This is a genomic window from Aeromonas sp. ASNIH7 (assembly GCF_002903485.1).
GTDB lineage: Bacteria > Pseudomonadota > Gammaproteobacteria > Enterobacterales > Aeromonadaceae > Aeromonas > Aeromonas caviae.
Genome location: NZ_CP026226.1, coordinates 3152844 through 3268186, shown reverse-complemented (window position 1 = coordinate 3268186; position 115343 = coordinate 3152844). Strand labels below are relative to the sequence as shown.

Annotated in this window: 99 protein-coding genes, 2 tRNA genes and 6 pseudogenes (2 of these 107 cut by a window edge); 36 read left to right on the top strand and 71 right to left on the bottom strand. The window is 62.0% G+C overall.

The features are described 5' to 3' along the window. From infB to rlmE, 11 genes are all read right to left on the bottom strand, one after another. On the bottom strand, positions 1-2208 hold the 5' portion of the coding sequence (gene infB, locus C2U47_RS15355) for a translation initiation factor IF-2 (protein ID WP_029314767.1). 495 nt of this gene lie to the left of the window's left edge; 2208 of the gene's 2703 nt are visible here — the first part of the coding sequence; its start codon is at positions 2206-2208; its stop codon lies off the left edge, out of view. 20 nt (positions 2209-2228) lie between these two features. Then, the gene (nusA, locus tag C2U47_RS15350) at positions 2229-3731 is read right to left on the bottom strand and encodes a transcription termination factor NusA (protein WP_010675369.1); all 1503 of its coding nucleotides are present in this window, start codon (positions 3729-3731) and stop codon (positions 2229-2231) included. A gap of 14 nt (positions 3732-3745) precedes the next feature. After that, on the bottom strand, positions 3746-4204 hold the full coding sequence (rimP, locus tag C2U47_RS15345) for a ribosome maturation factor RimP (protein ID WP_010675370.1): 459 nt from the start codon (positions 4202-4204) through the stop codon (positions 3746-3748). 166 nt (positions 4205-4370) lie between these two features. Then, positions 4371-4447 (bottom strand) — tRNA-Met (locus tag C2U47_RS15340). A gap of 91 nt (positions 4448-4538) precedes the next feature. Continuing rightward, a tRNA-Leu gene (locus C2U47_RS15335) sits at positions 4539-4623 on the bottom strand. Positions 4624-4630: 7 nt separating this feature from the next. Then, positions 4631-4957, bottom strand: a complete 327-nt coding sequence (gene secG / locus C2U47_RS15330; protein ID WP_010633113.1) for a preprotein translocase subunit SecG — start codon at positions 4955-4957, stop codon at positions 4631-4633. Continuing rightward, the gene (gene tpiA, locus C2U47_RS15325; protein ID WP_010675371.1) at positions 4958-5722 is read right to left on the bottom strand and encodes a triose-phosphate isomerase; all 765 of its coding nucleotides are present in this window, start codon (positions 5720-5722) and stop codon (positions 4958-4960) included. A gap of 131 nt (positions 5723-5853) precedes the next feature. Continuing rightward, positions 5854-7188 (bottom strand): phosphoglucosamine mutase, encoded by a 1335-nt coding sequence (gene glmM / locus C2U47_RS15320; protein WP_010675372.1) that lies wholly within the window; start codon positions 7186-7188, stop codon positions 5854-5856. Positions 7189-7206: 18 nt separating this feature from the next. Next, positions 7207-8052, bottom strand: coding sequence for a dihydropteroate synthase (gene folP / locus C2U47_RS15315; RefSeq protein WP_029314768.1), 846 nt, complete (start codon positions 8050-8052; stop codon positions 7207-7209). An 84-nt stretch (positions 8053-8136) separates the two neighbouring features. Continuing rightward, positions 8137-10089 carry an ATP-dependent zinc metalloprotease FtsH gene (ftsH, locus tag C2U47_RS15310; protein WP_010675374.1) on the bottom strand — a complete coding sequence of 651 codons (1953 nt, stop codon included), beginning with the start codon at positions 10087-10089 and terminating at the stop codon, positions 8137-8139. Between the two features lie 45 nt (positions 10090-10134). Next, positions 10135-10764 carry a 23S rRNA (uridine(2552)-2'-O)-methyltransferase RlmE gene (gene rlmE / locus C2U47_RS15305; protein ID WP_010675375.1) on the bottom strand — a complete coding sequence of 210 codons (630 nt, stop codon included), beginning with the start codon at positions 10762-10764 and terminating at the stop codon, positions 10135-10137. Positions 10765-10861: 97 nt separating this feature from the next. Between rlmE and yhbY the strand changes: the two genes are divergently transcribed. Further along, the gene (yhbY, locus tag C2U47_RS15300) at positions 10862-11158 is read left to right on the top strand and encodes a ribosome assembly RNA-binding protein YhbY (protein WP_010675376.1); all 297 of its coding nucleotides are present in this window, start codon (positions 10862-10864) and stop codon (positions 11156-11158) included. 105 nt (positions 11159-11263) lie between these two features. After that, complete coding sequence (locus C2U47_RS15295) at positions 11264-11857, top strand: PilZ domain-containing protein (RefSeq protein WP_010675377.1); 594 nt, start codon at positions 11264-11266, stop codon at positions 11855-11857. 47 nt (positions 11858-11904) lie between these two features. Here C2U47_RS15295 and greA read toward each other — a convergent pair whose 3' ends face one another. The 3 genes from greA to pomA form a co-directional block, all read right to left on the bottom strand. Next, the gene (greA, locus tag C2U47_RS15290; RefSeq protein ID WP_010675378.1) at positions 11905-12381 is read right to left on the bottom strand and encodes a transcription elongation factor GreA; all 477 of its coding nucleotides are present in this window, start codon (positions 12379-12381) and stop codon (positions 11905-11907) included. A gap of 145 nt (positions 12382-12526) precedes the next feature. After that, on the bottom strand, positions 12527-13420 hold the full coding sequence (locus tag C2U47_RS15285) for a flagellar motor protein MotB (protein ID WP_029314769.1): 894 nt from the start codon (positions 13418-13420) through the stop codon (positions 12527-12529). Positions 13421-13430: 10 nt separating this feature from the next. After that, positions 13431-14189 (bottom strand): flagellar motor protein PomA, encoded by a 759-nt coding sequence (gene pomA / locus C2U47_RS15280; protein ID WP_029314770.1) that lies wholly within the window; start codon positions 14187-14189, stop codon positions 13431-13433. A gap of 233 nt (positions 14190-14422) precedes the next feature. On the opposite strand from pomA, the gene xseB reads away from it, so the two are divergent. Genes xseB through dxs form a run of 3 tightly spaced genes read left to right on the top strand, consistent with a single transcriptional unit; the run spans position 14423 to position 17452 of the window. Continuing rightward, positions 14423-14674 carry an exodeoxyribonuclease VII small subunit gene (gene xseB, locus C2U47_RS15275; protein ID WP_010675381.1) on the top strand — a complete coding sequence of 84 codons (252 nt, stop codon included), beginning with the start codon at positions 14423-14425 and terminating at the stop codon, positions 14672-14674. Beyond that, positions 14675-15565, top strand: coding sequence for a (2E,6E)-farnesyl diphosphate synthase (gene ispA, locus C2U47_RS15270; protein WP_010675382.1), 891 nt, complete (start codon positions 14675-14677; stop codon positions 15563-15565). 21 nt (positions 15566-15586) lie between these two features. After that, positions 15587-17452 (top strand): 1-deoxy-D-xylulose-5-phosphate synthase, encoded by a 1866-nt coding sequence (dxs, locus tag C2U47_RS15265; RefSeq protein WP_010675383.1) that lies wholly within the window; start codon positions 15587-15589, stop codon positions 17450-17452. 221 nt (positions 17453-17673) lie between these two features. On the opposite strand, the gene C2U47_RS15260 is transcribed toward dxs, so the two are convergent. The 14 genes from C2U47_RS15260 to glyA all read right to left on the bottom strand — a co-directional run bounded on the left by C2U47_RS15260 (position 17674) and on the right by glyA (position 31911). Continuing rightward, positions 17674-18615 (bottom strand): ABC transporter permease, encoded by a 942-nt coding sequence (locus C2U47_RS15260; RefSeq protein ID WP_029314771.1) that lies wholly within the window; start codon positions 18613-18615, stop codon positions 17674-17676. Between the two features lie 3 nt (positions 18616-18618). Further along, on the bottom strand, positions 18619-19593 hold the full coding sequence (locus tag C2U47_RS15255) for an ABC transporter permease (RefSeq protein WP_010675385.1): 975 nt from the start codon (positions 19591-19593) through the stop codon (positions 18619-18621). 96 nt (positions 19594-19689) lie between these two features. Further along, positions 19690-21246, bottom strand: coding sequence for an ABC transporter substrate-binding protein (locus C2U47_RS15250; protein WP_010675386.1), 1557 nt, complete (start codon positions 21244-21246; stop codon positions 19690-19692). Between the two features lie 58 nt (positions 21247-21304). After that, on the bottom strand, positions 21305-23029 hold the full coding sequence (locus tag C2U47_RS15245) for a dipeptide ABC transporter ATP-binding protein (protein WP_010675387.1): 1725 nt from the start codon (positions 23027-23029) through the stop codon (positions 21305-21307). A gap of 645 nt (positions 23030-23674) precedes the next feature. Further along, complete coding sequence (locus C2U47_RS15240; RefSeq protein WP_010675388.1) at positions 23675-24163, bottom strand: phosphatidylglycerophosphatase A family protein; 489 nt, start codon at positions 24161-24163, stop codon at positions 23675-23677. Continuing rightward, positions 24160-25119, bottom strand: coding sequence for a thiamine-phosphate kinase (thiL, locus tag C2U47_RS15235; protein ID WP_029314772.1), 960 nt, complete (start codon positions 25117-25119; stop codon positions 24160-24162). Before thiL ends, C2U47_RS15240 begins: the two co-directional genes overlap by 4 nt. Before the next feature lie 57 nt (positions 25120-25176). After that, positions 25177-25590 carry a transcription antitermination factor NusB gene (nusB, locus tag C2U47_RS15230; RefSeq protein ID WP_010675390.1) on the bottom strand — a complete coding sequence of 138 codons (414 nt, stop codon included), beginning with the start codon at positions 25588-25590 and terminating at the stop codon, positions 25177-25179. A 14-nt stretch (positions 25591-25604) separates the two neighbouring features. Beyond that, on the bottom strand, positions 25605-26075 hold the full coding sequence (ribH, locus tag C2U47_RS15225; protein WP_010675391.1) for a 6,7-dimethyl-8-ribityllumazine synthase: 471 nt from the start codon (positions 26073-26075) through the stop codon (positions 25605-25607). Between the two features lie 133 nt (positions 26076-26208). Further along, on the bottom strand, positions 26209-27318 hold the full coding sequence (gene ribBA, locus C2U47_RS15220) for a bifunctional 3,4-dihydroxy-2-butanone-4-phosphate synthase/GTP cyclohydrolase II (protein ID WP_010675392.1): 1110 nt from the start codon (positions 27316-27318) through the stop codon (positions 26209-26211). A 137-nt stretch (positions 27319-27455) separates the two neighbouring features. Beyond that, complete coding sequence (locus tag C2U47_RS15215; protein ID WP_010675393.1) at positions 27456-28109, bottom strand: riboflavin synthase; 654 nt, start codon at positions 28107-28109, stop codon at positions 27456-27458. A 55-nt stretch (positions 28110-28164) separates the two neighbouring features. Beyond that, complete coding sequence (gene ribD, locus C2U47_RS15210; protein WP_010675394.1) at positions 28165-29274, bottom strand: bifunctional diaminohydroxyphosphoribosylaminopyrimidine deaminase/5-amino-6-(5-phosphoribosylamino)uracil reductase RibD; 1110 nt, start codon at positions 29272-29274, stop codon at positions 28165-28167. A 277-nt stretch (positions 29275-29551) separates the two neighbouring features. Beyond that, positions 29552-30001, bottom strand: coding sequence for a transcriptional regulator NrdR (gene nrdR, locus C2U47_RS15205; RefSeq protein ID WP_010675395.1), 450 nt, complete (start codon positions 29999-30001; stop codon positions 29552-29554). A gap of 134 nt (positions 30002-30135) precedes the next feature. After that, positions 30136-30570 (bottom strand): hypothetical protein, encoded by a 435-nt coding sequence (locus C2U47_RS15200; protein ID WP_010675396.1) that lies wholly within the window; start codon positions 30568-30570, stop codon positions 30136-30138. An 87-nt stretch (positions 30571-30657) separates the two neighbouring features. After that, the gene (gene glyA / locus C2U47_RS15195; protein ID WP_010675397.1) at positions 30658-31911 is read right to left on the bottom strand and encodes a serine hydroxymethyltransferase; all 1254 of its coding nucleotides are present in this window, start codon (positions 31909-31911) and stop codon (positions 30658-30660) included. A gap of 340 nt (positions 31912-32251) precedes the next feature. On the opposite strand from glyA, the gene C2U47_RS15185 reads away from it, so the two are divergent. The 12 genes and pseudogenes from C2U47_RS15185 to C2U47_RS15135 all read left to right on the top strand — a co-directional run bounded on the left by C2U47_RS15185 (position 32252) and on the right by C2U47_RS15135 (position 43813). After that, positions 32252-32539 carry a hypothetical protein gene (locus C2U47_RS15185; RefSeq protein WP_010675399.1) on the top strand — a complete coding sequence of 96 codons (288 nt, stop codon included), beginning with the start codon at positions 32252-32254 and terminating at the stop codon, positions 32537-32539. Positions 32540-32689: 150 nt separating this feature from the next. Continuing rightward, on the top strand, positions 32690-33358 hold the full coding sequence (gene torD / locus C2U47_RS15180; RefSeq protein ID WP_010675400.1) for a molecular chaperone TorD: 669 nt from the start codon (positions 32690-32692) through the stop codon (positions 33356-33358). 7 nt (positions 33359-33365) lie between these two features. Next, positions 33366-33734: a hypothetical protein gene (locus C2U47_RS15175; protein WP_010675401.1), complete on the top strand. Its 369-nt coding sequence runs from the start codon at positions 33366-33368 to the stop codon at positions 33732-33734. Positions 33735-33840: 106 nt separating this feature from the next. Next, a pseudogene (locus C2U47_RS23785) lies at positions 33841-34224 on the top strand (PAS domain-containing protein); the annotation flags it as partial. Positions 34225-34320: 96 nt separating this feature from the next. Continuing rightward, positions 34321-35628: pseudogene (locus C2U47_RS15170) on the top strand (putative bifunctional diguanylate cyclase/phosphodiesterase); the annotation flags it as partial. A 175-nt stretch (positions 35629-35803) separates the two neighbouring features. Further along, positions 35804-37750, top strand: a complete 1947-nt coding sequence (gene acs, locus C2U47_RS15165; protein ID WP_010675403.1) for an acetate--CoA ligase — start codon at positions 35804-35806, stop codon at positions 37748-37750. Between the two features lie 283 nt (positions 37751-38033). Next, complete coding sequence (gene aroQ, locus C2U47_RS15160) at positions 38034-38483, top strand: type II 3-dehydroquinate dehydratase (protein WP_010675404.1); 450 nt, start codon at positions 38034-38036, stop codon at positions 38481-38483. 36 nt (positions 38484-38519) lie between these two features. Next, complete coding sequence (accB, locus tag C2U47_RS15155; RefSeq protein ID WP_010675405.1) at positions 38520-38981, top strand: acetyl-CoA carboxylase biotin carboxyl carrier protein; 462 nt, start codon at positions 38520-38522, stop codon at positions 38979-38981. Between the two features lie 15 nt (positions 38982-38996). Then, on the top strand, positions 38997-40337 hold the full coding sequence (accC, locus tag C2U47_RS15150) for an acetyl-CoA carboxylase biotin carboxylase subunit (protein ID WP_010675406.1): 1341 nt from the start codon (positions 38997-38999) through the stop codon (positions 40335-40337). A gap of 268 nt (positions 40338-40605) precedes the next feature. After that, positions 40606-40854 carry a YhdT family protein gene (locus C2U47_RS15145; RefSeq protein ID WP_069784406.1) on the top strand — a complete coding sequence of 83 codons (249 nt, stop codon included), beginning with the start codon at positions 40606-40608 and terminating at the stop codon, positions 40852-40854. Beyond that, the gene (gene panF, locus C2U47_RS15140; protein WP_069784405.1) at positions 40844-42301 is read left to right on the top strand and encodes a sodium/pantothenate symporter; all 1458 of its coding nucleotides are present in this window, start codon (positions 40844-40846) and stop codon (positions 42299-42301) included. Before C2U47_RS15145 ends, panF begins: the two co-directional genes overlap by 11 nt. 87 nt (positions 42302-42388) lie before the next feature. Further along, on the top strand, positions 42389-43813 hold the full coding sequence (locus tag C2U47_RS15135) for a PTS transporter subunit EIIC (RefSeq protein ID WP_069784404.1): 1425 nt from the start codon (positions 42389-42391) through the stop codon (positions 43811-43813). Here C2U47_RS15135 and C2U47_RS15130 read toward each other — a convergent pair whose 3' ends face one another. Then, positions 43814-44686 (bottom strand): LysR family transcriptional regulator, encoded by an 873-nt coding sequence (locus C2U47_RS15130; protein WP_042014452.1) that lies wholly within the window; start codon positions 44684-44686, stop codon positions 43814-43816. It abuts the gene before it with no gap. Between the two features lie 100 nt (positions 44687-44786). On the opposite strand from C2U47_RS15130, the gene C2U47_RS15125 reads away from it, so the two are divergent. The 3 genes from C2U47_RS15125 to C2U47_RS15115 all read left to right on the top strand — a co-directional run bounded on the left by C2U47_RS15125 (position 44787) and on the right by C2U47_RS15115 (position 48193). Next, the gene (locus C2U47_RS15125; RefSeq protein ID WP_069784403.1) at positions 44787-45803 is read left to right on the top strand and encodes a zinc-binding alcohol dehydrogenase family protein; all 1017 of its coding nucleotides are present in this window, start codon (positions 44787-44789) and stop codon (positions 45801-45803) included. A gap of 531 nt (positions 45804-46334) precedes the next feature. After that, entirely contained in the window at positions 46335-47213 is an 879-nt protein-coding gene (gene prmA, locus C2U47_RS15120) for a 50S ribosomal protein L11 methyltransferase (RefSeq protein ID WP_069784402.1), read from the top strand. 431 nt (positions 47214-47644) lie between these two features. After that, a complete protein-coding gene (locus tag C2U47_RS15115; protein WP_069784401.1) occupies positions 47645-48193 on the top strand; it encodes a sugar O-acetyltransferase in 549 nt (182 codons plus the stop codon). A 20-nt stretch (positions 48194-48213) separates the two neighbouring features. Here C2U47_RS15115 and C2U47_RS23780 read toward each other — a convergent pair whose 3' ends face one another. From C2U47_RS23780 to C2U47_RS15100, 5 genes and pseudogenes are all read right to left on the bottom strand, one after another. Next, the gene (locus tag C2U47_RS23780) at positions 48214-48582 is read right to left on the bottom strand and encodes a CZB domain-containing protein (RefSeq protein ID WP_231563281.1); all 369 of its coding nucleotides are present in this window, start codon (positions 48580-48582) and stop codon (positions 48214-48216) included. Between the two features lie 24 nt (positions 48583-48606). Beyond that, positions 48607-48960: pseudogene (locus C2U47_RS23775) on the bottom strand (methyl-accepting chemotaxis protein); the annotation flags it as partial. Positions 48961-49002: 42 nt separating this feature from the next. After that, entirely contained in the window at positions 49003-49242 is a 240-nt protein-coding gene (locus C2U47_RS23340; RefSeq protein WP_233735818.1) for a hypothetical protein, read from the bottom strand. Between the two features lie 601 nt (positions 49243-49843). Beyond that, on the bottom strand, positions 49844-50392 hold the full coding sequence (locus C2U47_RS15105) for an NAD(P)H nitroreductase (protein WP_069784400.1): 549 nt from the start codon (positions 50390-50392) through the stop codon (positions 49844-49846). 107 nt (positions 50393-50499) lie between these two features. Continuing rightward, positions 50500-52527, bottom strand: a complete 2028-nt coding sequence (locus C2U47_RS15100; protein WP_069784466.1) for an NADPH-dependent 2,4-dienoyl-CoA reductase — start codon at positions 52525-52527, stop codon at positions 50500-50502. Between the two features lie 321 nt (positions 52528-52848). On the opposite strand from C2U47_RS15100, the gene sppA reads away from it, so the two are divergent. Continuing rightward, complete coding sequence (sppA, locus tag C2U47_RS15095) at positions 52849-54693, top strand: signal peptide peptidase SppA (protein WP_069784399.1); 1845 nt, start codon at positions 52849-52851, stop codon at positions 54691-54693. Between the two features lie 62 nt (positions 54694-54755). Here sppA and C2U47_RS15090 read toward each other — a convergent pair whose 3' ends face one another. Further along, a complete protein-coding gene (locus tag C2U47_RS15090; protein WP_048207040.1) occupies positions 54756-55313 on the bottom strand; it encodes an NUDIX domain-containing protein in 558 nt (185 codons plus the stop codon). Beyond that, positions 55310-56112: pseudogene (locus C2U47_RS15085) on the bottom strand (DUF2989 domain-containing protein). The gene C2U47_RS15090 and the pseudogene C2U47_RS15085 overlap by 4 nt, the downstream one beginning before the upstream one ends. A 211-nt stretch (positions 56113-56323) precedes the next feature. On the opposite strand from C2U47_RS15085, the gene C2U47_RS15080 reads away from it, so the two are divergent. Together C2U47_RS15080 and C2U47_RS15075 are read left to right on the top strand one after the other, a co-directional pair. Then, positions 56324-57757 carry a glyceraldehyde-3-phosphate dehydrogenase gene (locus tag C2U47_RS15080; RefSeq protein WP_069784397.1) on the top strand — a complete coding sequence of 478 codons (1434 nt, stop codon included), beginning with the start codon at positions 56324-56326 and terminating at the stop codon, positions 57755-57757. 60 nt (positions 57758-57817) lie between these two features. Continuing rightward, positions 57818-58111, top strand: coding sequence for a YeaC family protein (locus C2U47_RS15075; protein ID WP_010675423.1), 294 nt, complete (start codon positions 57818-57820; stop codon positions 58109-58111). Positions 58112-58361: 250 nt separating this feature from the next. Here C2U47_RS15075 and ansA read toward each other — a convergent pair whose 3' ends face one another. Continuing rightward, on the bottom strand, positions 58362-59369 hold the full coding sequence (ansA, locus tag C2U47_RS15070) for an asparaginase (RefSeq protein WP_010675424.1): 1008 nt from the start codon (positions 59367-59369) through the stop codon (positions 58362-58364). Between the two features lie 489 nt (positions 59370-59858). On the opposite strand from ansA, the gene gltS reads away from it, so the two are divergent. Then, positions 59859-61058 (top strand): sodium/glutamate symporter, encoded by a 1200-nt coding sequence (gltS, locus tag C2U47_RS15065; protein ID WP_041212483.1) that lies wholly within the window; start codon positions 59859-59861, stop codon positions 61056-61058. A 226-nt stretch (positions 61059-61284) separates the two neighbouring features. Here the strand turns inward: gltS and C2U47_RS15060 are convergent, their stop codons facing one another. Further along, on the bottom strand, positions 61285-63156 hold the full coding sequence (locus C2U47_RS15060) for a methyl-accepting chemotaxis protein (RefSeq protein WP_010675426.1): 1872 nt from the start codon (positions 63154-63156) through the stop codon (positions 61285-61287). 252 nt (positions 63157-63408) lie between these two features. On the opposite strand from C2U47_RS15060, the gene prfB reads away from it, so the two are divergent. Next, a protein-coding gene (gene prfB, locus C2U47_RS15055; protein WP_102948437.1) for a peptide chain release factor 2 occupies positions 63409-64507 on the top strand; the annotation gives its coding sequence in 2 pieces (ribosomal slippage) (positions 63409-63483 and positions 63485-64507; 1098 coding nt in all). Between the two features lie 20 nt (positions 64508-64527). Beyond that, positions 64528-66063, top strand: a complete 1536-nt coding sequence (lysS, locus tag C2U47_RS15050; RefSeq protein ID WP_010675428.1) for a lysine--tRNA ligase — start codon at positions 64528-64530, stop codon at positions 66061-66063. Between the two features lie 131 nt (positions 66064-66194). Here lysS and C2U47_RS15045 read toward each other — a convergent pair whose 3' ends face one another. Further along, the gene (locus tag C2U47_RS15045) at positions 66195-66677 is read right to left on the bottom strand and encodes a PhzF family phenazine biosynthesis protein (protein WP_010675429.1); all 483 of its coding nucleotides are present in this window, start codon (positions 66675-66677) and stop codon (positions 66195-66197) included. Positions 66678-66875: 198 nt separating this feature from the next. Here C2U47_RS15045 and C2U47_RS15040 point away from each other — a divergent pair, with 198 nt between their 5' ends. The 3 genes from C2U47_RS15040 to C2U47_RS15030 are packed head-to-tail and all read left to right on the top strand — an operon-like array spanning position 66876 to position 71171. Then, positions 66876-68663, top strand: a complete 1788-nt coding sequence (locus tag C2U47_RS15040) for an assimilatory sulfite reductase (NADPH) flavoprotein subunit (RefSeq protein ID WP_010675430.1) — start codon at positions 66876-66878, stop codon at positions 68661-68663. Further along, positions 68663-70375, top strand: coding sequence for an assimilatory sulfite reductase (NADPH) hemoprotein subunit (cysI, locus tag C2U47_RS15035; protein ID WP_010675431.1), 1713 nt, complete (start codon positions 68663-68665; stop codon positions 70373-70375). Before C2U47_RS15040 ends, cysI begins: the two co-directional genes overlap by 1 nt. After that, complete coding sequence (locus C2U47_RS15030) at positions 70365-71171, top strand: phosphoadenylyl-sulfate reductase (RefSeq protein WP_010675432.1); 807 nt, start codon at positions 70365-70367, stop codon at positions 71169-71171. The genes cysI and C2U47_RS15030 overlap by 11 nt, the downstream gene beginning before the upstream one ends. 318 nt (positions 71172-71489) lie before the next feature. Here C2U47_RS15030 and proX read toward each other — a convergent pair whose 3' ends face one another. From proX to C2U47_RS14995, 8 genes are all read right to left on the bottom strand, one after another. Further along, a complete protein-coding gene (gene proX, locus C2U47_RS15025) occupies positions 71490-72491 on the bottom strand; it encodes a glycine betaine/L-proline ABC transporter substrate-binding protein ProX (protein ID WP_010675433.1) in 1002 nt (333 codons plus the stop codon). After that, a complete protein-coding gene (gene proW / locus C2U47_RS15020; protein ID WP_010675434.1) occupies positions 72488-73636 on the bottom strand; it encodes a glycine betaine/L-proline ABC transporter permease ProW in 1149 nt (382 codons plus the stop codon). Before proW ends, proX begins: the two co-directional genes overlap by 4 nt. Beyond that, positions 73633-74829, bottom strand: a complete 1197-nt coding sequence (gene proV / locus C2U47_RS15015; protein ID WP_010675435.1) for a glycine betaine/L-proline ABC transporter ATP-binding protein ProV — start codon at positions 74827-74829, stop codon at positions 73633-73635. The genes proW and proV overlap by 4 nt, the downstream gene beginning before the upstream one ends. A gap of 473 nt (positions 74830-75302) precedes the next feature. Beyond that, entirely contained in the window at positions 75303-75794 is a 492-nt protein-coding gene (gene folA / locus C2U47_RS15010) for a type 3 dihydrofolate reductase (protein WP_029314778.1), read from the bottom strand. Positions 75795-75818: 24 nt separating this feature from the next. Continuing rightward, positions 75819-76286 (bottom strand): threonine/serine exporter family protein, encoded by a 468-nt coding sequence (locus tag C2U47_RS15005; protein WP_010675437.1) that lies wholly within the window; start codon positions 76284-76286, stop codon positions 75819-75821. Continuing rightward, the gene (locus C2U47_RS23560; RefSeq protein WP_010675438.1) at positions 76283-76408 is read right to left on the bottom strand and encodes a hypothetical protein; all 126 of its coding nucleotides are present in this window, start codon (positions 76406-76408) and stop codon (positions 76283-76285) included. Before C2U47_RS23560 ends, C2U47_RS15005 begins: the two co-directional genes overlap by 4 nt. Next, on the bottom strand, positions 76405-77202 hold the full coding sequence (locus tag C2U47_RS15000; protein ID WP_042014428.1) for a threonine/serine ThrE exporter family protein: 798 nt from the start codon (positions 77200-77202) through the stop codon (positions 76405-76407). Before C2U47_RS15000 ends, C2U47_RS23560 begins: the two co-directional genes overlap by 4 nt. Positions 77203-77434: 232 nt before the next feature. After that, complete coding sequence (locus C2U47_RS14995) at positions 77435-77773, bottom strand: DUF3135 domain-containing protein (RefSeq protein WP_010675440.1); 339 nt, start codon at positions 77771-77773, stop codon at positions 77435-77437. Positions 77774-78180: 407 nt separating this feature from the next. On the opposite strand from C2U47_RS14995, the gene mog reads away from it, so the two are divergent. Continuing rightward, positions 78181-78711, top strand: a complete 531-nt coding sequence (mog, locus tag C2U47_RS14990) for a molybdopterin adenylyltransferase (protein ID WP_010675441.1) — start codon at positions 78181-78183, stop codon at positions 78709-78711. Between the two features lie 31 nt (positions 78712-78742). Here the strand turns inward: mog and C2U47_RS14985 are convergent, their stop codons facing one another. Continuing rightward, the gene (locus C2U47_RS14985) at positions 78743-79090 is read right to left on the bottom strand and encodes a DUF2541 family protein (RefSeq protein WP_029314779.1); all 348 of its coding nucleotides are present in this window, start codon (positions 79088-79090) and stop codon (positions 78743-78745) included. 208 nt (positions 79091-79298) lie between these two features. Beyond that, complete coding sequence (locus C2U47_RS14980) at positions 79299-80054, bottom strand: DNA/RNA non-specific endonuclease (RefSeq protein ID WP_010675443.1); 756 nt, start codon at positions 80052-80054, stop codon at positions 79299-79301. A 645-nt stretch (positions 80055-80699) separates the two neighbouring features. Here C2U47_RS14980 and C2U47_RS14975 point away from each other — a divergent pair. Then, complete coding sequence (locus C2U47_RS14975) at positions 80700-81425, top strand: carbonic anhydrase (RefSeq protein WP_029314780.1); 726 nt, start codon at positions 80700-80702, stop codon at positions 81423-81425. A 73-nt stretch (positions 81426-81498) separates the two neighbouring features. Here the strand turns inward: C2U47_RS14975 and C2U47_RS14970 are convergent, their stop codons facing one another. From C2U47_RS14970 to C2U47_RS14925, 10 genes and pseudogenes are all read right to left on the bottom strand, one after another. Continuing rightward, positions 81499-82407, bottom strand: coding sequence for a pseudouridine-5'-phosphate glycosidase (locus C2U47_RS14970; RefSeq protein ID WP_010675445.1), 909 nt, complete (start codon positions 82405-82407; stop codon positions 81499-81501). Next, positions 82401-83492 (bottom strand): PfkB family carbohydrate kinase, encoded by a 1092-nt coding sequence (locus C2U47_RS14965; protein WP_010675446.1) that lies wholly within the window; start codon positions 83490-83492, stop codon positions 82401-82403. Before C2U47_RS14965 ends, C2U47_RS14970 begins: the two co-directional genes overlap by 7 nt. Before the next feature lie 144 nt (positions 83493-83636). Further along, a complete protein-coding gene (gene nirD / locus C2U47_RS14960) occupies positions 83637-83996 on the bottom strand; it encodes a nitrite reductase small subunit NirD (RefSeq protein WP_010675447.1) in 360 nt (119 codons plus the stop codon). Beyond that, the gene (gene nirB / locus C2U47_RS14955; protein ID WP_010675448.1) at positions 83993-86575 is read right to left on the bottom strand and encodes a nitrite reductase large subunit NirB; all 2583 of its coding nucleotides are present in this window, start codon (positions 86573-86575) and stop codon (positions 83993-83995) included. Before nirB ends, nirD begins: the two co-directional genes overlap by 4 nt. 26 nt (positions 86576-86601) lie before the next feature. Next, positions 86602-87423 carry an ABC transporter ATP-binding protein gene (locus C2U47_RS14950; protein WP_010675449.1) on the bottom strand — a complete coding sequence of 274 codons (822 nt, stop codon included), beginning with the start codon at positions 87421-87423 and terminating at the stop codon, positions 86602-86604. A gap of 31 nt (positions 87424-87454) precedes the next feature. Then, positions 87455-88414, bottom strand: coding sequence for an ABC transporter permease (locus tag C2U47_RS14945; protein WP_029314781.1), 960 nt, complete (start codon positions 88412-88414; stop codon positions 87455-87457). 14 nt (positions 88415-88428) lie between these two features. Continuing rightward, a pseudogene (locus C2U47_RS14940) lies at positions 88429-89666 on the bottom strand (CmpA/NrtA family ABC transporter substrate-binding protein). A gap of 461 nt (positions 89667-90127) precedes the next feature. Beyond that, a complete protein-coding gene (locus tag C2U47_RS14935) occupies positions 90128-90712 on the bottom strand; it encodes an ANTAR domain-containing response regulator (protein WP_010675452.1) in 585 nt (194 codons plus the stop codon). 125 nt (positions 90713-90837) lie between these two features. Further along, positions 90838-91596, bottom strand: a complete 759-nt coding sequence (cobA, locus tag C2U47_RS14930) for a uroporphyrinogen-III C-methyltransferase (RefSeq protein WP_010675453.1) — start codon at positions 91594-91596, stop codon at positions 90838-90840. Positions 91597-91624: 28 nt separating this feature from the next. Next, the gene (locus tag C2U47_RS14925) at positions 91625-94249 is read right to left on the bottom strand and encodes a nitrate reductase (protein ID WP_010675454.1); all 2625 of its coding nucleotides are present in this window, start codon (positions 94247-94249) and stop codon (positions 91625-91627) included. Positions 94250-94533: 284 nt separating this feature from the next. Between C2U47_RS14925 and C2U47_RS14920 the strand changes: the two genes are divergently transcribed. Further along, positions 94534-95037, top strand: coding sequence for an RNA methyltransferase (locus tag C2U47_RS14920; RefSeq protein WP_010675455.1), 504 nt, complete (start codon positions 94534-94536; stop codon positions 95035-95037). 42 nt (positions 95038-95079) lie between these two features. Here the strand turns inward: C2U47_RS14920 and C2U47_RS14915 are convergent, their stop codons facing one another. Beyond that, on the bottom strand, positions 95080-95823 hold the full coding sequence (locus C2U47_RS14915) for a hypothetical protein (RefSeq protein WP_010675456.1): 744 nt from the start codon (positions 95821-95823) through the stop codon (positions 95080-95082). A gap of 194 nt (positions 95824-96017) precedes the next feature. Between C2U47_RS14915 and C2U47_RS14910 the strand changes: the two genes are divergently transcribed. After that, the gene (locus C2U47_RS14910; RefSeq protein WP_010675457.1) at positions 96018-96449 is read left to right on the top strand and encodes a universal stress protein; all 432 of its coding nucleotides are present in this window, start codon (positions 96018-96020) and stop codon (positions 96447-96449) included. 169 nt (positions 96450-96618) lie between these two features. Here C2U47_RS14910 and C2U47_RS14905 read toward each other — a convergent pair. The 6 genes and pseudogenes from C2U47_RS14905 to gpt all read right to left on the bottom strand — a co-directional run bounded on the left by C2U47_RS14905 (position 96619) and on the right by gpt (position 102314). After that, positions 96619-97254, bottom strand: a pseudogene (locus C2U47_RS14905) (murein L,D-transpeptidase catalytic domain family protein). Between the two features lie 156 nt (positions 97255-97410). Beyond that, positions 97411-98667 (bottom strand): glutamate-5-semialdehyde dehydrogenase, encoded by a 1257-nt coding sequence (locus C2U47_RS14900; RefSeq protein WP_323887983.1) that lies wholly within the window; start codon positions 98665-98667, stop codon positions 97411-97413. 32 nt (positions 98668-98699) lie between these two features. Beyond that, entirely contained in the window at positions 98700-99803 is a 1104-nt protein-coding gene (gene proB / locus C2U47_RS14895; protein ID WP_010675460.1) for a glutamate 5-kinase, read from the bottom strand. Between the two features lie 145 nt (positions 99804-99948). Next, the gene (gene crl / locus C2U47_RS14890) at positions 99949-100341 is read right to left on the bottom strand and encodes a sigma factor-binding protein Crl (RefSeq protein WP_039040346.1); all 393 of its coding nucleotides are present in this window, start codon (positions 100339-100341) and stop codon (positions 99949-99951) included. 62 nt (positions 100342-100403) lie between these two features. Then, entirely contained in the window at positions 100404-101672 is a 1269-nt protein-coding gene (frsA, locus tag C2U47_RS14885) for an esterase FrsA (protein ID WP_010675462.1), read from the bottom strand. Positions 101673-101846: 174 nt separating this feature from the next. Next, positions 101847-102314 carry a xanthine phosphoribosyltransferase gene (gene gpt / locus C2U47_RS14880; RefSeq protein ID WP_010675463.1) on the bottom strand — a complete coding sequence of 156 codons (468 nt, stop codon included), beginning with the start codon at positions 102312-102314 and terminating at the stop codon, positions 101847-101849. 927 nt (positions 102315-103241) lie between these two features. On the opposite strand from gpt, the gene C2U47_RS14870 reads away from it, so the two are divergent. Next, positions 103242-104693 (top strand): aminoacyl-histidine dipeptidase, encoded by a 1452-nt coding sequence (locus C2U47_RS14870; protein ID WP_010675465.1) that lies wholly within the window; start codon positions 103242-103244, stop codon positions 104691-104693. A 629-nt stretch (positions 104694-105322) separates the two neighbouring features. Here C2U47_RS14870 and C2U47_RS14860 read toward each other — a convergent pair. The 5 genes from C2U47_RS14860 to C2U47_RS14840 form a co-directional block, all read right to left on the bottom strand. After that, entirely contained in the window at positions 105323-106324 is a 1002-nt protein-coding gene (locus C2U47_RS14860; protein WP_069784465.1) for an ABC transporter ATP-binding protein, read from the bottom strand. Between the two features lie 94 nt (positions 106325-106418). After that, positions 106419-107456: an ABC transporter ATP-binding protein gene (locus tag C2U47_RS14855; RefSeq protein ID WP_010675468.1), complete on the bottom strand. Its 1038-nt coding sequence runs from the start codon at positions 107454-107456 to the stop codon at positions 106419-106421. Between the two features lie 25 nt (positions 107457-107481). Beyond that, the gene (locus tag C2U47_RS14850) at positions 107482-109299 is read right to left on the bottom strand and encodes an extracellular solute-binding protein (protein WP_010675469.1); all 1818 of its coding nucleotides are present in this window, start codon (positions 109297-109299) and stop codon (positions 107482-107484) included. An 82-nt stretch (positions 109300-109381) separates the two neighbouring features. Then, positions 109382-110425, bottom strand: coding sequence for an ABC transporter permease (locus C2U47_RS14845; protein WP_010675470.1), 1044 nt, complete (start codon positions 110423-110425; stop codon positions 109382-109384). 106 nt (positions 110426-110531) lie between these two features. Next, positions 110532-111557 carry an ABC transporter permease subunit gene (locus C2U47_RS14840; protein ID WP_010675471.1) on the bottom strand — a complete coding sequence of 342 codons (1026 nt, stop codon included), beginning with the start codon at positions 111555-111557 and terminating at the stop codon, positions 110532-110534. Positions 111558-112296: 739 nt separating this feature from the next. Here C2U47_RS14840 and C2U47_RS14835 point away from each other — a divergent pair. Beyond that, positions 112297-114903 carry a TonB-dependent receptor plug domain-containing protein gene (locus C2U47_RS14835; RefSeq protein ID WP_029314784.1) on the top strand — a complete coding sequence of 869 codons (2607 nt, stop codon included), beginning with the start codon at positions 112297-112299 and terminating at the stop codon, positions 114901-114903. 102 nt (positions 114904-115005) lie between these two features. Next, positions 115006-115343, top strand: partial view of a DUF3450 domain-containing protein gene (locus tag C2U47_RS14830; protein ID WP_010675473.1) — the beginning only. It continues 427 nt past the right edge of the window; the window shows 338 of its 765 coding nt (coding positions 1-338); its start codon is at positions 115006-115008; its stop codon lies off the right edge, out of view.

The following is a 115343-nucleotide window of genomic DNA, read 5'->3' as shown; positions in this document are numbered from 1 at the left end:
TACGCCGGAACCCACGATCTTCACCTTCACTTCGTCGGTGGAGAGTTTGACCAGCGCATCGCAGATCGCTTCCACAGAGCCTTGTACATCGGCCTTGATCACCACGTTCACTTCGGACACTTCGCCCTCGGTCATGTTGGCGAACATGTTTTCCAGCTTGGCCTTCTGCTGGCGAGCCAGCTTGACTTCGCGGAACTTGCCCTGACGGTAGAGCGCCACTTCACGGGCTTTCTTCTCGTCACGCACGACCGTGGCTTCGTCACCGGCAGAGGGAACGCCGGACAGACCCAGAATTTCCACTGGCAGAGAGGGACCTGCTTCCTTGATCTCGCGACCCAGTTCGTCACGCATGGCGCGAACCCGGCCGTACTCAAGACCACACAGCACGATGTCGCCCTGACGCAGAGTACCTTCCTGTACCAGCACGGTGGCAACCGGACCACGACCTTTATCCAGGAAGGATTCGATCACGACGCCGTTGGCCATGCCGTCAACCACTGCTTTCAGCTCCAGGACTTCGGCCTGGATCAGGATGGCTTCCAGCAGGTCGTCGATGCCTTCGCCAGACTTGGCGGAGACGTGCACGAACTGGCAATCGCCACCCCACTCTTCGGACATGACGTTGTAACGGGCCAGCTCGGTCTTGACGCGATCCGGATCCGCTTCAGGCTTGTCGATCTTGTTCACCGCAACAACCAGCGGCACACCGGCCGCCTTGGCGTGCTGGATAGCTTCGATGGTTTGCGGCATCACGCCGTCGTCAGCTGCAACAACCAGCACCACGATGTCGGTCGCCTTGGCACCACGAGCACGCATGGAGGTAAACGCCGCGTGACCCGGGGTATCCAGGAAGGTGATCATGCCGCTGTCGGTCTGTACGTGGTACGCACCGATGTGCTGGGTAATGCCACCGGCTTCGCCTGCGGCGACCTTGGCTTTACGGATATAGTCCAGCAGCGAGGTCTTGCCGTGGTCGACGTGACCCATGATGGTCACGACCGGCGCACGCGGCTTGGCTTCGGAGGTCTCGTCACGATCGCTAAGTACCGCCTCTTCCAGCTCGTTCTCACGGCGCAGCACTACCTTGTGACCCATCTCCTCGGCGACCAGCTGAGCGGTCTCCTGGTCGATCACCTGGTTGATGGTGGCCATGGCACCCATCTTCATCATCACCTTGATGACTTCAACGCCCTTGACGGCCATCTTGTTGGCGAGCTCCGCCACTGTGATGGTCTCGCCGATGACGACGTCACGGTTGACCACGGCAGCCGGCTTGTTGAAGCCGTGTTTCATGGCGTTCGGCATGGCCATCTTGCCACGCTTGCCTTTGCGGGCACGGGGATCGCGGGAGTTGCGGTCATTGCGGTCGTCTTCGCGACGGCCGACCTTCTTCGGCGCCTTGGCAGCGGCAGCCGTGCGACGGCTGGTCTCTTCCTTACGATCCAACTCATCTTCGGCCGCTTGCGCGTGCTTGTTGGTGGTCAGATGGTAATCGCTGCTCTCTTTGGCGCGAGCCGCTTCTTCTTCAGCCCAGCGGGCCGCATTCTGTTCCGCCATGATGCGAGCCTCTTCGGCTTTCTTCGCGGCGAGTTCTTCAGCTTTTTGCAAAGCTGTCTGTTCCTGTTGGCGCTTCAGTTCTTCTGCTTCGCGCTTGGCCATCTTTTCTGCCTCTTGCTGAGCTGTGCTAACGGCTGCTTTGGCGGGCTGTTGAGCCTGTCGAGCCTTCTGTTGTGCCTCGATCCGCGCCTTTTCCTCAGCTTCACGACGAGCCTGCTCAGCCTCACGGCGAGCCTTCTCTTCAGCGTCGAGGCGGGCCTTCTCTTCGGCCTCGCGACGAGCTTTTTCTTCTGCTTCCAAACGCGCTGTTTCCTCGGCTTCCGCCTGGCGCTGTTCATCTTCCAGCGCCGAGCGTCTTACATAGGTGCGAGACTTGCGCACTTCTACCTGCACTTCCTTGTTCTTGCCACCAGTCCCCTGAACACTCAGGGTGCTCTTGGTCTTGCGCTGCAAGGTCATGCGAGCAGGTGCGGTGACCTCGTCACCTCCATGCTGTTTCTTCAGATGTGCCAGCAGAGTCTGTTTCTCAGACTCGCTGACCATGTCGTCGGCCTTGCTCTTCACGATGCCGGCATCGACAAACTGCTGGAGAAGACGATCAACCGGCGTGTCGATGTCAGTGGCAAGTTGCTTAACTGATACTTCTGCCATTCATTTTCCTCCGTTTGACCTTATTCAGACTGCTCTTCTCCGAACCAACAGATATTGCGAGCAGCCATAATGAGCTCACCTGCCTTCTCGGCGGTCAACTCTTCGATGTCGGCAAGGTCATCGATACCTTGCTCTGCCAAATCTTCCAGGGTGCCGACGCCGCGAGCGGCCAGGGCATAGGCCATTTCACGGCCGAGGCCGGAGAGATTGAGCAGTTCTTCGGAAGGCTCGACGCCTTCAAAGGATTCTTCTTTGGCCAGGGCCTTGGTGGTCAGGGCATCCTTGGCACGCTTGCGCAGCTCTTCGACCATGTCTTCATCCAGACCGTCGATGGCCAGCAGCTCGTTGACCGGGACGAAGGCGATCTCTTCCAGGGTGGAGAAGCCCTCTTCCATCAGCAGGCCAGCGAAATCGTCGTCGATATCGAGGGTGCTGGTGAACAGGTTCATGATGCGGTCGTTCTCGGCCTGGTGCTTGGCACGCATGTCCTCGACGGTCATCACGTTCAATTCCCAACCGGTCAGCTGGGAGGCAAGACGCACGTTCTGACCGTTGCGGCCGATGGCCTGGGCCAGGTTGGCGGCTTCCACGGCGATGTCCATGGTGTGGTTGTCTTCATCGACGATGATGGAGGCCACATCGGCTGGCGCCATGGCGTTGATCACGTATTGGGCCGGGTTGTCATCGTACAGCACGATGTCGGCACGCTCACCGCTCAGCTCGGCGGAGACGGCCTGAACGCGGGCACCACGCATGCCGATACAGGCACCGATCGGGTCGATACGACGATCGTTGGTCTTGACCGCGATCTTGGCGCGGGAACCCGGATCACGGGCGGCGCCCATGATTTCGATCATCTCTTCGCCGATTTCCGGCACTTCGATGCGGAACAGCTCTTTCAGGAAGTCCGGGCTGGAGCGGCTGACGAACAGCTGGGAACCACGGGCTTCCGGACGCACGGCGTAGAGCAGGCCACGGATACGGTCACCGGGACGGAAGGTCTCACGGGGCAGCATGTCGTCACGGAAGATCACGGCTTCGGCATTGCTGCCCAGATCCAGGATCACGTTGTCACGATTGCTCTTCTTGACCACGCCGCTGATGATGGTGCCTTCCTTGTCCTTGAACTGGTCAACAACTTGGGAACGCTCGGCCTCGCGCACTTTCTGCACGATGACCTGCTTGGCGGTCTGGGTGGTGATACGGTCGAAGGTCACAGAGTCAATCTGGTCTTCAACATAGTCGCCGATCTGGATATCCGGCTGCTCGATCTGAGCGGCTTCGAGAGTGATTTCCCCGTACGGGTTCTCCATGGAAGCCTGATCGGCTACCACGACCCAACGGCGATAGGTATCGTAGTCACCGGTCTTGCGATCGATCTCGACCCGCACTTCAATCTCGCCTTCGTATTTTTTCTTGGTCGCAGTCGCCAGCGCAGTCTCCAGAGCCTGGAAAATCTTCTCGCGGGGGACAGCCTTCTCGTTGGACACAGCGTCAACGACCAGCAAAATCTCTTTATTCATATCCGATAGCCTCGTTAACCAAAGTTCGGCACTATGTTCGCTTTTTGGATATTGGTGAAAGCCAACACCTCGTCCTTACCATCTACCGTCAGAGTGATCATGTCCCCCTGCACGGCTTTGATTACGCCTTTGAACTTGCGGCGGTTGTTTGTTGCCATCCGAAGCGTTACCGCCGCCTCCTGGCCAACGTATTTTTCGAACTGGGCGACCTTGAACAGTGGACGATCCAGACCCGGGGAAGACACCTCAAGGTAGTACTCCTCGGTGATGGGATCTTCGACATCCATGATGGCGCCGACCTGGCGGCTCACCTCGGCACAGTCTTCCACCGTCACGCCTTGCTCCGAGTCGATGAAAACGCGCAAGGTCGAGTGCTTACCCGCACGGATAAACTCGATACCCCACAGTTCAAAACCCAAGGCAACGACCGGAGCCTCGAGCAGATCGGTCAAACGTTGTTCCAACGTAGCCAAAGTCACCCTCCGAAAAACGAAAAAAGGGCATATAGCCCAGATAGAAATAGATTCAGAGTAAATTGCACATAACAAAAAGCCCCGATGTCAAATCGGGGCTTGGCGCTTTACCCTGATTGTCGCCTCGCAGCGACCGCCTTCCTGAGCGTAGGAAATGCGTGAAATTTGGTTGCGGGGGCCGGATTTGAACCGACGACCTTCGGGTTATGAGCCCGACGAGCTACCATGCTGCTCCACCCCGCGTCCGAAATCGTGCGAGATTATAGCCACTTCGCTCTCGTGAGACAAGACTCAGCGGCTATAACATCCCGGTTACCCGGGTTCACTGCTTAATTGGTGCCGTGGGCGGGACTCGAACCCGCACACCCTAGAGCACTACCCCCTCAAGATAGCGTGTCTACCAATTCCACCACCACGGCAAAACTCTTATTCGGGAACGTCAGTATCTTTCTTCACTGGCGCTTTGCTCTGCTCAACTTGTTGAGTCTGTTGCAGATTTTCCCATTCACTACCCTGTTTGACCTTGTTGCTGGACATGGAACCCAGAACCAGACTAATCAAGAAAAACAGAGTAGCCAAAATCGCTGTTGTGCGGGTCAGGAAACTGCCTGAACCACCGGAGCCGAACACAGTATTCGATGCCCCTGCGCCGAAGGAGGCGCCCATATCAGCCCCTTTACCTTGCTGAATCATCACCAGACCAATCAGAGCCAGCGATACCAGCAGATAAACGACCAAAAGAATCTCGTACATTTAACTTGCACCCTTTGCCGCTTCAACTATTCCTAAAAACGCCTCGCCATCAAGACTTGCCCTGCCTATCAGACCGCCATCAATATCGGACTGCGCAAACAAATCTTGTGCATTGGCCGGTGTCACGCTCCCACCATAGATGATTCTGACTTTCTCACCTATTACCGGAGTATCCTCCGCCAAGCGACTGCGAATAAAGGAATGAACCTCTTGTGCCTGCTCGGGTGTGGCGCATTTACCTGTACCTACAGCCCAGATTGGCTCGTAGGCGATGATAGCATTATCGAAAGCCATCGCGCCATTTTTCTCTATGACGATGTCCAGTTCCTCGGCAATCACCTCAAAGGTTCTTCTTGCCTGCCTCGCCGCGCCTGACTCACCAAGACAAAGTATGGGTATCAGACCTGCTGCTCTGACTGCCGCAAACTTCTCTGCGACTATAAAACTGGTCTCACCAAAGAGACGCCTGCGCTCGGAGTGGCCAACAAGTACATATCGGCAACCTGCCTCGACTAGCATCTCACACGAGATTTCACCCGTATAAGCGCCTTGTCTGTGCTGGCTCACGTTCTGAGCCCCCAGCTTCACTCTTCCCTGCTCACCGAGCAGTTCGGCCGTGAAACCGAGATGCACATGGGATGGACACAAGACCACATCTACGTCTTCATCAATGCGCTCTGCGCACTGACTCGTAAACTGCTCTAACTGCGACCTACTACCGTGTAACTTCCAGTTGGCTGCTACAAACGGCTTGCGATGTCCCATCGGCAACTCCCTTGCGAAAGCGGGGCTGATAATATCCAGAGGATGCTCAGCTGACAAGTGCTATTTTCAAATTTTCGAATCGTTTGAACAAGATACAACCAAGGCGACTAAAAAGCCGCCTTGTTTGTTCATTAAAACGCCGATTCGACCTGTTTGGCGATGCGCTCTGCCATATCGCGCACCTGCTGTTCGTGTTCACCTTCGACCATGACCCGGATCAGGGGCTCGGTGCCAGATTTGCGCAGCAGCACCCGGCCACGGCCGGCCAGTTCCTGCTCCACTGCCGCCACTTCCTGCTGAACGACACTGGAGGTCAGCGGATCCTTGCCTTCGGCGAAGCGCACATTGACCAGCACTTGCGGGAACTTGCTCATGCCCGAACGCAATTTGGCCAGCGGCATCTCGGCACTGCGCATGGCCGTCAGCACCTGCAGGGCGGCGACGATACCATCCCCCGTGGTGGTCTGATCCAGGCAGATGATGTGACCGGAGTTTTCGCCCCCGATGCGCCAGCCCTTCTCGTTCATCATCTCAAGCACGTAGCGGTCACCCACCTTGGCACGGGCAAAGGGGATGCCCAGGGTCTGAAGCGCCAGCTCCAGCCCCATGTTGGCCATCAGGGTGCCCACCACACCGCCCTTGAGGCGGCCATGGCGCAGGGCATCCCGGGCGATGATGTAGAGGATCTCATCCCCGTCGATGATGTAACCAGTGCTGTCCACCATCACCAGACGGTCGCCGTCACCGTCGAAGGCGACGCCGAGATCTGCCTTGCATTCCTGAACCTTGGCGGCCAGCGCCTCCGGTGCGGTGGAACCGACACCGTCATTGATGTTGAGCCCATCCGGGCTGCAGCCGATGGCGATGACTTCGGCACCCAGCTCGCGGAAGACGGAAGGGGCGATGTGGTAGGTGGCACCATGACCGCAATCCACCACCATTTTCAGCCCTTCCAGGCTCAGATTGGAGGGGAAGGTGCTCTTGCAGAATTCGATGTAGCGACCAGCCGCATCATCGATGCGCTGCGCCTTGCCAAGCTCCGCGGACTCCACGCACTTGAGTTCGTTGTCGAGCTCGGCTTCGATGGCCAGCTCGACATCATCGGGCAGCTTGGTGCCGTCGGCGGAGAAGAACTTGATGCCGTTGTCGTAATAGGGGTTGTGGGATGCACTGATGACGATGCCGGCTTCGGCACGGAAGGTGCGAGTCAGGTAGGCAACCGCCGGGGTGGGCATGGGTCCCATCAGTATGGCTTTGAGACCGGCGGCGGAGAGCCCCGCCTCCAGTGCCGACTCCAGCATATAACCGGAGATACGGGTATCCTTGCCGATCAGCACCTTCTTGGTCCCTTTCTTGGAGAGCACCTTGCCGGCGGCCCAGCCCAGTTTCATGACGAAATCCGGGGTGATCGGGTATTCACCCACCTTGCCGCGCACGCCGTCGGTGCCGAAGTACTTTCTGGTCATTGTCTGTTTCTCGTTTTTCTATTTGGATATGAAATCTTGTCCCGTCATGGTCATCCAGCCTGTACGCAAGACATCCATGGTGGCCCGCACGTCGTGCACCCGGATGATCCTGGCGCCATGTTGCAACCCGATCAGGGCACAGGCCAGACTACCAGCCAACCGCTCGGCTACCGGGCGGTCAAGCAGGTTGCCTATCATAGACTTTCGTGACATGCCCACCAAGAGCGGAAGTTGGTAATCGAGCAGTGACGCCTGCTGTGCCAGCAGCTGATAGTTGTGCGCCAGCGTCTTGCCAAAGCCATAGCCTGGATCCAGTACCAGATGCTCACGCGGGATACCGGCCCCCAGACAAGCGGCAATCCGCTCGTCAAAGAAGGCTCTCACCTCCCCCAGCAAATCGTCATAGTGCGGCTCCACCTGCATGGTACGGGGCTGCCCCTGCATGTGCATGAGGCATACCGGTACGCCAGCCTCGGCCGCCGCGCCCAGCGCTCCCGGCTCTTGCAGGGCGCGGACATCATTGATGAGGTGACCACCTGCAGCACAACCCTCCCGCATGACAATCGCCTTGGAGGTATCGAGGGAGATCATCACATCCAGCTCGGCGACCATGCGCTCCACCACGGGGATGACCCTGTCCAGCTCCTCCTGCTCGCTCACGTCGGGGGCGCCCGGGCGGGTCGACTCGCCACCTATATCGATAAGGGTGGCCCCATCGGCCACCATGTCGCGGGCATGACCCAACGCCAGATCGATCTGCTTGAAGCGGCCACCATCTGAAAAGGAGTCCGGCGTCACATTGAGAATGCCCATGACATGGGGACGGTCGAGAGAAAGGGGACGTCCCTTGCTGATTAACTGCATTGCTTCAACTACCTCCAACAAGAGCTGCAAACTCTTCGTGCAAAGAAAAACCCCGGGCAAGCCCGGGGTTTGTATCATGGCAACTTATTTGGCCGGGACATCGTTCGCCTTGTCGATGTCACTCAGAGGTGCACTGCCCTCTTCAGCCGGCGCCGTGGCCTCCGGCCCGTTGTTCACGCTGGCACCACCTTGCGGGGTGTCACCGTGCTCATCATGCCAGTTGCTGGGAGCACGGACCTCGCGACGCGCCATCAGATCATCGATCTGCTTGGCATCGATGGTCTCGTACTTCATCAATGCATCTTTCATGGTGTGCAGCACATCCATGTTGTCCAGCAGGATCTGCTTGGCACGATCATAGTTGCGATCGATGACCTGCTTGACCTCTGCATCGATAATGCGGGCGGTATCGTCAGACATGTGCTTGGCCTTGGCCATGCTGCGGCCGAGGAATACTTCACCATCCTCTTCTGCGTAGAGCATGGGGCCGAGACGCTCGGACATGCCCCACTGGGTGACCATCTTGCGGGCGATGTCGGTCGCACGTTCGATGTCGTTGGATGCACCGGTCGATACCTTCTCGGCACCGTAGATCAACTCTTCCGCCAGACGACCGCCATACAGGCTGGAGATCATGGACTCAAGATGCTGCTTGGAGTGGCTCCAGCGGTCCTGCTCCGGCAGGTACATGGTAACACCCAGCGCACGGCCGCGCGGAATGATGGAGACCTTGTAGACAGGGTCATGATCCGGCACCACGCGACCAATGATGGCGTGACCCGCTTCGTGATAGGCCGTCATCTCCTTCTCGGACTCTTTCATCACCATGGAGCGACGTTCCGCCCCCATCATGATCTTGTCCTTCGCCTTTTCGAACTCCAGCATGGAGACCACTCGGCGGCTCTCGCGAGCAGAGAAGAGGGCAGCCTCGTTCACCAGGTTGGCCAGATCAGCACCGGAGAAACCAGGGGTACCACGGGCAATCAGCGCCGGATTGACATCATCCGCCAACGGTACCTTGCGCATATGCACTTTCAAGATCTGCTCACGACCGCGAACATCCGGCAAGCCGACCACGACCTGGCGGTCGAAACGACCCGGACGCAGCAGCGCAGGATCCAGTACGTCGGGACGGTTGGTGGCGGCGATGACGATGATGCCCTCATTGCCTTCAAAACCATCCATTTCAACCAGCATCTGGTTCAGGGTCTGCTCACGTTCATCGTGACCACCTCCCAGACCGGCGCCACGCTGGCGACCGACCGCATCGATCTCATCAATGAAGATGATGCAGGGGGAGGATTTCTTGGCCTGTTCGAACATGTCACGCACCCGGGAGGCACCGACACCCACGAACATTTCCACGAAGTCCGAACCTGAAATGGTGAAGAACGGCACCTTGGCCTCGCCTGCAATGGCTTTGGCCAGCAGGGTCTTACCAGTACCGGGAGGACCTACCAACAGGACGCCGGTCGGGATCTTGCCACCCAGCTTCTGGAATTTGGTCGGGTCACGCAGATAGTCGACCAGCTCCTTGACCTCTTCCTTTGCCTCGTCACAACCGGCTACGTCGGCGAAGGTAGTCTTGATCTGATCTTCGCTCATCAGGCGAGCCTTGCTCTTGCCGAACGACATTGCACCCTTGCCGCCGCCGCCCTGCATCTGACGCATGAAGAAGACCCAGACACCGATCAGCAACAGCATCGGGAACCAGGAGATGAAGATGGACGTGATCAGAGATGGTTCTTCCGGCTTCTCACCCATCACCTTGACGTTATGGTTGAGCATGTCGTTGAGCAGTTGGGGATCCGGCGCAGGAATGATGGTGGTGAAACGTTCACCGGTGCGCTTGACGCCATTGATGACCTTGCCATCCATCCGCACTTCACGGATCTGCTCCTGGGTCACTTCTTTCACGAAGCTGGAATAGTCCAGCTGGCGACTGGTGGTATCGCTGGGGCTGAAGCTATTGAACACCGACATCAGCACGACGGCGATGACCAGCCACAGGATTAGGTTTTTCGCCATGTCACTCAAATCAATGACCTCGCAGACTGACAGTTAACGATGAGGGTTAGGGTACTACAGTTTAAAACCGGTAGCCACAATGTAGACTTCTCGTGAACGTGCACGGGACGAGTCTGGTTTTCGAATCTTGACGACAGAGAAAAGTCTACGTATTTCATTGAGATAGGCATCAAACCCCTCCCCCTGGAACACCTTGACTACAAAACTGCCATTACTGCTCAGGACCTGATTGCACATGTCCAGCGCCAGTTCCACCAGGTACATGGCACGGGCCTGATCCACCTGCTGGGTGCCGCTCATGTTGGGCGCCATGTCCGACATGACGACATCCACCTTGTCGGGGCCGACTCGCTCCAGCAAGGCGCCGAGTACAGTTTCCTCCCGAAAGTCCCCTTGCAGGAAATCGACACCGGCAATGGAATCCATCGGCAAAATATCACACGCAATGACGCGCCCCTTGTCACCGACCTGGTCGATAGCAAATTGGGACCAGCCACCGGGAGCAGCCCCCAGGTCCACTACCGTCATCCCCGGCTTGAGCAGCCGGTCTTTGCCCTGGATCTCGTCGATCTTGAAAACGGCGCGAGAGCGCAGTCCCAACTTCTGGGCTTTCTTGACGTATTGGTCGTCGAAATGTTCTTTTAACCAGCGGGTTGAACTGGGGGAACGTTTTTTCTGGGTCATGATTGTCGACTTTAAAAAACCACAAGGGTTATTAGTATTAAGGGCTAAGTGGGGGTAGAATACGCCCCTTTCAACCCTGACTTATGAAGAAATTGCCATGATTCTCAACAATAAACAGAAACAGTACCTCAAGGGCCTGGCCCACAGTCTGAAGCCGGTCGTCCTGCTGGGACAACACGGTCTGACCGAAGGGGTGCTGGCCGAGATCGATCTGGCGCTGAACCACCACGAGCTGATCAAGGTTAAGGTTGCGTCTGAAGATCGTGAGATGAAACAGCTGGTGATGGATGCCATCGTTCGCGAGACCGGCGCCATCAAGGTACAGAGCATGGGCCATGTACTGACCATCTACCGTCAGGCCAAAGAGCCCAAGATCCAGTTGCCGCGCAAGTAACAGGAAAGAGCATTCGCTCTTTCCTTCATTTCCCTTCTTCCCAAGTCGCTTGCCAAAATAGTTGCCAGGCCCTTAACCTGCGATGAATAGCCGTGGACACCCACTATGGACAAGCATCAGCTCCTCACCGATGAAGAACTGGCCATGCTGCGGGACCTGGGAAACGATGAAGACATTGCCACCAGCCAATACCTGCGCGGCCCCCTGCCCCTTCCTCTCCAAAGCCTGTTGCAGCGAGCCAAGCCCCTGACACTCGAAGCCCGCATCGCCGGCTACCAATTGCGTTTCCCGCTCCACTGCACCCAGGCAGAGGAGGGCCACGCCGAGCTGCGCATCGCCGCGCCGACCATTACCGAGCTGGGTTCGCCCCATCTGCGCGCCTGGCGACTCGACGAAAAGGCCGTGCTTTGCACCGAAGACGCGGAGTACGAGGTATACAGCCTCTCCCTTGGCGGTCTCATCGTGGCTGGCTTGCCGGACGCCTTTGCCAAGGGAGATCCACTTGGCGGATACCTTCGCATCGAGGATCTCCCTCCCTTGGCCATGACAGGCACCCTCGTCAGGCACGTGGATGCCAATCCACATCGCCATGACTGGGCCGTCCAGTTCCGGCTGGGCAAGGAGGATCAGGAACAATTGCGGGACTGGCTCTTCCAGCGCCACCAGGACGCCTTCGTCCAGGCCTATCAGGGTGACTAAAGACAACAGGGGAGCCCGGCTCCCCTGTCTCTTTCCCCGACGTTCAATCAGAGATAGGCAACTTCCAGGATCTCGTACTCCACATCGCCACCCGGCGTCTTGACGATGGCAACGTCATCCACTTCCTTGCCGATCAGGGCGCGGGCAATGGGGGAGTTCACGGAAATCATGTTCTGCTTGATGTCCGCCTCGTCGTCTCCCACGATGCGGTAGACCACTTCCTCTTCCGTTTCACTTTTGAGCAGGGTCACGGTTGCGCCGAAGATGACGCGGCCATTGTTGGCAATCTTGGTGACATCGATAATCTGGGCATTGGAGAGCTTGCCTTCGATTTCCTGAATGCGGCCTTCACAGAAACCCTGCTGCTCGCGGGCGGCATGGTATTCGGCATTTTCTTTCAGATCGCCATGTTCACGGGCATCAGCAATCGCTTCGATAATCTGGGGACGCAGCTCGGTCTTGAGATAATCGAGCTCTTGACGCAGCTTTTCAGCGCCGCGAACAGTCATCGGAGTATGATTCATAGTCGAAACCTGGGTTGCTTTATAAAGAGAAGCTGCGGCAATCAAAAGAGAGCCGCAGCTGTCGGTTCGGATGGGGCATCTTAATATGAAGCCGCCACAAAATCCATGTCAGCCCCTGCGAGCGGGATCCTGCTTTGGGCCAGCGTTACTTGGATTCCGAGACGCCAAGCGGGGCCGACACCGTCGGTTTGCCCTGCATGATGGCGATCTCGACACGTCGGTTCATGCGCCGATTCTCTGGGCTGTTGTTGGGCACCAGCGGCTGGGAATCCGCCATCCCTTGCACCACCAGACGATTGCCGTCAAAACCGGGCACCTTGATCATCTGGTGGGCAACCGCCACCGCCCGCTGGGATGAAAGCTCCCAGTTGGACTGGAACAACTCGTCCTCGGTGGCCACATTGTCGGTGTGGCCGGAGACGGTGATCTCCCCCGGCACATCCTTGAGCAGCACAGCCACCTTGCGGATCACCGGCCAGAACTGGGGTTGCAGGAAGGCGGATCCCGCCGGGAACGCCGCTTTCTCGCGAATGCGAATGATGATCTGCTGACCCAGCGCCTCTATCTCGATGGCCCCATCCTGGATCTGGGCCTGCATCTGCTCCGCCAGTGCCTTGGCCAGGGTGTTGGACTGTTCCTGCGCCTTCTGGGCTTCCTGGGCGGTATCGCCGCCGCTCTGCTGACCTTCGGTCTTGTCATGTCCACCCGCCTTGTCCGCATCCCCTGGCTGGAAATCCAGCTCGGTCTGGGTCATGTCGATGGTCTGCTGCATGATGGTGTCAATAGGCGTCGGCTCGGGGCGACCAGGACGAAACTCCTGGGCGATGACCGAGGTTCCCTTGGGGATATCCTTGACCTCTAGGATGTTCTGCACCCCGAACGCCTTCTCCATGGAACCGGCGATCTGCTTGAACTTCTGCACATCCATCTCGGCAAAGGAGAGCAAGAGCACGAAGAAGCACATCAGCAGAGACATGAGATCCGCGAAGGTTCCCATGTAACCGGGCAATCCGGGAGGCGGGCACTTGCACTTTGCCATCTGTGCGCTCCTATTCGGTCCCGTTGTTGCGTTTGGACTGATTCAGGTAGTTCTGCAACATGGCTTGGATCACCCTCGGGTTCTGTCCATCCTGGATCCCCATGATGGCGTCGAGGATCAGGGTGCGGCTCAACTGTTCCTCGCCGCTACGCAGTTCCAGCTTGTCAGCGATGGGGATGGCAATCATGTTGGCCTCGATGGCGCCATACAGGGTCGTCAGCAAGGCCACCGCCATGGCCGGACCGATGGATTTGGGGTCGCTCATGTTGGCCAGCATGGCCACCAACCCCACCAGGGTACCGATCATGCCCATGGCCGGACCGAGATCCCCCAGGGAGCGGAACACCTTGATGGCCGTGGCGTGACGCTCGGACGTCAGTTCGATGTCCTTCTCCATCACCGCACGCACTACGTCGGCATCATGACCGTCCACCAGCATGTCGATGCCCTTCTTCATGAAGGTATTGGGGATCTCCGCCGCCTCCAGGGCCAGAAAGCCCCCCTTGCGGGCCGCATCCGCCAGTTCCACCGCCTTGGTGATGAGATCGTCGAGCTTGTCCCCCTTGTACATGAAGGCCTTGCCCGCGACCTTGAAGGCCATCAGAAACTGACCGAGGTTGAATTTCATCATGCAGATGAACACGGACCCCAGTATGGTGATGTAGACCGATGGCATGTCCACATACATGCTCATGGGGCCGCCCAGCAACATGCCGTACACCACGACCCCGAACCCCAGCACTAAGCCTATCAGACTCCCTAAATCCACATCCCTACTCCTGTCGCCGAACGTGCCGTCTAATTATATTGCGTTGAATTTTCTGCTATTGCGTCCCCGGCAGCAAGCCCGGCACACCGCAATCGCCGATCGGCAATGCGTGGTTGCATGCCCTTCTTATCGGCCAGGGTCAGGATAGTTTGAGGACGCCGCGTTTTTCTGCCTCCCCCCTGTGGCCGGTCGATGTTAAGATGAGCCGTTTTTTTCAATCCCCGAGGATGGACATGGCCAGTAAAAAAATCGACCGTCTGAGTTTTGATGCCACCCTGGAAGAGCTGGAAACCATAGTGCATCAACTCGAACAGGGCTCGCTCCCCCTCGAGGAGGCACTCAAACAATTCGAACAGGGCATCCATCTGGTGCGCGCCGGCCAGCAGAAGCTGGAACAGGCCGAGCAGAAGATCCAGATCCTCCTGACCCAGGCCGATGGCAGCGAGCAAGCGGTCCCCTTTCGAGCAGAACAAGGAGAGGAGTGAGTGACCCTGGACGATTTCTCCCGCCTGCATCGGCGCCGCATCGACGACTGCCTCTCGGCACAGCTTGACGCCCTGCCCGCCATGGCGCCACGTCTGCGGGATGCGATGAAATACGGCCTGCTGCTCGGTGGGAAACGGGTGCGCCCCTTCCTGGTCTATGCCGTCGGCGAGATGCTGGGCGTCAAGAGCGAACTGCTGGATGGCCCCGCCGCCGCCGTGGAGTGCATTCACGCATACTCCCTCCTGCACGACGACCTGCCCGCCATGGATGACGACGACCTGCGTCGTGGTCAGCCCACCGTACACAAGGCCTTCGATGAAGGCACAGCCATCCTGGCGGGCGATGCCCTGCAGACCCTGGCGTTTTCCATTCTGGCCGACCACCCCATGCCCGATACATTGATGGCCAACCGGGTGCGGATGCTGAGTGCCCTGGCCCGCGCGTCCGGCTATCTCGGTATGTGCGGCGGTCAGGCACTGGATCTGGACGCCGAAGGGCGCCGGATCAGCCTCGCCGAGCTGGAGCAGGTGCACCGCCACAAGACCGGGGCCCTCATCGAGTGCGCCGTGACCATCGGCGCCCTGTGCAAGGCTGACGTGGAACCCGCCACCCTCACCGCCCTGCAAACCTATGCCGCCGCCATCGGACTCGCCTTCCAGGTGCAGGACGACATCCTCGACATCACGGGCGATACCGCCACCCTGGGCAAGCCGCAAGGCTCGGATCTGGCGCTGGAAAAGAGTACCTATCCGGCCCTGCTCGGACTCGACAATGCCCGTGAGCTGGCTCGCGAACTGCATGACAAGGCCTTAACAGCCCTGCAATCCTTGCCCTACAATACCGACATTCTGGAAGCGTTTGCCGATTACATCATCGAGCGAACCCACTAAACGCTGGATAACAGTAACAATATGAGCGTTGATATTAGCGATTTCCCCAACCTGGCCCTCGCGGACACGCCGGTCGATTTGCGATCCCTCCCCTTCGAGCGGCTGCCCGTGGTGTGCAACGAGCTGCGCGAGTATCTGCTGCGCTCGGTGAGCCGCTCCAGCGGCCACTTCGCCTCCGGCCTTGGCACCGTCGAGCTGACGGTCGCCCTGCACTATGTCTACAACACCCCCTTCGATCGGCTGGTGTGGGACGTAGGCCACCAGGCCTATCCCCACAAGATCCTGACCGGACGACGGGAGCGCATTCACACCATTCGCCAGAAAGATGGCCTGCACCCCTTCCCCTGGCGGGAAGAGAGCGAGTACGACGTGCTCAGCGTGGGCCACTCCAGCACCTCCATCGGGGCAGCGCTCGGCATGGCGGTGGCGGCCGAGAGCGAAGGGCTTGGCCGCAAGGTGGTCGCGGTCATCGGTGATGGCGCCATCACCGCCGGCATGGCCTTCGAGGCCCTCAATCACGCCGGCGACGTCCACAAGGACATGCTGGTGGTGCTCAATGACAACGAGATGTCCATCTCCGAGAACGTGGGGGCCCTGAACAATCACCTCGCCAGGCTGATGTCCGGCAAGCTCTACACCACCATTCGCGAGGGGGGCAAGAAGGTGCTGGCGGGTCTGCCGCCGGTCAAGGAGCTCGCCAAGCGGGCCGAGGAGCACCTCAAGGGCATGGTGGTACCCGGCACTCTGTTCGAGGAGTTCGGCTTCAACTACATCGGCCCCATCGACGGTCACGACATCCATGCCCTGGTCGAAACCCTGCGCAACATGCGCAACCTCAAGGGTCCCCAGCTGCTGCACGTCAAGACCAAAAAGGGCAAGGGCTACGAGCCGGCGGAAAAAGATCCCATCGGCTATCACGCCGTCCCCAAATTCAACCCGGATGACTGTGCCCTGCCCAAGAGTGCCGGTGGCAAACCCACCTTCTCCGCCATCTTCGGTCAGTGGCTGTGCGATATCGCCGCCAAGGACGAGCGCGTGGTCGGCATCACTCCCGCCATGCGCGAAGGCTCCGGTCTGGTGAAATTCAGCCAGCAATATCCGGATCGCTACTTCGACGTGGCCATCGCCGAGCAACATGCGGTCACCTTCGCCGCCGGTCTCGCCATCGCCGACCAGAAACCCGTGGTCGCCATCTATTCGAGCTTCCTGCAACGGGCCTATGACCAGCTGATCCACGACGTGGCGCTGCAGAACCTGCCGGTGCTCTTCGCCATCGACCGGGCCGGTCTGGTGGGGGCCGACGGCCCGACCCATCAGGGGGCGTTCGACATCAGCTTCCTGCGCACCGTGCCCAACATGGTGGTGATGACCCCGTCCGACGAGAACGAGTGCCGCCAGATGCTCTACACCGGCTATCTGTGCAACGGGCCAGTGGCGGTGCGCTACCCCCGTGGCAGCGGCACCGGTATCCAGGCCGAGAGCGAGATGCAGGCCCTGCCCCTCGGCAAGGGACGCGTCGTTCGCGAGGGCAAGGGGACCGCCATCCTGGCGTTCGGCACCCTGCTGCAACAGGCCAGAGCAGCCGCCGAGGCGCTGGATGCCACCCTGGTGGACATGCGCTTCGTCAAACCCATGGACGAGGCGCTGGTGCTCTCTCTGGCCGCCTCCCACGATCAGTTCGTCACCCTCGAGGACAACGCCATCATGGGCGGTGCAGGCTCTGCGGTGAACGAGCTGCTGATGGGCTGCAAGCAGTGCAAACCGGTGCTCAACCTCGGCCTGCCGGACCGCTTCATCGAGCAGGGCACCCAGGATGAGATCTACGCCCTGCTGGGGCTGGACAGCGTGGGCATTCAGACCCGCATCGAGAGCTGGCTGCAGGCCTGACAAGGGTTATCGCAAGCAATAAAAAAGGGCGCCTGATGGCGCCCTTTTTTGTTATTCACTGTGCCAGACCAACCCTGTTCAGATACTGTCGCGAGAAGGCCGTCAACAAGGTTACAAGCCGCTCAGGAACCGAGACATACATGAGCACTCCTTGGTTCTACATAAGCGAGCAGCACATGAACCTTGATCACGGCCTCGCAGCCAGTTCGTGGAAAGGTTTATCAGCCCTTGTAGATCTTCGGGTTGAACACATCCCGCAGCCAGTCACCCAGCAGGTTGATCACCAGCACCAGCACCACCAGGCAGAGGCCCGGGAAGGCGGTGATCCACCAGGATCCGGAGAAGATGTAGTTGAAGCCCACGCTGATGAGCGACCCCAGGGACGGTTGATCAACCGGCATCCCCAGACCCAGGAAGGAGAGGGCCGCCTCGCTCATGATGGCGTTCGCCACCTGCACGGTGGAGATGACCAGGATGGGCGACAGGCAGTTCGGCAGAATGTGGCGGAACATGATGCGCGGGGCGCGGAACCCCATCACCTGAGCCGCTTCAACATACTCCTTCTTCTTCTCCGCCAGCACGGAGGCGCGCACCGTCCGGGCATACTGGGGCCACTCGGCGATACCGATGATCACCACCAGCATCAGGATGGCGAACTTCGAGTAGAACTCGGAGCCAAAGGTCGCCTGGAAGATGGCGGAGATGATGATGGCCACCATCATGGTGGAGAACGACAGCTGCACATCGGCAAAGCGCATCAGCAGGTTGTCGATGCGACCACCAAAGTAACCGGCCATCAGACCGATGACGATACCGAGCACCAGCTGCAGCCCCACCGCGAACAGACCAATGGTCAGCGAGATGCGGGCACCATAGAGGATGGTGCTCCAGATGTCGCGTCCCTGGTTGTCGGTCCCGAGCCAGAAGCGGGCCTCGCCCCCTTCCAGCCAGGAGGGGGGCAGCTCCGCATCCATCAGATCGAAGCTGGTCTGGTCATAGACGTTGTGCGGTGCGATCCAGGGTGCCAGCAGGGCCGCCAGCACGAAGACCACAAACACCGCAAAGCTGAACATGGCTACCTTGTCCCGCAGGAAGTAGTAGACGATGTCGGAATTTTTGAAGCGTGCCCAACGGCTTGGGCTTGCAGTTACAGCATTAGTCATCTGTTACCCCTTGGCGGTCAGGTTGACGGTCGGGTTGATCAACCCGTAGAGCAGGTCGACCAGGGTATTGGTCACCACGAAGATCAGGCCCACGAAGATGACGTAGGCGGTGATCAGCGGCGTATCGACCCGGTGGATCGCCTCAAGGAAGAGGAAGCCGGTCCCCGGCCACTGGAACACGCTCTCGGTCAAGATGGTGTAGGCCACCATGGTCCCGATCTGCACACCGCCCACCGTGATGACCGGCAGCATGGTGTTCTTCAGGGCGTGCTGGTAGTAGACCTTGTTGTTGTCCAGCCCCTTGGCACGGGCAAACTTGACGTACTCGGAGGAGAGCTGCTCCAGCATCTCCGAGCGCACCAGCCGGATGAACAGCGGCAGCATGATGGACGAGAGGGAGACCGCAGGCAGCACCAGGTGCAGGATACCGTCCCAGGTGAAGAATCCCGACTCCCAGCCCAGCAGGTTGTAAGTCTCGCCACGGCCATAGGCAGGCAGCCAGCCCAGCTGGATGGAGAAGAGGTACATCAGCATGATGGCGGTCAGGAAGACCGGGATCGAGATGCCGATGCTGCTCACCGCCATGATGAGCTTGGTCAGGAAACTGCGCGGTCTTATCGCCGAATAAACCCCCAGCGGAATGGAGACCACGACGATGATGAGCGCGGCGGCAAACACCAGCTCAAGGGTAGCCACCAGCTTGTCGAGGATAACCTCGAGGGCTGGTCGCTTGAAGAAATAGGAAGTGCCCAGATCCCCGTGTACCGCGTTCTTCAAGAAGCGGCTGTATTTCACGAGGAAGGGATCATTGAGTCCCATCTTGTCGCGCAGCTCCTGGCGCACGGACTCGGAGACGGATTGTCCCACCAGCTCGCGCAGCGGATCCCCCAGGTTGTCCTGGATGGAGAAGGCGACCAGGCTGATGACGAACATCACTATCACGGCCTGATAGAACCGTTTCAGCAGGAATGTAAACATGCTTGTCCTTCTACGTGGCCTGTGTCTTGGCACAGGCTTCTGTTAATGGCGGGGCAACCATGGGTGCCCCGCCGGGTCCTTCCTTAAACGCTTCGCTTACTTGTTGACCACCAGGTCACCCAGATAAGGGAAGTTCATCACGTTGACCACCGGCTTGATGTCGACGTTCTTCTTGGCACCGTAGGCCAGGTCTTCCCAGTGCAGCGGCACATAGGCAGCGTCGTCGATCAGCATGGCTTCCACCTTCTGCAGGATGGCGGCACGCTTGGCAGGATCGGTCTCGGTGTTGGCTTCCATCACCATCTTGTCAGCTTCTGCGTTGGCATAACCGCCGCAGTTGTACTGACCCATGCCGGTCTTGGCATCCTTGGTGAAGGTCAGGAACTCGAAGAAGTTCGCACTGTCTTCGGTGTCGGAGTGCCAGCCGATCAGCTGCATGTCAGCGGCGCACTTGTCAAACTCCGGCCAGTACTGGGCCACCGGCATGGTCTTCAGATCCACCTTGATGTTGATCTTGGACAGCATGGCGGAGACGGCCTGGGCAATCTTGACGTCGTTGACGTAGCGGGCAGCCGGGGAGATGAAGCTCATCTTGAAGCCCTTCTCGTAACCGGCTTCCTTCATCAGCTCCTTGGCCTTGGCCAGATCATACTGGGGCTTGAGCGCCTCGTTGTAGCCTGCGTAGCCTTTCGGGCTCAGCTGGCCGGCCGGGGTACCGAAGCCCTTGTTGATCTTGTCGACGATGCCCACCTGGTTGATGGCGTAGTTGATCGCCTGACGCACGCGCTTGTCTTTCAGCGCCGGGTTGGTGTTCTGGTTCAGCTCGATGATGATGGCACGGGTACCGGACAGGGTGACCAGCTGGGAATCCTTGCCGTTCTTCACGCGCTCCAGATCGTTCGGGGCAACCGGGTAGATCATGTCCACGTCGCCGCCCAGCAGGGCTGCAACACGGGTGGCGTCTTCCTTGATCGGTACCACGGTCAGGTTTTCGACGTTGCCCTTGGAGGCCTTGTCCCAGTAGTTGGCGTTGCGCACGTATTCCAGCTTCACGCCCTGCTCGCGGAACTTGACGCTGAACGGACCGGTACCGGAGACATTGGTGGAGGCGAAGGAGTCACCGTTCTTCACGATCTCGGCCTTGTCCTTGCCCGCCTCGGTCTTGCCGCTATAGAACTTGGAGTCCATCGGGAAGATGTAGGTGACGGTCTGCAGCACCAGCGGGAACGGCTTGGCGGTGACGAGATCCACGGTGAAATCATCCACCTTCTTGGCTTCGGCGATGGGGTCGAAGATCGCCTTGAAGTCCGGGGAGGCCTTCAGACGGTTGACGGTCCATACCACGTCATCGGCGGTGAAGTCGTTGCCGGAGTGGAACTTCACACCCTTGCGCAGGTGGAAACGGACGGTCTTGTCGTCGATGCGCTCATACTTCTCGGCCAGACGCGGCTCGAACTGCAGATCCTGGGTGTAACGCATCAGGGGGTCGAACACCAGGTGAGACATCTCCAGGGTCTGACCGGAGAGCTGCTCCTGCGGGTCCAGAGAGGTGGCGTCGGACGCGACGGCGACCTTGATGTCGGCAGCAGAAACGTTGAACGCGAGACCAGCGGCGAACAGCGCCATGGCGATCTTGGATAATCCTTTCTTCATGTCTTTCTCCATGCTTTTGGCTTTTTATTGACAGACAAACCGGCGAACCGGTGCTTTCCTAGCTTGCGATTTCCAGCCCCTCGCGGGACATTCCCTTGAATTCCGGCATGAGGGAGATCAGCTTGCGGCTGTACTCATGCTCGGCATTGGTGAACAGTTTCTCGGTCTCGGCCACTTCCACCAGATGACCGTGCTGCATCACACCGATGCGGTCGCACATCTGACGGATGACCGGCAGATCGTGACTGATGAACAGCATGGTGAGCCCAAGCTCCTGTTGCAAGTCTTTGAGCAGGTTGAGGATCTGGGCCTGCACCGAGACATCCAGCGCCGAGGTGGGCTCGTCGCAGATGAGGAAGCGCGGGCGGGTCGCCAGGGCGCGGGCAATGGAGATGCGCTGGCGCTGGCCACCGGAGAACTCGTGGGGATACTTGACCCCGGCGCCGCGGCCCAGGCCCACGTGATCCAGCAGGTCCCCGACGATCTGCTCTATCTGCCGCTCGCTCTCGGCGAGGCGGTGGAAGCGGATCGGCTCGGCGATGATGTCACGCACCTTCATGCGCGGGTTCATCGAAGAGTACGGGTTCTGGAACACCATCTGCATCTGGCGGCGCAGGGGGCGACGCTCGTGCTCCCCTTTCAGGGCGGTGAGATCGATCCCCTCGAAGACAATCTTGCCGGTATCAGGCGGATAGAGCCCGGTGATGGCACGGGCGATGGTGGATTTGCCGGAGCCCGACTCCCCCACCAGGCCGAAGGTCTCACCCTCGAAGATTTCGAAGCTGATGTTGTTGCAGGCGCGCACGTACTGGCGGCGGCTCGGGAAGATGGAATCCTTGGTGACGAACTTCAGATCCACGTTCTCCACCCGCAGCAGCGCACCTTCATAGGTGCGCTCGTCCTGACTCTGGCCGAGCCAGTGGGTCTTGAGATCGATGCTGGTATCCGCCGCACCGGCATCCTCGATATAGGAGACCAGGGGGAAGCGCACCAGCTTCACATCCGAGCGGGGCACCGCCGAGATGAGGCTGCGGGTATAGGGGTGATTGGGGCGGCCCAGCACCTGTTCGGTGGTGCCGAACTCCACCAGATCGCCGCGGTACATCACCGCCACCTTGTCGGTGACGTTGGAGACCACACCCATGTCATGGGTCACCAGCATGCAGCCTACCTGGCGCTCTTTGCACAGGTTGCGGATGAGCTGGAGGATCTGATCCTGGATGGAGACGTCCAGCGCCGTGGTCGGCTCATCGGCGATGATGAGCTCGGGATCCCCGGAGAGGGCGATGGCGATCACCACCCGCTGGCGCATGCCACCGGAGAACTGGTGAGGATACTGCTTGATGCGCACGTCCGGGTTCGGGATCCCCACCGCCCCCATCAGCTCGAGGGCCTTGGCAAAGGCCGCCTCGCGGGACAGGTCGGTGTTGGCGAGGATGGTCTCCACCAGCTGCTGCTCCACGGTGAACAGCGGATTGAGGGAGGTCATGGGATCCTGGAAGATGAAACCGATGCGCGAGCCACGAATGGCCCGCATCTCGTTCTGGCTCTTGCCGGAGATGAGCTCGCCGTTGAGGTAGATGTCACCACGGGCGATGCGACCGGGCGGGCTCAACAGATCGATGACGGCGTTGCCGATAGTGGATTTGCCAGCGCCGGACTCACCGACGACGCCGACGATCTCGCCCTTTTCAACAGAAAAAGAGAGATCCTTGACCGCGGCAAGCACCCCGTAGCGGGAGGGGTACTCGATCCGCAAGTTTTTGACTTCAAGCAAGGACATGGTTACCTCTGCGGGGGACATCCGTCCCAAATAATTCGTCCGTAAATCAGCCGCAGATGCTGGTTGTGCCTTGGTACTGCTCGAGAGCCGTTGTTGTGTAATTAACGCTCAATCCATGAGGCAGCCAAACCAGCGATCCGGGCGGGTTTTTTGCATTTTTTTGGAATAACCCGCGAGTAAGTTAGTCGGTTTGCCCGCGGGTGTAAATGATCCAGTTATACAATTTCGCAATACTTTGCCCAGAGAATGCCGACACCCTGGGGTTAAAATGTCGATAAAAGTCACATTACCAGAGATTACGCTGGCAATGCGAGACCATCAACCAATTATGTTTCAACAAAATAGCAACAAACCATCTTATTCACTATCAGCATTATGCTGGCCAGCCTCGAATGAGTAGTGAATATTTATGTGAAATGATTTTTTGACGGCAGCATATCCGGAGTAAGGAAAAATAGGCAGAGCTAAATAGGGACAATGCAGAAGGATCAACCTGGGCCACAGGCCCGCCGGCACGGCAAGCCGGGAGGGATTGCATACAAAAAAACGCAGGCCCCTCAGGGCATGCGTGTGCGGTATATCCGGCCTCTTTGCAAGAGGAGAGGAGTGAAAAACAGCGAGAGGGCGTTCGGGAGCCACCTCCCCTCACCAGTGGGCAAGCAGTTGCATGCAGGCCAGGGCGAACAGGCCGGCAATGAGATCGTCCAGCATGATGCCAAGCCCGCCGTGAATGCGGCGATCGAACCAGGAGATGGGCCAGGGCTTGAGCACGTCGAACAGGCGAAACAGCACGAAGCCCGCCAGCACCCACTCCCAGCCGGCCGGGGCCGCAATCATGGTGACCCCGAATCCGATGACCTCGTCCCAGACGATAGCCCCGTGATCCGGCATCCCGATGGCGTCGGTGGCGCTCTGGCAGATGCGGATGCCCGCCACGAAACCCACCACCAGCAGGGCGATGAACCAGGAGGTCGGCAGCCCGCTCACCAAGAGATAGAGCGGGATGGCTGCCAGGGTCCCCATGGTGCCCGGCGCCTTGGGGGAGAGGCCGGAGCCAAACCCCACCGCCAGAAAGTGGAGCGGGTTTTTAAGGTTCAGCCGCGTCAGCTCGGGCTTTATCTTGAAAGACATCATGCGAAGTGATCCCAGCCCTTGAGGTGCAGTTCGACGGATTGTTCGTCCTGCAGGTAGTCGATGCCAGGCTCCCCGGCCAGGATGCGACCGATGCGGGTGAACTTCACGCCACAATTGGCCAGCGCCGTGTCCAGGGCGCCGTGATGCTCCTGGGGCACGGTGAAGCAGAGCTCGTAGTCGTCGCCCCCGGCCAGGGCCAGCTGCCAGGCATCCATGGCCGGCACCGCATCCTGCAACACGGGGGAGAGGGGCAGCAGATTGAGATCGATCTGGGCCCGCACACCGGACGCCTTGAGGATGTGGCCGAGATCGGACGCCAGGCCGTCTGAGAGATCCAGGGCGCTGCTGGCCAGCCCGCGCAGGGCCTGACCGGCCAGGATGCGGGGATGGGGATGGTCGAGGCGCGGCAACACGGCCGCCAGCTGGTTCTCGTTGAGGGTGCGCTTGCCCAGCAGGTGGGAGAGCGCCAGGGCGGCATCTCCCAGGGTACCGGTCACGTAGACCCCGTCACCGGCCTTGGCGCCGCTGCGCATCAGGGCGCGACCTGCCGGGACAGATCCTTTCACCGAGACGGTGATGGAGAGGGGCCCGCGGGTCATGTCTCCCCCCACCAGCGCCACGTTGTAGTACTCGGCGAGCTCGAGGAACCCTTCGGCGAAACCGGCGACCCAGCGCTCGTTGATGGCGGGCAGGGTCAGGGCCAGGGAGACCCAGCGCGGCTCGGCACCCATGGCGGCCAGATCGGAGAGATTGACCGCCAGCGCCTTGTAGCCGAGATCCACCGGATCCATGTCGGGGAAGAAGTGCACGCCGCTCACCAGGGTGTCCGTGCTCACCGCCAACTGGGCGTCGGGGGGCAGGGTCAGCAGGGCACAGTCATCTCCAGGGCCCATCACCACGTCCTTGCGGGCGTGGGGGACCTTGAAGTACTTCTCAATCAGCTCAAATTCACCCATACAGTAAAAAGCCAGCAATAAGCTGGCTCCTCTCTTAATTGCTGACGGACAGCAGGATCAGCGCTTGGGCAGCGTCTTGATCACCTTGTCCAGGACGCCGTTGACAAACTTGTGGCTGTCATCGGCGGCGAAGGCTTTGGCCAGCTCGATCGCTTCGTTGATCACCACGCGCGGCGGCACATCTTCACGACGGGTCAGCTCGTAGGTCGCCAGACGCAGGATCGCCTTGTCCACCATGTCCACTTCTTCCAGCGGACGGGAGAGGAAAGGCGCGAACACCTTGTCCAGCTCGTTGCAGTGGACCGCTACCCCGAACAGCAGATCGCGGAAATAGTTCAGGTCCACACCCTTGGTGTCCTGATCGATCTTGAACTGCTCTTCGATGTCGCCCACGTTGGCCTGGGTCATCTGCCACTGGTAGATGGCCTGGGTGGCGCAATGGCGGGCCTTACGGCGCTCGGACGGTTTCAATGCATTTCTCCTCGTTACACGTCCAGTTGTTTCAGGACGTTGATCATTTCGAGCGCGCTCAGTGCAGCCTCTGCACCCTTGTTACCCGCCTTGGTACCGGCGCGTTCGATGGCTTGTTCAATGTTTTCGGTGGTCAGCACGCCGAAGGCAACGGGAATGTCGTATTCCATCATTACCTGGGCCAGACCCTTGCCGTTCTCGCTCGCTACCAGTTCGAAGTGGTAGGTACCGCCGCGGATGACGGTGCCGAGTGCGACGATGGCGTCGTATTGACCGCTCTTGGCCAGCTTCTTGGCCGCCAGGGGAATTTCGACGGCCCCCGGTACGCGCACCAGGGTCAGATTGCTCTCCTGGACCTGACCTTGACGCTTCAGCACGTCCAGCGCGCCGTTCACCAGGCTGTCATTGATGAAGCTGTTGAAACGGGCAACGACAATAGCAACACGCGCCTCGGGAGCGGCGATATTTCCTTCGATAATCTTCATTGGAAATCCTGTCTCTGTGCAATCAATTAGGGGCCGGGCTCAAAAGTGCACGCATTCTAGCACAACAGAGCCGCGACAAAAAACCATGGCCGCAACGGGCGGCCATGGTGATGAATTCAACCGTACGCAGCGCTTACTCGCCGACGTACTCCACCACTTCCAGACCAAAGCCACCGAGGGCATGGTACTTCTTGGGGGAGCTCAACAAGCGCATCTTGCCGACCCCCAGCGCCTTGAGGATCTGGGAGCCGACGCCGACCCGGCGCGAGGTGCCCTGCCACTTGGCCCCTTCCGGTGCCAGCCCCTTGTCGGCGGCTTCAAAACCCTTGACCCTGGCCAGCAGCTCGGCGCCATGGGCTTCCGCCCCCAGGATCACCAGCACCCCGCCCTCGTCGGCGATGCGGGCCATGGATTTGGGCAGCGGCCAGCTGCGGGCGCTGTGGCGGTCGGTGAGCAGCAGATCGCTCAGCACGTCGTGCAGGTGCACCCGTACCAGGGTCGGCTGGTCGGCCTTCACGTCCCCTTTCTTCAGGGCGAAGTGCACCTGGTTGTCGATGGTGTCGCGGAAGGTGACGAGGTCGAACTCGCCGTATTCGGTGGGCAACTTGCACTCGGCCACCTTCTCTACCGTGGTCTCGTGCTGGTTGCGGTATTCGATAAGGTCGGCAATGGTGCCGAGCTTGATGCCGTGCTCCTCGGCGAAGATCTCGAGATCCGGGCGCCGGGCCATGGTGCCGTCTTCGTTGAGGATCTCGACGATGACGGAGGCAGGCTCGAAGCCGGCCAGCCGTGCCAGATCGCAGCCCGCTTCGGTGTGGCCGGCGCGGGTCAGCACACCGCCATCCTGCGCCATCAGCGGGAAGATGTGGCCGGGCTGCACCAGATCGGCGGCCTTGGCATGGGGCGCCACCGCGGCCTGCACGGTGACGGCGCGGTCGGCGGCGGAGATGCCGGTGGTCACCCCTTCCGCCGCCTCGATGGAGACGGTGAAGGCGGTGGAGAACTGGGCATTGTTGCGATCGACCATCAGCGGCAGCGCCAGCTGCTTGCAGCGATCCCGGGTCAGGGTCAGGCAGATGAGGCCACGACCGTAGCGCGCCATGAAGTTGATGTCTTCCGGGCGGACACAGGAGGCGGCCATGATCAGGTCCCCTTCGTTCTCCCTGTCTTCGTCATCCATCAGGATCACCATCTTGCCAGCCTTGATATCGGCAATGATTTCCTGGGTCGTGCTCAGCGCCATGGGCTACTCCATCAACATGCTTGGGGATTGAGCCAGTCGGCTCGACTTGATACTGCGTATTGTGCTCTAGATGGGGGCACGCGGCCCCGTTTCAATCCGCGCGGGATCACAGAACCGCGTTTTCCCGTCAAAACGGCTCACAAGAATCCGGACTGGGCCAGCTTCTCCAGGGTCAGGGTAGAAGCACTGCTCTGCTCGCGCTTGCCCGTCATCAGCCGCTCCAGATAGCGGGCTATCTGGTCCACCTCGAGATTGACCCGGTAGCCGGGTTTCCAGCGGGCGATGGTGGTCTCCTGGGCGGTGTGGGGCACGATGGTCAGCCGGAACAGATCCCCCTGCACGGCGTTGACGGTGAGGCTGATGCCATCCACCGCAATCGACCCCTTCTCGGCGATGTAGCGGGAGAGTTCCCCCGGCGCCTTGATCCAGTATTCGATGGCGCGGCCGCTGGACGATTTGCTCTTCACCTCGCCGATACCGTCCACGTGGCCGGAGACCAGGTGGCCGCCGAGGCGGGAGGTGGGCATCAACGCCTTCTCGAGGTTGACCGGATCCCCCACCTTGGCGGCAGAAAAACCGGTGCGGGAGAGGGTTTCCAGGGAGACGTCGGCGGTGTAGCTGTGATCCCCAAGCGCCACCACGGTGAGACAGACGCCGTTGGTGGCGATGGAGTCGCCCAGCTTGACGTCACTGAAGCCCAGGGTCGGCGCGTGCACGGTGAGGGCCATGTCCTCCCCCTGGCGACGCAGCTCGGCCAGGGTTCCCACCGCTTCGATAATTCCGGTAAACATGCAGATCACCTTGCTGATGACGGGGGCGATGGATGCCCCCGTGAACATTGAAAAATCAGGCTATTTTCGCAGTGATGCGAATATCCTGGCCAAGCATGCGCACATCCTTGAGGTTGAGTTTGGGAGCCTGGAACAGCCGGGTCAGCCCCGGCAGATGGAACAGGCCGCGCCCCTCATCCCCCATCAGTTTGGGCGCCTGATAGAGCACCAGCTCGTCCACCAGCCCCTTCTCCAGCAGGGCGCCGCACAGCCGCGGCCCCGCCTCCACCAGTACCGAGTTGACGTTCTGTTTGGCCAGCAGCATGAAGAGGCTGACCAGATCCAGCTTGCCATCCAGCAGCGGCACCTCCAGCTGCTGCACCCAGGCGGGCCACTCACCGGATGCCTTGTGGCGGGCCAGCAATACCGGGCTCTCGCTCTGGAACAGGGGCAGATCCGGGGTGAGCCGGTTTTGCGAATCCACGATGACCCGCAGTGGCTGGCGCAGGGTCTCTTTGGGATAGACCGCCTTGACCGAGGGGGGCAGCTCGTCCCAGCGCACGGTGAGGGAGGCGCCATCTGCCAGCACGGTCTCGGCGCTGGAGAGGACCGCATCGTGACGGGCCCGCAGCCGCTGCACGTCCCGGCGCGCCTCCGCAGAGGTGATCCACTGGCTCTCGCCACTCGCCATGGCGGTGCGACCATCCAGGCTCGCCCCCAGCTTGACCGTCACCAGCGGAAACGCGGTGCGCATCCGCTTGAAGAAACCGGGATTGAGGGCCTCGGCTTCTGCGGCCAGCAGGCCGAAATCGGTCTTGATCCCCGCCTCAGAGAGCATCCGCAGGCCACGCCCGCCCACCTGGGGATTGGGATCCACCATGGCGGCGACCACCCGGGTCACCCCGGCCTTGATGAGCGCCTCGGCGCAGGGCGGCGTGCGACCATGATGGGAGCAGGGCTCCAGGGTCACATAGGCGGTGGCACCGCGGGCCTCTTCCCCTGCCGCGTGCAGAGCATAGACCTCGGCATGGGGCTCACCGGCCCGCTTGTGCCAGCCCTCCCCCACCACCACGCCGGCCTTCACCAGCACGGCGCCGACGCAGGGGTTGGGGGCCGTGGTGTAACGGCCGCGCCGGGCCAGTTCGAGGGCCCGGCTCATCCATTGGTAATCGTCTTGACTAAACATCCGGGCTCCTGTGTCCAGCAACCTGTCCCCGGTGGCACGGCCATCCGATGGGACAAGAAAATAGGGTGTACGCGCTTGCCGCACGCCTTCTCGGGCAGATCGGCCATGGCATCTGACGCCATGGCGACGGGCACACACATCGCAGGATGCGGCCGCACGCCCTCATACTTTTTCACCAGTGCAACGATGCGCTATCTAGATGTCTCACTGGTGTGACAACTGGCGCTGCCGCAACGGCAGGCCCTCTCTTATTCACATAGGGAGCCGCAGGCCGGCGTTACTTCTCCAGCTTGGCGATCTCTTCCCCGAATTCGCGAATGTCTTCAAAGCTGCGGTAGACGGAGGCAAAGCGGATGTAGGCCACCTTGTCCAGGCTCTTGAGCTCATCCATCACCAGATTGCCCACCAATTGGGAGGCCACCTCCCGCTCACCGGTGGCCCGCAGGCGGGACTTGATGTGGTTGACCGCCTTCTCGATGGCCTCCATGCTCACCGGCCGCTTCTCCAGCGCCCGCAGAATGCCGGCCCGCAGTTTGTCTTCGTTGAAGGGCTCGCGGGAGCCGTTGGACTTGATGACGCGGGGCATGACCAGTTCGGCCATTTCGAAGGTGGTAAAACGCTCGTGACAGAGCAGGCATTCGCGACGGCGGCGCACCTGATGGCCCTCGGCCACCAGACGGGAATCGATCACCTTGGTATCAACGGCACTACAGAAAGGGCAATGCATCTGACCTCCGGCGTGGATGAAAATGGGCGCGGGCCCCGGGGGCTGGCGCTAGGCCGGCCAGTGTAACACGGCCATCCAGAACCGGTAAAAGCCCATGAAAACAAGGGACAACCAGCCAGACCTTCGGGCAGGACTCAGTCGTCATAGGGCAACGCCTCGGGGTCGCAATCCTGGTAATCGGGGGCAGGATCCGCCGCGAACCGGCGAGCAGCCACATGGCTGTGACCCAGCATCAGCGCCTTGCCCACCCGGTGCATGCCATCCATCACCCGACCGGCGCTGTCCAGCAGGATGGGATAGGCGAGATCCGCCGCCATCATGAGCTGGCAATGCGCCACCACGCTGCGCACCGTGGGCGTGGCGTCGCCATGGCCGTACCAGTGGTCGCGGTCAAGCTCGGCAATCTCGCCGAGTGCCACCGCCTGCACCGGCAGGTTGCGGCTCAGCCGGATCAAGCGGCGCACATCCCAGGCCAGCAGTCCCTGTTCGCTGGCGCGAAAGTGGTACAGGGCGCGAACCGTCTGCCGCAGTGACGCCTCCAGCACGTCCTCTTCCATGTCATCGCACATGATCACCTCTGTCTCATCTTGCCAGACGCTGCAAAAAACAATGCCACCCGAGGGTGGCATTGGTCTTCAACCTGAAGGTCAGGCTGATTATGCGTAGACCGGGAAGCGGCGGCAGATGTCCAGCACCTTCTCGCGCACAGTCGCCAGCACTTCTTCATTGTCGTGGCTGTCCAGCACGTCGCAGATCCAGTTGGCCAACTGAATGGACTCGGCTTCCTTGAAGCCGCGGCGGGTAATGGCCGGGGTGCCGATACGCACGCCGGAGGTCACGAACGGGGAACGCGGGTCGTTCGGTACGGAGTTCTTGTTGACGGTGATGTTGGCTTTGCCGAGGGCTGCGTCAGCATCTTTGCCGGTCAGCTCGCGACCGATCAGGTCAACCAGCATCAGATGGTTGTCGGTACCGCCGGAGACGATCTTGTAGCCGCGCTCGATAAAGGTCGCCGCCATGGCCTTGGCGTTCTTCACGACCTGGGCCTGGTAGGTCTTGAACTCGGGCTCCAGCGCTTCCTTGAAGGCCACGGCCTTGCCGGCGATGACGTGCATCAGCGGGCCGCCCTGACCACCCGGGAAGACGGCGGAGTTCAGCTTCTTGTACAGATCTTCGTCGTCGGCGGCGGAGAGGATCAGACCACCGCGCGGACCGGCCAGGGTCTTGTGGGTGGTGGAGGTGACCACGTGAGCGTGGGGCACCGGGTTCGGGTAGACGCCGGCGGCAATCAGACCGGCCACGTGGGCCATGTCCACGAACAGGTAAGCACCGATCTTGTCGGCGATTTCGCGCATGCGGGCCCAGTCGACGATGCCGGAGTAGGCGGAGAAGCCGCCGATCATCATCTTCGGCTTGTGCTCAACGGCCAGGCGCTCCATCTCGTCGTAGTCGATCTTGCCGGACTCGTCGATGCCGTAGGGGATGATGTTGTACAGCTTGCCGGAGAAGTTGACGGGGGAGCCGTGGGTCAGGTGACCGCCGTGGGCCAGGTTCATGCCGAGCACGGTGTCGCCCGGTTGCAGCAGGGCCATGTAGACGGCGCTGTTGGCCTGAGAGCCGGAGTGCGGCTGCACGTTGGCGTAGGTGGCACCGAACAGCTCTTTGGCGCGCTCGATGGCCAGGGTTTCAACCACATCCACATACTCGCAACCGCCGTAGTAACGCTTGGCCGGGTAGCCTTCGGCGTACTTGTTGGTCAACTGGGAGCCCTGGGCTTCCATGACGCGGGGGCTGGTGTAGTTCTCGGACGCAATCAGCTCGATGTGCTCTTCCTGACGACGGGTCTCGTCTGTGATGGCCTGCCACAGCTCTGGATCATAGCCGGCGATGGTCATGTCACGTTTCAACATCCGTTTATCTCCTGAAAATCGTTTGCGCGATAGGTGAAGTGGGCCCGCGCATTGTAACGTGAGCTGGATCAAAGAGACAGTCCAACCACCCAAAAAATTGTTTATAAAATGTAAAATACGTCGCAAATTTCGAATCCCGCCCCCTGGCTTCGCTCATCCCCCGGCCTCCCCACACCAGCAATCCGGCTCCAGCCATCGTCCCCGCTTCCCGGGCAAGGCGATGAAAACCAGAGCCAGATCATGGATATAGCATTTACTAACAGATAACATCTTTAGGCCATGGGACATCTGCACGAGCGGGTGTCGCTCCCTGCCATCCCGGAACACAAGGGGAAACGCCATGATGGATCATCTGATGCTGTTCGTGATTGTCGCGGTCTTCGCTCTCTTCTACTGGGTCTACTACACCGCCAGCCGCAAGGGTGCCTGCACCGCCAACTGGGAGACACTTCCCACACGGGAGCAGTACCTGGCGGCCCATCCCGGCGCCGCCGACGGGGATCTCATTTTCTGCATCCATTGCGGTCATCATCAGCAGCGGGAGGTCGGCCTGGTGCACCAGATGGATTACCGCCGCCAGCACATCTGCCCCCGTTGCAAGCAGGTGCTCTATCGCGTCGAGGAGTAGGTCGGCCTCCTCGTCGCCCACGGTGATCCCGCGAATGCGACCCCCTCGCCTGGCGCTATCCGGCCAAAAGGCCCCATGAGTTTCCTTTATTTTTAAAGTCGTTAGAATCGGGGGCCATCAAGGCTCCCGATTGTCATCCACGGAGGAAAAATGCAGGAATTCATGGCGACCAGCGAACGCCGGGCCGAGCTTTACTGGTGGTTTTCCACCCTGTTTGCTGCCGAACTCAGTGATGCACAGATCGCTGAATACGACACCTATGACGTGCGCAGCTTCTTGAAGAGCCTCTCCACTCTCGATCCCATGCGCGAAGCCGTGGCTGAGCTCAACGACGCCATCGCCCGATTGCTGGTGCGCCCCGAGCGCCAGACGGCCCTGGCCGCCGACTTCGCCGGCCTGTTCCTGAGCGCTCCCGAGCAGGGTGCCCTGCCCTACGAATCCCTCTACCGGGGCGAAGGCAAGCAGCTGATGCAGGCCCCCATGACCGAGATGCAGGCACGCCTCGATCGCCTCGGCATCAACGTCAGCGACAAATACAATGAGCCTGCCGATCATCTGGCCATCGAGCTGGATCTGATGGGCAGCCTCATCATCCGCGCCGCCGAGTCGACCACCGCCGACCAGCGCGAGGCGTGGCTTGGCGAGCAGGAGTCCCTGCTGCACGGCCACCTGCTGGGCTGGTTCGAGCGCTTCGAGCAGGCCTGCCGGGCCGCCGACACGTTTGGCTTCTACGGTGCCAGTGCCCGCCTGCTGGGGGTGTTCCTCAAGATGGACGCCAACTACCTCTCCCTGGTCAAACCGGCACCGTCCGCCGACTGAGCCCGGCATGAAGACAGCCCTGCTTCTTATCGCATGCTGGCTGCTGGCCCTGATCCCGCTGGATCAGGGTCTCACTCCCCTCGTGACGCTGCTGTTCAACCCGGACCGCGCGCTCTACAGCACCGCCCAGCTCACCGGCTTTGCCGGCATCCTGCTGACCCTCTACCTCGCCAATCTCGGGGTGGAAGTGGTGCTGCGTCGCCGCTTCCAGATAGCGGGCATGCTGGCCCTGCTCGCCGCCTGGACAGATTTCATCAACAGCAGCGGCACCGAGAGCCACTGGCTGGTGCTCTACGCCATGGCGTTGCCGTTTCATCTGGTGGGCTGGCTGGTATTTGTTCGCGGGATCCAGGCGTTTGGCCGCCAGAAAGGCTGACATCTCGTTGATTTCACACCCTTCTCACACTTTCTTTCTCTCCTGACACTTCCTGCCATACTGACACAGTCGTCCAAATGACAAAGCAATCAATTCAGGAGCCTCCATGGAAAAAGTGCTACCCGAATCGGTTCCGACACGGCATTTGTCAGGCCCGCTCTCTCCCCACGAGTTGCAACAGCTGTTCGCCCAGGCGCCCGTCGGGATTGGGGTCTTCGATCACGAATTCAGGTGTCGCGACGTCAACGGACGCTTTGCCGAACTGACCGGCCTCGCACGGGCAGAGCACCCGGGCAAGATGCTGTTCGACATTGTCCCTGCCCAGACTCCCCAGCTGCTCCCGCTGTTTCAGCAACTGCGGCAAGGTCCCCCCCGATGCACATTTGAGGTGGAAATGGTCGGTCTCTCCCGCGCGGCCTCCCCCGCACGCTGGCAAGTGAGCGTCAGCTCCGTGCTGGATGAGGACGGCACCTTCAGCGGCATCGTCCTCGTGATGAGGGAGTCCGCACAGACAGGCCCCCACCTCGACGCGCCCGTGTCACCCGGCCTGCAGGAGATGACCCACCTTCATGCACTGCGTCTCTATCAGGCCGAAGCCCGCTTGCAGCACCTCTCCTATTACGATCCCCTCACCGATCTCGGCAATCGCCATCTGCTGCAAGAGCGCCTCACCCTGGAGATAGAGACGGCCAGGGTGAACCACCACGTCCTGGCGCTGCTGTTCATCGATCTCGACGGCTTCAAGCTCATCAACGACAACCTGGGGCACAGTGCCGGCGATCTGCTGCTCAAGCTGTCGGCAGACCGCATTCGCCACTGCCTGCGCCCCGGAGACATCGCCATCCGGCTGGGGGCAGACGAATTTCTGGTGTTGCTGCCCGCCATCAGAGACACCCAGGATCTGCTGGGTCTCATCGAGGGGTTGCAACGCAGGCTGCACGATCCCGCCGACATCGGCCAGGAGCGGGTGAGGCTCTCCGCCAGCATCGGCGTCTCCCTCTATCCGGAGCATGGCCAGACCCCGGACAGCCTTATCAGCGCGGCGGACAACGCCATGCATGAAGCCAAGCGCCGTGGCCGCAACGGCTATCTGTTCCACTCCCCCGACATGACGGCACAGACCAGGGAGCGGATGCTGCTGGAGCAGGGACTGCTCAAGGCCATTGAGCAGCAAGAGTTTCGCCTGCTCTACCAACCCATGACGGATCTGGCGGATGGTCATCTCAGCGGCCTGGAGGCCCTGATCCGCTGGCAGCATCCCAGCCTTGGCATGATATCCCCGGACCGTTTCATTCCGGTGGCAGAGGAGTGCGGTCTCATCGAACCATTGGGCGAATGGGTGATGCGCACCGCCTGCCGGCAAGGTCAGCAGTGGCTGGCAGAAGGGCTCGCCGTGCCCCGGCTCTCGGTCAATGTGTCGGTCAGGGAGATGCGCTCCCACGACTACGTGGAGCGGGTGACAGCCATTCTGGCCGAGACCGGTTTTCCTGCCGAACGGCTGGAGATCGAGGTGACCGAGAGCATCATCCAGAGCGTGGATCACAGTCTGCGGCTCTTCACCCGCCTCAAGGCGCTGGGGGTACAGATCGCCATCGACGACTTCGGCACCGGTTTCTCCTCCCTGAGCCTGCTCAGGAGCCTGCCCATCGATCGCATCAAGATAGACAGGGCCTTCGTCCAGGCGTTGCCCGACGACAAGCACAGCCGCGAGCTGTGCCGTACCATAGTCCAGCTGGCCAGCTCCCTCGGCATGGCCGTCACGGCGGAAGGGATAGAAACCCAGCCCCAGCGCAAGTTCCTGCAATCCCTGCGTTGCGAAGAGGGACAGGGCAACCTGTTCAGCCATCCCCTGCCAGAACCCAGCCTGCCTCCCCTGCTCCCCCTCCGCCATTGAGCCTTGGCCGCGCCACCACGCAAGCAAAGAAGGGAGCCCATGGCTCCCTTCTGCTTCATCATCATGGCTTCCCGCCCGCTATCTTCGTCGCTATCCAAAAGTCTAATTGCCCTCGGGAACCAAAGGTATAAGTTGTTACTCAATCATTAAGAAAATGTATTCACAGGAGTGAGAGATGAGCGAGAGCAAGGTCTACCCGGTCAAGGCCCACATCGGCAACGGCGCCCTGCTGGACAAGGAAGGTTATGAAGCCATGTATCAGGCATCGGTGCAGGATCCGGACGCCTTCTGGGGGGAGCAGGGCAAGATCCTCGACTGGATGACCCCCTACACCCGCGTCAAGAACACCTCCTACGATCCGGGCCACGTCTCCATCAAGTGGTATGAGGATGGCCTGCTCAACGTCTCGGCCAACTGCCTGGATCGCCATCTGAGCGAGCGCGGCGACAAGGTCGCCATCATCTGGGAAGGGGACAACCCGGCCGAAGATCGCAAGATCACCTATCGCGAACTGCACGCCGAAGTATGCAAGTTTGCCAACGTGCTCAAAGCCCAGGGGGTCAAGCGTGGCCACATGGTCTGCCTTTATATGCCCATGGTGCCGGAGGCGGCCATCGCCATGCTGGCCTGTACCCGCATCGGGGCCGTGCACAGCATCGTCTTCGGCGGCTTCTCGCCGGAGGCGCTCTCGGGCCGCATCATCGACTCCGGCGCCTCCGTCGTCATCACCGCCGATGAGGGGCTGCGAGGCGGTCGCCCCATCCCCCTCAAGAAGAACGTGGATGAGGCCCTTACCCACCCGGATACCAAGGTCAGCAAGGTGATCGTCCTCAAGCGCACCGGTGGCAACGTGGCCTGGCACGAGCACAGAGACATCTGGTGGCATGATGCGGTCAACGCCGCCAGCCCGGATTGTCCGCCCGAAGCCATGGGCGCCGAAGATCCCCTGTTCGTGCTCTACACCTCCGGCTCCACCGGCAAACCCAAGGGTGTGCTGCACACCACGGGCGGCTATCTGGTCTATGCCGCCCTCACCTTCAAATACGTGTTCGACTACCACGAAGAGGACATCTACTGGTGTACCGCCGACGTGGGCTGGGTCACCGGTCACTCCTATCTGGTCTACGGGCCACTGGCCAACGGCGCCACCACCGTCATGTTCGAAGGGGTGCCCAATTACCCGGCCACCAACCGCATGAGTCAGGTGGTGGACAAACACCAGGTCACCATCCTCTATACCGCCCCCACCGCCATTCGCGCACTGATGGCCAAGGGCAAGGAGGCTGTCGAAGGCACTTCCCGCACCAGCCTGCGCATAATGGGGTCGGTGGGTGAACCCATCAACCCGGAAGCCTGGGAGTGGTACTACCGCACCATCGGCGACGAGCGCTGCCCCATCGTCGACACCTGGTGGCAGACCGAAACCGGCGGCATCCTCATCACTCCGCTGCCCGGCGTCACCACGCTCAAGCCCGGCTCGGCCACCCGTCCCTTCTTCGGAGTACAGCCTGCTCTGGTGGACAACCTGGGTGAGCCGCTGGAAGGCGCCACCGAGGGCAACCTGGTGATCACCGACTCCTGGCCCGGCCAGATGCGTACCGTGTTCGGCGATCACGAGCGCTTCGAGCAGACCTACTTCTCCACCTTTCCGGGTCGCTACTTCACCGGCGACGGTGCCCGTCGCGACGAGGACGGCTACTACTGGATCACCGGCCGGGTGGATGATGTACTCAACGTCTCCGGCCACCGCATGGGCACCGCCGAAATCGAGTCCGCTCTGGTGGCCCATCCGAAGATCGCCGAAGCGGCGGTGGTGGGCGTTCCCCACGAGATCAAGGGACAGGGTATCTACGCCTATGTCACCCTGATCGCCGGGGAAGAGCCGAGCCGCGAGCTGCACAAGGAAGTGAAGGAGTGGGTGCGCAAGGAGATTGGCGCCATCGCGACCCCGGACGTGATCCACTGGGCCGAGGGGCTGCCCAAGACCCGTTCCGGCAAGATCATGCGGCGCATATTGCGCAAGATCGCCACCGGCGAAACCGACAGCCTGGGGGATATCTCCACCCTGGCGGATCCGGGGGTCGTGGACAAGCTGATCCGCGAGAAGTCGGAAGCGGCCTGAGTCTCTTCCCCACGTCAACAGAGCCGGCCACGTGCCGGCTTTGTTGTCTTCGGGATCCGGACAGGGCAGAGTTCGGTGGCAGGCAGGGGTTGCGGGCAAACCAGGCCAATAAATAGCCAGATGTAGAGATTAGACCAGTAAAATGCTGCTAATTTTCACGAAATCAATATAATTGCGAAATCTGTGTGTCAGGGCACACCGATTTGTGCAAAAATTGGCTAGATTTTTGGTAGTCCAAAGATAGCTGATAGATAGCAGCATAATCATCGAGGATGTACTCAATATGTCGCAACATCACCGAATCCTCCTGCTTAACGGCCCCAATCTGAATCTGCTGGGCAAGCGGGAACCGGGAATCTACGGCAGCAAGACGCTCGATGAGATCGTCGCCGATCTGCAGCGCAGCGCCAGCGAACTCGGTGTCACCCTGGAACATCTGCAATCCAATGCCGAGCACGAGCTGATCGGCCGCATCCATCAGGCCATGGGCCAGGTGGATTTCATCATCATCAATCCCGCCGCCTTCACCCATACCAGCGTTGCCCTGCGCGATGCCCTGCTGGGTGTGGCCATCCCCTTTATCGAGGTTCACCTGTCAAACGTTCATGCCAGGGAGCCCTTCCGTCATCACTCCTATCTGTCTGATATCGCCAAGGGGGTGATCTGCGGGTTGGGTGCCGATGGTTACCAATTCGCTTTAACCGCGGCCGTGCATCAGTTGCGCGCGGCTTGATAATCACTGATCAGATAAAGAAGAAAGAGAATGCTAATGGATATCCGCAAAATCAAGAAGCTGATTGAACTGGTTGAAGAGTCCGGCATCGCCGAGCTGGAAATCTCCGAAGGGGAAGAGTCCGTTCGCATCAGCCGTAATTTCTCCGGCCAGGTTAGCGTTGCCCCGCAGATGATCATGCCCCAGGCCGCGGCTCAGGTTGCCGCACCGGTTGCCGCTGCTCCGGCAGCAGCCGCTGCACCTGCTGCCGATGCCGCCCCGAGCGGTCATCTGATGCGCTCCCCCATGGTGGGCTCCTTCTACCGCTCCTCCAGCCCGGAAGCCAAGCCGTTCGTGGAAGTCGGTCAGCACGTCAATGTCGGCGACACCCTGTGCATCGTCGAAGCCATGAAAATGATGAACCAAATCGAGTCTGACAAGGCCGGCGTGATCAAAGCGATCCTGGTTGAAAATGGTCAGGCCGTCGAGTTTGACGAGCCGCTGTTCATCATCGAATAAGGGAAAATGCCACCCATGTTGGACAAAGTTGTCATCGCCAACCGCGGTGAAATTGCCCTGCGGATCCTGCGCGCCTGCAAAGAGCTCGGGATCAAGACAGTGGCCGTTCACTCCACTGCCGATCGGGAGCTCAAGCATGTGCTCCTGGCGGACGAAACCATCTGCATCGGCAAACCTGCCAGCGGTGAGTCCTACCTCAATGTGCCGGCCATCATCGCCGCCGCCGAGGTGACCGGTGCCGTCGCCATCCACCCGGGCTACGGCTTCCTCTCCGAGAATGCCGACTTCGCCGAAGTGGTCGAGAAATCCGGCTTCATCTTCATCGGCCCGCGCGCCGAGACCATTCGCCTGATGGGTGACAAGGTCTCCGCCATCGAGGCGATGAAGAAGGCGGGCGTGCCCTGCGTACCCGGCTCCGACGGCCCGGTGGACAACGATGCCAAGCGCAACGCCGCCATCGCCAAGCGGATCGGGTATCCGGTGATCATCAAGGCCGCCGGTGGCGGTGGTGGTCGCGGCATGCGCGTGGTGCGCAACGAGGCCGAACTGGCCTCCGCCATCGCGCTGACCAAATCCGAAGCGGGCCAGTTCTTCAAGAACGACATGGTCTACATGGAGAAGTACCTGGAGAATCCGCGCCACATCGAGATCCAGGTGCTGGCTGACGGTCAGGGTACCGCCCTCTATCTGGGTGAGCGGGACTGCTCCATGCAGCGCCGTCACCAGAAGGTCGTGGAAGAGGCGCCGGCCCCCGGCATCACCGACGAGATGCGCAAGTTCATCGGTGAGCGCTGCGTGCGCGCCTGTCTCGAGATCGGCTACCGCGGTGCGGGTACCTTCGAGTTCCTGTACGAGAACGGCGAGTTCTATTTCATCGAGATGAACACCCGTATCCAGGTGGAGCATCCGGTCACCGAGATGGTCACCGGCGTCGACCTCATCAAGGAGCAGCTGCGCATTGCCGCCGGTCAGCCCCTGTCGATCACCCAGCAGGACATCCGCATCCGTGGCCACGCCATCGAGTGCCGGATCAATGCCGAAGATCCGGCCACCTTCCTGCCCTCTCCCGGTCTCATCCAGCGCTTCCACGCGCCGGGCGGCCTGGGCGTGCGCTGGGAATCCCACATCTATGCGGGTTACAAGGTCCCCCCCTACTACGACTCCATGATCGGCAAGCTGATCTGCTACGGGGAGAACCGTGACGTGGCCATCGCCCGCATGCGTCACTCCCTCGACGAGCTGGTGGTGGAAGGGATCAAGACCAACATCGCCCTGCAAAAAGAGATCATGAAGGACGAAAACTTCCAGCACGGTGGCACCAACATCCACTACCTGCACAAGAAGTTGGGTCTGTAATGGCTTGAGGCCCGACCCATTGAGCACGGTGGCAGCATGAGCAGCCACTACCTGCACAAGAAGCCGGGTCTGTAATGGCTTGAGACCCGACCCATTGAGCACGGTGGCAGCACAGAACAGCCACCACCTGCACAAGAAGTCGGGTCTGCAAAGACCCCTTTCATCGGGAAATTGCGCGATCCACCCGGATCGCCAACGTAAAAAAGGGCCATGGCGACATGGCCCTTTTTTGTTATTCTTGCGCCCCGCTCACTCGTCGGAGGCCACAGTGAACCGTTTCGTACTCGCCCGTCGGGAAGCAGCCTTCTGCCTGCTGCTGACCCTGCTCTACTTTGTCGCCTGGTATGGCTCGGCTTATTTCATCCCCGAGGATCTCGAGCTGTGGGACCTGCCTCTCTGGTTCCTGCTTAGTTGCATCCTGATGCCGCTGCTGTTCATCGGCCTCTGCGCCCTCATGGTGGATCGCCTGTTCGTCGATATTCCCCTGGATAGCGAGGTACCACCCCATGAATCTTGAGCTGATGCTGCCGCTCTGCATCTATCTTGTGCTGGTACTGGGGGTCGGTTTCTGGGCCAGTCGCCACCGGACCGGCGGCAACTTCATGCAGGAGTATTTCATCGGCAACCGCAGCATGGGGGGGCTGGTGCTCGCCATGACCCTGGTGGCCACTTATACCTCTGCATCGTCCTTCATCGGCGGGCCGGGAGCCGCCTACAAGGTCGGCCTCGGCTGGGTGCTACTGGCGATGATCCAGCTGCCCACCGTCTGGCTCACCCTGGGGGTGCTTGGCAAGAAGTTCGCCATCATCGCCCGCCGGGTCAACGCGGTGACCATCAACGACATGCTCTGGGCCCGCTACCAGAGCAGGGCGGTGGTCGTGCTGGGTTCAGTCACCATCATCCTCGCCTTCATCGCCACCATGGTGGTGCAGTTCATCGGCGGCGCCCGCCTCCTGGAAACGGCGACCGGCCTCAGCTATCAGCAGGGGCTCTTCCTGTTTGCCAGTTGCGTGCTGCTCTACACGGTGATCGGCGGCTTTCGCGCCGTGGTGATGACGGATGCCCTGCAGGGCATCGTCATGCTCATCGGCACTGGCGCCCTGCTGGCGGGCATCCTCATCGCCGGTGACGGGTTGCCGAATCTTGTCCACCAGCTCAAGGAGATAGATCCCAAGCTGGTGAGCCCCCAGGGGGCTGGCGACATGCTGACCCAGCCCTTCATGCTGAGCTTCTGGGTGCTGGTCTGCATCGGGGTGGTGGGCTTGCCCCACTCGGCGCTGCGCTGCTTTGGCTACCGGGACAGCAAGGCGCTGCACCGGGGCATCCTCATCGGCACCATCGTCTGCGCCCTGCTGATGTTCGGCATGCACCTGGCCGGGGCACTGGGCCGCGCCATCCTGCCCGGCATGGACAGCCCGGACAAGATCATGCCCTCCCTGATGATGGAGGTGCTCCCCCCCTGGCTGGCCGGGGTCTTCCTGGCCGCCCCCATGGCGGCCATCATGTCCACCATCGACTCCCAGCTGATCCAGGCCTCCGCCACCCTGGTGAAAGATCTCTACCTCAATTACCTCAACCCCAGGCAGGAGAAGCTGGAGGTCCGGGTGCCGCGCCTCTCCCTGCTCTGCACCCTGATCCTGGGTACCCTGGTGCTGCTGGCGGCGCTCCAGCCCCCCGAGATGATCATCTGGCTCAACCTGCTCGCCTTCGGCGGCCTGCAGGCGGTCTTCCTCTGGCCCCTGGTGCTCGGCCTCTACTGGTCCAGGGCCAACGGCCCGGGAGCCCTGGCCAGCATGGTCTGCGGCATCCTCTGTTACGGCACCTTGAGCCAGTGGGGGATCAAGGTGACCGGCCTGCACGCCATCGTCCCGAGCCTGGCCCTTGGCCTGGCGGCCTTTGTTCTTGTCAGCCTGCTCACTCCTGCCCCGGATCAGCGTGTCCGTCGATTGTTTGATCAAAATTAAGAAAAGGATCAATAAAGGAAGGCTCGCCTATTCCCAAATGGGGGCTCACGGGTAAAATGTGCGCCACGTCACAAATACCGTGCCCCCATGCCAGTCCAGAACGCCAGAAAGATCCTGACCCAGTCCTTGCAGCGCCTCGGCTATGCCCTGTTGCTGCCCGTCTCCATCCTGCCCCTGGCCGCCCTACTCCACCGGCTCGGCCAGCCGGACGTGCTGGATCTCGCCGTGCTCTCCCTCGCCGGTCGCGCCCTGTTCAGCCAGATGCCGCTCATCTATGCGGTGGCCATCGCCTTCGGGTTGAGTCGCCAGGGGCAAGGAGCTCAGGCGCTCGCCGGTGCGGTCAACTTCCTGCTGCTGAGCTCGGCGCTGGGCACCCTGGTGCCCGGGCTGCATGCGGACATGATCTGCGGCCTGCTGGCCGGGCTCGTCACCGCCATGGTCTGCTCCCGGGCCCGTGCTCTGCGGCTGCCGGGCTGGTTGCGCCCCCTGCAGGAAGATCTGCCGGGCATGTTGCTCTCGGCGCTGGCCTGCCTGCTGCTGGTGCTTCCCCTCTCCATCCTCTGGCCGCTGCTGGAACAGGGGCTCACCCTGCTCGCCTCCGATCTGCTCACCACGCCATTTGGCGCCTTCTGCTACGGCGTGCTGAACCGGCTGCTGATCCCCCTCGGCCTGCACCAGGTGCTGGGCAGCCTCATCGGGCTCGGGGAGAGCAACCTGCAAGCCCTCTCGACCGCCCAGCCACTGCATGAAGGCTATGTGGCCGGGCTCTATCCGGTCATCATGTTCGGCCTGCCCGGTGCCTGTTTTGCCATCTGGATCCATCGCCAGCGGATGCAGCAACTGCCCCAGGGAGGGCTGCTGCTCACCCTGGCGCTCACCTCGGCACTGGTGGGCATCACGGAGCCCATCGAGTTCCTGTTTGCCTTCACCGCTCCCTGGCTGTTTCTGGCCCATGCCCTGCTGACCGGTCTGTCGCTGGCCATCTGCAGCGGGCTCGACATCCAGGTGGGCAGCTACTTTTCTGCCGGATTGCTGGATCTGGTGCTGAGCTACCACGCCGGTCTGCACAGCTTCTGGCTCATCCCCCTGGGTATCCTCTTCTTCGTCGTCTATGCCCTGCTCTTCTCCCGGCTGCTGGAACACGCTCCCCTCAGTCTGCCGGGCAAGCCCATCGCCGAGGATCTCTCCCGGCTCGCGACCGTGGCCCCCACCGATCCCCAGATGCTGGCTATCCAGTACCTCAAGATGCTGGGGGGCATGGACAACCTGCAGGCCATGAGCGTCTGCCTGACCCGCCTCAGCCTGCGGGTTCGCGACATGGCCCTGGTGGATCAATCCTGCCTGGCCAGACTGGGCTGCCTCTCCTGGGTCGTGCTCAACGAACATCAGCTGGTGCTGGTGCTCGGCCCCCATGCCGGCCTCATCGAAGGGCAGATCCGCATGCTGGCGGAACGCCAGTCGGTCCCGCTCGGTCTCGAACCGGCTCAGGCTCCCCTTGGCCAGCACCAGTGATCAGGCGAAGGGAAGACGTTCGGCCACGAAGTCCATCAGGCTGCGAAGGGCGGGGGCCAGGTGTTCCCGGCTCGGGTAGATGAGATAGAAGGGGTTCACCGGGACCAGGAGATCCGGCAGCACCTTGAGCAGTCGCCCCGCCGCCAGATCGTCGCCGCAGACATGGGCCGGCAGCAGGGCAATCCCCCCGTCATGGAGTGCCAGCTCCCGCAGCGCCAACAGGCTGTTGCTCTGGCAGGCCCCGCGAGGGCGCCAGCCCCCCTCCTGCAATGGCCACACCGGCAAGGAGCCATGTACCAGGCAGGCGTGTCCGGCCAGCTCCGAGAGCTGGAGCGGCGTCCCGTTGGCCGCCAGGTAACCGGGAGATGCCACCAGATGGCGCGCCACCTGGCCGATGCGCCGGCAGATGAGGCTGGAATCTTTCAGCGGCGCCGCCCGCAGCGCCAGATCGTAACCTTCCCCCACCAGATCCAGCTGTTCATCGCAAAGGGTCAGCTCCAGCACCACCTCGGGGTAGAGGGCGCGAAATTCGGCCAGTATCCGGCCAAGCAGCAAGGTTCCCGTGGCTTCGGGAGCAGTGATCCGCACCCGCCCTCCAGGAGCCGCGCGCAACCGCGCCATCGCCAGATTGGCGCTGCGCGCCAGTGCCAGCAGCTCCTGACAATGGGCCACATAGACCTCCCCCTGGGGTGTCAGGCTGAGCCTGCGGGTGGTGCGTTGCAGCAACCTCACCCCGAGCCGGGATTCGAGGCGCGAGATCTTCTGGCTCACCGAGGACTTGGGCATGCCGAGCACCTCGGCCGCCCCGGTGAAGCTCCCCTGCTCCACCACGGTGGCGAACAGCCCCATCAACTCCAGTTCGACATTGTTCATATATTCAAACAGTCTTTACCAATTACCCATCTTAATCTTGATAATCATCCAGACTAGAGTAAGTGGCAATCCCGAACACTGCTATTTGAAAGGAAAAGCCATGAAAGCCATCGCCCTGACTCACTATCTGCCAAGCAACCACCCCCACTGCTTCATCGAGAGCGATCTGCCCGATCCGACACCGGGCCCGCGGGATCTGCTGGTACGGGTCAACGCCACCTCCATCAATCCGGTCGACACCAAGGTACGCGCCCCCAAGGACAAGGTCGAAAGCAGCCCCCGCGTGTTGGGCTGGGACGCCGTGGGCGAGGTGATCGCCGTCGGTAGCGACGTCACCCTGTTCAAGGCCGGTGACAGGGTCTGGTATGCCGGCGACATCAGCCGCCCGGGCAGCAACAGCGCCCTGCAACTGGTGGATGAGCGCATTGCCGCCATCGCCCCAGTCACCCTGACCGATCTGGAAGCCGCCGCCCTGCCGCTCACCGCCATCACCGCCTGGGAAACCCTGTTCGAGCGCATGAGCCTTACCCGAGAAAGCACCGGGCGACTGCTGATCATCGGGGGCGCCGGCGGGGTCGGTTCCATCGCCATCCAGCTCGCCCGCCAGCTCACCGGCATGGAGGTGATCGCCACCGCGTCGCGCCCAGAAACCCGGGAATGGTGCCTGGACATGGGAGCCCACCAGGTGGTGAGCCATCACCATCTGCAGGCGGAGCTCAAGGCACTCGGCATCAGCGAGGTGGATGCCATCTTCTGCACCAACGCCACCGAGCAGCACTGGAACACCATGGCCAGCCTCATCCGTCCGTTTGGTCACATCTGCACCATCGCCGAGTCCAGTGAACCCTGGGATCTGGGTCTGCTCAAACCAAAGAGCGTCACCTTCAGCCAGGAGTTCATGTTTACCCGCTCCCTGTTCCAGACCCCGGACATGATAGAGCAGCACAACCTGCTCGGCCGGGTCGCGGCCCTGATCGATGAAGGGGTGCTCAAGACCACCCTCAGCAAGGTGGTGCCCGAACTGACGCCCCTCACCCTGGCCCGGGCTCATGCCGAGCTGGAAGCGGGTCGCATGGTGGGCAAGCTGGTGATCGACATGAGCGGTTTCCATCGCTGAGGCGCCGCCCAAGCGGGCCTTACCGTCCAGCCTATTCCCTTGTAGGTAAATAAATGCACCATCATGGGGTGAAATCACCAGTGACAAGCCCCAAGAGTGCACAGCCCCGCAGGTGATCTTTGTCCCTGACGGGGCATCTCCCCCGAAAAAACCATAAAAAAGAGGCCATCCCGTCGGGATGGCCCTAAAAACCTGAACGTTGGGGTAACAATCACACACATATCCTTATGCAGGACATCTGTAACTTTGCAGATAGCGTGCCAATCTCTGCTTTTCCCTCCCAATTAACCATTTTTCAGCGCACCGGCATAAAAAAAGCCACCCGAAGGTGGCTGAAAAAAGATGACGGAACTTCATAGAGCAAAGCATTCAGCGGGAACAAGTTGCTTCCCGTCACCCATGAAGGAATACATTAACCGTGCCAACTTGGCAGAGTTACCTCCCTTCCCCATGAGGCCATGGTCAAACCACGACAGCACGGGTCCATGATGATAGAATCCCGCGGTTTCACATTTATGAAGAGCCGACGCCATGCCCTGGATACAAATTCGAATCAACGCCACTGCCAAGACCGCAGACAAGGTGAGCAACATGCTGCTGGGGCGTGGGGCCCAGGCGGTGACCTTTATGGATGCCAAGGATGTGCCCGTCTATGAGCCCATGCCCGGTGAAACCCCGCTCTGGGGCGAGACCGAAGTAATGGGACTGTTCGATGCCGAAACCGATCCGGCTCCCACCATCACCTTCTTCCAGCAGATCTTCGGTGAAGACGTGGGCTACAAGGTCGAACAGCTGGAAGACAAGGACTGGGTGCGCGAGTGGATGGATCACTTCCACCCCATGCAGTTCGGCGAGCGGCTCTGGATCTGTCCGAGCTGGCGCGACGTGCCGAACCCCGATGCGGTCAACGTCATGCTGGACCCGGGCCTGGCCTTCGGCACCGGTACCCACCCCACCACGGCGCTCTGCCTGCAGTGGCTGGACGGGCTGGATCTGGCCGGCAAAACCGTGGTCGACTTTGGTTGCGGCTCCGGCATCCTCGGCATCGCCGCCCTGAAACTGGGGGCCGCCCGGGTCATCGGCATCGACATCGATCCTCAGGCCATCCAGGCCAGCCGTGACAACGCCGAGCGAAATGGCGTAGCCGACCAGATTGAACTCTACCTGCCGGCGGATCAACCGCAAGACCTCGAAGCGGACGTGGTGGTCGCCAACATCCTGGCCGGCCCGCTGCGGGAGCTGGCGCCGCTGATCGCCGGTCACGGCAAGGCGGGCAGCCTGATGGCCCTCTCCGGCGTGCTGGAAAGCCAGGCGCCAGAGCTGGAGACCATCTATGGCCAGTGGTTCGAGATGGACCCGACCGCCGTGAAAGAGGAGTGGTGCCGCCTCTCCGGTCGCAAACTCGGCTGATAAACAACAAGCCACGGCAGTTGCCAACCCATCAGCCGCACACTCGGCTGATAAACAACAAGCCACGGTGGCTGCCAACCCATCGGCCGTAAACTCGGCTGATAAGCAACAAGCCACGGCAGTTGCCAACCCATCAGCCGCACACTCGGCTGATAAGCAACAAGCCACGGTGGCTGCCAACCCATCGGCCGCAAACTCGGCTGATAAACAACAAGCCACGGCAGTTGCCAACCCATCAGCCGCACACTCGGCTGACAAGCAACAGGCCACAGCGGCAACACTTAGGTCGTTGAACGACAAGGGCACCCCAGCAGGGTGCCCTTGTCGTTTCCGGACGCCCATTCTCCTTCTGCCCACTCTGGGGAGAGCCTCACGCTTCTCTGCCTCCCGATGGCTTATCCTCTCTTCCTCCACCCCATCGAGGCCCAGTCATGACCGAATACGAGAAGATGATCGCCAGCCAGCCTTACAACTGCATAGCGCCAGAGCTGGAGCTGTTGCGCCGGGAGACGGCCCGCCTGTACCGCCGCTTCAATCGTAGCGACGAGGAGGATGAACAGCTGGCGCTGCTGCTGCAGATCGTCGGCGAGCTGGCACAGGGTGCCTTCATCTGCCCACCCTTCTACTGCACCTATGGCCGCCACATCCACCTTGGCAAGGGTAGCTACATCAACATGGGGGCCACCCTGCTGGACAATGCCCCCATTCACATCGGTGCCGAGGTGATGATTGGGCCGAACGTGCAGATCTACACCGCCGCCCATGCGCTGGACGCCGATGAGCGCATTCAGGGGGTTGAGACGGCGCTGCCGGTCACCATCGAAGACAGGGTCTGGATAGGCGGCGGCGCCATTCTGCTGCCCGGCGTCACCATAGGGCGGGAAGCCGTCGTGGGTGCGGGCTCGGTCGTGACCAGAGATGTACCGGCCGGTGCCAGGGTGGCAGGCAACCCGGCACGGCTGCTGCCAGTCAAAGGTTGAGCGGAAGGCCCGAGGCTCGCTCAGGCGCTTTCCAGCAAGCGGTCGATGCAGTGCACCACCTGCATGCTGGCGTTTTCCATGGTCTTGAGCTGCTCGACCATGCTTTTGATATCCCCCTGCTCGCGCGCGTGCAGGGCGGCCTTGCCGCTCTCGTGGACCCGCTTGTGGGGCCCGTCCAGTTCACGAAAGCCCGGCTTGTGGGCGAAGAGCTCCGCACCCTGCCCCTCGAAATACCATTTGCCCAGCCTACACTGAGCGTGGTCGCTCACCGGCTCGTGAAAATGCTGCTGATCGATGAGCCGATAGATGGTGTTCTTCCAGACGGCGTGATCCAGCTTGGTGGTATTGAGGAAGGAGGTGGAGGCCGCACTGTGGATCACCTGCTGCATCCGGCCTGATTGTGCCAGCACCTGGGTCACCACCACATCGATCTGGGAGGAGGAGGTCGCCACCTCGGCGGCACTGGCCTGGTTGTCATCGATGATGGACTTGATCTCCTGCGCCTGGGCCACTATCTGTCTGACCAGCACCTCGATCTGGCTGCTGGCCTCATGGGCCTTGCTAGCCAGCTGACGCACCTCATCGGCGACCACGACGAATCCACGGCCAGCCTCACCGGCCCTGGCCGCCTCGATGGCCGCATTGAGTGCCAGCAGGTTGGTCTGATCCGAAATGCCCTGGATGGCGGTCACGAACTGGTTGATGGCGGATGTGCTGGCATCGAGCTGATGGACGGCTGCGAGGCTGCGAGCCGCCTCATCCGTGATGGCATGGGCGCGCTCGGAGAGACGGGTGATGGCGCCCCGGGTCTAGGCAAAGAGCTGATCCAGCTCGCAGAGCGCGCCCTTTTCCGCCATCAGGTGCTCGGCACTGCCGGCCAGTGCTTCCCGCACGCTCTGCAGCATCTCACCTCCCTGGTTCTGGCAGGAGATAACTTGATTGAAGAGATCGCCACGCTCCCGGCTGGTGCGCTGCATGTGCTCGTATTCACCGATGGTGGCGCGCAATTCGGCCAGCTCGCTCTGGTGCTGCTGCTCTTTGAGAAGCATCGTCTCCCTGAGCTGTTGATTCTCTTTTTCAAGCTTGCGGTTGAACCACATATGGCCTCCGGATGGCAAAGGTGCGGGCAGTCGACATTGAAGGGAAGCCGCTGGCTCTCTTGTCTCTGCCGATGCTGGCGGATCCCGGGCCGGATTTCACCTGCAAATGCAGGATATTTGACCCTGATCCTGATTCCAATCGAGACCACATCAATGGCTGTGCAAAAGATCGCCGGAAAGAGACAAGGTGAGGTAGAGAAGAGGCAGAAGAGAGGCAGAGGAGAAAGAACGCTGACGTGCCGATCCCGCAAAAAAATGAAGCCCAATGTCATCAAGACGTTGGGCTCTAAAAAGGTGCTACGGAATTGCGACTCTCATCGCAGAAAATTAGAAGGGGTCACCTTCTAAACTGGCAGTGGGATAATAACGTGGCGCAAACGTTTTACATAGCGTAATAAACCAGGAGTGAGAAGAATCTCTCACAATTCAAAAAATGTCCGGCCAACCCCCTTCTCCCCTCTTGGCAAGTGCGCATTTATCAGTACAGCCTGACGGCTTTGTCAGAAAACAAAAAAGCCCTGAATAATCAGGGCTTTTGGCGTTCTGTGCTTCAGAAGCTGCGCACGAAGTCCTGGATGGGCAACTCGCGCAGCTTGCGGGCCTCCAGCATGGGGGTGCCAAGGTAGAGGAAGCCCACCAGTTGATCCTCCGGTGCCAGCCCCAGTGCACCATGGATCTGCTCGTCGAAGATGAACCAGCCGGAGCGCCAGATGCCGTTGAAGCCCTGGGCCTGGGCCGCCATCTGCATCGCCATCAGGGCGCAACCGGCAGAGAGCTCCTGCTCCAGTTTCGGTACCTTGGGGTGCGCCTGATAACGGGTCGCCACCGCGATCACCAGGGGAGCACGCAGTGGCGCGGCGCGGCACTTCTCGACACTGTCCGCATCCTCGCCACGGGCATGGGCGGCATCGGCCAGCAATGCCCCCAGGCGCTCACGCCCCTCCCCTTCAAACAGAATGAACTGCCAGGGGGTCAGAGTGCCGTGATCCGGCGCCCGCAGCCCGGCCTTGAGGATATTGTCGAGCACTTCGCCACTCGGGGCAGGCTCGGCCAGACGACCACAGGAGTGGCGATTGAGTAACAGATGGAGGGCATCCATGGGGCAGTTCCTTGTCAAAGGCGATGATGGCGCTACCTTAGCACAGCACCGGATGAAGAAAACCCCTGGGGTTCAGGGGTTTGTCAGGATACGAAAGGTCCGGGAGGCTAGATGACGGCAGCCAGCTCCGCCCCTTGCCGGATGGCGCGTTTGGCATCCAGCTCGGCGGCCACGTCGGCCCCGCCGATGATGTGCACCGGCTTGCCAGCAGCCTGCAGACCGGCCTGCAACTCCTTGAGGGGCTCCTGTCCGGCACAGATGATCACCTGATCCACCGGCAGGCACTGCTGCTGGTCGCCCACCTGGATGTGAAGCCCGGCATCGTCGATACGCAGGTACTGGACGCCGGAGAGCATCTGCACCTTGCGATTCTTGAGCACGGTGCGATGGATCCAGCCGGTGGTCTTGCCAAGGCCGTCGCCCACCTTGCTCTCCTTGCGCTGGAGCAACCAGATCTGGCGCTCGGGCGCATCGATCTCGGGGGTAGTCAGGCCGCCGCGCTCACCGAGTTGCTTGTCGATGCCCCACTCCTTGAGCCAGTGATCGCGATGGCTTTCAGCATCCGGCGATCCTCTCTTCTCCACCAGGTATTCGGCCACATCGAAGCCGATACCACCGGCGCCGATCACCGCCACCTTCTCGCCCACCGGCTTGTGATCACGCAAGACATCGAGGTAGCTCATCACCTTGGCATGCTCGATACCCGGAATGTTGGGAGTGCGCGGGCGGATGCCGGTGGCGAGGATCACCTCGTCAAAACCGCCGCCCAGCAGGCTCTCGGCACTCTGGCGCTGGCCCAGATAGAGCTCGACGCCGCACTTCTCAAGCCGTTTGGCGAAGTAGCGCAGGGTCTCGTGAAACTCCTCCTTGCCCGGGATCTGCTTGGCAAAGTTGAACTGGCCGCCGATTTCGCTCGCCTGATCGAACAGGCTCACCTGATGGCCCCGCTCGGCGGCATAGCAGGCAAACGCCAGCCCCGCAGGACCCGCCCCCACCACCGCCAGCTTCTTGGGCTGGGGCACCCGGCCAAACGTCAACTCGGTCTCGAAACAGGCGCGGGGATTGACCAGGCAGGAGGCACGCTTTTGCTTGAACACGTGGTCGAGGCAGGCCTGGTTGCAGGCGATGCAGGTGTTGATCTCGTCCGCCCTGTCTTCAGCCGCCTTGATGACGAACTCGGGGTCTGCCAGGAAGGGGCGCGCCATGGAGACCATGTCCGCCTCCCCCCCCGCCAGGATGCGCTCTGCCACCTCGGGGGTGTTGATGCGGTTGGTGGTGATGAGGGGCACCTTGAGGTGCTTTTTCAGCTCGGCGGTCACCCAGCTGAAGGCACCGCGCGGCACGCTGGTGGCGATGGTGGGAATGCGCGCCTCGTGCCAGCCGATACCGGTGTTGATGAGGGTCACCCCCACCTGCTCCAGTGCCCGGCCAAGGGTGATCACTTCCTCAAGGGAGGAGCCCTGCTCCACCAGATCCAGCATGGAGAGGCGGAAGATGATGATGAAATCCGTGCCCACCCGCTCCCGCATGGCGCGGACAATCTCCACCGGGAAGCGCATGCGGTTTTCGCTGCTGCCACCCCAGCCGTCGGTGCGCTTGTTGGTGCGCTCGCAGATGAACTGGTTGATGAGATAGCCTTCCGAGCCCATCACCTCGACCCCGTCATAACCGGCCGCCTTGGCCAGCGCCGCAGTGGCGGCGAAGTCGCGAATGGTGCCGCGGATCTGCCGCTCGCTCATGGCCCGCGGCTTGAACGGGGAGATGGGAGCCTTGAGGGCGCTCGGCGCCAGGCTGAACGGATGGTAGGCGTAGCGGCCCGCATGAAGGATCTGCAGCGCTATCTTGCCCCCTTCCTGATGCACTGCCTCGGTCACCTTGCGGTGTTTGGCTACCTGCCAGGGAAAGCTCAGCTGGGAGCCGTGGGGCACCAGCCGCCCCCGCAAATTGGGGGCGATACCGCCGGTCACGATGAGACCGACCCCGCCACGGGCCCGCTCACCATAGAAGGCGGCCAGCTTGTCAAAGCCCCCCTTTTCCTCCTCGAGGCCGGTGTGCATGGACCCCATCAGTACGCGGTTGCGCAACTGGGTAAAACCCAGATCGAGGGGGGTCAGCAGCGTGGGATAACGGCTCATGATGCACTCCTTGTCGAGGTCGATGTGCACGGGGTCATGCTCCAGCCTTCCTGGCTGCCTCGGGTGACGGGCAGTAAAAAGAAGGGGTGGGTGGAGGTGGGGCCGGCTCATCGGGCCTTTCAGTTAATTTTTTGTTATCAAACTGGAGCTAGAGTAAAGAATCGAAAACTCTTTTTCAAACAAATGTTTGGACATTTTTTCAGCGAACAGCCGTGTTCCGAAGTGGCGGGGAGGCAGTCGACTCAAGGGGAAATGGCAATTGGCTGCGCAACTGGTTAATAATGGCTGCTCTCAACCCATTAACAGGGCGACAACGCAGCTATGTCTATTTTCAAAGGTCTGGGATGGCTCTTTCGCAGCCTCTGGCGCCTGCTCAACTTTACCCGCTTGATGCTGGTCAACCTGCTGTTTCTTCTCGTCGTGCTGGTCATTGTCTTCAGCGTCAGACAGAGCGAGACCCCAAGCACCCCCATCGAGGGGGCGCTCACCCTCAATCTCTCCGGTGTGCTGGTAGAACAGCGCACCCAGACCGATCCCACGGTGCAACTGCTCAGGCAGATGGACAAGGGGGACGAGCAGCCAAGCGAAATCGTCCTCTCCGATCTGCTGTGGGCCATCAAGAGCGCGGGGAATGACGATCGCATCAAGGCGCTGGTGATCAAACCCCAGGGTCTGCAAGGGGCCAGCCTCTCCAAACTGCAGGAGGTGACGGCCGCCATCGACGCCTTCAAGGAGAGCGGCAAGCCGGTCATCGCCATGGCGGACTACTACAGCCAGGGGGCCTATCTGCTCGCCGCTCACGCCGACCACGTGCTGCTCAACCAGAGTGGTGCCGTGCTGATCGAGGGGCTGGGTGTCTACCAGACCTACTTCAAATCGGCACTGGAGAAGCTCAACATCACCCCGCACGTCTTCAAGGTCGGCACCTACAAGTCCTTTGTCGAGCCCTACACCCGGGACGAGATGTCCCCCGAGAGCAAGGAGGCGAACCAGCGCTGGCTGGATCAGCTGTGGCAATCCTATGTGACCGACGTGGCGGAGCAGCGGGAGATCGAACCGGATGCCGTGGCACCGAACAAGGATCACTTCCTCGAACTGCTGCGCAAGGCCGGTGGCAATGCGGCCAGCTACGCCCTCGACAACGGTCTGGTGGATCAGCTCGCCACCCGCGACGAAATGACCCAGGCGGTGATCAAGGAAGTGGGCGAGGCCGATGATCACGGCTGGAAAGGCGTGGGCCTGAAAGAGTATCTGGCCGCCATCCCGGAGCAGTACCCCCAGAGCGGCAAGGATGAGGTAGGCCTCATCACCGCCAGCGGCGCCATCATGGATGGCGTCCAGCCTGCCGGCACCATCGGTGGCGACAGCCTTGCCGATCTGCTGGCCGAAGCCCGCCGTGACGATCAGGTGAAAGCCGTGGTGCTGCGAGTGGACAGCCCCGGCGGCAGCGCCTTCGCCGCCGAGCAGATCCGCGCCGAATTGCTGGCCCTGAAACAGGCGGGCAAGCCGGTGGTCATCTCCATGGGCAGCTACGCCGCCTCCGGTGGCTACTGGATCTCCGCCGATGCGGACAAGATCTTCGCCTCCCCCACCACCCTCACCGGCTCCATCGGGGTGTTCGGCATGTTCGCCACCATCGACAAGGCGCTCTCCCAGTACGGGGTACACACCGACGGCGTCGGCACCACCGACTTCGTGGGGGTCGGGCTGACCCGTGCCCTGCCGGATCACGTGGGTGAAGCCATTCAACTGAGCGTGGAAGACACCTATCAGCGCTTTGTCGGCCTGGTGGGCAAGGGCCGGGGCCTTAGCCCGGAAGAGGCGGAAAAAGCCGCCGAAGGCCGGGTCTGGACCGGGCAGGATGCCAAGGCACTGGGGCTGGTGGACGAGTTCGGCAATCTGGATGACGCCCTCAAGGCGGCCGCCGATCTCGCCAACCTCAAGAGTTGGCAGGTCACCCCCATCGCACCGGAAGAGTCGGCCAGGGACAAGTTCCTGCGCGAGCTGTTTGACAGCAGCGCCCAGGCGCTGGCCCCGCACCTGCAAAGCTGGCTGCCCGCCGGGCTTGGCAAGGCGCTGCTGGAGATGAACCGCACTCTGGACCCGCTGACCCGCTTCAACGATCCCCAGGGCACCTACGCCTTCTGCCCGGTCTGTCTCCCCTGACGCCGGGGACAGCCATAAAAAAACCGCCGACAGGCGGTTTTTTTATGGGGCAAGCGGCCTTGTCAGGTCAGCAAGCCGGACGCTTGCCAGCGGTGCAACTCTGCCAGCACCCGGGTCTCTCGCGCCGTCCACTGGGGACAGGGACCCGCCAGCTGGGTCTTGTTGGTTTGCAGGGCCTCGGCCAGGGGAAACCAGCCCGGCGTGAAGCCGAGGCGGATCTCGTAGGGCTGGGGGCGCGGCGCACTCCAGTCCTCCCCGACCCGGCAGAGGTAATAGGACGACCGGATGCAGTAGGCATCGTAATCCGGCTCGCGCGCGGCACGATACTCCCGGGTCTCTCCCAGCAGGGGGCCCACGGCCACCAGCTCGGCGCCACACTCTTCCCGCAGCTCCCGGGCCAGGGCCGCATCGTGCGCCTCCCCGTGCTCGATGCCGCCCCCGGGGAACATGAGATCCCCATTGACGCGGGAGTGCACCAGCAGCAGTCGATCACCACGCATCACCACGGCCCTCACCGTGGCCCGTTCAAGCACCCTGTCCTCGCCGCGGATCTGGCCGTGGACGAGACGGATATCGAAGGGATGGGCCCACTCCCGGGCTTCTGACAGGGTCGGATTCATGGTGTGCGGTAGCTCCCCTGCCTGAGTGCATCGACGATGGTGGCCGCCTGGTCGTCCAGCGTCTCCTGCTCCTCCTTGCCGATGGCATGGTAAATGCCGAGCCGGGTGGCGGAGACCTCGGGGCTCTCCTGGAATGACTCGCTCACCTTGCCCCACAGATAGGCCTGATCAAATCGCTTCTGCCCCATGTAGAGGGTGCTGAGGGCAGTGAGGATCCGGCTGTTGACCTTGTCCCCTCCCGATAGAGGGAGAGCGCATGGTGCATCAGCCTGATGGCCTTCTCGGGCTCGCTCTTGGCATAAATGCCGCCGAGCGCCAGTTGCAGCTCGGGCTCCTCGAGGCTCGGCGTCCCCTCCTGCGCGAGGAAGCTGGTGCGGGCCTCGGGACTGGTGTTGTTGGTCCAGTGCCAGAGCAGCAGGTAGGGATCCCGGGAACCCCGGGTCTGAGCATCCAGTTGCTCCAGTTGACGGCCGGCGGCCAGCATCCCTTCCACTCTGGGGCTCTTCTGCTCCCTGGCCCGCTTGTACTCGATGTTGGTGGAGTGCTCGGCGCACTGCAGATAACGCTCCAGGCCGCGCATCAGATCGTACTTGCGCCTGTCCGTCCCCTCTTCCTGGAGATAGTAACGACCGCGAATGACGTCGCTGCGCTCATAGCGACACCAGCCGTCGTCCACCAGGTCCGCGCACAGGGCGGGATATTGGGAGCAGATGTTGTGGATCCTGTCGTCGTCGCAGGCCGTCAACGTCAGGCAACAAGCGAGGGAAAGCAGTAACGGACGCTGTGAGAATAGGGTCATGGTTCACATCTGGTTGATAACAATCGCAACCCGCACCGGCCACCGCCAACTAGCAAACAGGCTACATATCCATTACAATGCGCGCGCCGTATAAGGCCGCGATTGCAGAATAATATAACGAAACCATCAGCCCTACACTGATCTGCCTTCGACGAATTTCAATTTGCCCAGGCAACTTGCTTCAACAACGTGAAATAAAAGGATCTGGTTAATGACCCACGAGCACTACTTGCAGGCGTGGCAGGAGAGCCAGGAGCTCGCCGAAGCCATGCAACCCTTGATAGGTCGCCTCTACCGACAGCAAGGGATAGAGATCACCCTCTACGGACGCCCGCTGCAAAACGCCTCCACCATCGATATCCTCAAGGCCCACCGGGTCGTTCGCCGCCACCAGGGCTCCCCGCTGCCCATCCAGCAAAGCTTCCCTCTCCTGCGCGCCATCGTCGCCCTGAACCCCACCGCCGCCGAAGTCGATCTCGGCAAACTGGCCGTGGGCTACTGGCAGGATCACCAGGATGAAGCCGGCATCGAGGACTATCTGCGCGCCAAGCTGGCACCGGCCCTGAACCGCAGTGCTGTGCCCGCCCCGACCGACGTGGTGCTCTACGGCTTCGGCCGCATCGGCCGCCTGCTGGCCCGTCTGCTCATCGAGCGCACCGGCGCCGCCAACTCCCTGCGCCTGCGCGCCATCGTGGTGCGCGGCGGTCGCGACGGGGATCTGGAGAAGCGTGCCAGCCTGTTGCGCCGCGATTCGGTGCACGGCCCCTTCAACGGCTCCATCGAGGTGGATGCTGAACGCAGTGCCATCATCGCCAACGGCACCTTCATCCAGGTGATCTATGCGAACAGCCCGGCCGACATCGACTACACCGCCTACGGCATCGACAATGCGCTGATCGTTGACAACACCGGCGTCTGGCGTGACGAGGCGGGGCTGTCCGAGCACCTCAAGGCCCGTGGCGCCGCCCGGGTGCTGCTGACCGCCCCCGGCAAGGGGGAGATGAAGAACGTGGTGTTCGGGGTCAACCACGAGGTGATAGGCCCGGATGACAAGATAGTCTCCGCCGCCTCCTGCACCACCAACGCCATCACCCCGGTGCTCAAGGTGATGCAGGACAAGTACGGCATCCGCCACGGCCACGTGGAGACGGTCCACTCCTACACCAACGATCAGAACCTCATCGACAACTATCACAAGGGCGAGCGCCGCGGTCGCAGCGCAGCCCTCAACATGGTGATGACCAGCACCGGCGCCGCCAAGGCGGTGGCCAAGGCGCTGCCGGAGCTCAAGGGCAAGTTGACCGGCAACGCCATCCGGGTGCCCACCCCCAACGTGTCGCTTGCCATCATCAACCTGTCGCTGGAGCAGACCACCGATCGGGAGAGCCTCAACGCCTATCTGCAGCAGATGGCACTGAGCTCGGCCCTGCATCGCCAGATCGACTTCAGCGCCAGCACCGAGCTGGTCTCCTCCGACATGGTGGGCTCCCGTTTTGCGGGCATCGTCGACTCCCAGGCCACCATCGCCGAGGGGGATCACTGCGTGCTCTACGTGTGGTACGACAACGAGTTCGGGTACAGTTGTCAGGTAGTCCGGGTGATGGAGCAGATGGCTGGCGTAGTCCGCCAGGATCTGCCGGTATAGTCCGACAGGATCTGCCCGCCTGACCCCACGTTCATGGCTCAATTTTCAAGGAGAGGCCGGATGTCGTCTCAGCAAGTGACGTTTCAACAAGCGATAGCGCAGATGCCCAAAGAGGTGTACGAGCGGCTCAAGACTGCGGTCGAGCTCGGCAAATGGCCGGATGGCAAGCCCCTCACCGAGGAGCAGAAGGCCACCTCCCTGCAGGCCGTGATGGCCTGGCAGGCGATGCACCTTGAGAACCCCGAGCACATGAACATCGGCCGTGACGGCGAGATCGTGATGAAGAGCAAGAGCGAGCTCAAGCGCCAATATCGCGACGAGGAAGAGATAGTGCGGGTCGACCTTAGCCACTGAGGCAGGCCGCACGTCACCTATCGCGGTAACGAAACGAAAGAGGGGAGCCATTATGGCTCCCCTCTTTTTTCCTCTCTATGCAGGATGACTCATCCCCCTCATCCCCGGCCCTTCTCCCACCAGGGGAGAAGGGAGCTGGCACTCCCCTGCGAGCAGTCAGCGGGCCACCTGCCGGCGATCTTCATGGCAAACCTCGCCACCTCGATCTATCCCCTCTCCCGCTGTGAGAGGGTTAGGGTGAGAGGGAAAGTCAGGGGGTCAACTCCCCGCGCAGGGACTGCTGCATCAGCTCGCGGATGCGTGGCGCCGGCAGATCCTGGCTCAGCAGGAAGTGCAGCTTGGTGAGCGCCGCCTCGGCGGTCATGTCAAAGCCCGAGATCACTCCCGCACGGGAGAGGGCGTTGCCGGTGGCATAGCCCCCCATGTTGACCTTGCCGTGCAGGCACTGGCTCAGGTTGACGATGATGACGCCCCGGGCAGATGCCTCGGAGAGCAGCGCCAGCATGGCCGGGTTCTGGGGCGCATTGCCCACCCCGAAGGAGAGCAGGATCAGCGCACGCACCGGCTGTTGCAGGATGTTCGCTATCACCTCCGCCGATATCCCCGGGTAGAGGGTCACCACCCCGATGGGCTGGGGGGTGATGTCGTGCAGCACCAGGGGGCGATCGCACGGCACGCCCAGCTCACCTGCCTCCAGGGAGATGGCGATACCGGCATTGAGCAGGGGCGGGTAGTTGGGCGAGTCGAAGGCGTGGAAGCCGTCGGCATGCACCTTCTTGCTGCGGTTGCCGCGATAGAGCTGGTTGTTGAAGAAGAGCGTCACCTCGTGGATCGGGTAGTTGGCCGCGATATAGAGGGCGTTGAGCAGGTTCTGCTGACCGTCCGAGCGCAGCTCGGCCAGGGGGATCTGGGAGCCGGTGATGATGACCGGCTTGTGCAGATCTTCGAGCATGAAGGAGAGCGCAGACGCGGTGAACGACATGGTGTCGGTGCCGTGCAGAATGACGAAACCGTCGTACTTGTCGTAGTTGCCCTTGATATCCTCGGCGATGCGCTGCCAGTCTGCCGGCGTCATGTCGGAAGAGTCGATGAGGGGGGCATATTCGTGGATATGGTAATCGGGCATTTCCGGTCGATGGAACTCGGGCATCCGTGCCAGACAGTCCTCCATGAAGCCCGCCATCGGTACATAACCGTGGTCGGAACGCTGCATCCCTATGGTGCCGCCTGTGTAGGCAATGTAGATGGACTTCTTCACACCCTCTCCTCTCTCTGGACTGGAAACCGGCAAATCAAACAGGGCTCAACCGATACAGCCCCCGTCCTTCAGATGGTGCGGGCGGGCTCAATATCGGTCATCAGCAGACCTCTTGAGGGTCTGTGTCCTCCCGTGGGGGCGGAACCGGGCGAATTATAAAGAGTGCCGCTGCAAATGACAGCCGCAGCAGCATTGTTGCGATCCGGAGCACAGTCGGCGAGGCAGTTTTAAATGCCATGTTAACACCATGTTTTAATCATTAATGTGACATATGTGGATGTACTTGGTGTTTTTTGCTAGTATCCGGCGGGTTTTTCACAAATCTCATCTGGACGCCCGACGAACACGGGCTCGTGTCGACCCCCTCTTTTGCAGAGGGACGGGGCTGCGGCCCCTCTGTCACTGGCGCGTTCGCCACTCTGTTTCATCCCGGCTGGATCCGTGAGTCTTTCTCGCCAAAGACACAGCCGATCAACATGGGAGCACTGAATGCTACAACTTGATGCCTACGCCACCCTGGTCGCCGCGACCCTGGTGCTGCTGCTTGGCCGCCTGCTGGTCAACAAGATAGGACCCCTGCGCACTTTCAACATCCCCAAACCCGTGGCCGGTGGCCTGGTGGTTGCCCTGGTGCTGCTGGTGCTGCGTTCCACCCTGCAGATCGAACTGCAATTTGATACCAGCCTGCAGACGGCCCTGATGCTGACCTTCTTCGCCTCCATCGGCCTCTCCGCCGATCTGGGCAGCCTCAAGCGCGGCGGCAAGGCGGTGGCCACCTTCCTGCTGGTGGTCACCGGCCTGCTGCTGGTGCAAAACAGCCTGGGGGTGGGTCTGGCCACCCTGCTGGGGCTGGATCCCCACATGGGGCTGCTGGCCGGCTCCATCACCCTCTCCGGCGGCCACGGCACCGGGGCGGCCTGGGGCTCCATCTTCACCGAGAAGTACGGCGTGCAATCCGCCGCCGAGCTGGCGATTGCCTGTGCCACCTTCGGCCTGGTGCTGGGGGGCCTCATCGGCGGCCCGGTGGCCCGTTATCTGGTGAAGAAGGTGCAGGTGCCCGGTGAGGAGCACAACCGTGACGGCGCCCCCCAGGGCTTCGAAATGCCGGACATGGAGCGCCCGCTCACCACCTTCAGCCTGATCGAGACCCTGGCACTCATCGCCATCAGCCTGAAAGGGGGCGAAATGCTGGCCCTCTATCTCAAGGGCGGCGTCTTCGAGTTGCCGATCTTCGTCTGCGTGCTCTTTGTCGGCGTGCTGCTGCGCAACCTGCTCACCCTGCTCAACTGGCACGAAGTGAGCGACCGCGAGGTCTCCCTGCTCGGCAACGTCAGTCTGTCGCTCTTCCTCGCCATGGCGCTGATGAGCCTCAGGTTGTGGGAGCTGGCAAGCCTGGCCCTGCCCATCTTCATCCTGCTGGCCGTTCAGACGGTGGCCATGGCGCTCTACGCCATCTTCGTCACCTTCCGGGTCATGGGGCGCAACTATGATGCGGCCGTGCTGGCGGCGGGTCACTGCGGCTTCGGCCTCGGCGCCACCCCCACTGCCATTGCCAACATGCAGGCCATCACCCAGCGCTTTGGCCCCTCCCACCTGGCCTTCCTGGTGGTGCCCATGGTCGGTGCTTTCTTCATCGACATCATCAACGCCGTGGTGATCAAGCTGTTCCTGGCCCTGCCCTTCCTGTGATCCCGGACGCAGGCCCCGTATGACAGAGCCCACCTTGCGGTGGGCTCTTTGTTTGCTGGCCCCTGGACGCTGCCCCGACCCCCACCAAGGGGCCGACGGCAGGCAACAAAAAGCCCCGCACCAAGGTGCGGGGCTTTTTACTGACGCCACGGTAGGACTGCGGCCTGACCTTTCCTTACAGAATGAAGGCCAACACCAGCTGGTTCAAATTGCGGCCTGACCTTCCTTACAAAATAAAGGTCGACACCTGCTGGTTCAGGTTGGTGGCACGCCCCTTGAGGTTGTGCGCCTGATCCAGGTCGCGCATGGCGGAAGCGGTGATCTCGTCGCTCACATCCTTGATGGCGGTGGTGTTCTGGGTGATTTCACCGGTCACCTGGGTCTGCTCCTCGGCGGCGGTGGCGATCTGGCCCGCCATGTCGGAGATGAGGCTGACGGCCTGGGTTATCTCCTCCAGGGCCGCAGCGGCAGCGTCGGCATCCTTCACGCTGTTGTCCGCCAGCCCCTGGCTGGTCTGCATCAGGCTCACCGCGCGGGCCGTGGTCTGTTGCAGGGTCTCGATGGTGGACTGGATCTCCTGAGTGGAATCCTGGGTACGGCGCGACAACACCCGCACCTCGTCCGCCACCACGGCGAAACCGCGACCCTGTTCGCCGGCACGGGCCGCTTCAATGGCCGCGTTCAGCGCCAGCAGGTTGGTCTGCTCGGCGATGCCCTGGATGGTGGAGAGGATGCCGGAGATGGCCTGAGCGTGACGGCTCAGCTCGCCGATGACGCCGGTCGCCTGCCCCACTTCCTCGGCCAGGTTGTTGATGGACTGGCGAGTCTGGTTCACCAGGATCTTGCCCTGTTCACTGCTCTGGGCGGATTGCTGGGCGGCGGCAGCGGTGTTCTCGGCGTTGCCCGCGATCTCCATGGTGGCACTCGCCATCTCGGTAACGGCGGTGGCGACCATGGTCACCTCCTGTTGCTGGCGTTGCAGCTCTTCCACCGCGGCCTGGTTGGTCACCAGACTGCGTTCGGCATCGGCGTTCAGCTCGTTGGCAAGCTGACGGATGTTGGCGATGAGCTGATGCTGGCTGCCCACGAAGCGGTTGAAGCTGCCGGCGAGCTGGCCCACTTCGTCATTGGCGTCGATCTTGATGCGCTGGGTCAGATCGCCGTTACCGTCGGCGATGCGGGCCAGGGCCTGGGACACCTTGGTGAGGGGACCGAGCAGCAGGCTGACCAGCCAGGAGATGGCGAGAATGCTGCCCACCAGCACCAGCAGGGCCAGGCCGAGCTGGGTCATCAGCAGGGAGGAGAGCGGCGCCTCCAGGGTGCTCTTGTCCAGTACCAGCACCAGCTCCCAGTCGGTGTCCGGAATGTCCGTCGCCCACAGCAGCTTGTCACGCCCCTCGTTGTCGAAGAAAGCAGGCACCAGGCTGTTGCTGGCCTTGCTCTGCTCGATCAGGGCATTGGTCAGATCGTTGTCGATCTCGCTGGCCGGCTTCATCGCCTTGGCCGCATCCTTGTAGGCGATGACGGTGCCATCCTTGTGCATCAGGATGGCGAAGCCGTCCGCCGGCAGCTTCATCTTGGTGATGTCATCCACCAGGGAGGCGATGGAGAGATCCCCCCCCACCACGCCGCCCTGGGCCGGCTGGGCCAGGGTCACCACCAGAATGTTGTAGGCCACGTCGAGGTAGGGTTTGGTGACGATCATGCCGCCCTTGGCCATGGCTTCCTGATACCAGCCACGGGAGCGGGGATCGTAACCGTCGCGGTTGATGGAGGGGTCGGAGTCGTGCATCTTGCCGCTGCCCTCACCGAAATAGGTGAGCTGGAAACGGCCGGACACCTGGGCCTGTTGCAGGGCGTTGAGGGGCTCGGCACCGGCCTTGTTGCCAAGGGCCTGGATGACGTCACGACGGGCCGCGAGCCAGTCGCTGACGCTGGCGGCCTGCTGGCTGCCGAGGCGCTGCACCTGTTCCTGACTGCCTTGCAGCAGCATGGACTTCTGGCTGGTGTAGCTCTGCCAGGAGAGCAGCAGGATCACCAGTGACAAGGCGATGACCACAGACAACAGTATCTTCTGCTTGAGTGATAGGTTTTTCATCGTGTTTTCTTCTTGTGGGGGTCGGGAACAGGATCAATCGGGAGTGCGTGGCACTGTGTGTTGTTAGCGGCCAATCCGCGCAAAACTGAAGCGGAGAATGGCGTGAGTGACGATATTTTACGCGGAAATTTTAAAAATGCTGCGGAAAATTGGAGCAGGAAAAAGAGCGAGGCCAGCCAACCCTGTTTATTCCTTCTGCAATTGGCTAGAATATCCCGTTTTTAAATCACATCGACCCCGAGAGTTTTCACGATGTTTGAAGTCAATCCTGTATTAAACAAGCTTAAGGAGCTGTCTGAGAGGACCGAGCTGCTTAGGGGGTACCTTTGACTATGACGCCAAGAAAGAGCGTCTAGAAGAGGTCAATGCCGAGCTGGAACAGCCGGATGTCTGGAACGAACCCGAGCGCGCACAGGCGCTGGGCAAGGAGCGCGTCTCCCTGGAGAACGTCGTCAGCACCATCGATACCCTGACCCAGGGCGTCGATGACGTCGAGATGCTGGTCAGCCTGGCCGTCGAAGGCGAAGACGAAGAGACCTTCAACGAAGCCGTTGTCGAAGCGGACGAGCTGGAGGCCAAGCTGGTGGATCTCGAGTTCCGTCGCATGTTCTCCGGTCAGCACGACGGTTCCGACTGCTACATCGACATCCAGTCCGGTTCCGGCGGCACCGAGGCCCAGGACTGGGCCAACATGGTGCTGCGCATGTACCTGCGCTGGGGTGATGCCCACGGCTACAAGCCCGAGCTCATCGAATGCTCCGAGGGCGACGTGGCCGGCATCAAGTCCGCCACCATCAAGTTCACCGGCGAGTATGCCTTCGGCTGGCTGCGCACCGAGACCGGCGTGCACCGTCTGGTACGCAAGTCGCCGTTCGATTCCGGCGGCCGTCGCCACACCTCGTTCTGCTCCGTGTTCGTCTACCCCGAGATCGATGATGACATCGAGATCGAGATCAACCCGGCTGATCTTCGCATCGACGTCTACCGCGCCTCCGGTGCGGGTGGTCAGCACGTCAACCGGACCGAGTCCGCGGTGCGTATCACCCACGTGCCGACCGGCGTGGTGGTGCAGTGCCAGAACGACCGTTCCCAGCACAAGAACAAAGATCAGTGTATGAAGCAGTTGAAGGCCAAGCTCTACGAGCTGGAAATTCAAAAGCAGAACGCTGAGAAGCAAGCCCTCGAAGAGACCAAGTCCGACATCGGCTGGGGCAGCCAGATCCGCTCCTACGTACTGGATGATTCCCGTATCAAGGATCTGCGCACCGGCGTCGAAACCCGCAATACCCAATCGGTACTCGACGGCGACTTGGACAAGTTTATCGAAGCCAGCCTGAAATCAGGCCTGTAAACAGAGCAGCAGGAATCACCATGTCTGAACAAACCACCACCCCGGAAGTCGACCAGACTCTCGAACTGAACAACGAGATGCTTGAGCGTCGCTCCAAGCTGGCCGCCTTGCGCGCCCAGGGCAACCCCTTCCCCAACGACTTCCGTCGTGACAGCCTCTCCGGCGATCTGCACGCCGAATTCGGCGACAAGAGCAATGACGAGCTGGTCGCCCTGGGTAAACAGGTGAAGATTGCCGGTCGCATCATGACCCGCCGGATCATGGGCAAGGCATCTTTCGCGACCCTGCAGGACATGGCTGGCAAGATCCAGATCTACGTGACCCGTGACGACCTGCCGGAAGGCTTCTACAACGAGCAGTTCAAGAAGTGGGATCTGGGTGACATCGTCGGTGTCGAGGGCACCCTGTTCCGCACCAACGCCGGTGAGCTCTCCGTACACGTCTCCACCATCCGCCTGCTGACCAAGGCCCTGCGCCCGCTGCCCGAGAAGCACAAGGGTCTGACCGACCAGGAAGCCCGCTGCCGCCAGCGTTACCTGGACCTGATCGCCAACGAAGAGTCCCGCAAGACCTTCGTGACCCGCACCAAGGTGGTGGCCGGCATTCGCAAGTTCCTGAACGACAAGCGCTTCATGGAAGTGGAAACCCCCATGATGCAAGTCATCCCGGGTGGCGCCTCCGCACGTCCCTTCATCACCCACCACAATGCGCTGGACATCGACATGTACCTGCGTATCGCTCCGGAACTCTATCTGAAGCGTCTGGTGGTCGGTGGTTTCGAGCGTGTCTACGAGATCAACCGCAACTTCCGCAACGAAGGCATCTCCGTTCGCCATAACCCCGAGTTCACCATGCTCGAGTTCTATATGGCCTACGCCGATTACATCGATCTGATGGATCTCACCGAAGAGATGCTGCGCACCCTGGCACAGGACATCCTGGGCGACACCAGGATCCGTTACGCCAAAGAGGGCGAAGAGGGCCTGACCATCGATTTCGGTCAGCCGTTCCAGCGCCTCTCAATGGTCGACTCCATCCTGAAGTACAACCCGGGTGTGACCCGTGACGATCTGGCCACTCTTGAGAAGGCCACCGCCGTCGCCAAGGGTCTGAAGATCGAGCTGATGAAGAGCTGGGAGCTGGGCCACGTGATCACCGCGATCTTCGAAGAGACCGTGGAACACATGCTGCTGCAACCGACCTTCATCACCGAGTACCCGGCCGCCGTCTCCCCGCTGGCTCGTCGCAACGACCAGAACCCGGACGTCACCGACCGCTTCGAGTTCTTCATCGGCGGTCGCGAGCTGGCCAACGGCTTCTCCGAGCTGAACGATGCGGAAGATCAGGCCGAGCGCTTCCAGGCCCAGGTTGACCAGAAAGCCGCAGGGGACGACGAAGCCATGTTCTACGACGCCGACTTCGTCACCGCGCTGGAACACGGTCTGCCGCCGACCGCCGGTCAGGGTATCGGTATCGACCGTCTGGTGATGTTGTTCACCAACAGCCACACCATCCGCGACGTCATCCTGTTCCCGGCCTTGCGTCCACAAAAGTAAGCGCCGCAGAAACAGGGCCGCAGCAAAACGCTGCCGTCCATGGCAATCAAAACGCCCCGCAATTGCGGGGCGTTTTTTATGACGGACACAACCGGTGGCGAACCTTCAATACGCCACCAACTTGCCGCTTATCAGGCCGGCGGCAGCAGCCACTCCCCCTGCCACAGGGTCAGTGCCCGGCCCGCCATCAGCACCCGCCCCTCCTGCAGTTCCAGCCTGAGATCCCCACCCCGGGCCGAGATCTGGCGGGCCCGCAATTGCCGTTTGCCGAGCCGCTCGGCCCAGAAGGGCACCAGGGCGCAGTGGTTGGAGCCGGTCACCGGATCCTCGTCCACTCCTACCCAGGGGGCGAAGTAGCGGGAGACGAAGTCGTCCTCCTTCCGGCTCGATGGCGCCGTCACCATGATCCCCCGGCCCAGCAGCGCCCGCAGGGCGTGAAAATCGGGGGTGAGCGCGCGGACCGCCTCCTCGCTGGCGAGCTCAAGCAGGAACTTGGCCCCGGCCGCCAGGGTTTGCAGCTCGGCGTCGGGCCGCGCTTCCCCCAGCACCACCACGGCGGGGTTGCCTGCGAAGGGGTGATGGCTGAAGGCGTTGACATGAAAGAGACGGGACATGGTTGCTCCTTGGGGCATGAGAGATCCCCGGGACAGGGGGCTCGGCAAGGCCATTTTTATATCACGGGCGCCCCGGGGCTGAGATGGATTTTGGCTTTATAAATTCATAAATCGCATAAAGAAGATATTTTTATTCTTTGTTGTTATTCATTACACCCCTTACCCTGACCAAAAATCAGACCATGGAAGACATGTGTGATGCCATTGACAGCCCCCACCCTGAGCCCGCTCTCTGACGAACAGCAGCGCCAGCTCAACCAAGTTCTCACCACCCTCAATACCCAGCAACTGGCCTGGGTCAGCGGTTATCTCTACGGCCTCTCCCAGGCGGGCGTCCAGCCCGTGGCGAGCGCAGGCGCAGAAGCCGCGGCTCCCGGCGGCAGCCTGACCATTCTCTACGGCTCCCAGACCGGGAATGCCAAGGGCGTGGCCAGCGCCATCAAGGCCCAGGCCGAGGCCCGCGGCCTGCCGGTGACCCTCACCTCCATGGCGGACTACAAACCCAAGCAGCTCAAGAAAGAGAACCACCTGCTGGTGGTAGTGAGCACTTACGGGGAGGGGGAGCCCCCCGAGAGCGCCGTCGATCTGTTCGAGCAGCTCAAGAAGGGCAAGATTGGCAAACTCGAGGGCCTCAAATTTGCCGTGCTGGGGCTGGGTGACAGCTCCTACGAGTTCTTCTGCCAGACCGGCAAGGACTTCGACGACTTCCTGTCAAAAGCGGGGGCCGAGCGCATCCATGAGCTTGCGAGCCTGGATGTGGACTATCAGGAAGCCGCAGGCGCCTGGGGCGAGCTGGCGGTCAAGGCCGTCGCCGCCACCCTGTCCGCAGGGGCCGCGACCACCAGCCTGGCGGGCTCGGTGCAGGCCGCCGTCGGCCACAGCCAGTATCACAAGGAGAACCCCTTCCCGGCCAGACTCTCGGTCAATCAGAAGATCACCGGCCGCGATTCCACCAAGGACATCCGCCATATCGAGATCAACCTGGAAGAGTCCGGCATCACTTATCAGCCCGGGGATGCCCTCGGCATCTGGTTCGACAACGACGCAGATCTCGTGGGTGAAGTGCTGGCCCTGACCGGCCTCAATGGCGATGAAACCACTCCCCATGGCAGCCTGCGGGAAGCCCTGACCCGCCACTTCGAGCTGACCCGCTTGCACGGCGGCTTTATCACAGGACTCGCTGACATATCGGGCAACCCGGCGCTCAAGGATCTGGCCGGTGACAAGGCCCAGGTCAACGCCCTGGTCGCCTCTGCTCAAGTGGTGGACGTACTGAAACGCTTCCCGGCTTCCTTGAGTGCCGATCAACTGATCGCACTGCTGCGCCCCATCACCCCCCGCCTCTACTCCATCGCCTCCGCCCAGAGCGAGGTGGAAGAAGAGGTTCACCTGACCGTCGGCGTGGTGCGCTACCCCCAGGAAGATGGCACAGTGCGAAGCGGCGGCGCCTCCTCCTATCTGGCGGACCGTCTGCCGGAAGATGCCGAGGTCCGGGTGTTCGTGGAGCACAACGACAACTTCCGCCTGCCCGCCAATCCCGATACCCCCGTCATCATGGTGGGCCCGGGCACCGGCATTGCTCCGTTCCGCGCCTTCCTGCAGGAACGGGAAGCACAGGGGGCAGAGGGCAAGAACTGGCTCTTCTTCGGCAACCCCCACTTCACCCAGGACTTCCTCTATCAGGTGGAGTGGCAGCGTTATGTGAAATCGGGCCTGCTGTCCAAGATCTCCCTGGCCTTCAGCCGGGATCAGGCCAACAAGATTTATGTGCAGGACCGTCTGCGCGAGGCAGGGCTTGAGCTCTACCAGTGGCTGGAAGCAGGCGCTCACTTCTATGTGTGTGGCGACGCCAACCACATGGCGAAGGATGTGCAGGAAGCCCTGCTGGAAGTGATTGCGGAACACGGCCACAAGAGCCGTGAGGAAGCAGAAGAGTATCTGAGCGAATTGCGTCGTGCCAAACGTTATCAAAGGGATGTCTATTGATGAGCAAACAACTTATTCCGGGACCGGTCGAAGGGCCGCTGGCTGACAACGAACGCCTCAAGCGCGAGAGCAACTTCCTGCGCGGCACCATCGCCGAAGATCTGCAGGACCCGCTCACCGGCGGCTTCAACGGCGACAACTTCCAGCTGATCCGCTTCCACGGCATGTATCAGCAGGATGACCGCGACATCCGCCCGGAGCGCGCCGCCCAGAAGCTGGAGCCCCTGCACAACGTCATGCTGCGCGCCCGCCTGCCCGGCGGCATCATCACCCCGGCCCAGTGGCAGGTGATCGACAAGTTCGCCGAAGAACACAGCATGTACGGCAGCATCCGCCTGACCACCCGCCAGACCTTCCAGTTCCACGGGGTACTGAAGCGCGACATCAAGCTGATGCACCAGACCCTCAACAGCACAGGTATCGACTCCATCGCCACCGCGGGGGACGTGAACCGCAACGTGCTCTGCACCAGCAACCCGGTGGAGTCCGAGTTGCACCAGGAGGCCTACGAGTGGGCCAAGAAGATCTCCGAGCACCTGCTGCCCAAGACCCGCGCCTACGTGGAGATCTGGCTGGATGGCGAGAAGCTGGGGGGTGACGAGGAGCCGATCCTGGGCTCCAACTACCTGCCGCGCAAATTCAAGACAACCGTGGTCATCCCGCCCCACAACGATGTGGACATCCACGCCAACGATCTCAACTTCGTGGCCATTGCCGATCACGGCAAGCTGGTGGGCTTCAACGTGCTGGTGGGCGGCGGTCTGGCCATGACCCACGGCGACACCACCACCTACCCGCGCAAGGCGAGCGACTTTGGCTTCATTCCGCTCTCCCACGTGCTGGAGGTGGCTGCCGCCGTGGTCAGCACCCAGCGCGACTGGGGCAACCGTGTCAACCGCAAGAACGCCAAGACCAAGTACACCCTTGAACGGGTGGGGGTCGAGGCCTTCAAGGCCGAGGTGGAGAACCGCGCCGGCATCCAGTTCGGGCCGGTTCGCCCCTATGAATTCACCAGCCGTGGCGATCGCTTCGGCTGGGTGGAGGGGATCGACGGCAAGCACCACCTGACCCTGTTTATCGAGAACGGCCGCCTGCTGGACTTCCCGGGCAAGCCCCTCAAGACCGGCATGCTGGAGATCGCCAAGGTGCATCAGGGGGACTTCCGCCTCACCGCCAACCAGAACCTCATCATCGCGGGCGTGCCTGCCGGCGAGAAGGCACGCATCGAAGCCCTGGCGCGCCAGTACGGTCTGCTGGATGACGGCGTGAGCGAGCAGCGCAAGCAGTCCATGGCCTGTGTGGCCCTGCCCACCTGCCCCCTGGCGATGGCCGAGGCCGAGCGCATGCTGCCTGCCTTCGTCACCGACATCGAGGGGCTGCTGGCCAAGCACGGCCTGGCGGATGACGCCATCATCTTCCGGGTCACCGGTTGCCCCAACGGCTGCGGCCGCGCCATGCTGGCGGAAGTAGGTCTGGTGGGCAAGGCGCCGGGTCGCTACAACCTGCACCTGGGGGGCAACCTCGAGGGGACCCGCATCCCGCGCCTGCACCTGGAGAACATCACCGAGCCGCAGATCCTGGCCGAACTGGACGCCCTGATCGGCCGCTGGGCCAAGGATCGCAACCCGGACGAGTGCTTCGGCGATTTTGTCATTCGCGCCGGCATCATCGCCCCGGTTATCGACTCCGCGAGGGACTTCTATGCAGCCTGAACAGACTGATACAGCCCGGCTGGCGCGCACCGCCGACGGCCGGCTCGACCTCGACGCCCTGCTGGCCCTGGGCCGGGAGGAGCAGGTCGAGGCGCTGGCCCCCCTCAACCGGGAGCTGGACGCCATGAGCGCCCCCGAGCGGGTGCGCTGGGCCCTGGCCAACCTGCCGGGGGAGCATGTGCTGTCGTCGAGTTTCGGCATCCAGGCGGCGCTCATGCTGCACCTGGTGAGCCGCGAGCGGGCCGACGTGCCCGTGGTGCTGACCGACACCGGTTACCTCTTCCCCGAGACCTACCGTTTCATCGACGAACTGACCGAGCGTCTCGCGCTCAACCTCAAGATCTACCGGGCCGAACTCAGCCCGGCCTGGCAGGAGGCCCGCTTCGGCCTCCTGTGGGAGCAGGGGGTGGAGGGGATCACCCGCTACAACCAGCTCAACAAGGTGGAGCCCATGGACCGCGCCCTGAACGAGCTGGGTGCCCGCACCTGGTTCTCGGGCCTGCGCCGTGAGCAGTCCGGCAGCCGGGGCAAGCTGCCGGTGCTGGCCATCCAGCGCGGTCGCTTCAAGTTCCTGCCGGTGATCGACTGGAGCAACAAGGACGTCTTCTACTACTTCAAGGAGTTCGACCTGCCCTACCACCCCTTGTGGGAGCAGGGCTACCTCTCGGTCGGCGACGTGCACACCACCGCCAAGTGGGAGCCCGGCATGAGCGAGGAGCAGACCCGCTTCTTCGGCCTCAAGCGCGAGTGCGGCCTGCATGAGGAAGGTGGCGAGAGCGACGGCTCCGGCATCTGATCCCCCGGCCCGGCCATGTGCTGCGCCCCGCCCACAAAAAAACGCCCGGCAACTGCCGCAATGCTGTTCACTTAAGAGAATTTGAGTTCCAGTCCACGTAGTATCAGGACAAAAAATCGAGGGAGGCATGATGCCTCCCTCTTTCTATTGCAAGCCCCGCTGGATAAAGGCTGGAGGAAGATCGACTGGACACAGCCTTGCCCCCTCAACTCAAATCCAATTTATGAATAATCAGTCAAAAAAGTGCTTATCTGAACAGCATTGCCGGCAACTGCCGGGCGTTTTTCTTTGCGCAAAAGGGTGATGTAACGCCCTTCATTACATGGCGGCAGCGCGCGCCTGATTCAGCCAGTCGTTCACCAGTGCCTCGTGGCCCTTGAGCCAGGCGTCGGCATGACGCTCCACGTCCGCCGGCTTGTTCTGCCCCTTGTTCATCAGGCCGTTCTGCACGTTGATGTCATTGAGCGGCAGCTTGACGATGGAGAAGAGCCTGGCGGCGGCCGGATTGGCTTCGGCAAACCGCTTGTTGGCAACAATGTGCATGGTGTTCACCGCAAAGCCGTAGTTCTTGCCGTTCGGCAAACGGGTCTTGGCCGCATCCGGGGCATCGGCGGGAACTTCCAGCCACACCACATCCTTGCCCGGCACCAGTTCACTGCTGAGCCAGTAGGGGGTCCAGGTGTAATAGAGCACCGGCTTGCCGGCCTGGTAGCGAGCCAGGGTATCGGCGATCAGCGCCGCGTAGTTGCCCTGCTTGTGCGCCACCGTGGGGGTCAGACCAAAGGCATCGAGGTGATGGTTGATCGCCCCCTCGCAGCCCCAGCCGGGGTTGCAGCCGATGAGGTCGGCCTTGCCGTCGCCATCCCCGTCAAACAGCGCCGCCACCTCGGGATCCTTGAGCTGGCCCAGGTTGGTGATGCCGTATTGGGTCGCGGTCTTCTTGTCGATGAGGTACCCCTGGGCGGCACCGGCCACATAGGTGCCCTCACGGAAGAACACCTTGTCCCCCCCCGCCTGCTCGTACTTGTTGTCCTGCAGCGGCACCCAGTTGAACGCGAGGAAGGTGCCGTCTCCCTGGGCCACCGAGGCATAGGCCACGTTGTAGTCCACCTCCTGGGCGGGCTGGACATCGTAACCCAGACGCGCCATCAGCTTGCTCACCAGCAGGCTCTGGAAGGCCTCTTCCGGCAAGGAGCTCTGCAGGGGCTGAACGCGAACCCCCTCCCCCGGCAACTCGGCGCTGGCCATGGCGAGCGGGCTCAGCAGTTGGGTACTCAGCAGCAATGTGCCCAGGGTCAATCCTTTGGTGATCGGTCTCATGCATTTACTCCTTTGTAATCGATTTTCTTGTCACGACCGGCCAGGCGCAGCAGCAGGGCGGCGGGGCCGTGCTGATACCAGCGGCCGGTACGGGTGCGATCCGGTTGCCCCATCGCCTGGGTGAGGCGGTCGAGCACGATGGCCAGCAGCACGATGCCGAGGCCGCCGATGGAGGCGAGCCCCATGTCGAGCCGGCCGATGCCGCGCAGCACCATCTGGCCGAGGCCCCCCACCGCGATCATGGAGGCGATCACCACCATGGAGAGCGCCAGCATCAGGGTCTGGTTGACCCCGGCCATGATGGTGGGCATGGCGAGCGGCAGCTGTACCTTGAACAGCAACTGGGAGGGGCTGGCACCGAACGAGTGGGCCGCCTCAACCAGATCGGCGGGCACCTGGCGAATGCCCAGCATGGTGAGCCGGATCATGGGCGGCAGGGCGAAGATGACGGTCACCACCACCCCGGGCACGTTGCCGATGCCAAACAGCATCACGATGGGGATGAGGTAGACGAACGCCGGGGTGGTCTGCATGGCATCCAGCAGCGGCCGGGTCCAGGTGGAGAGCCGCTCGCTGCGGGCCAGCAGGATGCCGGTGGGCAACCCCAGCAGCACACAGAAGAACAGCGAGGTCAGCACCAGGGACAGGGTCACCATGGCATCGGACCAGGCCCCGATGAGCCCGATCCCCACAAGAGATACGAGCGTGCCGAGCGCCATGCGGCCGTTCACCAGTTGCCAGGCAAGCAGGGCCAGGAGCCCCATCATCAGGGTGGAGGGCACCGTCTGCAGCAGATGGGTCATGGCGTTCAGGGTCAGCTCCACCGGTGCGCGGATTAGCTGGAACAGCGGCCGCAGGTTCTCCACCAGCCAGCCGATGCCCCCTTCCACCCAGGTATCCAGCGGCACCAGCGCCTGCTGGAAGGGATCCAGCCAGTCGATGGCGGTTGTGGTGTCGGCGGCTTCGATCTGGTTCTGCCAGTCGGTGTTCTGAGTGTCGGTACTGCCCCAGGGATCGGACACCTCGGTGGACGCAGGTGCGCTCCAGGGGTCTGCCGCCACCTCATCGGCCCGCAGGGAAGGGCTCGCCAGCAGCACCAGGGCCAGCAGCCCGCTCAGCAACAAATGGGGATTCATCAGCTTCATGCCGGGGTACTCCTGTCCAGGGTGTTGAGCAGATTGGCCTTGGAGATGAGGCCGAGGTAAGTGCCGTCCTCCTCGACCACGGGCACCTGACAGGGGGCGGCCGCCACCTGGCTGATCAGTTCATTGAGGGCGGTGTCCGCCAGGATGGGCTGAATGTCCGCCAGCAACGCCTGCTCCAGGCTGCCTTTGGCCCTGACCGCCTGACCGAGCGACTCCACCGAGACGACCCCGAGGAAGCGGCGGCTGCGATCCACCACGTAGCCGAACTCCCGCTCAAGCTCCTTGAGCTGGCGCAGGGCGTTGCCCGGCCCGTCGGTGGTGTGTTTCTTGATGAGGGGCACCTGCTTGCGGCTGGCCACATCGCGGGCGCTGAACACATGGGCCAGATCCACCCCGCGAAAGAAGGCGCGCACATAGTCGTTGGCGGGCTGGTTGAGGATCTCGTCCGGGGTGCCCACCTGCACCAGCTGGCCATCCTGCATGATGGCGATGCGATCGCCGATGCGCATCGCCTCGTCCAGATCGTGGGAGATGAAGACGATGGTGCGCTGCTGGCTGGCCTGCAGCTTGAGCAGCTCGTCCTGCATCTCGGTGCGGATCAGGGGATCCAGCGCGGAGAAAGCTTCGTCCATCAGCAGAATGTCGGGGTCATTGGCAAGGGCCCGGGCCAGCCCGACCCGCTGCTTCATGCCGCCGGAGAGGGCATCCGGATAAGCCTCTATCCACTGTCCCAGCCCCACCTGATGGAGCGCCTGACGGGCACTCTGCTGGCGCTCCGCCAGCGGTACACCGGCCAGCTCCAGCCCGAAGGCGGTATTTTCCAGCACACTCAGGTGCGGCATCAGGGCGAAGGACTGGAATACCATGCTGATCTTCTTGCGGCGCACCCGGCGCAGTTCGCGCTCCGAGATGGCGGCGATGTCCTCGCCATCGATCAGCACCTGGCCGCGGGTCGGCTCGATCAGCCGGTTGAAGAGACGCACCAGGGTGGACTTGCCCGAACCGGAGAGGCCCATCACCACGAAGATCTCCCCTTCGTTGATGGCCAGATTGACATCCTGGACCCCCAGGGTCTGTCCGGTCTTTTTCAGGATACTGGCGCGATCATGCCCTTTCGCCAGCAATTTGAACGCTTTATCCGGCTGATCGCCGAAGATTTTGTAGAGGGATTTGACCTCGAGTTTGACTGTCATATTGTCCTTTTTTCTTGGCCGACGCCTTGCCTGGCAAACCGTCGAACGTGAGCCAATTACTTTTAACACTAAGCAATTTCACACCCAAACAAAAGAACCAATTGAAGCTAGCCTGGAAAGGTTAAATTTAAGCCATTGATTTTTATTGGTTATTTTTATTCATAAAAATCCATTAAATCACGATAAAAACGCCTATAACAGACAGGGTCGCCACAGTAGCGATGCACTTTCAGCACATTTTATTAATGATTAAAGGGCGTTATCAGCAGGCGAAAAGAGAGGGTGGGGACGACGGCGCCCATCGGGGCGACGAATGGTTTATTGATTACACCACCAATCATTTTAGTGTCACGCATTCCGGATATTGCTTCAGGCACCTTCAGCCATGCCGGTTCAGCCCCCTTCTCTTTGCAGTAACAGGGCACAAAAAAGCCCCCGGCTGTCGCAAGGGGCTCTTCATGGCATCAGAGGGCTCAGCGCCGCTGCCAGGTCTCGAAACAGTAGGGGTGGGGATTCTTCTCGTCAGGCTGATGGGACTCGCGCTCGATGCACGACCAATCGTTCTCATCGAAGGCCGGGAAGCGGGTATCCCCCTCCACCGCCAGATCGATGCGGGTCAGATAGAGCCTCTCGGCCCGTGGCAGCAGCTGGCCGTAGAGATGCCCCCCCCCGATCACCATCAGCTCGGCCACATCGCTGCCCGCCAGCAGCGCCAGCGCCGCCTCCACCGAGTCGATGACCTCCACGCCGTCGGCCCGGTAGTCGGGATTGCGGCTGATCACCAGATTGCGACGGCCTGGCAGTGGCCGTCCGATGGACTCGAAGGTCTTGCGCCCCATCAGCACCGGCTTGCCCAGGGTGATCCGCTTGAAATGGGCCAAGTCGGCGGGCATATGCCAAGGCATCAGGTTGTTCTTACCAATCACCTGATTTTTCGCGAGGGCAGCAATCATTGAAATCTTCACGGTATCAGTTTCTCGCTTCACCATTCATATAATGGGGCGGTTACGATACACGACCAGAGACGGAATCGCCAAACCGAAACTCAGGGCCCCCACGATAAAGAGCGCCTTGAGGCCGTTCTCCACCGCGCTCTGAAGCAGCTCCATGGTCACCCCGGAGATATTGAGCTCGACGATGGCGATCATGGTCTTGAACGCGTAGCTGCCCGGGATCATGGGGATGATGGAGGCGACGCTGAACACCGGGCGTGGTGCCAGCAGGCGGCGCGACCAGTAGACACAGACAAAGCCGACCGTGGTCGCCGCTGCCAGGGTGGCCCACTCGATGGGCATGCCGTAGTGGATGAGCAGGGTACGCAGGCTATGGGCCAACGCGCCCCCCATGGCGCAATATTTGAGCATCCGTGGCGGCACGTTGAACAGCATGGCAAAGCCCACCGCCGGAATGGCCGACCAGAAGGCATCCTTGGCCAGCAACCAGAGCAGTTCCATCATACCTTCCACCCCCAGATACCGGTCACCGACATGGCGAGCATGATCCCGATATGGTTCCGCGCGCTGATGGATAGCCGGTTTGCCCCGATCAACAGGGTCGATACAACGTCAAAGATCTTCATACTTTCCACCCCCAGATACCCGTCACCGACATGGCGAGAATGATCCCTATGGCTGCGCTGATGGTCAGCAGTGTCGCCGTGCCCCAGCGGGCCAGCCCCATGTTGAAGTAACCCTTCACCATGTCGGAGACCGCATTGATGAGCGGGAACCCCGGCACCAGCAGCAACACGCTGGCGGCCATGGCGAGATAGGGTTGTTCGCCCCAGCCGAAGAAGGTGGCGCTGGAGGCGAGCAGGGTGGCGATAAACCCGGTAGCGGCAAAGTTGATGAGGGGGCTGTGGTGATGGCGGGCAATGAGCTGGCGCACCCGCATGGCGACCGAGGCCGAGCAGCAGGTCACCAGGAAGATGGGCCAGTCACCGCCAAACAGCAGGCTGAAGGCACCGCAGGAGAGCCCCACCATGGGCACCACCAGCCAGGGGTGATAGTGGAACGGCGTGATGGCCTCGAGGCGCTGACGTACCTCGCGCGCGCCGATAAGCGACTTTTCCGTCATGATGCAGATGCGCTGGATCTCGCACACCACCTGCATGTTGATGCCGTGCTCCCGCACCCGGCGGGTGGTGGTGACGCAACTGCCCTGGTAGAGACTGGTGAGGACGATGGCGCTGGAAGAGATGGCCATCTCGACGCTCTCCAGCCCGAGCGCCATGCCGAGCCGGACCGTGGTCTGCTCGATGATGCGGCTCTCCGCCCCAAACTGGGCCAGCATCTGGCCCGCCTTGACGATGATCCGGGTGATCTCCGTCTGCTGCTCTCGCGACAGCACCCTTCCTGGTGTGATGCTTCTCATGATCCCTTTGAGTCATAGCAAGATGAAATGTGTCTGGATATTACCCCAAAATAAATACACCTTCATCCATCTCTATCGGACTGCGGGCACTGGTCACTATTATTCAGCCGCCCGGGGAATATTTGCAGCAAATAAAAAACAATTCACCCAACTTGCTTAACAACTTGTTTGAGAAGGGGTGAAACAAATTAATAAAAACCCTGTTTTTTTATATCTTGAACAGGGCCTTTAATTATTTCCGTTTCAGATAACTGGAAAACGCTATCACATTATCCGGCAGCGGGGGCTCTGCCATTTCCTGACAGGATTCGTTCTGCAGATCCAGAATGTGCTGGCGCATGGCGTAGACGGAGTCATGCATCATGTTGGCTATCCGGATGCAGCTGTCGAGGTTGTTTCTTGCCAGGCGGCGCTGGCAGTCGATGCGAAATTGCAGACCTCGCAACCGACGTTGCCGCTCTGGTCCCACCTGGGCGATCAGGGTCTCTATCTGCTGGTGCAGCAGCGCGTCGAGTCGCTCCGGCTCGGCCAGCGCCCAGTACTTCAGGGTATCGAAATCAGGCAGCTCCATATACCCTCCTGGCCGGACCTCGCCCATGGAATGGAACGACGCCGGGCACATCACTATTTCACTGTCCCTAAGGAAGGTTATATAGGATGGTGGCGATTTTGGGCCATTCACCGCCGAGCCACAGGAGTCCGGTTTTTGGCACGGATTGCGCATTGTTGGCGGAAAAAATCATTTATTCCTTATGATTCATGAAATTAACCGAATCCGGCCTGCGTCAGTTTTTTTATAAAATTTCAGCGTCATTTTTCTCGGCCTTATTCCTTATTAACGGACTTTTCTCAAAATTGTTTTTCATTCGACTCTCTCCCAGGCTCGATGCCCTCCCCTTGCCTCATCCGGCGGTTTAACATATCTCACTGATTATGTTATTTTATTTACCACTTTATTGCGGCAACCAAGGGCAGACCATGAGCAAGGCAAGAATCGGTATCGTCACCGTCAGCGATCGCGCCAGTGCAGGCATCTACGAAGATCTCTCCGGCAAGGCCATCATCGACACCCTGAACGCCTACCTGACCTCGGAATGGGAGCCCGTCTATCAGGTGATCCCCGACGAGCAGGAGCAGATTGAGGCGACCCTGGTTCGGCTGGTCGACGAGGAGCAGTGCTGCCTTGTCGTTACCACGGGGGGCACAGGGCCGGCCAGGCGGGATGTGACCCCGGAGGCCACCGAGGCGGTGTGCGATCGCATGATGCCGGGCTTTGGCGAGCTGATGCGGGCCGAGTCCCTCAAGTTCGTGCCGACCGCCATCCTGTCGCGCCAGACCGCCGGCCTGCGCGGCAGCTCGCTCATCGTCAACCTGCCGGGCAAGCCCAAATCGATCCGCGAGTGCCTGGATGCGGTCTTCCCCGCCATCCCCTACTGCATCGACCTGATGGAAGGGCCCTATCTCGAGTGCGACGAGGCCATCATCAAACCGTTCCGCCCGAAGAAATAAGCACTGGGCGGGGATTTCCCCCGCCCTTTGCTCATTTGCGCCCGTACACCTTGACCCCCGCCCTGCTCCCTTCCGAATTGCCGTACACCTCGATGCGCTTGATGCAGAGTCGGCTGCCGAGGGATTGCCACCCCGACTCCTGATCCTCTCTCAACACCTTGTCGAAATAGAGGGTCTTGCTGCGATCGTTGCCGTAGAACACCTTGACCCGCTCCAGGGTCAACTCCCGCCCAGCCTTGACCATGATGGATTTGGTCGGCCGGCAGGCGAGCATGGGAATGATGGCGGGATGATCGCCGACCCCGAGCAGAATGGTCTGCCCCAAGCGGATATCCTCGTCGGCCATGGCCGGGGGAACAGCAGCCCCCAGCAGCGCCATGGGTACGCAGATGCGCAACGCGCGGGCAAGAGTGGACGAGGAGTGAAGGGAAAACAGCGCTGACATGATGCCTCCTGAAAAAAGGAGTCATGATAAGGACCCGATGCCAGACCCAAGCTGTACTGGCCCTGTACCAGGGGCCATGACAATGGCCGGAAGCCCGTGTGGGTAACGGGGGCCTGGGCCCCCGTTACCCCTGCCGGACGCGCTAACCGCCCCACATGGCCGACAGCCGCGACTCCATGGCCTCTTCCTGCTCATCCGGCAGCTCGGTGAAGAAGTCGAGCCCGGTCTGCTCCTCCACCTCATCCACCGTCACCACATAGTCCGCCAGCCGACTGGCCGAGACGTTCTCTTGCGGCAGGATGAAGGCGATGGCCCGCTTGCCCGCCAGATCCATCACCACCCGGTAGTAGGCGTGGGGCACGGTCACGCCGTTGCCGATGGCGCCATCGGAGTGGGTGAAGATGGGGCCGGTGATCACCTGCACGCTCTTGTAGGTGATGGCCCACTGCCGGGTCTTCTCCTCCAGGATGCGCCATGCCCCCTGGTTGAGCGCCGGCAGTTGCGGGGTCATGTTGGTCAGCAGGAAGCTCTGCTTCATGGTGTTGGCGGTGGAGCGCATGTCCGCCGCCGGTGCCTGGTGGCCGCGGTCATAGCCCGAGCCCTTGTAGTCCGACAGGGTGGCGCGAAACTGCACCGGCACCTCCTTGTCCTCGGCGAAGGCATCCTTGCGCGGCACCTGACCCTGGGCGCTGGCGGCCGTCATCCGGTAAGAAACCCAGTCAGAGACCTTGGTGTCGTAGTTGTACCCGGCGGCATAGCCCTCCCGGCACAACAGCTGACTGGATTGACCGGGTACCCCCAGGGTGACGTGCTCCCCGCACTGGAATCCCGCCGCCAGGCTCGGGAAGGTGGTGAGAGTGAATCCGATAGCCAGAACTAATTTATTGATATTATTCATTATTATGCCACTCCTTGTGTTAGGCGGAGTGATTTGACACCAGGTCGGATGAGTAAGGCAATCGCACAAATAGCGAGCAATCCGGAAATGTGAAGAGGACGGCAAAACCGCAAACAAGGCGCCGCCAACCGGGGGATTGTCATCCCGCCGTCACTGTGCTGAGGGGGGAATTTCTCCAGCACTATCAGAGAGATAAGGGGTCAACACCGAGGCACTCTGTCAGCGCAGCGCCCGGCTCCCGCCACGCACGCCCCTGACCGGGTCAGGGAATATCGAACAAATCCCAGCGAAATAAGGGATCCTCAAGCCCGATAATTAGTCCGCGCTTGTTTGCTCGAGATCAAATGGAGCCATGAAAAGCCCTCTAGAATCAGCCCGTCATCTATTTGGGGCGCCATGAAAGGGGGCCGTTCATTGCGAAAATGCCCGCAGGATTTCTCCTCCATGAATAAGCGTGCCCCGTTGCCGAAATACACTATGGCGCAGCCTCATGCCACGCTTCAAATAGCGACGACGACAGACCTTTCATAACAATTAATCCGGTCTGGCACCGCGTACCCTGCGTTTCCAACGATGCCATTGATGAGGCCTTCCTGCCGGAAGGCCTGGAATGGCCGTGCTTTTCAATCAGGATAAGGATGCATGATGAAAAAGTCCCTGCTGGCTGGCGCCCTGCTGCTCTGCCCTGCCGCCTTTGCTGCCACCACACACTGGGAATACAGCGGCGAGGCCGGCCCGGCGAAATGGGCCAGCCTGACCCCGGAATATGGCCAGTGTGCCGGCAGCAACCAGTCGCCGGTCAACCTCTCGGGTCTGGTGAAGGCCGATCTGGCCCCCCTGCAGTTCCACTATCAGGCGGGTGGCAAGACGCTGGTCAACAACGGCCACACGGTGCAGGTCAACTATGCCCCCGGCAGCACCCTTGAGCTCGACGGCATGCACTTCGAGCTCAAGCAGTTCCACTTCCACGCCCCCAGCGAAAACCTCATCGAGGGCAAGTCCTACCCCCTGGAGGGTCACCTGGTCCATGCCAATGACAAGGGGGAGCTGGCGGTGGTCGCCGTGATGTTCGAGCCGGGCCAGGCCAATGGGGCACTGAGCCAGGCCTGGCAGGTGCTGCCAGCCAAGGCGGGGGAGATCCATGCCTTCAAGGAACCTATCTCGGCAGAGCAACTGCTGCCCGCCCAGCACGACTACTACCGCTTCAGCGGGTCCCTGACCACCCCACCCTGCTTGGAAGGAGTGCGCTGGCTGGTGATGAAGGAGCCGGTCCAGGCCAGCCAGGCCCAGATCGATGCCTTCAAGGCGGTGATGCACCACCCCAACAACCGCCCCGTCCAGCCTCTCAACGGGCGACTGGTGCTGGAATAAGGAGGTTATCTCACCGATTTTCGCAATAAAAAGAGGGCCTGTTGGCCCTCTTTTGCATCTTTCGCAAAGGTGTTTACAGGCTGGCAGCGATGCGCGCCCCCAGCGCGGCGTTGTTGAGCACCAACTGGATATTGGCCGCCAGGGAGTTGCCACCGGTCAGCTCGCACACCCGGGCCAGCAGGAAGGGGGTGGACGCCTTGCCCTTCACCCCCTGCTCGTCCGCCTCTCGCAGTGCCTGGGCAATGGCGGCGTCGATGTCGGCCTTGGGCATGGCAAACTGGGTCGGGATCGGGTTGGCCACCACGGCGCCCCCCGCCAGCCCCAGCTCCCACTTCAGACGCAGTGCCTCGGCGATGGCCGCCGGGCTCTCCAGGCGATAATCCACCTTGAAGCCGCTCTCCCGGGTGTAGAAGGCGGGCAGCTCCTCGGTCTGGTAGCCGATCACCGGCACCCCCTGGGTCTCCAGGTACTCCAGGGTCAGACCGATGTCGAGGATCGACTTGGCACCGGCGCAGACCACGGCCACCGGGGTCTGGGCAAATTCCTGTAGATCCGCCGAGATGTCAAAGGTCTCCTGGGCGCCGCGATGCACGCCGCCGATGCCGCCGGTGGCGAACACCCGGATCCCGGCCATGGCGGCAATGATCATGGTGGAGGCCACCGTGGTCGCCCCCAACCCCTTGTTGGCCAGCACGAAGGGGATGTCGCGGCGGCTGCACTTGGTGGCGGCATGACCGGCCCGGCCCAGCGCCTCCAGGGCCCCCGCATCCAGACCCACCTTGAGGCGGCCATCGATGATGGCGATGGTGGCCGGCACGGCGCCGTTGTCCCGCACCACCTGCTCCACCTGGCGCGCCGTCTCCACGTTCTGCGGATAGGGCATGCCGTGGGAGATGATGGTGGACTCCAGGGCCACCACCGGCTTGCCGGCGGCCAGCGCGGCGGCAACTTCAGGTTGGATATCGAGGTAAGCGTTCAACATGGGTACTCCTCCAGCATGCGTTCAACGGCGGCCTTGGATAGGCCGGAAAAGACGGTATCGGAACAATTGACGGTGAGGGCGGCGCAACCGAGGGCGAACCGGGTTGTCTCCATGATGCCCTGATCCTGCAACCAGGCGTGGGCCAGCCCTGCCATGAAGGCATCGCCGCCGCCGGTCACGTTGACGACCGGGCTGCCGAGCACGGGCAGATGGCCCTGGCAGGCCCCGTCGCTATAGAAGATCCCCTGATCGCCGAGGCTCAGGAAGAGTCGCTGCACCCCGGCGCGGTGGAACCAGGCCGCCGCCATGGGCCAGGTGTCGGGCCCGCCGATGGTGAAGCCGCACAGCTGCTCCGCCTCGGTGCGATTGGGTTTGAGGGTGTGGATGCGGTGCAGCCAGGGGCGGATCTTCTCCACCTTGGCCACCGACACGGTGTCCACGAAGATGATGTGCTCCCCCTGGCGCTCGAACAGCCAGTCAAGGGTGTGGGTGGCGAGGTTGGTGTCGAGCACCCAGAGCCGGGCCGCACCGAGAAAACCGCTCAGGGGGGTGAGCCGGGCCGGGGTGAGCTGCTCGATGATCCCCATGTCGTTGACGGCGCAGCTCATCTCGCCGCTGCCATCGTGCAGGCTGAGATAGCAGGAGGTCGATTGACCCTCCAGTACCAGCACCTGGCGCACATCGACCCCGGCGCGCTGGCTCACCTCCAGCAGGTGGTGGCCGTATTGATCGTTGCCCACCGCAGTCAACAGCCGGGTGTCGGTGCCAAGGCGCGCCAGGTTCTCGGCGATGTTGCGCCCTACCCCGCCGGCGGAGGTGCGTACCCGGCCCGGGTTGGAGTCGCCGATGCGCAGGTTGTCGTGGCTGCAGCCACAGATATCCATGTTGGCGCCGCCGATCACCACGGCGTAGGGGCCTTCGCGCAGCACATAGCCGCGCCCCTGCACATAGCCCTGGCGCATCAGGCTGGAGATGTGGCTCGCCAGCGCGGAGCGGCTAATGCCGAGCCTGTCCGCCAGCTCCTGCTGGGCAATCATGGGATCCTGGCGCAGCAGGGCGAGGATCTCTTGCTCACGTTCCGTCATAGACAAACATCCAGTTGCAAACGTTTGTCCATTATTTCCGAAAAACGTTTTCCCGCCATCCTCTCGTACAAGAAATGTCGGGTCGCGCACAAAAAATCACCGGGCAGTGCCCGGCGATCACAACATGGTTTTCAGATGGGCCACTCACCCCAGCTGTACCCAGACCTCGCTCCCCTCCAGTCGCACCGGCCAGCAGGCGACGCTCAGGGCAGGATCGTCCAGACAGCGACCGTCCATCAGGGCGTAGCGCTGCTTGTAAAGGGGCGAGGCGACCACGGGCTCCCCACCGGCATCCCCCACCAGACCACGCCCCAGCACCGCCACGCCGGCCAGGGGATCCACCCCGTCCAGGGCATAGACATGCTCCCCGAGGCGAAACAGCGCCAGCACCCGCCCCTCCAGCCAGGCGCTGCGCCCGGCCTGCTCCGGCAGCGCCGCCAGCTCGCATACCCTATGCCAGGCTCCAGGTTCTGACTGTAAGGTCTCTTCTTTTATGTCGCTCATACCACCTCCTTGATAGCGATATCCGGCACCCATTGCCCCCGCTCCTCACGGCGCGGCGGCGTCTCGTCCTCGGGCCGGTTGACGAAGGCCTCGAACAGCTTGAGCTTGTCCGGATCCGCCAATGTGCTCTTCCACTCGCACTGCCAGGTGCCGACGATCCCCTCCATCATGGCCTCCAGCTCGGCACCGATGCCGAGCCTGTCCTCGATGATCACCGACTTTAGGTAGTCGAGCCCCCCTTCCATGTTCTCCATCCAGACCGAGGTACGTTGCAGTCTGTCCCCGGTGCGCACATAGAACATCAGCAGCCGGTCGATGTAGCGGATCAGGGTCTGCTCGTCGAGATCCGTGGCAAAGAGGTCGGCGTGGCGCGGCCGCATCCCGCCGTTGCCGCACACATAGAGGTTCCAGCCCCGCTCGGTGGCGATGACGCCGATGTCCTTGCTCTGGGCCTCGGCGCACTCCCGGGTGCAGCCTGAGACCGCAAACTTCAGCTTGTGTGGCGCCCGCAGCCCCTTGTAGCGGTGCTCCAGGGTCTGGGTCAGGGTCATGGAGTCCTGTACCCCGTAACGACACCAGGTGGAGCCCACGCAGGACTTCACGGTGCGCACCGACTTGCCGTAGGCCTGACCGGTCTCAAAGCCCGCCGCCACCAGCTCGCCCCAGATGGCGGGCAGCTGGTCGACCCGGGCGCCGAAGAGATCGATGCGCTGGCCGCCGGTGATCTTGGTGTAGAGGCCGTACTTGCGCGCCACTTCGCCGATGGTGATGAGCCCCTCCGGGGTGATCTCCCCCCCCGGGATGCGCGGCACCACCGAATAGGTGCCGTCCTTTTGCAGGTTCGCAAGGAAGGCGTCGTTGGTGTCCTGCAGGGCGCGGTGCGGTTTCTCCAGCACGTGCTCGTTCCAGAGGGACGCCAGGATGGAGGCCACCGTCGACTTGCAGATGTCGCACCCCAGCCCCTGGCCGTGCTTGTCCCGCAGCGCCTCGAAGCTCTTCAGCTCGCCGACCCGGGCCAGGTGATAGAGCTCCTGACGGCCGTAGGCGAAGTGCTCGCACAACCCCTTGTCCGCCTCGACGCCAAGGTCCGCCAGGGTCTGATCCACCACCTGCTTGAGCAGGTTGCTGCAACCGCCGCAACCCGTGCCCGCTTTGGTGCAGCTCTTCACCGCAGCCAGCTCGTGATTGCCCGCCCGAACGGCGGCCACCACGTCCCCCTTGCTGACGTTGTGGCAGGAGCAGAGGATGGCGCTGTCCGGCAGCACCAGGGGCGCGGGGGCGGCCCCGACCTCCCCCACCAGCAGGGAGAGCGGCGGCTGGGGCAGCGCCACCCCGTTCTGGTAGTACTGCAGCAGCCGCTCATAATCGGCCCCGTCCCCCACCAGGATGGCGCCGAGCAGGCGATTGCCCTCGCCGTCGGTCACCAGCTTCTTGTAGATGCCGTTGACCCTGTCCAGCAGCAGCAACTCCTGGGCGCCGGCGGTGTTGGCGTGGGCATCGCCGATGGAGCCCACGTCCACCCCCATCAGCTTGAGCTTGGTGGACATGTCGGCCCCGATAAAGCGGGTCTCGCCGCCGCACAGACTGGCCACTGCGGCCCGGGCCATCTGGTAGCCGGGAGCCACCAGGCCGAAGATGCGCCCCTGCCAGAGCGCGCACTCGCCGATGGCGAGGATGGCGGGATCCGAACTGTGGCAGCCGTCGTCGATGCAGATGCCGCCGCGCTCCCCGACCTCCAGCCCGGATTGCCGGGCCAGGGTGTCGGCGGGTCGAATACCGGCGGAGAACAGCAGCACGTCGGTCTCAATGTGAGTGCCGTCCTTGAAGCGCAGGCGATGACGGGCCTGCTCCCCCTGCTCGATGCACTCGGTGGCTTTCTCCACCAGCACCTCGACCCCGAGGGCCTGGATCTTGTCCCGCAGCACGGCGCCGCCGCTCTCGTCGAGCTGCACCGGCATCAGCCTGGGGGCGAACTCCACCACCTGGGTCTTGAGGCCGAGCAGGCGCAGGGCGTTGGCCGCCTCCAGCCCCAGCAGGCCGCCACCGATGACCACGCCGCTGCGGGCCTGGGCGCAGGCATCGCGAATGGCGGCGAGATCCCCCAGGGTGCGATAGACGAAGCAGCCCTCCCGCTGATGACCGGGGATGGGGGGCACGAAGGGGACCGAGCCGGTCGCCAGCACCAGACGGTCGTAAGGGAACTGCTCGCCGTTGGCCAGCGTCAGGGTGCGGGCCGCCCGGTCGAGCACCTCCACCTCGGCCCCCAGTCGCAGCGTTATGCCGCTCTCTTCATACCAGGCGGGATCCGCCATGCGCAGGGCCTGGGGCGCCTTGCCGCCGAATACCTCGGAGAGGTGCACCCTGTCGTAGGCGGGGTCCGGCTCGGCGCCAAATACCGTCACCTCGAACCGGCTCAGGCCACCGGCCGCCACCAGCTGTTCGACGAAGTGATGACCCACCATGCCGTTACCCACCACCAGCAGCCGTTGCTTGTCGGCCGTGTCGGCGGAACCACTGTTCTGGCGACCGAGCAGGTCCATGCCGTCCTCTGCCACCCACTGTTGCTCTTTGTCTGTCATGTCTCTCTTCCTTGAATCCGGCGGGCTCAGGCGCGCAGCTTGCTGCGCACCTGCCCGGCTGCCTTGAGGGGGGTCACCTTGCGTTGCTTCTCGTAGAGGAAGCGCAGCACCTGCTGACGCAGCTTGTGGTAGTGGGGATCGTCCGCCAGGGCGACCCTGTCTCTGGGCCTTGGCAGGTCGACGGTCAGGATCTCCCCGACGGTGGCGCTGGGGCCATTGGTCATCATGACGATGCGATCGGAGAGCAGCACCGCCTCGTCCACGTCGTGGGTGATCATGATGACGGTGTTGCCAAGCTCCGCCTGGATCGCCATCAGAGCATCCTGCAGATGGGCCCGGGTCAGGGCATCGAGGGCGCCGAACGGCTCGTCCATCAGCAGCACCTTGGGGGAGAGCGAGAGGGCGCGGGCAATGCCGACCCGCTGCTTCATCCCCCCCGACAGCTCGTGGGGCATCTTCTGGCTGGCGTGATCCATCTGCACCAGGGAGAGGTAGTAGTCCACCCGCTCCGCCACCGCCCGCTTGTCAGACTCCACCTGGGCCACCGCCAGCGCCACGTTCTGCTGGACGCTGAGCCAGGGCAGCAGGGCGTGGTTTTGGAACACCATGGCCCGCTCGGGCCCCGGCCCCGCCACCTCGCGGCCATCGAGAATGATGCCACCCAGGGTCGGCTCCAGCAGCCCGGCCACCAGGTTGAGGACGGTGCTCTTGCCGCAGCCCGAGTGACCGATGAGGGAGACGAACTCCCCCTTCTCGATGCGCAAGTTGACCCGGCTCAAGGCCTCGAAGCTGCCCTGCTCCGTCTCGAACGAGATGCCGACGTCGCTTATCTCCAGATAACTCTTCATTGGCTCTTCTCCTGCCTGAATAGAAATGTGATTAACGCAGCACCTGGCGCTTGTCCCAGGACAACCACTGCTGCAGGGCCAGCATGCCCCTGTCCAGGGCGCAGCCGATGAGGCCTATGGTGATCACCGCCACCATGATGCGGGCCAGAGACGCAGAGCCGCCGCTCTGGAACTCGTCCCACACGAACTTGCCGAGCCCCGGGTTCTGGGCCAGCATCTCCGCCGCGATTAGCACCATCCAGGCCACCCCCAGGGAGAGCCGCAGCCCGGTGAAGATCATGGGCAGGGCCCCGGGCAGCACGATGCGCCGCACATGGGTCACAAAGGAGAGGCGCAGCACTCGGCTGACGTTGTGCAGATCCCCATCCAGCCCCGCCACCCCCACCGCCGTGTTGATCAGGGTCGGCCAGAGGGAGCAGAGGGTCACCGTCAGGGCCGAGGTGAGGAAGGACTTGGCAAGCCAGGGGGCGGGGTTTGCATACAGAGCGCTCACCACTAGCGTGATGAGGGGCAGCCAGGCCAGGGGGGAGACCGGCTTGAGCAGCTGGATCACCGGGTTGGCGGCGCGATAGAGCCCCTGATTCATGCCGAGCAGCACCCCGCACGGAATGGCGATCAGAGTCGCCAGCGCGAAGCCGCACAGCACGGTGAGCAGGCTGGTGGCTATCTGATCGAAGAAGGTGGGGCGTCCTGTGTAGGGACGCAGCTTCACCTCGGCCGCCGGATCCGCCGCCAGTCGCTCGGCGTTGCGCACCTGCTGGCGTTCGAGGAAGGCCGCCGCCTTCTCCCGCTCCTGCAGATGCTCCTGCCCGAGGGACCAGAGCTGGCTGGCAGTGGCGAGCGGCCCCGGCAGGGTGCCCAGACTGGTCTGCACCTGGCTCGCCCCCCACTGCCAGAGGCCGAGGAAGAGCAGCACGCCGAGCAGGGGCTGCACCATGATTTTCCAGTTGATGGCTTTTAAATGGATGAGGGGCAATGCGTGTCGTTTCATCGGGATCTCCTTGCTCATTGCACCCGCTCATCGCCCTTGAGGCCGATGGCGAACTGTTGCAGGTAGGCGTTGGGGTGGCGGCCGTCATAGATGAGGCCGTCGATGAAGCCATCCTGGGGGCCGCGATAGCCCTGCTCGCTGGCAAAGTCGGGGAAGTCGGTGGCCTTGAGCTTGCCCTCGGCGATCAGCGCCTCGGCGGCCTGGCGATAGACATCCGGTTGATAGACGGCCTTGGCCACCTGCTCGAACCAGGCGTCCGGCCTGGCCTCGGGGATCTGGCCCCAGCGCCGCATCTGGGTCAGGTACCAGATGGCGTCGGAGTAGTAGGGATAGGTGGCGTGGTGGCGGAAGAAGACGTTGAAATCCGGCACCTGGCGCTTGTCCCCCCTGGCGTACTCGAAAGTGCCCGTCATGGAGCTCGCGATCACCTGCTCGTCCGCCCCCACGTACTCGGGTCTGGCCAGCAGCTTGGCCGCCGCGCGCCGGTTGCCGTTGTCGTCTGCATCCAGCCACCAGGCCGCCCGCAGCAGCGCCTTCACCAGCCGCACATGGGTGTTGGGGTGACGTTCGGCCCACTGCCGGGTGACGCCGAACACCTTCTCCGGGTTGTTGCGCCAGATCTCCTGATCCGTGATGACGGGCACCCCTATGCCCCTGGCGACCGCCTGCTGGTTCCAGGGCTCCCCCACGCTGTAGCCGGCGATAGTGCCCGCCTCCAGGGTGGCGGGCATCTGGGGGGCGGCGTCACCGACAGCAGCACGTCCGCCTGGCGCTGGCCCGAGTTGTCCCCGAGTTGGGGGGCATAGAAGCCGGGGTGCAGGCCGCCCGCCGCCAGCCAGTACCTGAGCTCGTAGTTGTGGGGGGAGACGGGGAAGACCATCCCCATGTTGAAGGGCTTGCCCCCCTTGCGATACTCCGCCACCACGGGCTTGAGGGCGGCGGCGCTCACCGGGGGCGGCACCTGGCCCGCCTGCGGCCTGGGCAACTGGGGCGCCATGGCGGCCCAGACGCTGTTGGCCACCGTGATGGCGTTGCCGTTGAGATCCATGGCAAACGCCGTCACCAGCTCGGCCTGGGTGCCGATGCCGATGTGGGCCGCCAGGGGCTGGCCCGCCAGCATCTGGGCACCGTCCAGCTCGCCGTCTATCACCCGATCCAGCAGGATCTTCCAGTTCGCCTGGGCTTCGAGGGTGACGTAGAGTCCCTCATCCTCGAAATAGCCACGCTCGTAGGCCACCGCCAGCGGCGCCATGTCGGTCAGCTTGATGAAGCCGAGCCTGAGCTCCTCCTGCTCCGGGGCTCCCAGTGCCAGCACCGGCAGCGACAACGCCGCCAGCAGCAGTCCCGCACATCCTTGTCGTCCGTTCATTGCATCTCCTCCCTCGGTTCCGGGTCAGGGCCATGGCGCCAGGCTGCCTGGAATCGCAGTGCCACCTCGTTGCAGCGCTGCGACCCAAGGTGCGTCGCGACCAAAAAAAAGCCCCGCCGATCCGGGATCGGCGGGGCTTCTTTGCCCTGTTGCGGGTGAGTGGCCTGATCGGCCCCTCACTGCGCATCGTTACTTCATTGCTATCGTGTTTTTGTTATTCACTTTCCGTGCCAGCTCGTCCAGGGTGCATCAGGCGGCCCTTTGCGGTCTGTGGTGCCCTGATCCTCCCTCAAATTTGCCTCAATTAGGCGCAGTTGCACCAAAACGGTTGGCCACGGGAGCGCTCAGGCGGGCAAAGCCTGCAGCAGTTGCCGCGCCAGCTCCCCCAGGCTCAGGTGACGGCTCATGGCGGTGCTGCGCATCAGGCGATAGGCCTCGTCCTCGTCCAGCCCCTGATGGCGCATCAGGCGTCCCTTGGCCTGCTCGATGAGCCGCCTATCCTCCAGCTTCTGGCGCAGCTCGCTCTCGGTCTGCATCAGGGCCTGCACCATGGCGAGCTGACTGCGGGCCAGACGCAGCCACTGCTCCACCGGCTCACGCTCGCCGCAAGGGTGGGGCACCAGCAACACCCCCTGCTGCAACAGGGCGAGCTGGGTATCGCCCCCCAGCCGCTCGCAGAACAAGAGGCGCGGCATGTCGGGCCAAAGGGAGAGGCCAAGGCGTACCTCGGCGCTGAACTGGCGGCAACTGACGAGCAGGGCATCCCCCCTCTGCGTCGGCGTCAGCAACTGGCGGGTATCGAGGATCCCGGGCTGATGGCCGTAGTGACTGACCAGCAGGGCCAGGCGGTTCGCCTGGCCCGGGTCATCGGCGTGGATCAACAGCCGGGAAGCGGGGCCGTCCTGGCCCCGGGTGGAAAAAGTGGTCATGGCGCTCCTTGTCGGCGACGATCGCGTTCTGTCTGGCGAAAATGCCGCAACATGAAGGCCAACTCTTTGAATCTACCTCCTTTTTATCTATCAGGAGGTAGTGGGGGTAGAGGGACAATCGCCCCTCAGGCGACCCGTTCCAGGGCCTCCGTCAGCAGCCCCTGCAGCTCGGCGCGCAGCCGCACCACCTCCCCCATGATGATCAGCACCGGGCTCTGGCCCAGCAGGGCACGGGCGGCCTGCTCCAGGCCATCGAGCGTGGCCTCGTGCACCTGCTGGCGGGGGCTGCAGCCAGCCACCACCAGGGCCACCGGCAGCGCGCCCGGGGCCCCCGCCCTCAACATCCCTTCCCGAATGCGGGCCGCCCGCTCCAGCCCCATGTAGAACACCAGGGTGTGGCCCGCCCGGGTCAGCCCCTGCCAGCCCTGATAGTCGCGCTCGTCCATCAGGTGCCCCGTCACCAGGGTCAGGGAGCGGGCCAGCCCCCTGTGGGTCAGGGGAATGAAGCTGCTGGCGGCGCAGCCCAGGGCCGCCGTGATCCCCGGCACCAGCTCGGCCTCGATGCCGTGCCGGGCCAGGTGCAGCGCCTCCTCGCCACCGCGCCCGAACACCAGGGGATCCCCTCCCTTGAGGCGCACCACCCGCTTGCCCGTGCGGGCCAGGGCCAGCAGCAGGGCGTTGATCTCCTCCTGGGTCGGGCTCGGCTCACCGCAGCGCTTGCCCACGTCGAAGCGGGCCGCCCCGTGGGGAATGCGGGCCAGGATCTCGCTCCCCACCAGGCGGTCATAGACCACGACCTCTGCCGCCTCCAGACGGTGCAGGGCGCGCAGGGTCAACAATTCGAGGGGCCCGGGGCCCGCTCCCACCAGACTGATTTGGCTCATCTCAGGCTCCTTGTGTCCTGGCACCGCACTAAGCGGATGCCAGGAAAACATGTTTGATCAACAGCTTGTCGATTTCGGGCAGACAGGTGCCGCAGTTGCTGCCACAGCCGAGCAGGGCCTGCAGCCCCGCCAACTCGCTCACCCCCTGCCGGGTGATGGCATCGACGATGCGCTGCTCCGAGACCCGCAGGCAGGAGCAGACCAGCCGGCTCTCCCCGGCCAGGGCCTGGCTCAGGGTCTGGCTCAGGGCCCCCGCCTGGAGCGGCGTGCCGAGCAGACTGGCCAGCAGGTCGACCTTGATGTCCGGGCGCCGCGCCCCCACCAGCAGGATCCCCTCGATACGATCTCCGGCCAGAGCCACGGCCAGCCACCCCTCCTTCATGGGCAGCCTGAGCCAGTGCCCCTCGGCCCCAAGCCGTTGCCACAGGCTCTCTGTGCTCTCTGACCAGGAGGCCAGCAGGGTGCAGTTCCCCTCGGGCAGGGGACGCCTGGCCCACCAGTCCACCGGCTCGCGCCACTCACCACGGCCACACCAGAGCCCTTGCCAGCGGGTGAGCTGCGCCCTGGCCTGCACCCGCCCCTGTTTGAACATCGGCTGGCCGGAAAGGGGATCCACCACGGGGGCGATGAGGCGGTTGACCGCCCCCTGGCTGCACTGGCTGTCGGTCCAGTGCATGGGCAGGAAGGCCTCCCCCTCCCTGAGCCCCTCATCCAGCCCCACCAGCAGCAGCGCCTCCCCAAGCCCGTTGCAAAGGCGCACCAGGTCCCCCTCCTTCACGCCAAGCGCCAGCAGGCTGGCGGCCCCCATTCGTACCCTGGGCCAGGGCTCGGCCTCCTGCAACCGGGGCACATGGCCGGTGCGGGTCATGGTGTGCCACTGATCCCGCAGGCGGCCACTGTTGAGGAGCAGGGAGACAGCCCCTGCAAGCGGTGGCGTTTCTGGCTGCTCGGGGAAGCGCTGGGCCAGGGGCAGCAGGCGGGCCCGGCCATCCGGGGTGGCAAAGCGCCCATCCTCGAACAGGCGATCTCGTCCACGGGGCCAGTCAGCGTTGACGGGCCAGCGCAGGGGTTCCAACGCCTCGAATTCGGCACGGGTGAGACCCGCCAGCCCGGAGATGTCGAACTGGCGGGATCCGTCGTTCTCAAACCCGGAGAGGGCGGCATGCTCGCAGAAGATCTCGTGCTCGTGCTCATAGGCGAACCCCTCGCCAAAGCCGAGCCGACGGGCGAGCCGGGTCAGGGCCCACCAGTCGGGCCTGGCCTCCCCCGGCAGAGGCAGGAAGGCGCGCTGGCGGCTGATGGTGCGCTCGGAGTTGGTGACGGTGCCGCTCTTCTCCCCCCAGGCGGCGGCAGGCAACAGCAGGTGGGCGAGGCGCGCCGTGTCGGTGTTGGCCGTCACCTCGGAGACCACCAGCAGCTCGCAGCGGCTCAGGGCCTCGCGCACCCGGTTGCCGTCCGGCAGGGAGACCGCCGGGTTGGTGCCGAGCACCCAGAGCGCGCGGATCTCCCCCCGGTGCACCGCCTCGAACAGCTCGACGGCCTTGTGCCCCGGCCCGCGCACCATGGTCGGGCTTCCCCAGAAGCGCTGTACCCGATCGCACTCGGCCTCGCCAAAGCCCATGTGGGCGGCGAGCTGGGTCGCGAGCCCTCCCACCTCACGCCCTCCCATGGCGTTGGGTTGCCCCGTCATGGAGAAGGGAGCCGCCCCCGGCTTGCCAATGCGACCGCACATCAGGTGGGCGTTGATGATGGCGTTGGCCTTGTCTACCCCCTGGTTGGACTGGTTGATCCCCTGGCAGAACAAGGTGACAGTTTTGGGGGTACGGGCAAAGAGCTGGTAGAAACCGAGCAGATCGCTGCGGGAGAGGCCGCAGCTGCGGGCCACCTCGTCCAGTTGCCAGGCCGGATCGTCCAGCGCCCCCGCCAACGCCTCGAAGCCGCTCACGTGCTGCGCCACATAGGCCTTGTCCCAGCCATCGACATCGAGCAGGTAGCGGCACAGGCCGTTCCAGAGCGTCACGTCGCTGCCGGGTTTGAGTGCCAGATGCAGATCCCCCTGCTCCGCCGTCATGGTGCGGCGGGGATCCAGCACCACCAGCCTGAGCTCGGGGCGCCGCGCCCTGGCCTGCTGCAGGCGGCGAAACAGCACGGGATGGGTCCAGGCGGTGTTGGCACCGGTGAGCACCACCAGATCGGCGAGCTCGAGATCCTCGTAACAGGCGGGCACCAGATCCTCCCCGAAGGCGCGCTGGTGGGCCACCACCGCCGACGACATGCAGAGCCGGGAGTTGGTGTCCACGTTGGCACTGCCCAGATACCCCTTCATCAGCTTGTTGGCGACGTAGTAATCCTCGGTGGTGAGCTGGCCCGACAGATAGATGCCGATGGCATCCGGCCCGGACTCGGCCAGGATGGCGGCAAAACGCGCAGCCAGGGTGTCCAGGGCCTCCTCCCAGCCGATGCGCTGCCCCATCCAGCGCGGATAGAGCAGGCGATCGGGAAAGGCCAGGCTCTCCAGCAGGCTGGCCCCCTTGACGCACAGGGCGCCGCCGTTGGCCGGATGCTGCTCATCCCCCTGCAACTGCCAGTTGTCCCCCTCCCGGCTCAGCCGGATGCCGCACCCCACTCCGCAATAGGCACAGGTGGTCTTCATTCCCTTGCTCCTTGTCATGTGTCTGACGAGGGGCCCATAAAAAAAGCGTCCGCCCCCCTGCGGGGACGGACGCCTTTGTCCGGATGCCTCATCGTCTTGTATGGGGAAATGACTGCAAACCCCGCGCCAGGATGCAAGGGGCGCCGCCATTGCGCATCAGGAGGTCGGGCTGCGCCGCCACGGTGCAGCCGCCCCCTTGTTGGGCCCGCCTTGCGGGAATCCGCCCCGCACGCTGGGCAAGGGACCCACCGGGGGTATAATGCGCCACCACACAGGAGAGAGAGATGAAAGTGTCAGATGAAGGCGCCGCCGGGCAGCACCGGGCAGATGCCCGGGAGGGTGGGGACTATTGCGCCATCGGGCTGGTCAATCCCAAATCCCCGGAGAACGTGGGCGCCGTGATGCGGGCCGCCGGCTGCTACGGGGCGGACGAGGTCTACTACACGGGGCAGCGCTTCGAGCTGGCACGCCGTTTTGTTACCGACACCAAGCAGATGGTGGAGAAGATCCCCCTGCTCGGGGTCGAGGAGCTGCTGGACTTCGTGCCCGAGGGCTGCACCCCAGTGCTGGTGGATTTGATCGAGGGGGCCACGCCCCTGCCGGATTACGTGCACCCCGAGAGAGCCTTCTACATCTTCGGCCCGGAGGATGGCACCCTGGAACCCGCCCGCTTCGCGGCGGTGAAGGAGGTCATCTATGTGCCGACTCAGGGTTGCATGAACCTGGCCGCCTCGGTCAACGTCATCCTCTATGACCGGTTGGCCAAGACGCTCAGCGCCAAAGGCTGAGGCAGGACAAGAGGGGCCCGATGACGGCATCAGGCCCGACAGCTAGGGCTGTGGTTTGTTCGCCCGCACCACCTGCTCCCTGAGAAAGTCCTGGTAGTAGTCGTAGAGCTTGTTCTGCCGATAGATCTCCGCCAGCTTGCCCTGCCTTATCAGGGTGCGCATGCCGGGATCCCAGAGCCCGTGCAACTGCCTGCCCTTCGGGGTATCGGCGAAGATGGGGTAGGTCGGGATCCAGCGCAGGAATACCTGTACCAGCTCGGGGGGAAGGGAGCCTTCGGGGTAGAGGGCGCCGTCGGTCAGGTAGTAGCGGTAACGCCCCTTGATCAGCAATTGCAGCGCCATCTCGTGGCTGTCTATCTCGAACCAGCGCATCGGCTCCGGGATGAACTTGTCAAAGGCCCACCCCCTCAGCCAGAGCACCTCCTGCTCCTTGAGGCTGTGCTCCCCTGCCCAGTGCGGCAGCCAGCGCTTTTGCATCACCACGCTCACGTAGTCCGCCGAGTCGGGGTAGTCGGGCTGATGGACCCCGGGCACCTCTCCCCGATAGACCCCCATCGCCATGTCCCCCTCCTTTTTCGACACCACCGCCAGTGCCCGTTTGTAAGGCACCATGTGAAGCTTCACCTCGTGCCCCAGGGGTTCATAGATGGCTCGAACCACATCCAGATAGACCCCCTTGCCGTCCCGGTGACAGAAGCCGGGCCAGTCGTCGCAATAGACGTGTATGGTGTCTGCCCGCACGAACGAGGTGATCAGCAGGCAACAGAACAGAAAAAGACGAACCATGAATATCCTCAGTGATATGGCACTCGGCAGATGCTCACCGCCGGACGGCCCGTTCAGGCATACAGATAGCATAGAAAAACAGAGTCCCGGCCGACATTTTCCCCATTTTGCGAGCGGGTCGAGGGTTATTGTCGCCCCACAGCGTATCATGGCAAACAAGATTCATTAGTAGCCCAACTTGAGGGGAGATTCTCATGCCAACCATCAAATCCCTGCTCTGCCCCGTCGATTTCTCCGAGATGTCCAGAGCGGTACTCGACTACGCCGTCTTCATGGCCAACACCCACCAGGCCGAGCTCAAACTGGTCCACGTGGTGGATCAGCTGCACGGCTTCGACAGCTACAAGATCCTGCACATGACGGCCATCGAGATCACCCACGAGATGGAACGCCAGGCCAAGAGTCAGCTCAAGGAACTGGTCGCCTGCCTGCCCATTCCGGCCAAATTCGAGGTCCGTTTTGGCCGCGCCGCCGATGAAATCGTCCTCCAGGCGAAGGAAGACAAGGTGGATCTCGTGGTCATGGGCAGCCATGGCCGATCCGGTATCAGCCACCTGCTGGTGGGCAGCGTGGCGGAATCCGTGGTACGCCACGCCCCCTGCCCTGTGCTGGTGGTCCGCAAATAATCCCCGCCTGATGCGCCAAGGCCAGCATATGCTGGCCTTTTTGCTATTGATTGCCATAGGATGCTCATCTCAGAACCGGTGCACGAGGGATAACGAGAGGTCGTCGGCAAGGTAGAGCGCCGCCCACCAGTCCTGGTGACGCCCTCGCAGCAGGCTCGCGGGCAGGGTCTCAGCCATGGGCATAGATGACGCTCCCTCCCTTGATGGTGTCGATAATGGCCCTGGACTGCTCCCTTGGCAGGGCCGGGCATCCCCAGCTGCGCCCCAGCTTGTCAAACTTCTGCAGATGCCTGGGGCTGGCGTAGTCCGCCCCGTGCACCACGATGGCGCGCTTGCGGGCATCGCTGTTCTTGCCGGGACTGAGGCCATCGAGACGCAGGGATTAACCGTGCTTGCCCTGATAGGTCTCGGCGGTGCGGTAGACCCCCAGGGAACTTTGCCGGGAATTCATCTGATTGGAGAACTGGCGGGCGGCCAGCTCCCCCGAATTGCGGCCGTGGCTGACCCAGGTGTGGTAGAGCAGCTTGTGGCGCTTGACGTCGATGACGAACAGCCGGCGCATGGTCGAGGGCTTGCTGTAGTCGATGATGGTGAGAATGGGTTTTCGCTTGTGACGCACGCTCTGGTAACCGTCCAGGGCCTTGCGAAACACGCGGCTGTCGAGCTTGCCGGCCAGCCCGAGCTGACGATAGAGATCCTGGTCCCAGCTGGCGTGGCTGGCGCCGCTGAAACCGAGCGCCCCCAGCAGCAGTGGCAGGCTCAGCCAGAGGCTGCCCCACCACGCACTCCTATCCTGTCCCTTCATCCTTGAAGTTGCTCCCCTTGCTGTCGCTGGCCTGATGCCCCGGGTGACACCGCATCCTGCTGGATAGTTATATGCAAGCCATTGATTGCGAGCAATAAAAAAGCACAAAAATGCCGACCTGAGTCGGCATTGTCCTGCTTGCTGAGCGTGCCTGGATCAGGCACGGCTGAGATAATCCGCCTGCCCCACCCACTTGTAGCTGGTGAGTTCGGTCAGCCCCATGGGGCCACGGGCGTGAAGCATCTGGGTCGAGACCGCCACCTCGGCCCCGAGGCCAAACTGGCCGCCGTCGGTGAAGCGGGTGGAGGCGTTGACATAGACCGCCGCCGAACCGGCCCCGTTGACGAAACGCTCGGCATTGGCGAGGGAGTTGGTCAGGATAGCATCGGAGTGGCCGGCGTTGTGCTCGCGCATATGGGCGAGCGCCTCGTTGACGTCCGCCACCACCTTGACCCCCAGGGTCAGCCCCAGCCACTCGGTGTCGAAATCTTCCGGCCCCGCGTCGCACAGGTTCTCGCTGCCAGCCAGCAGCGCCATGGCGTTGGGCGCCCCCACCAGAGTCACCTTGCGCTCGTTCATCAGAGCCACCAGTTGCGGCAGCAAGGTGGCCGCCACCTTCTCGTGTACCAGCAGGGTATCGAGGGCGTTGCAGGCGGAGGGGCGCTGCACCTTGGCGTTCTCGATGACCGCCAGGGAACGTGCCAGATCGGCGCTCTCGTCCACGAAGATATGGCTGATACCGAACCCGCCGATGATGACGGGGATGGAGCTGTTCTCCTTGCACATCTTGTGAAGACCCGCGCCGCCGCGGGGGATGATCATGTCCACGTAGCGATCGAGGCGCAGCAACTCGGCCACCAGCGCCCTGTCCGGGTTGTCTATGTACTGCACCGCCGCCTCGGGCAGGCCGGACGCCGCCAGGGCATGCTGGATCACCCGCACCAGCTCCAGGTTGGAGTGGAAGGTCTCGCGACCGCCGCGCAGAATGCTGGCGTTGCCGGTCTTGAGGCAGAGGCTGGCGATGTCGATGGTGACATTGGGGCGCGCCTCGTAGATGACGCCGATGACCCCGATGGGCACCCGGCGACGGGAGAGGCGCAGGCCGTTCTCCAGCACCCGGCTGTCGATTTCGGCCCCGACCGGATCGTCCAGGGTGATCACCTTGCGCACATCCGCCACTATGCCGGCAAGGCGTGCCGGGTTGAGCAGCAGGCGATCCAGCATGGCTTCCGTGAGCCCCGCCTCGCGCCCGGCGGCGATGTCTTTCTCGTTGGCCGCCAGGATCTGGGCACTGCGTGCTTCCAGTTCATCGGCGATGGCTGCCAGCGCCCGGTTCTTCTGTGCCGTGCTGACGGTGGCCAGTTGATAGGCGGCTTCACGGGCCGCCTGCCCCATTTTCTCCAGACTCATCACAGTTCCCTTTTGTTCATGCGGTGCCGCCCTGTTCAGAGCAGCACCATGTCATCACGGTGGATGGCCACGGCCCCATAGCCGTAACCCAATACCTGTTCAATCTGATCCGAGTGGACACCCCGCAGCCGATCCAGCTCCAGATGGTCGTAACGGCAGATGCCGCGAGCCAGCTCGCTCCCCTTGGGATCCAGGATACGCACCACGTCGCCACGCACGAAATCTCCCTTCACCGCGACGATGCCCTTGGGCAGCAGGCTGGAGCCCTTCTCCTGCATGGCGGCCACGGCCCCCTGATCCACCTGCACTTCGCCGTGAGGGGGGGGCCCTGCCAGGATCCAGCTCTTGCGCCCTTCCAGGGGGGATGCCAGGGCCGGGAACAGGGTCCCCACCCGCTCCCCGGCGGCGAGGCGGCCGATCACTTCCGGGATCTGGCCGGTGGCAATCACCACGTCCACCCCGGCGCGGCGCGCCACGTCGGCCGCCTGCAGCTTGGTGGCCATGCCACCGGTGCCAAGACCGCTCACGCTATCACCGGCAAGGGAGCGCAGGGTGTCATCTATGGTCTGCACCTCTTCGATGAGCTGGGCATCCGGGTTGGTGCGCGGGTCGGCGGTGAAGAGCCCCTTCTGATCCGTGAGCAGGATCAGCAAGTCCGCATCCGCCAGGATGGCGGCACGGGCGGAGAGGTTGTCGTTGTCCCCCACCTTGATCTCGGCAGTGGCCACGGCGTCGTTCTCGTTGATGACGGGGATGATGCGGTGATCGAGCAGGGTGCGCAGGGTGTCGCGGGCATTGAGGTAGCGCTCCCTGTCTTCCAGGTCGGCGCGGGTCAGCAGCATCTGGCCGATGTGCAGCCCGTAGAGGTTGAACAGGTCCTGCCATACCCGGATGAGCTGGGTCTGACCCACCGCCGCCAGCATCTGTTTGTTCGGCAGGGTAGGCGCCAGCGGAGGGTGGCCCAGATGCTCACGACCGGCGGCGATGGCCCCCGACGTGACCAGCACGACACGGTGCCCGTGTCGATGCAAGGCGGCACATTGTCTGACCAGCTCGACCATGTGGGCACGGTTAAGGCGGGCAGATCCCCCGGTGAGCACGCTGGTGCCCAGTTTGACGACTATGGTTCTGTTTTCCATGGGAACGAAGGGTTAGAAAAGTAAGGAATCCCTTTATACCCACGGCCCTCCTGCCCTGCAAGGCAATTAAGCCTCGCCAGGCAGTTGCAGGCTCGGTGACAAAGCATCGGGGTACCCCGCACCGGGAAGATGCGGGGCTTGGGGATCAGGCTGCCGTCACGCTCAGTTCGGCAGTCACCTGCTTCGCGGGGGAGAGGGTGCACTCCAGCTGGGTCAGCTTGCCGCTAATGAGCTTGTAGAAATGTTGCAGGGTGCGTTCCACTTCCGCCTGATGCTTCTTGGGCAGCGCCTTGTCGATCCACTCCCCGTCCGCGTTGTAGAACCCCGTCTGATAGTGGTAGCTGAAGCTGTGATCCGCCTGCTCCAGCACCAGCCACCAGCCCCAGAACTCCCGCTTGTCCGGAGCAGGCTTGGCGCTGACACAGACGGACAGGCAGTCAAAGCGGTAGCGGCCCTCCTCGCACAGGTCTTCACGCAAATAGGGGCCAATGGCCGCGAACTGCCGCAGCAATCGCTTGTAAGTCACTCTTTCTGACATGCTAACCTCCCTGTTGAACAAGCCATACCATCACATGGTGATGTTACATTTTTAGTTTTATATCATGTACATAAGTGCTTTTTGAGCCAATCTACCGTCTCTTTCAGTGCCTCGTCATAGACCTCGAGCAGTGGCTGCTTGTCAAACACCACCGCCTTGCCGTTGCGACTCGCAGCGGCCAATGCCCGGACATCCTGCTCGGGACAAATAAAATCTTTCTTGTGCCCGATACTCAATATCGGCACGGAAGTGCGACTCCCCAGCAATCCCTGGGTCTTGAGGGAGAAGACCTGACACTTGGTGCGCAGCAGATCCCACTGGGCCGCGTCCGCCCCCAGCCGGTTCGCCAGCCCGTCGCGCATCATGCGCGGGCAGCGGGCGAACATCTCCTGATTGGTGAACACCTGGTTGATGCCGGCACCGATGCAGACCACGGTCCTAAGCTTGAACGGCTCGACGAAGGCGAGACGGGCCGCCACATTGCCGGCGAGGCGGAACCCCACCATGGCGATGCGCTGGTGATCGACCCAGGCCACCTCCGAGAGGTAGTTGAGCACCGCCTGGTGCAGGCGGCTGGTGTCCTGCACCAGGGGCCAGTGCTCGGCATAGCCGGTGCCCGGCATGTCCAGGGAGAGCATCCCGATGCCATGGGGCTCGAGACACTTGAAATAGAAGTTGAGGAAGTCCACCTGAAGCGAATCGATGCCACCGCTGACGATGACCAGGGGCACAGGTTTCTCGGTGGTGGGCAGATGCAGGTAGCCCTGGATGGTCTTGCCCCGAAACGGGACCTGCAACTCCTTGAGGGGCACCTTGAACAGGCGTCCTGCCTCGCGATAGGCCATGTTGCCGAGTAACTGGGCCTGATCCGCCAGCTCGTCGTGCTTGAGGTGGGGGTAGCTTGCGATGGAGTAGTAGCGCACTGCCTTGAGCAGGCTCTTCAGCGCCGCGGCGCGATCCCCTTCCCCAAGCAGCGTCCGCCCCGTATTGAAATAACGGCCGGCGAGCTGACTCCACTCATAGACCCAGTTGCCGGGCACATAGCCCTTGATGGTGTCCAGATAGCGTTCGTGACTGCGCTCCCCCTGCCCCATGGCGATGTGCGCCAGGGTCTGCTCCACCTCGACGGGATCGGCCCCCTGCCAGGCCCAGGTCGGTCTGCGCAGCAGGCGATACCAGCGGGGCGACAGGGCGCCATCGATGAAGCTGTCAGACAGTGCGCTGTCTTGCTCGTCGACGGGGCTCGAGTTGGAGACTTCGGAAGTTTCCAATACCTTTTTGACCCGGGTAAACAGCTTTTCCGTCAGATTGGTATCGTCGTTTGGTTCCAAAATGGTGGCTCTTCTGTCTCAAACAATGTCCCATCTTAACCACTTTTCACATCGAGCAGCCACACCAGATACGCATTGAGCCCCAAAAGGGGCTCAATGTGGTCAACCTTGCATCACGACGGATCAGTCCGCTCCCGAATGCCGGGGAGTCACTGGTCGCGACCGGTGGGGCGATTACGCTTCGTCGCAGATCGGCTTGGCGAACTCCAGCGCCATGTCCCAGGGCTGTTCAATCCAGGTGTCCTGCGGAATGGCGACTTCGAAGTCATCCACCAGGGGTTCGCCCATGGGCTTGGCGAAGATGGTGATGAACTTGGCTCTGGGGTAGAGCTCGCGGATCGCCTTGGCGGTGCCGCCGGTGTCCACCAGATCGTCCACCACCAGCCAGCCTTCACCGTCACCTGCGGTGGTGGCAGCCTTCACCACCGCTAGCTCGCGCTGGTTGTCGTGGTCATAGCTGGAGATGCAGAGGGTTTCGACATTGCGAATGCCAAGTTCGCGGGCCATCAGGGCCGCAGGCACCAGACCACCGCGGCTGACGGCGATGATCCCTTTCCACTGGCTGACAGGCAGTTGACGACGGGCCAGACGGCGCGCTTCGCGTTGCAGGTTATCCCACGATACATAAAACTTTTTTGGCATGCTATCGATCTCAACGAGTTATAAAGCAATCACTTATGAGGCGAGAACCCGGCAAAGAGACGGGTTCAGGTCAATTCTGGCACCCCGTTTCCCGAATTTTGCTTGCACTTTTTCGGCCTCGGGGCTGACGCCTCGGCGGCAAAAACGGATGCAATGCGAACAGGGATGGGGTGTAGCTGGCGGCCATGTCGGGTGGACTCCCGATCTCGGCCCGGCTGTTGGGCCGGTATGATAGCACTCTTTATGGATAAATTGAGCGGCAAACGTATGCGAAAAACAGGAAATGTCCGTCAACTTCCGCTCTGTCGCCCTTTTGGGAGGACTCCGGCGACACCGACAGGTTAGCCGTTTGACACACATTCCATGACATTCGGGCAAAAAAATAGCAGGGGGAGGAGAGGATCCTCACACACCTGCTGCTGTTACCTGTGACGCCTGCGAGCCTTAACGGCGGGTGGCGTAGGGATTCGGGTAGTTGAAGCCCTGGGTATAGAGAGATTGGGCAAACCAATAGGTTGAATTGCTGCCTGACATCATAAACTCCTGATTGCTTAACAAGTTACGTACCTTAATGCGGGTTCACATCCTTGAACTGACACTCGGTTCCATGGAGGCGCACTTGCTTTGCTTCGGTTCCCTGGAGGCATTGATTGTCATCCTGACAAGTGGGCTGGCCACGGCGGCTAATTTACCACCCGGCGCCAAAAAGACAATATTTTTGTGATCAGCATCACAAAGTTGATGTTGTGCTGACACGAATCAGGCAGGCAGTGAAGTTCGCCATCCATGCTCCCTTTCCCAGCACAAGCAGAGCGTCATTTGCGCTGATCGCTCACATTTTTGCGTGATTGACTGTATTATCGTTATCCTCTTCCCCGGCCCGCAGAGTGGGGCCCGACATTTTCCATGCTGGTAAGGAGTCCCGACGTGGCACAGCTCAGTTCTCTGTCTCCCAAGTTGATTTGGCAATTCTTCGAGCAGATCTGCTCCATCCCCCACCCCTCCAAGCACGAAGCCCAACTGAGCGCCTGGATCGTCGCATGGGCCCAGGGAGAAGGCCTGGCGGTCAAGCAAGATGCCGTCGGCAACATCATCATCAAGAAACCGGCCACGCCGGGGATGGAAAACCGCAAGGCCGTGGTGCTGCAAGCCCACATCGACATGGTGCCCCAGGCCAACGCCGACACCCAGCACGACTTCACCACCGATCCCATCGATGCCTACATTGACGGTGAATGGGTCACTGCCCGCGGCACCACCCTGGGCGCCGACAACGGCATGGGCATGGCGGGCTGCCTGGCCGTGCTGGCCGACAAGACCATCAAGCACGGTCCGCTGGAAGTGCTGCTGACCACCGACGAAGAGACCGGCATGACCGGCGCCTTCGGTCTGGAAGCGGGCTGGCTGGAAGGCGAGATCCTGCTCAATACCGACTCCGAAGAGGATGGCGAGGTCTACATGGGCTGCGCCGGCGGGGTGGATGCCAATATCCGCTTCCCCCTGGAGCTGGTCGCTGCCACCGAGGGTGAAGGTTTCGAGCTGCAGGTCAAGGGCCTGCGCGGCGGCCACTCCGGGGTCGACATCCATCGCGGCCGCGGCAACGCCAACAAGCTGCTGGTCCGTCTGCTCAAAGCCGCCGAACCGCTGGGGGTGCGCCTTGGCGATCTCAGCGGCGGCACCCTGCGCAACGCCATCCCCCGCGAGGCCCGTGCCAGCCTGCTGGTGCCCGCCGCCAGCGTGGCTGACTTCAAGGCCCTGGTGGACCGCTACGCCGGCATCTATCAAAGCGAGCTGGCCGCCACCGAGGCCAACCTCACCGTGCTGCTCACCGCCCGGGAGAAACCGGCCCAGCTCATGAGCGAGTCCCTGCAAAGCCGCCTGCTGGATGCCCTGATGGCCTGCCCGAACGGGGTGATGCGCATGAGCGACGCCATCCCGGGCGTGACCGAGACCTCCACCAACCTGGGTGTCATCAAGACACTCGAGGGGGAAGTCTATGTGCAGTGCCTGATCCGCTCCCTCATCGATTCCGGTCGCGAGAACATCGAGCAGATGACCCGCTCCCTGTTCACCCTGGCCGGCGCCAGCTGCGAGTTCACCGGCGCCTACCCGGGCTGGGCACCGAACGTGGACTCCCCAGTAATGGCGCTGGTACGCAACAGCTACCAGACCCTGTTTGGCGAGATGCCGAACGTCATGGTGATCCATGCAGGCCTCGAGTGCGGTCTGTTCAAGAGCGCCTACCCGGACTGGGACATGGTCTCCTTCGGCCCGACCATCCGTGGCGCCCACGCACCGGGGGAGAAAGTACACATCCCGGCGGTCGAGCGTTTCTGGCACCTGCTGGTTCACGTGCTGGAACATATCCCGGCCAAGTAAGCCAGCTCACGACCATACCGATGCCCCGCCCCGTGCGGGGCATCTTTTTTGTGCTCCCTCCTCGGCCACCTCTCTCATATCCCCGATTCCACGCGCGGCCCTGGCTTGAAACCGTATCCATGAACAGGTCTGCATTTGAAAACCCTTTCCATGATTTATGTAAATTTACAACACAAAAAGTTGATCCAGCTCACATATTCCCCTAGGATCAGAACGTGACCAAGGTCACACAACCCATGAACCACAGAGAAACGAGGTCATCATATGTTCGAGAATCTGGCAGTGCTGTTCCACCTGAAGGGTGCAACCAGCAAGAAAGGTGCTGAAGAGAAAGACACTTATGCGCCTGCAACCCGCAATTACTACTTCCGTTATGGCGCCTGATATCGCCTGTCCGGAAGTTGAAATTAGCAACGTAATAAAACTACAAAACAACTCAGCAATCCACACAGCAGCCACCCCCATCGGGGCGCTGTCCTGCCCGGGCCAGAATTTCCACGGCCAAACCTGAACTCCAACCATGAAGATGGGGCCCGCAGGCCCCATTTTTTTATTCCGTTTCCGCCTTTATTGCGCCTCCTCGGTGCCACCTTGCAGCGATGCTGGTCGCGACGTGGCGGGCGCCGGCATCATATCGCCTTTCCCAGTGGCACCGCCTCCTGCACGGTCAAGGGGAAATGGCAGGCTACCTGATGCCCCTGCCCGCCGCACGCCTCAAGGGCAGGCGAGCGGGTGCGGCACAGATCCGTTGCATGGGGGCAGCGCTGGTGAAAGTGGCAGCCACTCGGCGGCGAGATGGGGGACGGCACATCCCCCGTCAGCAGGATGCGCTGGCTGCGCCGCCGCGGATCCGGCACCGGAATGGCGGAGATGAGGGCCTGAGTATAGGGATGGCGCGGTGCCAGGTAGAGTGCCTGGGCCTCGGCCAGCTCGACGATCCGGCCCAGATACATCACCGCAATCCTGTCCGAGATGTGCTTGACCACCGACAGGTCATGGGCGATGAAGATGATGGCGAGGTTCATCTCCCGCTGCAGATTGAGCAGCAGGTTCACGATCTGGGACTGCACCGACACGTCGAGCGCCGACACCGCCTCGTCACACACCAGCAGCTTGGGCTTGAGGGCGATGGCTCGGGCGATGCCGATACGTTGGCGCTGGCCACCAGAGAACTCATGGGGGTAGCGATCCACCGCGCTGCCGGGCAAGCCGACTTTCTCCAGCAGCTCCTGCACCCATGTCCGGCGCTGTTCGGCGTTGCCCTTGCCGTGGATGATGAAGGGCTCCTCCAGGATCTGCCCAACCGTGTGGCGGCTGTTGAGGGATTCTGCGGGATCCTGGAACACGATCTGCATCTCCTGACGCAGGGATCGCATCTCCTTGGGCGAGAGGTGGGTGATGTCACGCCCCTCGAAGGTGATAGAGCCGGCGCTCGGCTCGAACAGCTTGAGCAACGAACGCCCCAAGGTGGACTTGCCGCATCCCGACTCCCCCACCAGGCCAAGGGTCTCCCCCTGCCTGAGATCAAAGCTGATGCCATCCACCGCGTAGACGGTGTATTGCTTGCGCAAGAAACCGCCACCCATCTTGAAATGCTGCTTTAAATTGCTTACCGACAACAAGCTGGTCATGACTTCCATCCCCGACGATTCATGGCAGCAGACGACCTGGTCGCCTTCCCGCCGCCTGGCTGTCCTGCGACACCCCGTCCCCGCACCAGGCCGTTCATAGGCTCACCTCCTTCCAGTGGTGGCAGGCCACCCCGTGGCGTTCGCTCAACTGCTCGGTCACCGGTATGGTCTCCACGCAAAGGGGCGTGGCATGGGGGCAGCGGTTGGAGAAACGGCACCCCGCCGGCATCTCGTGCAGGGCGGGCACCTGACCCTTGATGGTCTTGAGCAGGCTCTTTGGCACATCTTCCAGCCGCGGGATCGAGGCCATCAGACCATGAGTATAGGGATGGCGCGGGTGGTCAAACAGTTCATAGATATCGGCCCGCTCCACCGCACGCCCGGCATACATCACCACCACCTCGTCGCACAGCTCCGCCACCACCCCGAGATCGTGGGTGATGAAGATGATGGCCATGCCGGTCTGGGCTTGCAGCTCCTTCATCAGATCCAGGATCTGGGCCTGGATGGTCACATCGAGCGCCGTGGTCGGCTCGTCGCAGATGAGCAGGGCAGGTTCGCAGGCCAGCGCCATGGCGATCATCACCCGCTGGCGCATGCCGCCGGAAAGATTGTGGGGATAGGCCGCGAAACGCTGGGCAGGCTCGGGGATACCCACCTTCTTCAACATGGCGATGGCGGCGTCACGGCGCTGGGCCTTGCTGTAATCGGGGCGGTGGAGGCGAAACACCTCCATCAGCTGATCGCCGACCGTCTGCACCGGGTTGAGGGCCGTCATGGGCTCCTGAAAGATCATGGAGATACGGTTGCCACGCACCTTGTACATCTGCTCCGGCGGCAGATTGAGCAGCTCCTCCCCCTGAAAGCGGATGGAGCCCCCTACCACCTGACCGTGGGGCCTTGGCAGCAACCCCATGATGGCCAGCGAGGTGACGCTCTTGCCGCAGCCGGACTCGCCGACTATCCCCAGGGTCTTGCCCGGGGCGACCTGGAAGCTGACCCCGTCGAGCACCTTGATCTTGCCGTCGTCGACGGCGAACTCCACCTCGAGATCCCGCACCTCGAGGATGGGGGACAGAGACTGCCCCTCATGATCTCTGGTGCCGGGGGCGGTGGCCTGTGTGTTGGGCATGACTGCTGCTCCCTTCTGGGCCACATCAATGATGTGCATAGGTCTTGTCGATCAGGGTGATGGGGGCCAGCGCCTTGCCGTCAGACTTGGCCTTCTGGGTCTCCTCCTTCACTTTGGGATCGATCCAGAGCAGGCCGCCACTGCTGTGGGGGTAGCCATCCATGGGCCAGTAGAGCAGATCCGGGGTGTTGCGGGTGGCGGGCACCTCCGGCAGCATCACATAGCGCCAGCTGCTGGCTCGCACGTAGTTGAGCTGAACGCCGGGCACGAAGATGGCGAGATCATAGATGCGCTGCTGGATCTGGTGGGAAAGCGCGGCCCGCTTGTCCATGTCGAACTCGACGTTGTAGGCGTCGATCAGGCTGTCGAGCTCTTTGTCAGCCACGTTGAACAGGTTGTTGGTCTGGGGCTTGTTGGCGTTGTCGGAGTGGAAGGACTCCCAGTATTGCGGATAGAGACCGCCGCCCCCCCAGCCAAGCCAGGCCGCCTCGTGTTTCTTCTCCAGCATCACCTTGAAGCCGGTGGCGCCATCCACCAGATTGAGCTCCAGATCCAGGCCCGCCTTCTTGGCCTCTTCCTTGAGCACGGTCAGCCGCTTGGAGTGCTCCTGGCTGGTGTAGGTGAGGGCCAGGGTGAGCCGCTCTCCCCTGTCGTTTTGCAGGATGCCGTCCGGTCCCTGCTTGCCGTAACCGCCCTTGGCGAAGTACTCCCGTGCCTTGGCGATGTCGTAGGCCCGCTCAGGGAGCGCGATGTCGGTGAAGGCCCCGAAGCCAGAGCCGAAGGTGGTAGCGCGGTCATAATCGCCGTGCAGCACCGTCTCTATCATCTTGTCGATGTTGAAGGCGTGCTGAATGCCGAGCCGAACGTTGAGATCCGCCAGCTTGGGATTGGCCACGTTGAGGTGAACCCCCTGCCCCCCCTGCTTGGTGTCGGTCATGGCCATCACCTTCTGCACGTATCCCTGCTTGTACTCCGGGGTGACCGCTTTCTCATGCCACCAGTTGGGCAGGATCATCTCGAAGGTGTCCAGCTCCCCCTTGAGGAAGTGGCGGAACGCGATGTTGTGGTCGCGGATCACCTGCACCTTGATGGTGTCGAGGTTGAACCTGTGCTGGTTGTAGCGATCGTCTTTTGCCCACCACTCCTTCTGCTTGCTGAAGGTGACGGACTTGCCCTTCTTCACGTCGCTCATCACGTAGGGGCCCGTGGTGGGTACCACGGCCCAGTTGTACTGCTTTACCCAGTTCGGGCCCATCTTGTAGTAGTGCTTGGGCTGGGGCCACAGCTCGGTGGTGTTGAGGAGATCGAGCTTGGCCTTGCGGCTGCCCGCCTTGACCAGGATGGTGTGGTCGTCAATCTTCTCCACCGCCACCACCTCGGTGGTGTAGTAGTTGTTGAACCAGGGGCCCTTGATGTCCTTGGAGCGCATCATCTCGTAGCCGAAGGTGTAGTCATCGGCGGTGACCGGCTTGCCGTCGGACCACTTGGCGCGCGGGTCGAGCCTGAAATAGACGGTCTGGCTGTCCGGCGCGATGGCCCAGGCATTCGCCAGGGCCGGAATGGGGTTGCCCGTGTTGGGATGGAAGCTGATGAGCCTCATCTGGTTGTCGAGGATGAAGGAGCGGAACGAGCCGTTGGAATCCGGCCCCACGGTGCGAAACGTCAGCGGGAAGCTGTCGACGAAGAGATTGAGGTTGCCGCCGGGCAGCGCCTTGGGAGAGGCGAACACGGGGTCGGTGTCGTTGGTCTCCCACGTCAGATCCGCGGGCAGGCTGGCCGCCCACACCCAGGATCCGTTCAACAGCAGAAAGAGAGCACCTGTCCATTTGATTTTATTGTTCATGTTTGACTTCCTGGTCATGCCCCTGCACTGGGGGCGTCTTCATTAAGGGTCCTGTCGATGTGCCCTGGCAAGGCGCCACCGCTCACTGATAACGGGTAAATTTGCGCGGATCGAACGCCTCCCGGATGGCCTCCCCGATGAAGGAGACCATGATGAGCACCAGGCTCACCGCCGCCACCACCGAACTCACGATCCAGATGGCATCGAGGTTGTTGATCCCCTGGGAGAGCAGCTCCCCCCAGCTCGGGGTCGGCGGCGCCAGGCCAAAGCCCAGGTAGTCCAGCGCCGTCAGGGTGGAGATGTTGCCCACCACGGCAAACGGGGCCAGGGTGACGATCATCATCAGGGTATTAGGCAGAATGTGGTTGAAGATGATGCGCCGGGTGCTCGCCCCCTGGGCCCGCGCCGCCATCACGTAGTCCCGCGCCCGCTCCTTGTAGGTGAGGGTGCGCATGTACCAGGTGATCCCCATCCAGCCGAACAGCACGTTGATGCCGACGAACAGGCCGAAGTTCGGCTTGGCCAGGGAGACCAGGATCATGATGACGTAGAGGAAGGGCACCTGGGACCAGATCTCGATGAAACGCTGCATCAGGAGATCGAACCGACCGCCGAGGAACCCCATCATGCAGCCGATGCTGACCCCGATGACATAGCTCGCCACCAGCGCGATGAAAGCAAAGCCGATGGCGATGCGAAAGCCGTAGACCAGCCGTGCCAATACGTCGCGACCGCTGGTGTCGGTGCCGAGGAAGTGGCGCTCCGCCAGGCTCGGGGCATAGGGCGGATAGGCTTCCTCCTTGAAGTCCTGCTCATAGGGGTTCCAGGGGACCAGGGGCAGCAACACCCAATCCCCCTTCCCTTCCTTCGCAAATTGGCTCTTGAGCTGGCGGTAGTTGGTCTCGTACTCGTAGTCGAGCCCGAAGTGCTGGCCCGGGATCACGTCCCCATAGGTGGGGAAATAGAGATCCCCCTGATAGCTCACCGCCAGGGCCCGGCTGTTGACCAGCAGTTCCGCCAGCAGAGAGATGACCACCAGGACCGAAAAGATGACAAAGGAGTAGTAGCCGCGCTTTATCGACTTGAAGCGCTTGAGTTTTTTCAGAGTTACCGGATTCAGGTTCATGCTCACTCTCCAAACCGCACGCGAGGATCGACCAGGGCAACGCAGATGTCGGAGACGATATGGGCTGACATCAGCATCGGCATGGCAACAGAGTTCAGGCTCATGATTACTCTCCAAACCGCACGCGAGGATCGACCAGGGCAACGCAGATGTCGGAGACAATGTTGCCCACCAGCATTAGCATGGAGGTGATGGCCAGAATGCCCATGACGGTGGGGTAATCCCGCTCGACGATGGCCTCGTAACCGAGCAGGCCGATGCCGTCGATGTTGAAGATGGTCTCGATGAGGAAGGAGCCCCCGAAGAAGACGGTGAGCACCGACCCTAAGTGACTCGCGATGGGGATCAGGCTGTTGCGCATGGCGTGATCGGTCACCGCCTTGCGAAACGGCAGCCCCTTGGCCACGGCGGTGCGCACATAATCCGCCGACAGGTTCTCCATCAGGCTGTTCTTCATGGTCATGGTGAGGATGGCGAAATCCCCGATGGCGTAGGCGATGAGGGGCAGCAGGGCGTGGGCGAAGACGGTGCGGATCTGATCCCAGCTGCTCTCCATCCCGTCAAACTCGTCCCCCGGGAAGCCCCCCATGGGCAACCACTCCAGATGGAACGCAAAGACGGTGATGAGGAAGATCCCCACCACGTAGGCGGGCAGCGCATAGGCCATGTAGATGAGCATGGAGCTCAGGGAATCGAAGCGGCTGTTGTGCCTGAGCGCCTTGGCCACCCCGAGCGGGATGGAGACGGCATAACTCAGCAGAAAGGTGGCGAGCCCGAAGAAGGCGGTCACCGGCAACCTCTCCTTGATGAGATCCCACACAGGCTCGTAATAACGGGTCGACTCCCCGAGATCCAGCACCGCCAGCTTCTGCAACCAGTCCCAGTAGGCGACCAGCATGGGCTTGTCGAGGCCGTAGAACGCCTTGAGCTCTTCAATCTGTTCGTCGGAGAGTGCCTGCGCCCCCTTGCTGCCACTGGAGCGGCCTGACTCGTTTTGCGAGACCTGCGCCTGCAGCAACATGCGCTCGACCGGGCCGCCCGGCACGAAGCGGGTGATGGTGAAGACGAGCAGGGTGATACCGAGAAACGTCGGGATGATCAAAAGCATCCGACGTAGGAAATACGACAGCATGGTGGAACCTCGTCCTTGTTGTTCTTTTATGGCCAGTCACATCCGGTGACGGGCCTATCCTTACCTGGCATTACTCACTGAATTGACTGGCATTGACAGACAATCCAGCTCGGTCACTGTAAAAGCTCTGCAACAAAAATCAAGTAGAACCCTGTCTGCGACCGGGAATGTCCCCCCGCAGCATATCCCGCGGATGATTTTTTCCAAAAAACCCAACTTCAATATAAAAAACTGCTACGCCTACCCGTCCAACTCGATTTTAAATATTAAAAAATTAATTACACAGGTGTTTTAATCCATATCAAGCAGAACAAAATCAACAAGTTAATGATAAGTCGGACTGCTTTCTTATTTACCTATAGAAGAAGAGGGATAGCTGCCCACACCATCCGTTCCCCGGAAAACGCTCTCGCCATAAAAGTAGATGAAAATACTGCAAAAAACCGTTTTCTCGATATCGACACCGGAGTGACAAGCGACTTATCGATAAGTTCAAAAATAATCAATAAAATTGTAAAAATCGAACTTAACAACATCTTTACATAAGTTGACGCAACATTTACGGAATAAAACGCCAAAAATATTCCATCAAGTGCATATTCCCATCTAATTCCCTCTGCTGCCCCCATCCCCGCCGCTCCATTTGACGTCCATCACCAAACCTTGATAAGCCTTACGCACCGCTCCAACGAGGGCGGTAATGGAAGCAAACAATAAACAATCAGGAAGGATACTAGCGATGCTTAGGAAAAGCAGACTCTCTGCTGCCGTAGCGTTTGCCTTGGCGAGCGCGGCAGTTGTGGCCACCCCTGTCCTGGCCGAAGAGGGCCAGAACGTAGAAAAACTGCAAAAAATCAAGGTCACCGGCTCCCGGATCTCCCGGGTCGATGTGGAAGGCTCCACCCCGGTCGTCTCCGTGACCAAGGCGAAAATCGAGCAATCCGGTCAGCAGACCGTCGCCGATTACCTCAAGCAAGCCTCCTACAACTCCTTTGGCGGCGTCTCCCCTGCCTCCGGCAGCTCCTTCCAGTCCCAATCCACCGTCGGCCTGCGCGGCCTGGGTTCCGAGCGTACCCTGGTTCTGCTGAACGGCAAGCGGGTAGCGGGTTCCCCCACCATGGGCGGCACCTCCATCAACCTCAACACCATCCCCATGGCCGCCGTTGAGCGGGTCGAGGTCAACCTGGACGGCGGCTCCGCCATCTACGGTTCCGACGCCATTGGTGGCGTGATCAACGTGGTGCTCAAAGAGGGCTACGAAGGGCTGGACTTCCAGGGCCGCATTGGCTCCCCGAGCGAAGAGGGCGGCGACGAGAAGAGCGGCTCCATCGTGGCAGGGGTGGCCGGCGAGAAGGGCTCCCTGATGGCGGTCTACGAGCACGACAAGAAGGACGTCATCTACAGTCGCGATCGGGACTATCTTGCCAAGCAGGGCAACGACTCCCCCAGCGCCTACGGCCGCAACGTGGAGGGGATCACGGGTCTTGACGCCAACGGCGACCCCATCTGGAAATACGGCCCCCTGGCCGGCGCCACCAATGCCGACGGCTCATGCAAGGAGCCCTTCGTCGGCTTCGAGGGCGGCTGTAACTTCAACTACGGCCAGGTCGCGGCCACCACGGCCTCCCGCAGCCGTGACACCCTGTACGTAAACGGTCGCTACCACATCAACGACAACGTGGACTTCGTGCCGCAGATCATCGGCTCCCGGGTCGAGAGTTTCGGCCGCTTCGCCCCGGCTGCCGGCGCCTTCACCATTGACCCGGCCAACCCGAAGAACGCCCAGTTCTTCGCCGACAACGGCCTGGATGCCGCCGCCACCCAGGGTCTGGGTGAGGCTGCCTACGCCTACTACCGCTTCAGCAACGTCGGTCCCCGTGACAACTATGTCACCGACACCACCGGCAGCATGAACCTCGGCTTCGAAGGTACCATCGCCACCGAAAGCGTCGGCGACATGCAGTGGAACGCCGGCTACATGTACTCCAAGACCGACAACAAGGAGAACGGCACCGGTTACGTGCTGAAGTCCGCCGCCCAGCAGGCGATTGCCGACGGCAAGTTCGTCGGTGGTGAGTTCGACCCCCAGAGCACGGCCTCCATGGCCGCCGACACCAGCCGCCGCGCCACCATGGACTTCTACCAGTGGTACGCCGGTGTCCAGTGGGACATGGGTGAACTGCCGGCCGGTCCGGTCAGCTGGTACGCCGGTGCCGAGTACAACGACTGGGTCTATGCCGACAAATACGACGCCCAGTCCGAAGCCGGCAACATCATCGGCTCCGCAGGCAACTCCTCCGGTGGCGTGCGTGACGTGACTGCCGCCTACATCGAGTCCCTGGTGCCCATCACCGAGCAGATCGAGCTGAACGTGGCCGGTCGCTTCGACAAGTACAGCGACTTCGGCAGCGCCTTCTCCCCCAAGGCGAGCCTGCGTTACCAGCCGCTGGACAACCTGATGCTGCGCACCTCCTGGTCCCGTTCGTTCCGCGCCCCCAGCCTGAGCGATCTCTACTCGGCTGATTCCGAGTCCGCCGACTGGGCGAAGGATTACGTCTACTGCGAGGCCAACGGCATCTCCGCGGCAGACTGCCCGAACCGCCAGTACACCACCACCCGTACCTCCAACGAGGATCTGAAGGAAGAGACAGCGGACACCTGGAACTTCGGGGTGGCCTACAGCCCGGTGGATGACCTGAACCTCTCCCTGGACTACTACACCATCAAGATCGAGGACGTGATCCAGCTGAACTCCCTGCAGTCTCTCATCTATGACGAACTGAACAGCGGCAGCTCCAGCAGCATCACCCGCAACAGCCAGGGCAAGATCGGTAGCGCCATCGCTCCCATGGTCAACCTGGGGACCCTCGAGACCTCTGGCCTCGACCTGAAGGTGGATTACACCTACGACCTGAACTACGCCACCGTGCGTTATGACCTGGGCGGTACCTACATCCTGAAATACAAGGAAGGTCTGTACGCCGGTGGTCCCGTCATCGACAAGATCGGCCAGAACGGTCTGCCCCAGATGCGCTTCAGCTCCGGTGTGGGTGTCAACGTTCCCCAATGGTGGAACATGGATACCTACCTGAGCGCGAACTACATCGACTCCCAGAGCCAGGACTACATCGCCGATACCGGTGAGGAAGTGGGCCACATCGCGTCCCAGACCACCTGGAACCTGAACGTCGGCGTGGAAGCGCCCTGGAACGGCAAGATCCAGGTCGGCGTGAAGAACATGTTCAACGTGGGCCCGTCCCTCGAGAGCGATGGCTTCACCTATGACGACGAGCTCTACAGCATCGACGGTCGCATCTACTACCTCGACTACAGCCAGAAGTTCTAATCCACCAGCAAACCACAAGCCGGCCCGTTCGGGCCGGCTTTGCCCAAGGTCCCAAGGAAGTTACGGAGATAGGGTAATCCTATGAAGACAAGGACAATTACAATGAAGAAAGCGCTCCTCGGCAGCCTGATTTCGGCTGCCTTGCTGACCAGCTTCAATCTGAGTGCCGCCACCGCCGGTCAGGCCGTGGACGCTCAAGCCGCCACCGACAATGCATCCAAAGTTTCCCAGCAGAAGATCGACAGCTACGCCGAGTCTGCCGAGTCTGCCCTGGCCCAGTACAAGGCCGCCCTGCGCCAGGTGGACAGCCTACGCGCCTACAACGAGCAAGTGGGCAAGATGGTCGACTCCCAGAGCGCCGAACTCGCCTCCATGCAAAAGCAGATCGCCCAGATCGACCAGACCAGCACCGAAGTGGTGCCCTTGATGCTCAAGATGAT

Bases quoted from the DNA above. Each gene is read 5' to 3' on its own strand.
- nusA (WP_010675369.1), bottom strand. From the start codon at position 3,731: ATGAATAAAGAGATTTTGCTGGTCGTTGACGCTGTGTCCAACGAGAAG.
- secG (WP_010633113.1), bottom strand. From the start codon at position 4,957: ATGTACGAGATTCTTTTGGTCGTTTATCTGCTGGTATCGCTGGCTCTG.
- tpiA (WP_010675371.1), bottom strand. From the start codon at position 5,722: ATGGGACATCGCAAGCCGTTTGTAGCAGCCAACTGGAAGTTACACGGT.
- glmM (WP_010675372.1), bottom strand. From the start codon at position 7,188: ATGACCAGAAAGTACTTCGGCACCGACGGCGTGCGCGGCAAGGTGGGT.
- folP (WP_029314768.1), bottom strand. From the start codon at position 8,052: ATGCAGTTAATCAGCAAGGGACGTCCCCTTTCTCTCGACCGTCCCCAT.
- rlmE (WP_010675375.1), bottom strand. From the start codon at position 10,764: ATGACCCAGAAAAAACGTTCCCCCAGTTCAACCCGCTGGTTAAAAGAA.
- yhbY (WP_010675376.1), top strand. From the start codon at position 10,862: ATGATTCTCAACAATAAACAGAAACAGTACCTCAAGGGCCTGGCCCAC.
- C2U47_RS15295 (WP_010675377.1), top strand. From the start codon at position 11,264: ATGGACAAGCATCAGCTCCTCACCGATGAAGAACTGGCCATGCTGCGG.
- greA (WP_010675378.1), bottom strand. From the start codon at position 12,381: ATGAATCATACTCCGATGACTGTTCGCGGCGCTGAAAAGCTGCGTCAA.
- C2U47_RS15285 (WP_029314769.1), bottom strand. From the start codon at position 13,420: ATGGCAAAGTGCAAGTGCCCGCCTCCCGGATTGCCCGGTTACATGGGA.
- xseB (WP_010675381.1), top strand. From the start codon at position 14,423: ATGGCCAGTAAAAAAATCGACCGTCTGAGTTTTGATGCCACCCTGGAA.
- dxs (WP_010675383.1), top strand. From the start codon at position 15,587: ATGAGCGTTGATATTAGCGATTTCCCCAACCTGGCCCTCGCGGACACG.
- C2U47_RS15260 (WP_029314771.1), bottom strand. From the start codon at position 18,615: ATGACTAATGCTGTAACTGCAAGCCCAAGCCGTTGGGCACGCTTCAAA.
- C2U47_RS15255 (WP_010675385.1), bottom strand. From the start codon at position 19,593: ATGTTTACATTCCTGCTGAAACGGTTCTATCAGGCCGTGATAGTGATG.
- C2U47_RS15250 (WP_010675386.1), bottom strand. From the start codon at position 21,246: ATGAAGAAAGGATTATCCAAGATCGCCATGGCGCTGTTCGCCGCTGGT.
- C2U47_RS15245 (WP_010675387.1), bottom strand. From the start codon at position 23,029: ATGTCCTTGCTTGAAGTCAAAAACTTGCGGATCGAGTACCCCTCCCGC.
- C2U47_RS15240 (WP_010675388.1), bottom strand. From the start codon at position 24,163: ATGATGTCTTTCAAGATAAAGCCCGAGCTGACGCGGCTGAACCTTAAA.
- thiL (WP_029314772.1), bottom strand. From the start codon at position 25,119: ATGGGTGAATTTGAGCTGATTGAGAAGTACTTCAAGGTCCCCCACGCC.
- ribH (WP_010675391.1), bottom strand. From the start codon at position 26,075: ATGAAGATTATCGAAGGAAATATCGCCGCTCCCGAGGCGCGTGTTGCT.
- ribBA (WP_010675392.1), bottom strand. From the start codon at position 27,318: ATGGCGCTGAGCACGACCCAGGAAATCATTGCCGATATCAAGGCTGGC.
- C2U47_RS15215 (WP_010675393.1), bottom strand. From the start codon at position 28,109: ATGTTTACCGGAATTATCGAAGCGGTGGGAACCCTGGCCGAGCTGCGT.
- ribD (WP_010675394.1), bottom strand. From the start codon at position 29,274: ATGTTTAGTCAAGACGATTACCAATGGATGAGCCGGGCCCTCGAACTG.
- nrdR (WP_010675395.1), bottom strand. From the start codon at position 30,001: ATGCATTGCCCTTTCTGTAGTGCCGTTGATACCAAGGTGATCGATTCC.
- C2U47_RS15200 (WP_010675396.1), bottom strand. From the start codon at position 30,570: ATGTGCGATGACATGGAAGAGGACGTGCTGGAGGCGTCACTGCGGCAG.
- glyA (WP_010675397.1), bottom strand. From the start codon at position 31,911: ATGTTGAAACGTGACATGACCATCGCCGGCTATGATCCAGAGCTGTGG.
- C2U47_RS15185 (WP_010675399.1), top strand. From the start codon at position 32,252: ATGATGGATCATCTGATGCTGTTCGTGATTGTCGCGGTCTTCGCTCTC.
- torD (WP_010675400.1), top strand. From the start codon at position 32,690: ATGCAGGAATTCATGGCGACCAGCGAACGCCGGGCCGAGCTTTACTGG.
- C2U47_RS15175 (WP_010675401.1), top strand. From the start codon at position 33,366: ATGAAGACAGCCCTGCTTCTTATCGCATGCTGGCTGCTGGCCCTGATC.
- acs (WP_010675403.1), top strand. From the start codon at position 35,804: ATGAGCGAGAGCAAGGTCTACCCGGTCAAGGCCCACATCGGCAACGGC.
- aroQ (WP_010675404.1), top strand. From the start codon at position 38,034: ATGTCGCAACATCACCGAATCCTCCTGCTTAACGGCCCCAATCTGAAT.
- accB (WP_010675405.1), top strand. From the start codon at position 38,520: ATGGATATCCGCAAAATCAAGAAGCTGATTGAACTGGTTGAAGAGTCC.
- accC (WP_010675406.1), top strand. From the start codon at position 38,997: ATGTTGGACAAAGTTGTCATCGCCAACCGCGGTGAAATTGCCCTGCGG.
- panF (WP_069784405.1), top strand. From the start codon at position 40,844: ATGAATCTTGAGCTGATGCTGCCGCTCTGCATCTATCTTGTGCTGGTA.
- C2U47_RS15135 (WP_069784404.1), top strand. From the start codon at position 42,389: ATGCCAGTCCAGAACGCCAGAAAGATCCTGACCCAGTCCTTGCAGCGC.
- C2U47_RS15130 (WP_042014452.1), bottom strand. From the start codon at position 44,686: ATGAACAATGTCGAACTGGAGTTGATGGGGCTGTTCGCCACCGTGGTG.
- C2U47_RS15125 (WP_069784403.1), top strand. From the start codon at position 44,787: ATGAAAGCCATCGCCCTGACTCACTATCTGCCAAGCAACCACCCCCAC.
- prmA (WP_069784402.1), top strand. From the start codon at position 46,335: ATGCCCTGGATACAAATTCGAATCAACGCCACTGCCAAGACCGCAGAC.
- C2U47_RS15115 (WP_069784401.1), top strand. From the start codon at position 47,645: ATGACCGAATACGAGAAGATGATCGCCAGCCAGCCTTACAACTGCATA.
- C2U47_RS23780 (WP_231563281.1), bottom strand. From the start codon at position 48,582: ATGCAGCAGGTGATCCACAGTGCGGCCTCCACCTCCTTCCTCAATACC.
- C2U47_RS23340 (WP_233735818.1), bottom strand. From the start codon at position 49,242: ATGCTTCTCAAAGAGCAGCAGCACCAGAGCGAGCTGGCCGAATTGCGC.
- C2U47_RS15105 (WP_069784400.1), bottom strand. From the start codon at position 50,392: ATGGATGCCCTCCATCTGTTACTCAATCGCCACTCCTGTGGTCGTCTG.
- C2U47_RS15100 (WP_069784466.1), bottom strand. From the start codon at position 52,527: ATGAGCCGTTATCCCACGCTGCTGACCCCCCTCGATCTGGGTTTTACC.
- sppA (WP_069784399.1), top strand. From the start codon at position 52,849: ATGTCTATTTTCAAAGGTCTGGGATGGCTCTTTCGCAGCCTCTGGCGC.
- C2U47_RS15090 (WP_048207040.1), bottom strand. From the start codon at position 55,313: ATGAATCCGACCCTGTCAGAAGCCCGGGAGTGGGCCCATCCCTTCGAT.
- C2U47_RS15080 (WP_069784397.1), top strand. From the start codon at position 56,324: ATGACCCACGAGCACTACTTGCAGGCGTGGCAGGAGAGCCAGGAGCTC.
- C2U47_RS15075 (WP_010675423.1), top strand. From the start codon at position 57,818: ATGTCGTCTCAGCAAGTGACGTTTCAACAAGCGATAGCGCAGATGCCC.
- gltS (WP_041212483.1), top strand. From the start codon at position 59,859: ATGCTACAACTTGATGCCTACGCCACCCTGGTCGCCGCGACCCTGGTG.
- C2U47_RS15060 (WP_010675426.1), bottom strand. From the start codon at position 63,156: ATGAAAAACCTATCACTCAAGCAGAAGATACTGTTGTCTGTGGTCATC.
- lysS (WP_010675428.1), top strand. From the start codon at position 64,528: ATGTCTGAACAAACCACCACCCCGGAAGTCGACCAGACTCTCGAACTG.
- C2U47_RS15045 (WP_010675429.1), bottom strand. From the start codon at position 66,677: ATGTCCCGTCTCTTTCATGTCAACGCCTTCAGCCATCACCCCTTCGCA.
- C2U47_RS15040 (WP_010675430.1), top strand. From the start codon at position 66,876: ATGCCATTGACAGCCCCCACCCTGAGCCCGCTCTCTGACGAACAGCAG.
- cysI (WP_010675431.1), top strand. From the start codon at position 68,663: ATGAGCAAACAACTTATTCCGGGACCGGTCGAAGGGCCGCTGGCTGAC.
- C2U47_RS15030 (WP_010675432.1), top strand. From the start codon at position 70,365: ATGCAGCCTGAACAGACTGATACAGCCCGGCTGGCGCGCACCGCCGAC.
- proX (WP_010675433.1), bottom strand. From the start codon at position 72,491: ATGAGACCGATCACCAAAGGATTGACCCTGGGCACATTGCTGCTGAGT.
- proW (WP_010675434.1), bottom strand. From the start codon at position 73,636: ATGAAGCTGATGAATCCCCATTTGTTGCTGAGCGGGCTGCTGGCCCTG.
- proV (WP_010675435.1), bottom strand. From the start codon at position 74,829: ATGACAGTCAAACTCGAGGTCAAATCCCTCTACAAAATCTTCGGCGAT.
- C2U47_RS15005 (WP_010675437.1), bottom strand. From the start codon at position 76,286: ATGATGGAACTGCTCTGGTTGCTGGCCAAGGATGCCTTCTGGTCGGCC.
- C2U47_RS23560 (WP_010675438.1), bottom strand. From the start codon at position 76,408: ATGAAGATCTTTGACGTTGTATCGACCCTGTTGATCGGGGCAAACCGG.
- C2U47_RS15000 (WP_042014428.1), bottom strand. From the start codon at position 77,202: ATGAGAAGCATCACACCAGGAAGGGTGCTGTCGCGAGAGCAGCAGACG.
- C2U47_RS14995 (WP_010675440.1), bottom strand. From the start codon at position 77,773: ATGGAGCTGCCTGATTTCGATACCCTGAAGTACTGGGCGCTGGCCGAG.
- mog (WP_010675441.1), top strand. From the start codon at position 78,181: ATGAGCAAGGCAAGAATCGGTATCGTCACCGTCAGCGATCGCGCCAGT.
- C2U47_RS14985 (WP_029314779.1), bottom strand. From the start codon at position 79,090: ATGGCGCTGCTGGGGGCTGCTGTTCCCCCGGCCATGGCCGACGAGGAT.
- C2U47_RS14980 (WP_010675443.1), bottom strand. From the start codon at position 80,054: ATGAATAATATCAATAAATTAGTTCTGGCTATCGGATTCACTCTCACC.
- C2U47_RS14975 (WP_029314780.1), top strand. From the start codon at position 80,700: ATGAAAAAGTCCCTGCTGGCTGGCGCCCTGCTGCTCTGCCCTGCCGCC.
- C2U47_RS14970 (WP_010675445.1), bottom strand. From the start codon at position 82,407: ATGTTGAACGCTTACCTCGATATCCAACCTGAAGTTGCCGCCGCGCTG.
- C2U47_RS14965 (WP_010675446.1), bottom strand. From the start codon at position 83,492: ATGACGGAACGTGAGCAAGAGATCCTCGCCCTGCTGCGCCAGGATCCC.
- nirD (WP_010675447.1), bottom strand. From the start codon at position 83,996: ATGAGCGACATAAAAGAAGAGACCTTACAGTCAGAACCTGGAGCCTGG.
- nirB (WP_010675448.1), bottom strand. From the start codon at position 86,575: ATGACAGACAAAGAGCAACAGTGGGTGGCAGAGGACGGCATGGACCTG.
- C2U47_RS14950 (WP_010675449.1), bottom strand. From the start codon at position 87,423: ATGAAGAGTTATCTGGAGATAAGCGACGTCGGCATCTCGTTCGAGACG.
- C2U47_RS14945 (WP_029314781.1), bottom strand. From the start codon at position 88,414: ATGAAACGACACGCATTGCCCCTCATCCATTTAAAAGCCATCAACTGG.
- C2U47_RS14935 (WP_010675452.1), bottom strand. From the start codon at position 90,712: ATGACCACTTTTTCCACCCGGGGCCAGGACGGCCCCGCTTCCCGGCTG.
- cobA (WP_010675453.1), bottom strand. From the start codon at position 91,596: ATGAGCCAAATCAGTCTGGTGGGAGCGGGCCCCGGGCCCCTCGAATTG.
- C2U47_RS14925 (WP_010675454.1), bottom strand. From the start codon at position 94,249: ATGAAGACCACCTGTGCCTATTGCGGAGTGGGGTGCGGCATCCGGCTG.
- C2U47_RS14920 (WP_010675455.1), top strand. From the start codon at position 94,534: ATGAAAGTGTCAGATGAAGGCGCCGCCGGGCAGCACCGGGCAGATGCC.
- C2U47_RS14915 (WP_010675456.1), bottom strand. From the start codon at position 95,823: ATGGTTCGTCTTTTTCTGTTCTGTTGCCTGCTGATCACCTCGTTCGTG.
- C2U47_RS14910 (WP_010675457.1), top strand. From the start codon at position 96,018: ATGCCAACCATCAAATCCCTGCTCTGCCCCGTCGATTTCTCCGAGATG.
- proB (WP_010675460.1), bottom strand. From the start codon at position 99,803: ATGGAAAACAGAACCATAGTCGTCAAACTGGGCACCAGCGTGCTCACC.
- crl (WP_039040346.1), bottom strand. From the start codon at position 100,341: ATGTCAGAAAGAGTGACTTACAAGCGATTGCTGCGGCAGTTCGCGGCC.
- gpt (WP_010675463.1), bottom strand. From the start codon at position 102,314: ATGCCAAAAAAGTTTTATGTATCGTGGGATAACCTGCAACGCGAAGCG.
- C2U47_RS14860 (WP_069784465.1), bottom strand. From the start codon at position 106,324: ATGACCAGCTTGTTGTCGGTAAGCAATTTAAAGCAGCATTTCAAGATG.
- C2U47_RS14855 (WP_010675468.1), bottom strand. From the start codon at position 107,456: ATGCCCAACACACAGGCCACCGCCCCCGGCACCAGAGATCATGAGGGG.
- C2U47_RS14850 (WP_010675469.1), bottom strand. From the start codon at position 109,299: ATGAACAATAAAATCAAATGGACAGGTGCTCTCTTTCTGCTGTTGAAC.
- C2U47_RS14845 (WP_010675470.1), bottom strand. From the start codon at position 110,425: ATGAACCTGAATCCGGTAACTCTGAAAAAACTCAAGCGCTTCAAGTCG.
- C2U47_RS14840 (WP_010675471.1), bottom strand. From the start codon at position 111,557: ATGCTGTCGTATTTCCTACGTCGGATGCTTTTGATCATCCCGACGTTT.
- C2U47_RS14835 (WP_029314784.1), top strand. From the start codon at position 112,297: ATGCTTAGGAAAAGCAGACTCTCTGCTGCCGTAGCGTTTGCCTTGGCG.